The organism is Streptomyces sp. NPDC001714, from assembly GCF_042892755.1.
GTDB lineage: Bacteria > Actinomycetota > Actinomycetes > Streptomycetales > Streptomycetaceae > Streptomyces.
Genome location: NZ_JBIAUL010000006.1, coordinates 230,509 through 344,506, shown reverse-complemented (window position 1 = coordinate 344,506; position 113,998 = coordinate 230,509). Strand labels below are relative to the sequence as shown.

Annotated in this window: 101 protein-coding genes, 1 tRNA gene and 1 pseudogene (2 of these 103 running past the window's edge); 45 read left to right on the top strand and 58 right to left on the bottom strand. The window is 71.5% G+C overall.

The genetic code is table 11. From position 1 onward, the window contains the following. The 5 genes from ACFY0P_RS18395 to ACFY0P_RS18375 all read left to right on the top strand — a co-directional run. Positions 1-296, top strand: partial view of a maleylpyruvate isomerase family mycothiol-dependent enzyme gene (locus ACFY0P_RS18395; protein ID WP_388913588.1) — the end only. 394 nt of this gene lie to the left of the window's left edge; the window shows 296 of its 690 coding nt (coding positions 395-690); its start codon lies off the left edge, out of view; the stop codon is at positions 294-296. A gap of 55 nt (positions 297-351) precedes the next feature. Next, positions 352-1,008, top strand: a complete 657-nt coding sequence (locus tag ACFY0P_RS18390) for an MBL fold metallo-hydrolase (protein WP_388913585.1) — start codon at positions 352-354, stop codon at positions 1,006-1,008. Between the two features lie 337 nt (positions 1,009-1,345). Then, entirely contained in the window at positions 1,346-2,230 is an 885-nt protein-coding gene (locus tag ACFY0P_RS18385) for an ABC transporter substrate-binding protein (protein WP_388913583.1), read from the top strand. Continuing rightward, positions 2,227-3,156, top strand: coding sequence for an amino acid ABC transporter permease (locus ACFY0P_RS18380; RefSeq protein WP_388913580.1), 930 nt, complete (start codon positions 2,227-2,229; stop codon positions 3,154-3,156). Before ACFY0P_RS18385 ends, ACFY0P_RS18380 begins: the two co-directional genes overlap by 4 nt. Beyond that, entirely contained in the window at positions 3,153-3,905 is a 753-nt protein-coding gene (locus tag ACFY0P_RS18375; RefSeq protein ID WP_388913578.1) for an amino acid ABC transporter ATP-binding protein, read from the top strand. Before ACFY0P_RS18380 ends, ACFY0P_RS18375 begins: the two co-directional genes overlap by 4 nt. A 4-nt stretch (positions 3,906-3,909) precedes the next feature. Here ACFY0P_RS18375 and aroQ read toward each other — a convergent pair whose 3' ends face one another. Further along, positions 3,910-4,383, bottom strand: a complete 474-nt coding sequence (gene aroQ, locus ACFY0P_RS18370; protein WP_388913575.1) for a type II 3-dehydroquinate dehydratase — start codon at positions 4,381-4,383, stop codon at positions 3,910-3,912. 157 nt (positions 4,384-4,540) lie between these two features. On the opposite strand from aroQ, the gene ACFY0P_RS18365 reads away from it, so the two are divergent. Beyond that, on the top strand, positions 4,541-5,845 hold the full coding sequence (locus tag ACFY0P_RS18365; protein ID WP_388913572.1) for an MFS transporter: 1,305 nt from the start codon (positions 4,541-4,543) through the stop codon (positions 5,843-5,845). Positions 5,846-5,861: 16 nt separating this feature from the next. Here the strand turns inward: ACFY0P_RS18365 and ACFY0P_RS18360 are convergent, their stop codons facing one another. From ACFY0P_RS18360 to ACFY0P_RS18330, 7 genes are all read right to left on the bottom strand, one after another. Continuing rightward, positions 5,862-6,962: a calcium:proton antiporter gene (locus ACFY0P_RS18360; RefSeq protein ID WP_388913569.1), complete on the bottom strand. Its 1,101-nt coding sequence runs from the start codon at positions 6,960-6,962 to the stop codon at positions 5,862-5,864. Between the two features lie 114 nt (positions 6,963-7,076). Further along, positions 7,077-7,379, bottom strand: coding sequence for a hypothetical protein (locus tag ACFY0P_RS18355; protein ID WP_388913566.1), 303 nt, complete (start codon positions 7,377-7,379; stop codon positions 7,077-7,079). Between the two features lie 130 nt (positions 7,380-7,509). Then, on the bottom strand, positions 7,510-8,511 hold the full coding sequence (locus ACFY0P_RS18350) for a TerC family protein (RefSeq protein ID WP_388913564.1): 1,002 nt from the start codon (positions 8,509-8,511) through the stop codon (positions 7,510-7,512). A gap of 221 nt (positions 8,512-8,732) precedes the next feature. Then, complete coding sequence (locus tag ACFY0P_RS18345; RefSeq protein ID WP_388913561.1) at positions 8,733-10,742, bottom strand: TerD family protein; 2,010 nt, start codon at positions 10,740-10,742, stop codon at positions 8,733-8,735. Positions 10,743-10,912: 170 nt separating this feature from the next. Then, positions 10,913-11,491, bottom strand: coding sequence for a TerD family protein (locus ACFY0P_RS18340; protein WP_351485686.1), 579 nt, complete (start codon positions 11,489-11,491; stop codon positions 10,913-10,915). Positions 11,492-11,648: 157 nt separating this feature from the next. Further along, on the bottom strand, positions 11,649-13,796 hold the full coding sequence (gene uvrB, locus ACFY0P_RS18335; protein ID WP_388913558.1) for an excinuclease ABC subunit UvrB: 2,148 nt from the start codon (positions 13,794-13,796) through the stop codon (positions 11,649-11,651). 40 nt (positions 13,797-13,836) lie between these two features. Then, complete coding sequence (locus tag ACFY0P_RS18330) at positions 13,837-14,703, bottom strand: MHYT domain-containing protein (protein ID WP_388913555.1); 867 nt, start codon at positions 14,701-14,703, stop codon at positions 13,837-13,839. A 277-nt stretch (positions 14,704-14,980) separates the two neighbouring features. Here ACFY0P_RS18330 and ACFY0P_RS18325 point away from each other — a divergent pair, with 277 nt between their 5' ends. Together ACFY0P_RS18325 and ACFY0P_RS18320 are read left to right on the top strand one after the other, a co-directional pair. Beyond that, entirely contained in the window at positions 14,981-15,850 is an 870-nt protein-coding gene (locus ACFY0P_RS18325; RefSeq protein WP_388913552.1) for a glycerophosphodiester phosphodiesterase, read from the top strand. A 51-nt stretch (positions 15,851-15,901) separates the two neighbouring features. Continuing rightward, positions 15,902-16,456, top strand: a complete 555-nt coding sequence (locus ACFY0P_RS18320; RefSeq protein WP_388913549.1) for a methylated-DNA--[protein]-cysteine S-methyltransferase — start codon at positions 15,902-15,904, stop codon at positions 16,454-16,456. 45 nt (positions 16,457-16,501) lie between these two features. On the opposite strand, the gene ACFY0P_RS18315 is transcribed toward ACFY0P_RS18320, so the two are convergent. Next, positions 16,502-16,930 (bottom strand): VOC family protein, encoded by a 429-nt coding sequence (locus tag ACFY0P_RS18315; RefSeq protein WP_388913546.1) that lies wholly within the window; start codon positions 16,928-16,930, stop codon positions 16,502-16,504. Between the two features lie 97 nt (positions 16,931-17,027). Here ACFY0P_RS18315 and ACFY0P_RS18310 point away from each other — a divergent pair, with 97 nt between their 5' ends. After that, positions 17,028-17,936: a pseudouridine-5'-phosphate glycosidase gene (locus ACFY0P_RS18310; protein WP_388913543.1), complete on the top strand. Its 909-nt coding sequence runs from the start codon at positions 17,028-17,030 to the stop codon at positions 17,934-17,936. A 71-nt stretch (positions 17,937-18,007) separates the two neighbouring features. Further along, positions 18,008-18,937, top strand: coding sequence for a carbohydrate kinase family protein (locus tag ACFY0P_RS18305; protein ID WP_388913540.1), 930 nt, complete (start codon positions 18,008-18,010; stop codon positions 18,935-18,937). A 28-nt stretch (positions 18,938-18,965) separates the two neighbouring features. Here ACFY0P_RS18305 and ACFY0P_RS18300 read toward each other — a convergent pair whose 3' ends face one another. Further along, a complete protein-coding gene (locus ACFY0P_RS18300) occupies positions 18,966-19,760 on the bottom strand; it encodes a methyltransferase domain-containing protein (RefSeq protein ID WP_388913537.1) in 795 nt (264 codons plus the stop codon). Positions 19,761-19,946: 186 nt separating this feature from the next. Between ACFY0P_RS18300 and ACFY0P_RS18295 the strand changes: the two genes are divergently transcribed. After that, a complete protein-coding gene (locus ACFY0P_RS18295) occupies positions 19,947-21,074 on the top strand; it encodes a magnesium and cobalt transport protein CorA (RefSeq protein ID WP_388913535.1) in 1,128 nt (375 codons plus the stop codon). A gap of 23 nt (positions 21,075-21,097) precedes the next feature. On the opposite strand, the gene ACFY0P_RS18290 is transcribed toward ACFY0P_RS18295, so the two are convergent. After that, positions 21,098-21,511, bottom strand: coding sequence for a PPOX class F420-dependent oxidoreductase (locus tag ACFY0P_RS18290; RefSeq protein ID WP_388913532.1), 414 nt, complete (start codon positions 21,509-21,511; stop codon positions 21,098-21,100). Positions 21,512-21,649: 138 nt separating this feature from the next. Further along, positions 21,650-22,282 carry a uridine kinase gene (locus ACFY0P_RS18285; RefSeq protein WP_388913529.1) on the bottom strand — a complete coding sequence of 211 codons (633 nt, stop codon included), beginning with the start codon at positions 22,280-22,282 and terminating at the stop codon, positions 21,650-21,652. 170 nt (positions 22,283-22,452) lie between these two features. On the opposite strand from ACFY0P_RS18285, the gene ACFY0P_RS18280 reads away from it, so the two are divergent. From ACFY0P_RS18280 to ACFY0P_RS18270, 3 genes are all read left to right on the top strand, one after another. After that, positions 22,453-23,154 carry a DUF2293 domain-containing protein gene (locus tag ACFY0P_RS18280; RefSeq protein WP_388913526.1) on the top strand — a complete coding sequence of 234 codons (702 nt, stop codon included), beginning with the start codon at positions 22,453-22,455 and terminating at the stop codon, positions 23,152-23,154. 237 nt (positions 23,155-23,391) lie between these two features. Then, positions 23,392-23,871 carry a DUF1772 domain-containing protein gene (locus tag ACFY0P_RS18275; RefSeq protein ID WP_388914152.1) on the top strand — a complete coding sequence of 160 codons (480 nt, stop codon included), beginning with the start codon at positions 23,392-23,394 and terminating at the stop codon, positions 23,869-23,871. A 211-nt stretch (positions 23,872-24,082) separates the two neighbouring features. Then, positions 24,083-25,570 (top strand): glutamate synthase subunit beta, encoded by a 1,488-nt coding sequence (locus tag ACFY0P_RS18270; protein WP_388913523.1) that lies wholly within the window; start codon positions 24,083-24,085, stop codon positions 25,568-25,570. A 23-nt stretch (positions 25,571-25,593) separates the two neighbouring features. Here ACFY0P_RS18270 and ACFY0P_RS18265 read toward each other — a convergent pair. The 3 genes and pseudogenes from ACFY0P_RS18265 to ACFY0P_RS18255 form a co-directional block, all read right to left on the bottom strand. Then, positions 25,594-25,722, bottom strand: a pseudogene (locus ACFY0P_RS18265) (SAM-dependent methyltransferase); the annotation flags it as partial. Positions 25,723-25,907: 185 nt separating this feature from the next. Beyond that, a complete protein-coding gene (locus ACFY0P_RS18260; protein WP_388913519.1) occupies positions 25,908-26,183 on the bottom strand; it encodes a DUF397 domain-containing protein in 276 nt (91 codons plus the stop codon). Further along, the gene (locus ACFY0P_RS18255; RefSeq protein ID WP_388913516.1) at positions 26,184-27,044 is read right to left on the bottom strand and encodes a helix-turn-helix domain-containing protein; all 861 of its coding nucleotides are present in this window, start codon (positions 27,042-27,044) and stop codon (positions 26,184-26,186) included. It abuts the gene before it with no gap. 405 nt (positions 27,045-27,449) lie between these two features. Between ACFY0P_RS18255 and ACFY0P_RS18250 the strand changes: the two genes are divergently transcribed. The 3 genes from ACFY0P_RS18250 (at position 27,450) to ACFY0P_RS18240 (ending at position 30,745) form a co-directional block, all read left to right on the top strand. After that, positions 27,450-28,157 (top strand): ATP-binding protein, encoded by a 708-nt coding sequence (locus tag ACFY0P_RS18250; protein WP_388913513.1) that lies wholly within the window; start codon positions 27,450-27,452, stop codon positions 28,155-28,157. After that, on the top strand, positions 28,154-28,591 hold the full coding sequence (locus ACFY0P_RS18245) for a hypothetical protein (protein ID WP_388913510.1): 438 nt from the start codon (positions 28,154-28,156) through the stop codon (positions 28,589-28,591). Before ACFY0P_RS18250 ends, ACFY0P_RS18245 begins: the two co-directional genes overlap by 4 nt. A gap of 267 nt (positions 28,592-28,858) precedes the next feature. Beyond that, a complete protein-coding gene (locus tag ACFY0P_RS18240; protein ID WP_388914149.1) occupies positions 28,859-30,745 on the top strand; it encodes an ABC transporter ATP-binding protein in 1,887 nt (628 codons plus the stop codon). A 32-nt stretch (positions 30,746-30,777) separates the two neighbouring features. Here the strand turns inward: ACFY0P_RS18240 and ACFY0P_RS18235 are convergent, their stop codons facing one another. From ACFY0P_RS18235 to ACFY0P_RS18225, 3 genes are all read right to left on the bottom strand, one after another. Next, positions 30,778-30,957, bottom strand: coding sequence for a hypothetical protein (locus ACFY0P_RS18235; protein ID WP_181808251.1), 180 nt, complete (start codon positions 30,955-30,957; stop codon positions 30,778-30,780). A 165-nt stretch (positions 30,958-31,122) separates the two neighbouring features. Further along, complete coding sequence (locus ACFY0P_RS18230; protein WP_388913507.1) at positions 31,123-31,767, bottom strand: DUF899 domain-containing protein; 645 nt, start codon at positions 31,765-31,767, stop codon at positions 31,123-31,125. A gap of 121 nt (positions 31,768-31,888) precedes the next feature. Continuing rightward, positions 31,889-33,292 (bottom strand): amidohydrolase, encoded by a 1,404-nt coding sequence (locus ACFY0P_RS18225; RefSeq protein WP_388913504.1) that lies wholly within the window; start codon positions 33,290-33,292, stop codon positions 31,889-31,891. A 122-nt stretch (positions 33,293-33,414) separates the two neighbouring features. Here ACFY0P_RS18225 and ACFY0P_RS18220 point away from each other — a divergent pair, with 122 nt between their 5' ends. Further along, complete coding sequence (locus ACFY0P_RS18220; RefSeq protein WP_388913501.1) at positions 33,415-34,371, top strand: endonuclease/exonuclease/phosphatase family protein; 957 nt, start codon at positions 33,415-33,417, stop codon at positions 34,369-34,371. A 54-nt stretch (positions 34,372-34,425) separates the two neighbouring features. On the opposite strand, the gene ACFY0P_RS18215 is transcribed toward ACFY0P_RS18220, so the two are convergent. Further along, positions 34,426-36,282: an FUSC family protein gene (locus ACFY0P_RS18215; protein ID WP_388913498.1), complete on the bottom strand. Its 1,857-nt coding sequence runs from the start codon at positions 36,280-36,282 to the stop codon at positions 34,426-34,428. A 560-nt stretch (positions 36,283-36,842) separates the two neighbouring features. Then, the gene (locus tag ACFY0P_RS18210) at positions 36,843-37,574 is read right to left on the bottom strand and encodes a hypothetical protein (RefSeq protein ID WP_388913495.1); all 732 of its coding nucleotides are present in this window, start codon (positions 37,572-37,574) and stop codon (positions 36,843-36,845) included. A gap of 518 nt (positions 37,575-38,092) precedes the next feature. Here ACFY0P_RS18210 and ACFY0P_RS18205 point away from each other — a divergent pair. Next, a complete protein-coding gene (locus ACFY0P_RS18205) occupies positions 38,093-38,506 on the top strand; it encodes a RidA family protein (protein WP_388913492.1) in 414 nt (137 codons plus the stop codon). Next, a complete protein-coding gene (locus ACFY0P_RS18200) occupies positions 38,503-38,955 on the top strand; it encodes a GNAT family N-acetyltransferase (RefSeq protein ID WP_388913489.1) in 453 nt (150 codons plus the stop codon). The genes ACFY0P_RS18205 and ACFY0P_RS18200 overlap by 4 nt, the downstream gene beginning before the upstream one ends. A 33-nt stretch (positions 38,956-38,988) precedes the next feature. Here the strand turns inward: ACFY0P_RS18200 and ACFY0P_RS18195 are convergent, their stop codons facing one another. Then, entirely contained in the window at positions 38,989-39,717 is a 729-nt protein-coding gene (locus tag ACFY0P_RS18195; protein WP_388913486.1) for an aspartate/glutamate racemase family protein, read from the bottom strand. Positions 39,718-39,722: 5 nt separating this feature from the next. Continuing rightward, positions 39,723-41,204 (bottom strand): NCS1 family nucleobase:cation symporter-1, encoded by a 1,482-nt coding sequence (locus tag ACFY0P_RS18190; protein WP_388913483.1) that lies wholly within the window; start codon positions 41,202-41,204, stop codon positions 39,723-39,725. Between the two features lie 138 nt (positions 41,205-41,342). Here ACFY0P_RS18190 and ACFY0P_RS18185 point away from each other — a divergent pair, with 138 nt between their 5' ends. Further along, positions 41,343-42,035, top strand: a complete 693-nt coding sequence (locus tag ACFY0P_RS18185) for a GntR family transcriptional regulator (protein ID WP_388913480.1) — start codon at positions 41,343-41,345, stop codon at positions 42,033-42,035. A 122-nt stretch (positions 42,036-42,157) separates the two neighbouring features. After that, the gene (locus ACFY0P_RS18180) at positions 42,158-43,630 is read left to right on the top strand and encodes a LamG domain-containing protein (protein WP_388913477.1); all 1,473 of its coding nucleotides are present in this window, start codon (positions 42,158-42,160) and stop codon (positions 43,628-43,630) included. 32 nt (positions 43,631-43,662) lie between these two features. Here ACFY0P_RS18180 and ACFY0P_RS18175 read toward each other — a convergent pair whose 3' ends face one another. Further along, a complete protein-coding gene (locus tag ACFY0P_RS18175; protein WP_388913474.1) occupies positions 43,663-44,364 on the bottom strand; it encodes a uracil-DNA glycosylase in 702 nt (233 codons plus the stop codon). Positions 44,365-44,574: 210 nt separating this feature from the next. Here ACFY0P_RS18175 and ACFY0P_RS18170 point away from each other — a divergent pair, with 210 nt between their 5' ends. Then, positions 44,575-45,207, top strand: coding sequence for an RNA-binding S4 domain-containing protein (locus ACFY0P_RS18170; protein WP_388913471.1), 633 nt, complete (start codon positions 44,575-44,577; stop codon positions 45,205-45,207). An 82-nt stretch (positions 45,208-45,289) separates the two neighbouring features. On the opposite strand, the gene ACFY0P_RS18165 is transcribed toward ACFY0P_RS18170, so the two are convergent. Next, complete coding sequence (locus ACFY0P_RS18165; RefSeq protein WP_388914146.1) at positions 45,290-45,970, bottom strand: class I SAM-dependent methyltransferase; 681 nt, start codon at positions 45,968-45,970, stop codon at positions 45,290-45,292. Between the two features lie 127 nt (positions 45,971-46,097). Beyond that, positions 46,098-47,012 carry an acyltransferase domain-containing protein gene (locus ACFY0P_RS18160; protein ID WP_388913468.1) on the bottom strand — a complete coding sequence of 305 codons (915 nt, stop codon included), beginning with the start codon at positions 47,010-47,012 and terminating at the stop codon, positions 46,098-46,100. 65 nt (positions 47,013-47,077) lie between these two features. On the opposite strand from ACFY0P_RS18160, the gene ACFY0P_RS18155 reads away from it, so the two are divergent. Continuing rightward, a complete protein-coding gene (locus ACFY0P_RS18155; protein ID WP_388913465.1) occupies positions 47,078-47,377 on the top strand; it encodes a DUF6343 family protein in 300 nt (99 codons plus the stop codon). An 87-nt stretch (positions 47,378-47,464) separates the two neighbouring features. Here the strand turns inward: ACFY0P_RS18155 and ACFY0P_RS18150 are convergent, their stop codons facing one another. The 5 genes from ACFY0P_RS18150 to rpsA form a co-directional block, all read right to left on the bottom strand. Further along, positions 47,465-47,851 (bottom strand): tetratricopeptide repeat protein, encoded by a 387-nt coding sequence (locus ACFY0P_RS18150; RefSeq protein WP_294010760.1) that lies wholly within the window; start codon positions 47,849-47,851, stop codon positions 47,465-47,467. A 50-nt stretch (positions 47,852-47,901) separates the two neighbouring features. Further along, positions 47,902-48,534 (bottom strand): dephospho-CoA kinase, encoded by a 633-nt coding sequence (coaE, locus tag ACFY0P_RS18145; protein WP_388913462.1) that lies wholly within the window; start codon positions 48,532-48,534, stop codon positions 47,902-47,904. 111 nt (positions 48,535-48,645) lie between these two features. After that, a complete protein-coding gene (locus ACFY0P_RS18140; RefSeq protein WP_388913459.1) occupies positions 48,646-49,584 on the bottom strand; it encodes a PAC2 family protein in 939 nt (312 codons plus the stop codon). A 169-nt stretch (positions 49,585-49,753) separates the two neighbouring features. Beyond that, a complete protein-coding gene (locus tag ACFY0P_RS18135) occupies positions 49,754-51,280 on the bottom strand; it encodes a flavin monoamine oxidase family protein (RefSeq protein WP_388914143.1) in 1,527 nt (508 codons plus the stop codon). A 364-nt stretch (positions 51,281-51,644) separates the two neighbouring features. Then, entirely contained in the window at positions 51,645-53,141 is a 1,497-nt protein-coding gene (gene rpsA, locus ACFY0P_RS18130; protein WP_093504378.1) for a 30S ribosomal protein S1, read from the bottom strand. Between the two features lie 366 nt (positions 53,142-53,507). On the opposite strand from rpsA, the gene ACFY0P_RS18125 reads away from it, so the two are divergent. Beyond that, entirely contained in the window at positions 53,508-54,383 is an 876-nt protein-coding gene (locus tag ACFY0P_RS18125; RefSeq protein ID WP_388914140.1) for a class I SAM-dependent methyltransferase, read from the top strand. 81 nt (positions 54,384-54,464) lie between these two features. Then, a complete protein-coding gene (gene hrpB / locus ACFY0P_RS18120; protein ID WP_388913456.1) occupies positions 54,465-56,942 on the top strand; it encodes an ATP-dependent helicase HrpB in 2,478 nt (825 codons plus the stop codon). Here hrpB and ACFY0P_RS18115 read toward each other — a convergent pair. The 3 genes from ACFY0P_RS18115 to ACFY0P_RS18105 all read right to left on the bottom strand — a co-directional run bounded on the left by ACFY0P_RS18115 (position 56,932) and on the right by ACFY0P_RS18105 (position 59,977). Then, positions 56,932-57,924 (bottom strand): DUF3068 domain-containing protein, encoded by a 993-nt coding sequence (locus ACFY0P_RS18115; protein ID WP_388913453.1) that lies wholly within the window; start codon positions 57,922-57,924, stop codon positions 56,932-56,934. The genes hrpB and ACFY0P_RS18115 overlap by 11 nt on opposite strands. 21 nt (positions 57,925-57,945) lie before the next feature. After that, entirely contained in the window at positions 57,946-58,080 is a 135-nt protein-coding gene (locus ACFY0P_RS18110; RefSeq protein WP_388913451.1) for an SPW_0924 family protein, read from the bottom strand. A 151-nt stretch (positions 58,081-58,231) separates the two neighbouring features. Next, complete coding sequence (locus tag ACFY0P_RS18105; protein WP_388913448.1) at positions 58,232-59,977, bottom strand: lytic transglycosylase domain-containing protein; 1,746 nt, start codon at positions 59,975-59,977, stop codon at positions 58,232-58,234. A 314-nt stretch (positions 59,978-60,291) separates the two neighbouring features. On the opposite strand from ACFY0P_RS18105, the gene ACFY0P_RS18100 reads away from it, so the two are divergent. Beyond that, the gene (locus tag ACFY0P_RS18100; protein WP_388913445.1) at positions 60,292-61,131 is read left to right on the top strand and encodes a DUF4184 family protein; all 840 of its coding nucleotides are present in this window, start codon (positions 60,292-60,294) and stop codon (positions 61,129-61,131) included. Here ACFY0P_RS18100 and ACFY0P_RS18095 read toward each other — a convergent pair. Next, positions 61,067-61,444, bottom strand: coding sequence for a hypothetical protein (locus ACFY0P_RS18095; protein ID WP_388913442.1), 378 nt, complete (start codon positions 61,442-61,444; stop codon positions 61,067-61,069). The genes ACFY0P_RS18100 and ACFY0P_RS18095 overlap by 65 nt on opposite strands. Before the next feature lie 765 nt (positions 61,445-62,209). After that, entirely contained in the window at positions 62,210-64,936 is a 2,727-nt protein-coding gene (polA, locus tag ACFY0P_RS18090) for a DNA polymerase I (RefSeq protein ID WP_388913439.1), read from the bottom strand. A gap of 280 nt (positions 64,937-65,216) precedes the next feature. On the opposite strand from polA, the gene ACFY0P_RS18085 reads away from it, so the two are divergent. The 7 genes from ACFY0P_RS18085 to ACFY0P_RS18055 all read left to right on the top strand — a co-directional run bounded on the left by ACFY0P_RS18085 (position 65,217) and on the right by ACFY0P_RS18055 (position 74,321). Further along, positions 65,217-67,511 carry an FdhF/YdeP family oxidoreductase gene (locus ACFY0P_RS18085; protein WP_388913436.1) on the top strand — a complete coding sequence of 765 codons (2,295 nt, stop codon included), beginning with the start codon at positions 65,217-65,219 and terminating at the stop codon, positions 67,509-67,511. Between the two features lie 88 nt (positions 67,512-67,599). Further along, positions 67,600-68,091 carry a PaaI family thioesterase gene (locus ACFY0P_RS18080; RefSeq protein WP_388913433.1) on the top strand — a complete coding sequence of 164 codons (492 nt, stop codon included), beginning with the start codon at positions 67,600-67,602 and terminating at the stop codon, positions 68,089-68,091. Positions 68,092-68,659: 568 nt separating this feature from the next. Beyond that, positions 68,660-69,868, top strand: a complete 1,209-nt coding sequence (locus ACFY0P_RS18075) for a branched-chain amino acid ABC transporter substrate-binding protein (RefSeq protein WP_388914137.1) — start codon at positions 68,660-68,662, stop codon at positions 69,866-69,868. Positions 69,869-69,976: 108 nt separating this feature from the next. After that, the gene (locus tag ACFY0P_RS18070) at positions 69,977-70,915 is read left to right on the top strand and encodes a branched-chain amino acid ABC transporter permease (RefSeq protein WP_388913430.1); all 939 of its coding nucleotides are present in this window, start codon (positions 69,977-69,979) and stop codon (positions 70,913-70,915) included. A 5-nt stretch (positions 70,916-70,920) separates the two neighbouring features. Further along, positions 70,921-72,702 (top strand): branched-chain amino acid ABC transporter permease, encoded by a 1,782-nt coding sequence (locus ACFY0P_RS18065; RefSeq protein ID WP_388914134.1) that lies wholly within the window; start codon positions 70,921-70,923, stop codon positions 72,700-72,702. Positions 72,703-72,708: 6 nt separating this feature from the next. Next, entirely contained in the window at positions 72,709-73,608 is a 900-nt protein-coding gene (locus tag ACFY0P_RS18060; protein ID WP_388913427.1) for an ABC transporter ATP-binding protein, read from the top strand. Beyond that, the gene (locus tag ACFY0P_RS18055; protein ID WP_388913424.1) at positions 73,605-74,321 is read left to right on the top strand and encodes an ABC transporter ATP-binding protein; all 717 of its coding nucleotides are present in this window, start codon (positions 73,605-73,607) and stop codon (positions 74,319-74,321) included. Before ACFY0P_RS18060 ends, ACFY0P_RS18055 begins: the two co-directional genes overlap by 4 nt. Before the next feature lie 126 nt (positions 74,322-74,447). On the opposite strand, the gene ACFY0P_RS18050 is transcribed toward ACFY0P_RS18055, so the two are convergent. Continuing rightward, a complete protein-coding gene (locus ACFY0P_RS18050) occupies positions 74,448-75,101 on the bottom strand; it encodes an ANTAR domain-containing response regulator (protein ID WP_382732698.1) in 654 nt (217 codons plus the stop codon). A 100-nt stretch (positions 75,102-75,201) separates the two neighbouring features. Here ACFY0P_RS18050 and ACFY0P_RS18045 point away from each other — a divergent pair. Next, positions 75,202-75,276: transfer RNA gene (locus ACFY0P_RS18045), tRNA-Leu, on the top strand. A gap of 76 nt (positions 75,277-75,352) precedes the next feature. On the opposite strand, the gene pyk is transcribed toward ACFY0P_RS18045, so the two are convergent. Further along, entirely contained in the window at positions 75,353-76,789 is a 1,437-nt protein-coding gene (gene pyk / locus ACFY0P_RS18040) for a pyruvate kinase (protein ID WP_388913421.1), read from the bottom strand. Positions 76,790-76,977: 188 nt separating this feature from the next. Then, positions 76,978-77,688 carry an SIMPL domain-containing protein gene (locus ACFY0P_RS18035; protein ID WP_388913418.1) on the bottom strand — a complete coding sequence of 237 codons (711 nt, stop codon included), beginning with the start codon at positions 77,686-77,688 and terminating at the stop codon, positions 76,978-76,980. 150 nt (positions 77,689-77,838) lie between these two features. Here ACFY0P_RS18035 and ACFY0P_RS18030 point away from each other — a divergent pair, with 150 nt between their 5' ends. Continuing rightward, positions 77,839-79,635 (top strand): bifunctional metallophosphatase/5'-nucleotidase, encoded by a 1,797-nt coding sequence (locus ACFY0P_RS18030; RefSeq protein ID WP_388913415.1) that lies wholly within the window; start codon positions 77,839-77,841, stop codon positions 79,633-79,635. Between the two features lie 50 nt (positions 79,636-79,685). On the opposite strand, the gene ACFY0P_RS18025 is transcribed toward ACFY0P_RS18030, so the two are convergent. From ACFY0P_RS18025 to ACFY0P_RS17995, 7 genes are all read right to left on the bottom strand, one after another. Next, positions 79,686-80,066, bottom strand: a complete 381-nt coding sequence (locus tag ACFY0P_RS18025; RefSeq protein ID WP_388913413.1) for a hypothetical protein — start codon at positions 80,064-80,066, stop codon at positions 79,686-79,688. Positions 80,067-80,070: 4 nt separating this feature from the next. Then, positions 80,071-81,798 carry a hypothetical protein gene (locus ACFY0P_RS18020; protein ID WP_388913410.1) on the bottom strand — a complete coding sequence of 576 codons (1,728 nt, stop codon included), beginning with the start codon at positions 81,796-81,798 and terminating at the stop codon, positions 80,071-80,073. Positions 81,799-82,132: 334 nt separating this feature from the next. Next, the gene (locus ACFY0P_RS18015) at positions 82,133-82,861 is read right to left on the bottom strand and encodes a VWA domain-containing protein (RefSeq protein WP_388913407.1); all 729 of its coding nucleotides are present in this window, start codon (positions 82,859-82,861) and stop codon (positions 82,133-82,135) included. A gap of 63 nt (positions 82,862-82,924) precedes the next feature. Beyond that, positions 82,925-84,100: a hypothetical protein gene (locus tag ACFY0P_RS18010; RefSeq protein WP_388913404.1), complete on the bottom strand. Its 1,176-nt coding sequence runs from the start codon at positions 84,098-84,100 to the stop codon at positions 82,925-82,927. After that, on the bottom strand, positions 84,097-85,095 hold the full coding sequence (locus ACFY0P_RS18005) for a protein phosphatase 2C domain-containing protein (protein ID WP_388913401.1): 999 nt from the start codon (positions 85,093-85,095) through the stop codon (positions 84,097-84,099). The genes ACFY0P_RS18010 and ACFY0P_RS18005 overlap by 4 nt, the downstream gene beginning before the upstream one ends. Before the next feature lie 367 nt (positions 85,096-85,462). Continuing rightward, positions 85,463-86,875 carry a lysine N(6)-hydroxylase/L-ornithine N(5)-oxygenase family protein gene (locus tag ACFY0P_RS18000; RefSeq protein WP_388913398.1) on the bottom strand — a complete coding sequence of 471 codons (1,413 nt, stop codon included), beginning with the start codon at positions 86,873-86,875 and terminating at the stop codon, positions 85,463-85,465. Continuing rightward, complete coding sequence (locus ACFY0P_RS17995; RefSeq protein WP_388913395.1) at positions 86,872-88,230, bottom strand: pyridoxal phosphate-dependent decarboxylase family protein; 1,359 nt, start codon at positions 88,228-88,230, stop codon at positions 86,872-86,874. Before ACFY0P_RS17995 ends, ACFY0P_RS18000 begins: the two co-directional genes overlap by 4 nt. Positions 88,231-88,448: 218 nt before the next feature. On the opposite strand from ACFY0P_RS17995, the gene ACFY0P_RS17990 reads away from it, so the two are divergent. After that, positions 88,449-88,997, top strand: a complete 549-nt coding sequence (locus ACFY0P_RS17990; RefSeq protein ID WP_388913391.1) for a GNAT family N-acetyltransferase — start codon at positions 88,449-88,451, stop codon at positions 88,995-88,997. Positions 88,998-89,030: 33 nt separating this feature from the next. Here the strand turns inward: ACFY0P_RS17990 and ACFY0P_RS17985 are convergent, their stop codons facing one another. From ACFY0P_RS17985 to ACFY0P_RS17970, 4 genes are all read right to left on the bottom strand, one after another. Further along, the gene (locus ACFY0P_RS17985) at positions 89,031-89,861 is read right to left on the bottom strand and encodes an NAD(P)H-binding protein (RefSeq protein ID WP_388913388.1); all 831 of its coding nucleotides are present in this window, start codon (positions 89,859-89,861) and stop codon (positions 89,031-89,033) included. A 113-nt stretch (positions 89,862-89,974) separates the two neighbouring features. Beyond that, complete coding sequence (gene pepN / locus ACFY0P_RS17980; RefSeq protein ID WP_388913385.1) at positions 89,975-92,458, bottom strand: aminopeptidase N; 2,484 nt, start codon at positions 92,456-92,458, stop codon at positions 89,975-89,977. A 207-nt stretch (positions 92,459-92,665) separates the two neighbouring features. After that, complete coding sequence (locus ACFY0P_RS17975) at positions 92,666-93,016, bottom strand: chorismate mutase (protein WP_351705022.1); 351 nt, start codon at positions 93,014-93,016, stop codon at positions 92,666-92,668. 35 nt (positions 93,017-93,051) lie between these two features. Beyond that, the gene (locus ACFY0P_RS17970; protein ID WP_388914131.1) at positions 93,052-93,933 is read right to left on the bottom strand and encodes a helix-turn-helix domain-containing protein; all 882 of its coding nucleotides are present in this window, start codon (positions 93,931-93,933) and stop codon (positions 93,052-93,054) included. A 122-nt stretch (positions 93,934-94,055) separates the two neighbouring features. Between ACFY0P_RS17970 and ACFY0P_RS17965 the strand changes: the two genes are divergently transcribed. Both ACFY0P_RS17965 and ACFY0P_RS17960 read left to right on the top strand, forming a co-directional pair. After that, positions 94,056-95,807 (top strand): beta-galactosidase family protein, encoded by a 1,752-nt coding sequence (locus ACFY0P_RS17965; RefSeq protein WP_388913382.1) that lies wholly within the window; start codon positions 94,056-94,058, stop codon positions 95,805-95,807. Between the two features lie 156 nt (positions 95,808-95,963). After that, positions 95,964-96,854 carry a hypothetical protein gene (locus ACFY0P_RS17960; RefSeq protein WP_388913379.1) on the top strand — a complete coding sequence of 297 codons (891 nt, stop codon included), beginning with the start codon at positions 95,964-95,966 and terminating at the stop codon, positions 96,852-96,854. 31 nt (positions 96,855-96,885) lie between these two features. Here the strand turns inward: ACFY0P_RS17960 and ACFY0P_RS17955 are convergent, their stop codons facing one another. After that, positions 96,886-97,791 carry an SDR family oxidoreductase gene (locus ACFY0P_RS17955; RefSeq protein WP_388913376.1) on the bottom strand — a complete coding sequence of 302 codons (906 nt, stop codon included), beginning with the start codon at positions 97,789-97,791 and terminating at the stop codon, positions 96,886-96,888. Position 97,792: 1 nt separating this feature from the next. Then, positions 97,793-98,551, bottom strand: coding sequence for an SDR family oxidoreductase (locus ACFY0P_RS17950; protein ID WP_388913373.1), 759 nt, complete (start codon positions 98,549-98,551; stop codon positions 97,793-97,795). Positions 98,552-98,652: 101 nt separating this feature from the next. Between ACFY0P_RS17950 and ACFY0P_RS17945 the strand changes: the two genes are divergently transcribed. From ACFY0P_RS17945 to ACFY0P_RS17930, 4 genes are read left to right on the top strand one after another with little or no spacing between them, the layout of a single operon-like run. Beyond that, on the top strand, positions 98,653-99,405 hold the full coding sequence (locus tag ACFY0P_RS17945; protein ID WP_388913370.1) for an enoyl-CoA hydratase family protein: 753 nt from the start codon (positions 98,653-98,655) through the stop codon (positions 99,403-99,405). Further along, positions 99,398-100,264 carry a CoA transferase subunit A gene (locus tag ACFY0P_RS17940; protein WP_388913367.1) on the top strand — a complete coding sequence of 289 codons (867 nt, stop codon included), beginning with the start codon at positions 99,398-99,400 and terminating at the stop codon, positions 100,262-100,264. The genes ACFY0P_RS17945 and ACFY0P_RS17940 overlap by 8 nt, the downstream gene beginning before the upstream one ends. Further along, positions 100,261-101,007 carry a CoA-transferase subunit beta gene (locus ACFY0P_RS17935; RefSeq protein ID WP_388913364.1) on the top strand — a complete coding sequence of 249 codons (747 nt, stop codon included), beginning with the start codon at positions 100,261-100,263 and terminating at the stop codon, positions 101,005-101,007. The genes ACFY0P_RS17940 and ACFY0P_RS17935 overlap by 4 nt, the downstream gene beginning before the upstream one ends. Next, the gene (locus ACFY0P_RS17930) at positions 101,007-102,056 is read left to right on the top strand and encodes an NAD(P)H-dependent flavin oxidoreductase (RefSeq protein WP_388913361.1); all 1,050 of its coding nucleotides are present in this window, start codon (positions 101,007-101,009) and stop codon (positions 102,054-102,056) included. Before ACFY0P_RS17935 ends, ACFY0P_RS17930 begins: the two co-directional genes overlap by 1 nt. A gap of 25 nt (positions 102,057-102,081) precedes the next feature. Here ACFY0P_RS17930 and ACFY0P_RS17925 read toward each other — a convergent pair whose 3' ends face one another. The 3 genes from ACFY0P_RS17925 to ACFY0P_RS17915 are packed head-to-tail and all read right to left on the bottom strand — an operon-like array spanning position 102,082 to position 104,701. Next, positions 102,082-103,239: an acetyl-CoA C-acetyltransferase gene (locus ACFY0P_RS17925; protein WP_388913358.1), complete on the bottom strand. Its 1,158-nt coding sequence runs from the start codon at positions 103,237-103,239 to the stop codon at positions 102,082-102,084. A 46-nt stretch (positions 103,240-103,285) separates the two neighbouring features. Then, positions 103,286-103,897 (bottom strand): TetR/AcrR family transcriptional regulator, encoded by a 612-nt coding sequence (locus ACFY0P_RS17920; RefSeq protein ID WP_351704993.1) that lies wholly within the window; start codon positions 103,895-103,897, stop codon positions 103,286-103,288. 15 nt (positions 103,898-103,912) lie between these two features. Next, positions 103,913-104,701, bottom strand: a complete 789-nt coding sequence (locus ACFY0P_RS17915; protein WP_388913355.1) for an SDR family oxidoreductase — start codon at positions 104,699-104,701, stop codon at positions 103,913-103,915. Between the two features lie 53 nt (positions 104,702-104,754). On the opposite strand from ACFY0P_RS17915, the gene ACFY0P_RS17910 reads away from it, so the two are divergent. Continuing rightward, positions 104,755-105,894: an acyl-CoA dehydrogenase family protein gene (locus tag ACFY0P_RS17910; protein ID WP_388914128.1), complete on the top strand. Its 1,140-nt coding sequence runs from the start codon at positions 104,755-104,757 to the stop codon at positions 105,892-105,894. 1 nt (position 105,895) lies between these two features. Beyond that, positions 105,896-106,855: an acyl-CoA dehydrogenase family protein gene (locus ACFY0P_RS17905; RefSeq protein ID WP_388913352.1), complete on the top strand. Its 960-nt coding sequence runs from the start codon at positions 105,896-105,898 to the stop codon at positions 106,853-106,855. Between the two features lie 78 nt (positions 106,856-106,933). Here the strand turns inward: ACFY0P_RS17905 and ACFY0P_RS17900 are convergent, their stop codons facing one another. From ACFY0P_RS17900 to gltB, 4 genes are all read right to left on the bottom strand, one after another. After that, a complete protein-coding gene (locus ACFY0P_RS17900) occupies positions 106,934-108,595 on the bottom strand; it encodes a cytochrome bc complex cytochrome b subunit (protein ID WP_388913349.1) in 1,662 nt (553 codons plus the stop codon). Between the two features lie 98 nt (positions 108,596-108,693). Beyond that, positions 108,694-109,419: a vWA domain-containing protein gene (locus tag ACFY0P_RS17895; RefSeq protein WP_388913346.1), complete on the bottom strand. Its 726-nt coding sequence runs from the start codon at positions 109,417-109,419 to the stop codon at positions 108,694-108,696. A gap of 147 nt (positions 109,420-109,566) precedes the next feature. Next, entirely contained in the window at positions 109,567-111,027 is a 1,461-nt protein-coding gene (locus tag ACFY0P_RS17890; RefSeq protein WP_388913343.1) for a glutamate synthase subunit beta, read from the bottom strand. Continuing rightward, a protein-coding gene (gltB, locus tag ACFY0P_RS17885) for a glutamate synthase large subunit (protein WP_388913340.1) crosses the window boundary here: on the bottom strand, positions 111,020-113,998 show its 3' portion. It continues 1,560 nt past the right edge of the window; 2,979 of the gene's 4,539 nt are visible here — the last part of the coding sequence; its start codon lies off the right edge, out of view; the stop codon is at positions 111,020-111,022. Before gltB ends, ACFY0P_RS17890 begins: the two co-directional genes overlap by 8 nt.

Below are 113,998 nucleotides of genomic sequence, written 5' to 3'. Positions count from 1 at the left end.
TCGAGCTGCACCATGTCGACCTCGGGATCGGGTACGAGCTGGAGGACCTCCCGAAGGAGTTCACCGAGCGGGAGATCGACTTTCTCGCGGACCGCTTCGGCGGGCACCGGGAGGTCCCGTCGACCGGTCTGCGCAGTGACAGCGGCCAGGTCTGGACGACGGGCGGTGGCGCGCCGGGAGGCCCGGTCGCCGTCGAGGGATCCGCCGCCGACCTGCTGGGCTGGCTCGCCGGCCGCCGCGACGGCTCGGCCCTGGTGGTGAAGGGCGGCGTCCTGCCCGCGCTTCCGCCGCTGTAGCGCGCGTGCAGCGCGCAGCACATCGACGCGCGCTCCCCGCTATAGGCTGATCGCCATGACGTACAGCGGAGAGGTCACGGTCGGCGGGCCGGCGGACGTGCACGAGCTCAAGGACCTGATGATCACCAAGATCGCGGTCGGGCCGATGGACAACAACGCCTATCTGCTGCGCTGCCGCGCCACCGACGAGCAACTGCTGATCGACGCGGCCAACGACGCGGAGACGCTCCTGGGCATGATCGGTGACGACGGCATCGCGTCCGTCGTCACCACGCATCAGCACGGCGACCACTGGCAGGCGCTGGCCGAGGTCGTCGCCGCCACCGGCGCGCGGACGTACGCGGGCCGCGAGGACGCCTCCGGGATCCCGGTCACCACCGACGTCCTCGTCGGCGACGGCGACGTGATCCGGGTCGGCCGCGTCGAACTGACCGCCCGCCATCTGGTCGGGCACACCCCGGGCTCCATCGCCCTGGTCTACGACGACCCGCACGGCCATCCGCACGTCTTCACCGGGGACTGCCTCTTCCCCGGCGGCGTCGGCAACACCCGCAAGGACCCGAAGGCCTTCGCCAGCCTGATCCACGACGTCGAGACGAAGATCTTCGACGTGCTGCCGGACGAGACCTGGGTGTACCCGGGGCACGGCAACGACACCACGCTGGGCACGGAACGCCCGCACCTGCCGGAGTGGCACGCGCGCGGGTGGTGAGCGAGGGGCCGCGGGCGGTGAGCGAGGGGCGCGGGCGGTGAGCACGGGGCGTGCGCTCCTTCGCGCGCGCCCCGTGTGAACGGTTCGCCCGCGCCTGCGTCCAGCGCACGCTCCCCACGCGCGTCGTCACGCAGTCAACTGGGAGGCAGCCCCGCACAGGATGACGGCTCCTGCGCGGTACGGGCCGCCGGTCATCATTCCCCGCCCTCGGCCGGCGGCCCCGGCGTGTCCACTCCCCCGCGCGCAACGTTCACAAGACCGCAACACCCGTTCCCAGTATGCGGACAAACACCCGCTTGACGTGGACAAACGCGTCGTTCGCTGTCACTCTCCCGCCATGCACCCTGCCCCGAGCGCACTGCGCCGCGCTGCCACCGCTGCCACCATAGCCCTGCTCGCCACCGCCGTCGGCTGCGCTCCGCAGCCGGACGACAAGGCGTCCGGCGGATCCTCCTCGTCGGCCGCAACCACCTGCGCCAAGGGCAAGTTGGCCACCCAGACGTCCGGCAAGCTGACGATCGCGACGGACGAGCCGGCCTACGAGCCGTGGTTCAAGGACGACAAGCCGGCCAACGGCGAGGGCTTCGAGTCGGCGGTCGCGTACGCCGTGGCGAAGCAGCTGGGGTACGACAAGAGCGCGGTCGTCTGGCAGAGCGTGCCGTTCAACAAGGCGTTCGCGCCCGGTGTGAAGACCTTCGACTTCGACATCAACCAGGTGTCCATCAGCGCCGAGCGCAAGAAGGCCGTGGACTTCTCGTCCGGCTACTACGACGTGCGCCAGGCGGTCGTCGCGCTCAAGGGCAGCAAGGCCGCCAAGGCGACGAGCATCGCGGATCTGAAGGGCCTCAAGCTGGGCGCCCAGGTCGGCACGACCAGCCTCAACTACATCAGCGACGTGGTGAAGCCGTCGCAGGAGGCGGCCGCGTTCTCCAAGAACGACCAAGCCATCTCGGCGCTCAAGAACGGCCAGGTGGACGCCATCGTCGTCGACCTGCCCACCGCCTTCTACGTCACCGCGGCCCAGGTGACGAACGCCAAGATCGTCGGCCAGTTCGAGAACCAGGGCGGTACGCCCGAGCAGTTCGGGCTCGTCCTGGACAAGGGCAGCGACCTCACGTCCTGCGTGACGTCGGCGGTGGACGCCCTGCGCAAGGACGGCACTCTGGCGAAGCTGGAGAAGCAGTGGCTGTCCGACGCCGTCGACGCTCCGGTGCTCAAGTGACGGTCACGAAGGACGAGTCCGGCCAGGAGGGCGCGGACGGCAAGGGCGACATGTCCGTCGGTGCCCCTGAGGGCGCCGACGGCTACACCCCCTCCGAACGGCGGCTGGAGCGGGAGCGCTACAACCGGGCCCGCGCCCGTCGTGCGACCGCGATCGCCGCGCTGTCGACCCTGGTCACGGTCATCGTCCTGTACCTGGTCGTGGTCAGCGCACCGGGCTGGGAGCGCACCAAGGAGACCTTCTTCGACGGGCAGTACGCGCGTGAGGCGTTCCCCAAGGTCCTCGAAGGCCTGTGGCTCAACGTCCGGCTGCTGCTGATCTGCGGCGTGCTGGTGCTCGTCCTGGGCATGCTGATCGCCATCGCCCGCACGCTGCCGGGGCCGGTGTTCTTCCCCCTGCGCGCGCTGGCGGCGGCGTACACGGACTTCTTCCGTGGCCTGCCGCTGATCATCAACCTGATGATCGTGGTCTTCGGGGTACCCGCCCTGCGCCTCCAGGGCGTGACCGTCGACCCCGTGCTGCTGGGCGGTACGGCGCTGACCCTGACGTACTCCGCCTACGTCGCCGAGGTGTTCCGCGCGGGCATCGAGTCCGTGCACCCCTCGCAGCGTGCCGCGGCCCGCTCGCTGGGGCTGACCAACCGGCAGGCGCTGCGGTACGTGGTGCTCCCCCAGGCCGTGCGCCGTCAGGTGCCGCCGCTGCTGAACGACCTGGTGTCGCTCCAGAAGGACACCGGCCTCGTGTCGATCGGCGGCGCGATCGACGCCGTACGGGCGTCCGACATCATCGCGCAGCGCAGCCTCAACTACACGCCGTACATCGTCGCCGGGCTGGTCTTCGTGGCGCTGACCATCCCGATGACCCGTTTCACGGACTGGGTGACGGCCCGGATGGACCGGCAGCGGGCCCAGGGAGGATCCATATGAGCGACGCGCCTGTTCTGCGCATGGAGTCCGTCCGCAAGACGTTCGGGGATTCGGTCGTGCTGCGGGACGTGGACCTGGAGGTCGCCCCGCACACGGTGACGGCGCTGATCGGCGCCTCCGGGTCCGGCAAGTCGACGTTGCTGCGCTGCGCCAACCTCCTGGAGGAGATCGACGACGGCGCGATCTGGCTGGACGGCGAGGAGATCACCGACCCGCGCGCCGACCAGGACGCGGTGCGCCGCCGTATCGGTGTGGTCTTCCAGGCGTACAACCTCTTCCCGCACATGACCGTGCTGGACAACATCACCCTGGCGCCGCGGCGGGTGCACGGCGCCTCCCGCACGGAGGCCGAGGAGCGGGCCAGGGAGCTGTTGGAGCGCCTCGGGCTGGGTGACAAGGCGGGCGCCTACCCGGACCGGCTGAGCGGCGGTCAGCAGCAGCGGGTGGCGATCGTGCGAGCCCTGGCCGTGCGCCCCCGGCTGCTGCTGCTCGACGAGATCACCGCCGCCCTCGACCCTGAGCTGGTGGGCGAGGTGCTCACCGTGGTCCGTGACCTCAAGGGCGAGGGGATGACCATGGTGCTGGCGACGCACGAGATGGGCTTCGCCCGGGACGTCGCCGACCAGGTCTGCTTCCTCGACGGCGGCGTCGTACTCGAACGCGGCACCGCCGAGCAGGTGTTCGGCGATCCGCAGCGGGAGCGCACCCGGCGCTTCCTGCGGCGGATCGTGGAGGCCGGACGGCTCTGAGGCGCTACGCGTCCGCGGTCGCGGCGCCGACCAGCGCCACCACCCGCTCCACACCGAAGACGTAGCCCTGCACGCCGCATCCGGCGATCACTCCGTCGGCGCGCAGGGATACGTAGGAGTGGTGCCGGAACGACTCGCGCTTGTGGATGTTGGAGATGTGGACCTCCAACACGGGCAGCCCGTCACAGGTGTTGAGGGCATCCAGGATCGCGACCGAGGTGTGCGAGTAGGCGCCCGGGTTGATGACGATGCCGCAGTGGTTGAGACGTGCCTCGTGGATCCAGTCGACCAGTTCGCCCTCGTGGTTGGACTGCCGGAAGTCCACGGTGCCGCCGTGCGCGGCCGCCGCCTTGGCGCACAGGGCCTCGATGTCGGCGAGGGTGTCGGAGCCGTAGATCTCGGGCTGGCGCTGGCCCAGCAGGTTCAGGTTGGGCCCGTTGAGGATCATGATCGGGGCGTTGGCCAGGGTGCGGGGCACGATTCCTCCGGTCCGTGGGACATCCATGGGGAGACGAACGGCCCGGGAAGGACCGCTGTTCGGTCCGGTCTATCACGGTGCGCGGCGGCTCCTGTGAGGGGCGTCTCACCACCGCGCGCCCCCGTAACCGACGATCACCCTGGGTAGTTGACGGAGCATGCATGATGCACGCACCGTAAGGGCCCCCTCGATGCTGCGGCTGGCGGCCGCCTCGCTCGCCGGGACCGCGATCGAGTTCTACGACTTCTTCGTCTACGGGACGGCCGCGGCGCTCGTCCTGGGGCCGCTGTTCTTCCCGACGTTCTCGCCGCTCGCGGGGACGCTGGCGGCGTTCGGCACGTTCGGTGTGGGGTTCGTGGCCCGGCCGCTGGGCTCGGTGCTCTTCGGGCATCTCGGGGACCGGCGCGGCCGGCGCCCGGTGCTGGTCGCGTCGCTGCTGCTGACGGGCGCGTCGACGGTCTCGGTCGGGTTCGTGCCGTCATACGACAGGATCGGCGTCGCCGCTCCCCTGCTGCTTCTCCTGCTGCGTTTTCTGCAGGGGCTGGGGCTCGGCGGGGAGTGGGGCGGGGCGGTGCTGCTGACCGCGGAACACGCGCCCGCCGGACGGCGCGCCCTGTGGTCGAGCTTCCCGCAGATCGGTCCGGCCATCGGCTTTCTCCTCGCCAACGGCGTGATGCTGGCGCTGTCGGCGTCCCTGACGGACGCCCAGTTCGCGCAGTGGGGGTGGCGGGTGCCGTTCTGGGCCGCCGGGGCGCTGGCGCTGGGCGGGCTGTGGCTGCGTTCGGCGCTCCCCGAGAGTCCGCAGTTCCTGGAGATCGAGGAGCCCGCACGCATGCCGTTCGCCGAGGTCGTACGGGACCACTGGCGGCTGGTGCTGCTGACCGCGGGGGCGCTGGCGGTCGGGTACGCGGTGTTCTACGCGGTGACGACCTGGTCGCTGGCGTACGGGACGGAGCGGCTCGGGGTGAGCCGCACCGTCATGCTGACCTGCGTCATGGCGGCCGTCGTGGTGAAGGGGTCGCTCACGCCGGTGATGGCCCTGCTGGGCGACCGCTACGGGCGGCGGCCGCTGTGCCTGGTGGGGTGCACGGCCTCGGCGCTGTGGATGTTCCCGATGGTCGCACTGCTCGCGACCGGAGAGCCGCTGTTGATGTTCCTCGGGTTCACCGGTGCCCTGGTCGCCTTCGTCACCATGTTCGCGGTGGTCGCCGCCTATCTGCCGGAGCTGTACGAGCCCCGGGTCCGCTGCACCGGGGCCGCCGTCGGCTACAACCTCGGCGGGGTCCTCGGGGGCGCGCTGACGCCGATCGTGGCGACGGCGCTGGCGGAGCACGGCGGGCGCGTGCCGTGGGCCGTGGGGGCGTACCTGACGGCGATCGCGCTGCTGAGCCTCGGGTGCTTCGCGCTGCTGCCGGAGACACGTCCGGTGCCCGTGGCGGCGGTCGAGCCGGTCGCCGGGTGAGGACTCCCGGGCCTTGCTACGGGTTGATCGCCAGCTCCAGGTAGGCGGCGAACAGCACCAGGTGGACACCGCCCTGCAGCGGTGTGGCCCGGCCCGGCACCACCGTCAGGGAGCTGACCACCACGGTCAGCGCGAGCAGCAGCATGTGGGTGGCGCCGAGGCCGAGGACCAGGGGACCGGAGAGCCAGACGGAGGCGAGCGCCACGGCGGGGATGGTCAGACCGATGCTGGCCATGGCCGAACCGAGCGCCAGGTTGAGGCTGGTCTGCACGCGGTCACGGCGGGCCGAGCGCAGGGCGGCGATGGTCTCGGGCAGCAGCACGAGCAGGGCGATGACCACGCCGACGACGGCCTGGTGCAGGCCGGCCGCCGCGACACCCGACTCGATCGTCGGCGACACGCCCTTGGCCAGTCCGACGACCCCGACGAGAGCGAGGCCGAGCAGGCCGAGGCTCACCCAGGCGGCGCGCGCGGACGGGGCCGCGGCATGGTCGTCAGCGGTGATCACCTCGCCCTGCCGGGTGATCGGCAGGAAGTAGTCGCGGTGCCGCACGGTCTGGGTGGCCACGAACAGGCCGTACAGGATCAGTGACGACAGGGCCGCGAAGGTCAGCTGGACGCCGGAGAACTCCGGGCCCGGTCTGCTGGTGGTGAAGGTCGGCAGTACCAGGCTGAGCGTGGCCAGGGTGGCCACGGTCGCCAGGGCGGCGCCGGTGCCCTCGGGGTTGAAGACCGCGGTGCCGTGGCGGAGCGAGGCGACGAGGAGGCAGAGGCCGACGATGCCGTTGCAGGTGATCATCACGGCGGCGAAGACGGTGTCCCGGGCCAGGGTGGAGCTCTTGTCGCCGCCGTCGACCATGAGGGTGACGATCAGGGCGACCTCGATGATCGTGACGGCGATGGCGAGGACCAGGGAGCCGAAGGGTTCGCCGACCCGATGGGCCACGACCTCGGCGTGATGGACCGCGGCGAGGACCGATCCGGCGAGGACCACGGTCACCAGGGCGACGACCGCGCCGGGCAGGTGGCGGCCCCAGGTGAACACGAGCAGGACGACCGCGAGCACCGGCACGAGGAGCGTCCACTGGGTGGTGAGCGACCTGAGCCGAGTGATCATGCAGCGATGGTGGCAGAGGCGTACGGGCTTCGCATTCCGGTCCTTTCGGGCCCCGGAGGCCCGCCATCGGCGCGGCGCGGCCCCGGGTGGTACGGGTGCGGTCGGTCGGGCGGGTTACGTGAAGTCGGTCAGGTCCACGACGTCGCAGTCGGTGAAGGACGGCGGCCGGGTGCACAGGGCGGCCATCTGCTCGGCGAACTTGCTCGTCTCGGGGTCGTCGCTGTTCTGCATGGCCTCCTCGTAGGAGTTGAACTCGATCACGCCGAGGTAGCGGCCTGGCCGGCTCCGGTCCCTCAGGATCAGGCGGCGGGTGGGGCTGTTCTCGCGGCCCGCGAGCCGGCTGCCCATCTCGTCGGCGAGGGCCTTCATCTCGTCGATGCGGTCGGTCTCGAAGTCGATGATCTGCACGAATGTCACGGTTGCCTCCACCGGGCGGCGGCGTCCCCGGACCGGGGACGTTCCGCCACCCAACGAAGCATCCGGAGCGGTGGGGCGGCAATGCGCTTCGCACCACTGCGCGGGGTGGTTGTTCCTACGTCCGACGTGGTCAGACGTCGATGCTGTCCTTCGGAGCGCCTTCGCTCGTAGCCTGCGCCGCCTCGGCCGCCGCCTGCTTCCTGGAGGCCCTCAGGCTGGTGATCGTGGTGACGATCAGGACCGCGCAGATCACGCCGAGCGAGACCGGGATGCTGATCTCCGGGACATGGACGCCGGACTCGTGCAGCGCGTGCAGCACCAGCTTGACGCCGATGAAACCGAGGATGATCGACAGGCCGTAGGAGAGGTGGACCAGCTTCTTCAGCAGTCCGCCGATGAGGAAGTACAGCTGCCGCAGACCCATCAGCGCGAAGGCGTTGGCCGTGAAGACGATGTACGGGTCCTGCGTCAGGCCGAAGATCGCGGGGATGGAGTCGAGCGCGAACAGGACGTCGGTCGTACCGATCGCGAGCATCACGACCAGCATCGGGGTCATGACCCGCTTGCCGTTCTGCTGGATCCACAGCCTGGTGCCGTGGTAGCGGTCGGCCACGCCGAACCTGCGCTCCGCGGCCTTGAGCAGCTTGTTCTCCTCGAACTCCTCTTCCTCCTGGTCGGCCCGGGCCTCCTGGATCAGCTTCCAGGCGGTCCAGATCAGGAAGGCTCCGAAGAGGTAGAAGACCCACGAGAAGCTGGCGAGGATCGCGGCGCCCGCGGCGATGAAGACGGCCCGCAGTACCAGGGCTATGAGGACACCGACGAGCAGCACCCGCTGCTGGTACTGCGAGGGCACGGCGAACTTCGCCATGATCAGGACGAAGACGAAGAGGTTGTCGACGCTCAGCGACTTCTCGGTGATGAAACCCGCGAAGAACTCGCCGGCGGGCTGGCCGCCGCCGAAGACGAGCAGGCCGAGGCCGAAGAGTCCGGCCAGGGTGATCCAGACGACGGTCCAGATTCCGGCTTCCTTGACGGACACGTCATGCGGCTTGCGGCCGATGAAGAAATCGACCGCGATCAGGGCGGCCAGACCCAGGATGGTGAGGACCCACAGGGTCACGGATACATCCACTGTTGCCTCCGGTTAGTGAACGGCAAAGATTCGGCGTTGCGCTACCGGAGGTCTCTTCCACCCGGGACGGGCCGGCGCCCCGGGATCCGACCGGATCCGTATTGACGGGTACGCCGCAGCAGACAGGGAGTACTCCCCTCCGTAGGGAAAACAGTACCCCAATCACCAAGGAAAGGTAAAGTGATCGGCAAATAAAGATCAAGTTGCCTGGTCAGAGGACTTTACATGCGCTTGGTACGGGCTGCCGCGACCCGGGTGAGCACCTGCTGGAGCACCTGGCTGCCGGCCGGTACGAGGCCGGGCTCGTACGTCCAGGCATGCCCCACCCACGGGTCGGCCAGGTGATCGTCCGATACCGGCGTGAGTCGCATCAGTGAACGCCAGAGCGGGTCGAGCAACGGGCCGTAGGCGGCGGCGTCCTCACGGTCGGCGACCAGCAGGAGATGGACGCCGACGTCCGGGCCCTCGTCCGCGAGATAACGCAGCTGGGTGACGCCCCGGTCGTCGAAGCCGTGCGGGAAGTCGTTCACGATCAGCAGCTGCCGCGAGATGTCCAGCCCGGGCGGCAGCGCGTCTGGCGCACCGCCCCGCACCGCCATCTGCACCAGGTCGACGCGCTGCGTGAGCCGCCCCAGCACGTCCGCCACACCGGCGGCACCCGTCGCGGGCGGCGCGTCCAGCGCACCGGCCCCCGTCAGCGGTGCGAGCACGGACGCACCGGCACCCGCAGGATCGATGACCTGCACGCCGAACTCCCCCGCCGGATGGACGGCGAGCAGCCGGACCGCGAGTGCCGCCGCCGTCTGCAGGGCGAGGTGCCGCAGCTCACCCGCCTCCTCGAACGGGGAAGCGTCGGGTACGCCGCTGTCGATCCACAGGCCCCGCTCCAGGGGCAGCCGGACCAGCATCGGGATGCGCAGCGGGGCGCTCTCCGGGAGGTGGAGGTCGCCCAGCCGGACGGCCATCGGCGGCTCCGTCGGCACCCGGTAGCCGTGCCAGACCGGGCTGTCCCAGCGGGCGTACGCCGGTGGCAGCGCGGGCTCGACGACCTCGGACTCGGCGGTGAGCTGGGCGAGGTCCCGGTCGAGCGCCGCCCGCGCCTGGTCGACCAGCCGGTCCCGCCGGGCCTGGGCCGCCTCGCGCGCGGCGTCACCCACCGAGCCCAGTCGGCTGCGCGGGTCGGAGAGGACCTGGTCGAGCGCCTTCTCCATGCGCGACTCGGCGAAGTCGACAGCACTGCGATAGGCGGCGGTGGAGCGGGCCAGGTCCTCGAACATGCCCCAGACCTGGTTGTAGAGCCGCTCGTCCATGGACCAGCCGGCGGCGTCACCCGCGACGGGCGGCGCGGGGCCGTCCGCCTGGGCGGGAGCCTCGGGGGCCGGGGGCCGGGACGCGTGGCGGCGCTTCGGATGCGTGTAGTCGACGGGGCCGCCGGTGGGCGTGACGGACGCCGGGCTGCCCGGTCCGCCGGAGGCCGGCGGCCGGCCGTCGGCGGGCGTCGGCTCCGTATCGCCGAGTCCGAGGGACGGGGCGGGCCCGCCTCCGCTGCCACCGGATACCCGGACGTCGTACGGGGACCCGTTGGCCGAGGCGGTGTCCGGCAGGTCGGGGCCGGTGACGGAGGAGGTCGTGCGACGGGATCGGTCGGTGTCCGCGGTGCGGGCCGGGACCGAGCGGGCCAGACCGCGCGCCACCGCTTCCTCGATCCCGCGGGCGAGTTCGGCGGCCTGGGGCAGGCCCTGGTCGGTGAGGAGCCCTGTCAGGCCCTCCGCGTAGCCCTGGCCCACCGCGCGGATCTTCCAGACGGCCTGGCGGCGGTAGAGCTCCAGGGCGACGACCGCGGACTCGGCGTCCAGGCCGGTGAGGGTGTAGCCGGCGACCTCGGTGCCGTCGAGGCCGGTGACCGCGGCGCGCGGTGCGGCGAGGGTGCCGAAGCGGAGCGGACCGCCGGGCGTGGCGGGCAGGGCGATCAGGACGCTGACCCGGTGCACGGTCTCGGGCATGGCGTCGAGGTCGACGGCGAGCCGGTGTTCGGCGGCCGCCTGCCGGGAGACCTCGATCCCGGGCAGTGTGGGCGCGCCCGGATGGGCCACCCCGTCGGTGTCCCGGACCCGGCCGCTCTCGTCGGCGAGGGTGGCCCCGGCGACGACCGGCACGTCGGCCGAGATCCGGATCTCGATCCGGTTCCGCGAGAGCGGATGGTTCTGCCCGCGCACCAGCTCGGCCGCCATTGCCCACGTCCCCCTGTGTGTCGTGTCCTCGTGTGCCGTCGGGCCGCGAGCGCGATGCGGGAAGTGCCGCGAGATGCCGTCAGCCGACTGCGGCGCCGTCGTGGCTGGTCGCGCAGTTCCCCGCGCCCCTTCGGGCGCTGCCGAACCGCGGCGGACTTCGCCGGACCCGTTTAGAGGATCGGCAGGATCGCCGGGACCAGGTCCTGGAAGGTGCGGCCCTTGGCCGGGACGCCCAGGGCCGTCATCGTCCAGCCGGACCCCGAGCGGTGCACCTTCGCCATGATCTGGGCGGTGTACTCACCGCCGCCGTCGAGCGTGTACCGGGCGAGTTCCTGGCCGGTGGTCTCGTCGACCAGCCGGCAGAAGGCGTTCTGCACTTCCTGGAAGGTCTGGCCGGTGAAGGAGTTGACGGTGAAGATGATCTGGTCGACGTGGACCGGCACGCGCGCGAGGTCGACGAGGATGGCCTCGTCGTCGCCGCCCTGACCCGCGCCGCCGACGAGGTTGTCGCCCGTGTGGCGGACCGAGCCGTCGTCGCTCACCAGGTGCCGGAAGAACACGACGTCGACGGGCTGCTTGTCGGCGAACAGCACCGCCGAGGCGTCCAGGTCGATCTCACGGGTGCGCGAGCCGAACAGCCCGCGCCGGGGAGCCGCCTTCCAACCAAGACCCATGCGGACCGCGCTCAGGGAGCCGCCGTCCTTCTTCTCCAGGCTGATGGCCTGACCCTTGGTCATGTTGACGGTCACGGCTGCTTCCCCTCGTCGGATGTCCCCGGTGGCCGCGAAGTGCGCGGCTGCCCAAAACCCTATGCAGCGCCACTGACAGCGCCGAACCCCGGCCCGCGCTTTGTGTCGGTCTTGCAACACTTCGCGCCCTCGCCGGGGTCCGGCCGCGGCCCAGGGGTCAGGCCAGGCCCGCCTCCCTCATCTGGCGCAGTTCCTTCTTCATCTCGGAGACCTCGTCGCGCAGCCGGGCCGCGATCTCGAACTGCAGATCGGCGGCGGCGGCACGCATACGCTCCGTCATCTCCTCGATCTGCTCAGCGAGTTCGGCGGCCGGGCGATCGGTGGGCACCGCTTCCTTGGCCTTGCCCTTGGCAGCCTTGCCGGCCTTCGCACCCTTGGCCGCCTTGTCGCCCAGGGAGGGCACGGGAGCCTTGCCCCCCTTGCCCTCCTTCAGCTTGCGGTAGCCCGAGCCGAGCAGCTGTTCGGTGTCGACCTCTTCGCGGGCGATCTGGGCGACGATGTCGTTGATCTTCTTCCGCAGCGGCTGCGGGTCGATGCCGTTGGCCTTGTTGTAGGCGACCTGCTTCTCCCGGCGGCGGTTGGTCTCGTCGATGGCCTTCTCCATCGCCGGAGTGATCTTGTCGGCGTACATGTGGACCTGGCCGGATACATTGCGCGCCGCGCGGCCGATGGTCTGGATCAGCGAGGTGCCGGAGCGCAGGAAGCCCTCCTTGTCGGCGTCGAGGATCGCCACCAGGGACACCTCGGGCAGGTCGAGGCCCTCGCGGAGGAGGTTGATGCCGACCAGGACGTCGTACTCGCCGGAGCGCAGCTCGCGCAGCAGCTCGACGCGGCGCAGGGTGTCGACGTCGCTGTGCAGGTAGCGCACCTGGATGCCGAGCTCCAGGAAGTAGTCGGTGAGGTCCTCGGCCATCTTCTTGGTGAGCGTGGTGACCAGGACGCGCTCGTCCTTCTCGGTGCGCTTGCGGATCTCGTGCACCAGGTCGTCGATCTGGCCCTCGGTGGGCTTGACGACGACCTCCGGGTCGACGAGGCCGGTGGGGCGGATGATCTGCTCGACGACCCCGTCCCCGCGGGACAGCTCGTAGGCGCCGGGGGTCGCCGACAGGTACACGGCCTGCCCGATGCGCTCCTGGAACTCCTCCCACTTCAGGGGCCGGTTGTCCAGGGCGGAGGGCAGCCGGAAGCCGTGGTCCACCAGGGTGCGCTTACGGGACGCGTCGCCCTCGTACATCGCGCCGATCTGCGGCACGGTGACATGGGACTCGTCGATGACGAGGAGGAAGTCTTCCGGGAAGTAGTCGAGCAGGGTGTTGGGCGGGGAGCCGGGCGAGCGGCCGTCGAAGTGCATCGAGTAGTTCTCCACGCCGGAGCAGGTGCCGATCTGGCGGAGCATCTCGATGTCGTACGTGGTGCGCATGCGCAGCCGCTGGGCCTCCAGGAGCTTGCCCTGCTTCTCCAGCTCCGCGAGGCGCTCCGCCAGCTCCTTCTCGATGTCGTTGACGGCCCGCTCCAGGCGCTCGGGACCCGCGATGTAGTGGGAGGCGGGGAAGACGTACAGCTGCTGGTCGTCGCTGATGATCTCGCCGGTGAGCGGGTGCAGCGTGGACAGCGCCTCGATCTCGTCGCCGAACATCTCGATGCGGACGGCGAGCTCCTCGTAGACCGGGAAGATCTCGATGGTGTCGCCGCGGACGCGGAAGGTGCCGCGGGTGAACGCCATGTCGTTGCGCGTGTACTGGATGTCCACGAAGCGGCGCAGCAGGAGGTCGCGGTCGATCTCGTCGCCGACCCGCAGCGGGACCATCCGGTCGACGTACTCCTGGGGCGTGCCGAGGCCGTAGATACAGGAGACCGAGGCGACCACGATGACGTCGCGGCGGGTGAGGAGCGAGTTGGTGGCGGAGTGGCGCAGCCGCTCGACCTCCTCGTTGATCGAGGAGTCCTTCTCGATGTAGGTGTCCGACTGCGGGACGTACGCCTCGGGCTGGTAGTAGTCGTAGTACGAGACGAAGTACTCGACCGCGTTGTTCGGGAGGAGCTCGCGGAACTCGTTGGCCAGCTGGGCGGCCAGCGTCTTGTTCGGCGCCATCACCAGGGTGGGACGCTGGAGCTTCTCGATCATCCACGCGGTGGTGGCGGACTTGCCGGTGCCGGTCGCGCCGAGGAGGACGACGTCCTTCTCGCCGGCCTCGATGCGCTTGGCCAGGTCGGCGATGGCCGCCGGCTGGTCGCCGCTGGGCTGGTACGGGCTGACGACCTCGAAGGGCGCCACCGTGCGTTCGATGTGGGAAACGGGCCGCATGGGTTCCACCGTACGGCCCCGCACTGACAACCGGTTCTGATCAGCGGTTCTGCGGAGTGCGCGAGCTGTGGTGGCTCTGCTGACGGCCGACGCGGAGCTGCGGACGGCGGCTCGGGTGGTGGGTGACCTCGTCGGCCGGGACGCCGGGCTTGTGCTCCGCGCGGAGCCGGCCGGGCCTGCCCGTGACCATCAGCGGGTCGAAGATCACGACGACGGCCGCCAGGCAGAGGAAGGCCAGCGGGCCGATCAGCATGGGGGCGAGCAGGGAGGCGGGAGAGTCGCCCGGGGACGCCACGCCGGCGCTGTGCAGGTGGACGGTGAGCGCGGCCATGCCGGTGTAGTGCATGCCGGTCACGGCGAGTCCCATGACGAGGCTCGCGCCGACGCTCCACAGGAAGCCGCGGACCTGTCCGGCCGCCCACAGGGCCGAGGTGGCGGCGACGACCCCTATCACGACCGACGCGGCCACCGTGAGCGTGTTGTACTCCAGGGTTCCGTTGAGGCGCAGGCCGGCCATGCCCAGGTAGTGCATCGAGGCGATGCCCAGGCCGGTGATCGTGCCGCCCGTGAAGAGCGCGGTTCCGGTGGCCCCCCGGTAGCCGACTATGAAGATCCCGACGCCCACCATGACGATGGCGAGGCCGAGGCTCGCGTAGGTGAGGGGTTTGTCGTAGTGGATCGGCGTCTCCCTGACGCTGAACCCCATCATGGCGACGAAGTGCATGGTCCATATGCCGGAGCCGATCGCCGCCGAGCCCAGGGCGAGCCAGGCGGGCCGCCAGGAGTGGGCCACCAGCATCGCCCGGGTCGTGCAGCGCAGCCCGAGGGCGCCACCGAGGCAGGCCATCAGATAGGCCACCAGCGGGGTGACGATCCCGTAGCTGAATCCGTCGACCGTGCCCTGCATGCGCGGCTGCCCTTCACCCTTTGCGACCCGGAATATGTGCAATGCGCCCCCGTCCCAGGACCGCCCGAGCGATCAGGGTTGACGCAGAGAGTATGACCCGCACCGGAATGGTCGAACGATTTTCCGGCAAAGAAACACGCCCTTGCCCCAGTTGTGCGGCAACGGTGAGCGGGCTTGGGCGGCTCCATTCAATCTGTGGCCATCCCGTACCCGACCGCTGTTGACTCCCTGCTGTCACTCTGGTGCTGTCCGTATTCTCTCGACGTGAGGAGTGCGCATGCACGCGCGCGCAGTCGCCGCCACGGCCACCGCGCTGTTGGGAGCGGCAGCCCTGCTGAGCCCGGTACCCGCCGCCCGGGCCGGCGACGCCGCCGCGCCCACGGTGCTCGCGCACCGGGGTGCCTCCGCCTACGCCCCCGAGAACACGCTGGCCGCCATCGACAAGGCGGCCTCGCTGGGCTTCACCTGGGTCGAGAACGACGTCCAGCGCACCAAGGACGGCCGGCTCGTCGTCATCCACGACGACAGCCTCCAGCGCACCACCGACGTCGAAAAGGTCTTTCCCGGCCGGGCGCCCTGGAAAGTCAAGGACTTCACCGCGGCCGAGATCGCCCGGCTGGACGCGGGCAGCTGGTTCTCCTCCTCGTACCGCGGCACGCGCGTGCCGACGCTTGCGCAGTACATGCGCCGGGTCGAGCACAACCACGAGAAGCTGCTCCTGGAGATCAAGAACCCTGAGCTGTACCCCGGCATCGAGCAGCAGATCCTCGATCAGCTGGGCAACGAGGGCTGGCTGGACCGCCGTCACCTGGACCGGCTCGTCGTGCAGAGCTTCAGCGCGGACAGCCTGCGGATCGTGCACGGTCTCCGGCCCGCGGTGACGACCGGCTACCTCGGCACACCGTCCGTGGGGTCCCTGCACGGGTACGCGGGCTTCACCGACCTGATCAACCCCTCGGTGGACACGATCTCCGCCGGCTATGTGCAGGACGTGCACTCGTTCGAGGGGCCGCACGGCAAGCGGCTGCGCGTCTTCACCTGGACGGTGAACGACGCGGTCACCACCTGGAAGGCCGTCGGCTACGGCGTGGACGGGATCATCACCAACAGCCCGGACGTGGTGCGGGCCGCCCTGCGCGCGAGCTGACCCGGGCCGGGGCGAGGGGCGTTGTCAGTGGCGGGCCGTACGGTGGGGCACATGGACAGCGAAGGGCAGTACGGGCAGCGGGTGGTGTGGGCCGTCGCGGGCACCGACATCGGTCCGCTGCTGCTCGCGGCGACCGGCACCGGCCTGGTCAACGTGGTGTTCCACGCCACCGACGCGGTGCGGGAGCGGACGGTGGAGCGGCTGGCGGCCCGGTTGGGCACCGAGCCCGTCGAGGATCCCACGGACCCGGTGCTGGCCGAGGCGATATCCCAGCTGGAGGCGTACTTCGCGGGCCGGCGGCAGGACTTCGACCTGCCGCTGGACTGGTCGCTGATCTCCGGCTTCAACCGCCAGGTGCTGCGCGCACTGGCCGCCGGTGTCCCGTACGGCACGGTGGTCGGGTACGGCGATCTGGCGGGGCGCGTCGGGCAGCCCGGCGGGGCGCAGGCGGTGGGCGCGGCGATGGGCGCCAATCCGCTGCCGGTCGTCGTGCCCTGTCACCGGGTGGTGGAGAGCGACGGCGGGATCGGCGGGTTCGGGGGCGGTCTGGAGACCAAGCGGAGGCTGCTCGCCCTGGAGGGTGTGCTGCCCGAGCCGCTGTTCTGAGGCGCACTCCCCGAGTCCTGGTCGTACGGCGCTCCGCGGGCGCGGTCAGCCGTAGTGCCGCGCCTCGACGACGTTGCCGTCGGGGTCCCGGAAGTAGAAGTTGCGCGGGGCCTTGCCGCAGGCGCCGAAGGAGTCGTGCCCGATGTCGGTCATGGGGACGGCGTGTCCGGCGAGGCGGGCGCGCAGGGCGTCGAAGGCGTCGGACGGCAGGGCCAGACAGACGTGGTTCACGGGGTGGCCCGCGCTGTCGGCGGCACCGGGGAGTGCCGGCATGCGCTCGGCGAGGGTGAGCGGCGCGAGGTCGATGATGGTCTCCTCGTTGACGCGTACGGAGGGGAAGGGCACCTCTCCCGCGGTGAACTCGGCGACCCGTAGCGACTCCAGGCCGAGCATCCGCTCGTAGAAGCCGGCCGCGGCGGCCGGGTCGGCGACCCAGAGGACGACGTGGTCCAGACGTGCCGGGTGATTCGTCATGCCGTCCAGGCTGGTGGCGTCCCCCACAGGCGGCAAGCGTTTAGCCGGGTGCGGCCCCCGCCAGAGATGAGGGAAGACCGACGGACAGGAGGCAGGCGTGGTGCTGGTGGTGTCGGAAGAGGTCAGGGAGGCGCTCGACGCGGGTCGTGCGGTGGTCGCCCTGGAGTCCACGATCATCGCGCACGGGCTGCCGCGCCCGCGCAACCTCCAGGTGGCGCTGGAGCTGGAGGACACGGTACGGCGTGCGGGTGCCGTGCCGGCGACCATCGCCGTGCTGGACGGACGGCCCCATGTCGGCCTGGGCAAGGACCAGTTGGAGCGGGTCGCCAACGAGGACGGGATCCGCAAGCTGGGCCACCGCGACCTGCCGCTCGCGGTGGCCGCGGGGGCGAGCGGGGCGACCACCGTGTCGGCGACGGCTCAGCTGGCGGCGCTGGCCGGGCTGCGGGTGTTCGCGACGGGCGGTCTCGGCGGCGTGCACCGGGAGTGGACGGTCACCCAGGACGAGTCCGCCGACCTGGGCCTGCTGGCGCGCACCCGGATCACGGTGGTGTGCGCGGGCGTGAAGTCCATCCTGGACGTGCCGGCGACCCTCCAGCGCCTGGAGACCCTGGGCGTGGCCGTCGCCGGATACGGGACGGATCGCTTCCCCGGCTTCTACCTGTCCGACTCCGGGCATCCGGTCGACTGGACGCTTCGGACCCCGGAGCAGGTCGCGGACGTCATGCGGGCGCAGGACGCCCTCGACGCGGCGGACACGGCGCTGATCGTCGCCAACCCCGTCCCGGAGGCGGAGCAGCTCGATCCCGCGCTGCACGCGCGCGTGCTCGCCGACGCGCTGCACGCCTGCGACGCGGAAGGGATCGCAGGTCAGGCGGTCACGCCCTTCCTGCTCGACTATCTGGTCCGGCACACGGACGGCGCCTCGCTGGAGGCCAACCTGGCGGCCGTGCGCGGCAATGTGGGGCTGGCGGCGCGGATCGCCGCGGCGTGGGCCAGGGGGTGACGAGCGAGCGGGAGGCGGCACCGGACAGGGCTGCGGCACCTGGCGGTGAGGTGACGTCTCACGGGGAGGTGATGTCTCGTGGGGACCGGGCGCCGGGCCGGGGCGGGGCGCTGCTGGTCGTCGGGGACGTCGTCACCGATGTCGTCGCGCGGTACCGGGGGCCGCTCGCGGCGGGTACCGACACGGCCGCCGTGATCCGGACCCTGCCCGGCGGGGCGGGCGCCAATGTGGCCTGCTGGGCAGCCCGTACGGGCTGTGCGGACGTAAGGCTGCTGGGGCGGGTGGGCGCGGACGCGGCCCAGTGGCACGAGCGGGAGCTGGTCGCCGCCGGGGTGCGGCCCCGGCTCGTGGTGGACCCCGAGGCCGCGACGGGGACGGTGATCTGCCTGGTCGACAACGGTGCCTCGGCCGAGCGGACCTTCCTCACGGACAGCGGGGCGTCCCTGCGGCTGGAGCCCGCGGACTGGTCGGACGCGCTGCTCGACGGGGTGGCCCGGCTGCATCTCTCCGGCTATCTGCTGTTCTCCGAACCGAGCCGGGCACTGGTGGCGACGGCGCTGACGGCGGCGCGCGCGCGTGGTGTGCCGGTGAGCCTGGACCCGGCATCGGCCGGGTTCCTCGTGGCGCTGGGCGTGGACCGCTTCCTGGCGCTCGTCGAGGGGGTCGACGTCCTGCTGCCGAGCCGGGACGAGGCCTGTCTGCTGACGGGGCTGCCCGATCCGGCGGACGCCGCGGCCAAGCTGAGCCGCCAGGTGCCGCTCGTGGTGGCCAAGGCGGGGGCGGACGGCGCGCTGGTGGCCAGGTCGGGCAACGTCCTCGCACGCGTCCCGGCCGCGTCGGCGACGCCCCGGGACACCACGGGCGCCGGTGACGCCTTCACCGGGGCGTTCCTCGCCGCGCTGGTCGCCGGCGCGGATGCTCAGGAGGCAGCGGTACGGGGCTGCCGGGCGGGCGCGCGGGCGGTGGAACACGTGGGCGCGAGACCACCCGCCCGCGACTGACCAGGGCGCCCGCCGGGAAGCGGCGGGCCTACGCCTTGCGGCCCCACGCCGAGATCATCGGGGCCGTGGCGAGGTCCATGCTGCCCGTCGCCACGTTGGCCAGGTGCTGGTCGATGTCCTCGTCGGTGGCCAGGCCGGCCGTGACGAGCCGGTCGCGGATCTGCCGGACGGTGGCGGCCTCCAGGGCGGTGCAGGCGGGCGACGCGACGGGGAAGTAGGCGTCGGCCGCCACGTCGTGCAGCCCGGCCTCGCGGAGCAGCCGCGGGAGCTTGCGGCCGTACGACAGGTCGGCGCCGCGTTCGGCGAGGAGCTTGCGGAAGCCCTGGCGCAGGCGGTTGGCGAGCTGCTGCTCGGGGCCGTACTCGTAGGGGCAGGTGAGGGGTTGGAGGGCGGGGTCGGCGTCCTCGATCAGCAGTCGGCCGCCGGGGCGCAGGGCCTTGATCATGGAGCGCAACGCCCGCTCCCGGTCCGGCACATGGACCAGGACCAGCCTGGCGTGCACCAGGTCGAAGCCCTCCCCCGGCGGCTCCTCTGCGCCGACGTCGTGGGTACGGACCTCGACGGGCCCGTGGGCGGCCGCGGCGAGCAGCGAGGTGTCGATGTCGGTGGCGACGACCCGGCCGGTCGGCCCGACCTTCCCGGCCAGCCAGGACACCACGGAGGTGCCGCCGGCCCCGACCTCCCAGCAGCGCCGGCCCGGCCCGAGACCGAACGCCTCGAGGTGGCGGAAGGTGGTCGGGTCGAAGAGTTTCGCGAAGGCGTCGAAGCGCTGTCCGGCCTCGCTCTGGCGGTTGTCGAGGAGATATCCGTCGGCCTCTGTCATGAAGGGATGATTTCAGTTGCCCGGCACACGGCTCGGGAACACGGGTCGGGAATCCCGTTGTCCACAGGCTGGAACCAACCGGAACTCGCCGTTCCCACAGGCTTACCCGTGTCTCACACCGGGCTGGCAGACTTGCCGGACAAGGCGGGAAGCGTTGCGCGAGTGGATCCACGCAAGGAGATCCGGATGACGATGGCAGGGAATCTGCGGAAGGTCACAGGGCTGGGCAGGGCCGGCGGCCTGCGCAGGGTGGCGCGGCTGGCCCGGCGGCGGCCCCGCGTCGACCTGAACCATCACGCACGGTCCCCGCTGGGCTCCTCGGTGGTCAACTGCGTGACGTACGAGGACGGGGTGCGGGTTCCGGAGTGCAGCGATCTGTTCTCCGCCGTGGAACGGGTGCGCAAGAGGGGCGACGGGTTCGTCTGGCTGGGACTGCACGAGCCGACGGACAGCGAGTTCGCGGGCATCGCCGAGCTGTTCGACCTGCACCCGCTGGCCGTGGAGGACGCGGTCGAGGCCCATCAGCGCCCGAAGGTGGAGCGGTACGGCGAGACGCTGTTCGCGGTGTTCAAGACGGTCTGCTATGTCGAGCACGAGAAGCTGACGGCGACCAGCGAGGTGGTCGACACCGGCGAGATCATGGTGTTCGTCGGCGAGGACTTCGTGATCACGGTACGGCACGGCAGGCACGGCTCGCTGGGGCCGCTGCGCGAGGAGTTGGAGGCCACGCCGAGCCAGCTCGCCAAGGGGCCGGCGGCGGTGCTGCATGCCATCGCGGACCATGTGGTCGACGACTATCTGAACGTCACGGACGCGGTTCAGGGCGACATCGACCAGGTCGAGGCGGCGGTGTTCGCGGAGAACGGCGCGCGGACCGACCCGGGCCGGATCTACCAGATGAAGCGTGAACTCCTGGAGCTGAAGCGGGCGGTGGTACCGCTCGCCAGGCCGATGGAGGAGCTGACCACCCGGCCGATACGGGTGATCGAACCGGAGATACAGGCCTACTTCCGGGATGTGCTCGACCACCTGATGCGGGCGAAGGAACAGATCGCGGCCTTCGACGAGTTGCTCAACTCCATCCTCCAGGCGCATCTGGCGCAGGTGACGGTCGCGCAGAACGAGGACATGCGGAAGATCACGGCCTGGGCCGCGGTGATCGCCGTGCCGACGATGGTGTGCGGTGTGTACGGCATGAACTTCGATCACATGCCGGAGCTGCACTGGCGGTTCGGCTATCCGCTCGTCATCGGCGTCATATCCGTGGCGTGTCTGGTGCTGTACCGCGGCTTCAGGCGCAACGGCTGGCTCTGAGCCGTCCGGCCGCGAGCGGCGCCTCAGGCCGAGAAGGCGACGACCCGGCACGGCACGACCCTGATGATCAGGCGGGTCTCGTCGTCCTTCTCCGCGGGCGGGTCGATGCCGAGGTACTTGTGGGAGAGCTCGTGCGGGAGCCGCTTGTCCTCGTCCGGGAGGATCTCGGCGGTGCCGCGGATCTCGGCCGAGTGGTAGGGGTTGGCCAGATCGAAGACCGTGAGGCTGACGCGGGGGTCACGGCGGAGGTTGCGCACCTTCTGGCGGCCGCCGGTGGAGGAGAACAGCACGGTGTCGCCCTCGCGTTTGATCCAGACCACCGAGTTGTGCGGGGCGCCGTCGGGGCCGAGGGTGGCGACGCTGGCGAAGTTCCTGGCGTCGAGGAGGGCGCGGAGGGAGTCGTCGAAGGTGACGGGAGTGATCGAGGAGGTCGGCATACAGCAAGGGTACTTAGATGCATGTGCATCTAAAAGCGGTTTACCGGATCCTCCGTCCAAGTCGGCGCACGGAACCGCCGGCACCGCTCCCGGACCGCTCCCGCACCGGCCCCACGCCCGCTCCCGCCGCGGGACCGCTCAGCCGCTCCACGCCGGATGCCGCGGATCGTCGGCGCGGACCAGGACGTCGGCCGTGCCGGCGGGATCGGTCTCGGCCGCGTAGCGCTCGAAGGCGGGGAGGGTCCAGTGGTCGGTCTCGGGGGTACGGCGGCGCAGGGCGCCCGGCGAGAGCAGGAGGTGAACGGTCAGGTCGAACGGGAACCAGTGCCGGAGCAGGAGCGGCCCGTGCATCAACAGGAGGCCGCCGGATGGGAGTTGGACGTAGGGGCTGCGGGTGGCGCGGTCGGTGGCCGGGTCCCACAGATCGGGCAGGACGCGGCCGGTCCCGCCGGGGTCGAGGGGGCCGAAGACCTCCCGCCACAGGGCGTTGGTGTCGAACCAGCCGCCGTAGTACGACTCCGCGTCGCGCCGGCCGTGCTCCAGGCGCAGCGAGGCGGGGCGCAGGAATCCCCCGGTGTCCACGACGAGCGACGGCCGGCCCCGTACGCGCAGCGCCTCACCGACACGCTCCGCGAGGTCGCCGGGTCGGGCGGCCGGGGCGCCGTCGAAGGCGATGCGCGGCCAGGCACTCCCATCGGCGGGCTTGAGTTCGACCAGCCGCTCGGCGAGACGCTCGGCGAGCCGGTCCCAGGTGATCGCTTCGAGTCGCACAGGATCATGATGCCGGGTCGGCCGTTCGGGCACGCCGGGGTGGTTCCGGGACCGGGCACAGGTGACCGGTTGGCGTGCCGGGTCGCGAGCCGGGCGCAAGGATGTCGTCGCCGGTCGGCAGGGGGCGCGAACGACGTGAGATCAGTCCCCGGGAAGGGGAAGTACCGCGTATGACACGCCTCGCAACTCCCCCTCACCACGGCGGACTTCTGGTCGTGCAGCCGGTGCGGCACAAGCGGTGTGCGGCGTGCCGACGGGGACCGTTGTCGCTGCTGGTGGTGGAGGACGGGGTGCCGCGGTGCCTCGAGTGCGCCGATCTCGGGCATCTGGTGTTCCTGCCCCGCGGCGACACGGCACTGACCCGGCGGTCGCGGGAGGAGAGCACGCTGTCGGCGGTGGTGGTCCGGTTCAACCGGCGCAAGGGCCGGTACGAGCGGCAGGGCGTCCTGGTCGAGGAGGCCGCGCTGGCCCGGGCCGAGGCGCGGTGCCTGGCCGACGCCGAGGCACGGCGGCGGCGCCGGGCACGGGACGCGAAGCGGCGGGCGGCCGGGGACGTACGGTTCACCGAGGCGTTCGCGGCGGAGATCCTGCGCCTGTTCCCGGGCTGCCCGGTGGAGCGGGCCCAGGCGATCGCGGCGCACGCGTCGGTGCGGGGCAGCGGGCGAGTCGGGCGGACCGCGGCCGGGCGGGCGCTGTCGGAGGGGGCCGTGGTCTCTGCGGTGGTCGCGGGGGTACGGCACGTCGACACGCCGTACGACCAGCTGCTGATGAGCGGGGTGCCACGGTACGAGGCGCGGCGGCGGATCGCGCGGACGGTGGAGGCGGTGCTGCGGGAGTGGGAGGCCGGGGTGGAGATCCGCCTGACCGGGTGACGGCGGACAGGGGGCCGGCAAGGCGGTCCCATCCGCCGCGCAGTCCCATCCGCCGCGCGGTGCGGCTTCGCCGCGGGCACAGGCACCGTCGCCCCCGGGTGCCGTTGGGGCTGGTGCTGGGGGGTGATTCCGGCCGGATGTGTATGTGGACGGGCTTCACAGTCATGGGGAGGGGTGGCCGGTGGGCATTGATCTGAAAGGCCGAGGCGTCCAGGGGCGAGAGTGGGTGTGGTGGTCGTGATCGACGGGCCGTATTACGTGCTGGTCCTGTTGGGGGTGCTGGGGGCCGGGCTGGTGGCGGGGGTGTTCTGCGGGTTCTCGACCTTCGTGATGCGCGGGCTGGCCTCGTTGCCGCCGGCGCAGGGCGTCGCCGCGATGAACGCGATCAACCGGGCGGCCCTGACCCCGGTGTTCATGCTGCTGTTCGCGGGGTCGGCGGTGGTGTGCGCGATGATCGCGGTGGTGACGTTCGTGGTGTGGCCGGACGACGGGAAGGTGGAGCTGCTGCTGGGCAGCGGGCTTTATCTGCTGGGTTCGTTCGGGCTGACCGCGATGGCGAACGTGCCCCGGAACGAGGCGCTGGCCAAGCTGGAGCCGGGCACCCCGGAGGCCGTCTCCTACTGGCCGGTGTACGTGCGTGAGTGGACGGTCTGGAACCACGTGCGCACCGTCGCGTCGGCCGCGGCGGCAGTGCTCTATGTACTGGCCCTGTCCTGAGGGAGACGTGGGAGCAAACCGCCCCCCGTCTGGATACAAGCTGGACAGAGGCTGGATCCCGCCTGGCACCCTGCTGGCTCCCCCCTGAGGAAGCCCCGCCAGAAAGCGCTGTCAGCCACTCTGCGGGCGTCACCGAGGAGACGTATCGTGGCCGAAAGAGTGCCGCCCGATGACGCACGGCCTGGGGCAACCGCACGCGAGGAAGACGACCATGGCCGATCCCAAGGGGTTCATGACCACGCCGCGCGAGGAGTGGCCGCGGCGGCCCGTCGAGGAGCGGGTCAGGGACTGGGACGAGGTGTACGTCCCCGGGGCGCTGCTGCCGATCATCAGCAAGCAGGCGGACCGCTGCATGGACTGCGGGGTGCCGTTCTGCCACGACGCGTGTCCGCTGGGCAACCTGATTCCCGAGTGGAACGACCTGGTCTCGCGTGAGGACTGGCGGGCGGCGAGCGACCGGCTGCACGCCACGAACAACTTCCCCGAGTTCACGGGACGGTTGTGCCCGGCGCCCTGCGAGGCGGGATGCGTGCTGGCGATCAACCAGCCCGCCGTCACGATCAAGAACGTCGAGTGCGCGATCGCGGACCACGCCTGGGCGGAGGGGTTCGCCTCGCCGCGGCCGCCGGAGCGGCTGTCCGGGCGGACCGTTGCGGTGATCGGGTCCGGGCCGACCGGGCTCGCGGCGGCGCAGCAGCTGACCCGGGCCGGGCACACGGTCGCCGTGTACGAGAAGGACGACCGGCTCGGCGGGCTGATGCGCTACGGCATCCCGGAGTTCAAGATGGAGAAGCGCCATCTGGAGCGGCGGCTGGGCCAGATGCGGGCCGAGGGGACGAAGTTCCGTACGTCGGTGGCGGTCGGGCGGGACCTGCGTGCGGTGGAGCTGCGGGCCCGGTACGACGCGGTGGTGATCGCGACCGGTGCGACGGCGTGGCGGGAACTTTCGGTGCCGGGCCGGGAGTTGGACGGGATACACCAGGCGATGGAGTATCTGCCGCTGGCCAACCGGGTGTGCGAGGGGGATCTGGCCGAGTCGCCGATGTCGGCGGCCGGGAAGCATGTGGTGATCGTGGGCGGGGGTGACACGGGGGCGGACTGTCTGGGGACGGCGTTGCGGGAGCGGGCCGCGTCGGTGACCCAGCTGGACATCTACGCGCAGCCGGGCGCGGAGCGGGACGAGGACGTCGAGCCGTGGCCGACGTATCCGAAGATCTACCGGCTGTCGGCGGCGCACGAGGAGGCCCGGGACCTGGAGGCCGCGCCGTCGGCGGACGCGGACGCGCGGTTGTTCGCGGCGTCGACGCTTCGCTTCACGGGCGACGCGAGCGGGCATGTGCGGTCGCTGCATCTGGTGGAGGTGGACAAGGCGCGGCTGCCGGTGCCGGGGACCGGGCGGACGCTCCCGGCCGACCTGGTGCTGCTCGCGCTCGGTTTCTCCGGGCCCGACCGGGGGGACGGGCTCATCGACCAGCTGGGGGTGGCGACGGAGCCGCGCGGCACCATCTCCCGGGACGCGGGGTTCGCCACGAACGTGCCCGGCGTGTTCGCCGCCGGGGACGCGGCGCGCGGGCAGTCCCTGATCGTGTGGGCGATCGCCGAGGGGCGGGCGGTGGCCGCGGCCGTGGACCAGTACCTGACAGGGAGTTCGCAACTCCCGTCGCCGATATCGCCGCACGACCGGCCGATGACGGTGTAGGTGCCGAGGCTTATGGCAGGCGCTTATGGCTTGCGCGCCACCGCCCCGTAGCCCGGGATCACCCCGTCGTCCTGTCCCGGTACCGACTCGCCCGGCTCCGGGTGCCAGTGGTGGACCACCGACACACCCGGCTCGACGAGTTCGAGTCCGTCACAGGCCACCGCCGACTTCACCCCGGAGGAGTCGGCGGCGGCCGTCATGCGCGCAGGGTGCGGCTTGCTGGTGTCGATCACGAGGCAGTCCGTAAACGTCTGACGTGGTCGATGATCAATTCAGCACCATTACAAAGAAGTTGAATAAGAAGAAAGAAAAGGTGACAGAAGGAGACAGAGGAGGTTCAGGAGAGCAGGAAGTCCGCCTCCCCCGCCTTGGCACCCTCGATGAAGGCCGTCATCTCGTCCGTGGTGTAGATCAGCGCCGGCCCGTCCGGGTCGGTCGACTGACGGACGGCGATCCGGCCGTCGGCCAGCTTCATCGCCTCCAGGCAGTTGCCCCCGTTGCCGCCGCTCCACGGCTTGTGCCAGCCCTCGCTGCCCAGTTCCCGGGCAGGCATGCCGTTGTAGATCCGCTCGGTGCGGTTCCGCGGCCCGGACTGGGGCTTCATGCGATCCATTCACAGCTCCTTGCGGAGATCCCGGAGGATCTCCTTCGTGCGTTGTGCCGTAGCGGCCTGCGCCGCCATGCGGTCCATGACCTCGAGGTGGGTCGCCACCTCGGTGCGTGCGTCCAGGTAGACGGCGCCGGTCAGGTACTCGCTGTAGACCATGTCCGGCAGTTCGGGCATGGCGAATCGGAACAGCACGAAGGGCCCGTACGTCCCCGGGTGCGGCCCGCCGGAGAACGGGGCGACCTGGAGCGTCACATTGGGCAGCTTCGTGACGTCGAGCAGTCGGTCGATCTGTGCGCGCATCACCTCCGGACCGCCGACCGGGCGGCGCAGGGCGGTCTCGTCCATCACCGCCCAGAAGCGGGGGGCCTCGGTACGGGTGAGCAGTTGCTGGCGTTGCATGCGCAGGGCGACGTGGCGTTCGATCTCCTCCGGCTCGGTCTGGCCGACGGCGCCCGACTTCAGCACCCCCCGCGCGTAGTCCTCGGTCTGCAGCAGCCCGGGCACGAAGTGCGGCTCGTAGGAGCGGATCAGGCTCGCCGCGCCCTCCAGGCTGACGTACATCGAGAACCAGCTCGGCAGGATGTCGTGGAACCGCTGCCACCAGCCGGGCCTGTTGGCCTCCTCGGCGAGCCGGACGAAGAGGTCGGCCTCGTCGTCGGTCACCCCGTAGGCCTTCAGGAGCAGTTGGAGGTACGGGATCTTGAGGCCGACCTCGGCCATCTCCATACGGCGGACGGTGGCGGGCGCCACGCGGAGCACACGGGCGGCCTCCTCACGCTTGAGCCCTGCGCGTTCCCGCAGGTCGAGGAGGCGCCGGCCGAGGACCACCTGGCCCACCGTCGGCGCGGACCGCGGCTCGCTCACGCTCCACCTCCACGAAGTTCCCTGTTTCCTGGCCGGACTCGCCGGCATCCCGGCCGCCACGCACATACGTGGTCACACACAAGCACGGTCACGCACACACGCGGTCACGCACATACAGGTGTCACCCGGCACGCCGACAGCCCAGCGGCGCCATTCGAAGACTCATTCGAAGAACTGACGGAACGACCGGACCGACCAGGGAGACCGAATTGGCCGCAACAGCCGGAACATCCTGTTCGGTCACATCGATCGCATTGGCCGGATCGGTCCGTCGGGTCCTCACTGATCCCAACTGGCGCCGCTCGACATGCTGTTGCGAGCAGTGTGCCACGGCCCTTCACCGCGTCACACAGCACTCTGCATTTTTCAGAGTGACACTTGCCAAGTGTTCACGGCGGGGAGATAGTGGCAAGCGTGATTCCGTCCGCGCCCTTAGGAACAGACGCCGCCGCAGACCGTCTCGGTCTCGGTGCTGATGGGGGTCCTCCCGTGCGAACTCCTTCGAGCGTGGGGGAGGCAGTCGTCCCAGGTGAGGTCACTGCCATGCGCCGGTTCCGGTTCGAGCTGGCCGCTCATCCGGGTTCCCCCGCCCAGGCGAGACGCCTGGTGCGTGCTCGGCTGACCGGCTGGTCGGTCTGCGCGGACACCTGTGACACCGCCGCCCTGGTCATATCCGAGCTGGTCACCAACGCGATCGTGCACACCGCGAGCAGTCGCGTCGTGTGCGAGCTGCACGACCACGACGACACGGTGCGCATAGCCGTGCAGGACGAGGGCTGTTCACCCGACGAGCCCCACCCGTCCCCGCAGCGCCCGGAGGAGGAGCACGGGAGGGGGTTGCTCCTCGTCGAAGCGCTGTGCCAGGCCTGGGGGGCTCAGGAACACGGGCCCGGGCTGCTGGTCTGGGCGGAGCTGTCGCGCCAGACCGACGCCGCCCGGGACACCGTCGAGCCACGCAACGACCTGGGCTGGGGCCCGCGCCCCGCTCCTGGCCCGTCGCACGGTTCGCCCCACGGGCCGGCGCACGCTCCGGTGCCCCGGCCGTCGTCGGGCTCCGGTGCGCAGGGGCGGTCCGAGGCGCTGGGGCCGGTGCCCCGGCGGAGGCAGACGTGAACGGCGCACCCGGCTCCGGCCATTCCCTGGGCCTCGACACGCTGATCCGTCTGAGGCGTGACCGGCGGTCGTCGGCCGCGGGCGGCGCCGACGGGTCGTACCCCGTGCCCGAGGGCATGACGGCACCGCTGGGCTGCGACGCGGTGGCGGTACCGGCGCGGCTCGGGCCGCTGGTGGTACCGCGGTTGCCGCGGGTGGGATGCGTGTACGCCGATGGCACGCACTGGTGGTGGATCGTCCCGTCGGACTCCGACGACGCCCTCACCTGGCCCGTCCCCGCCCGCTACAGCCAGGGCGCCCCGCTCCCCGGCACCGCCCGCCTGATCCACCGCCCCGAGGGCACGGTGCCGTACACCCCGCCGATACCGCTGTACCTCGCCCTGTGCCGGGTGACGGGGACGACACCGGAGTGGTCCCGCCCCCTGAGCGCGTGACGCCGCGCGGCCAGGGCCGACGGCTCCGGCGCACTCCCCCCGTGACTCCGTGCCGCCTCGGCCCGCACCCCTCGCGCACTCCCCCGCGCCCCGCGAGCCTCGTCGCGCGCCCTGCCCGGTGGCGGCTCCGCCCGCGATAGTGGCCGTTCGTCCACGGACACGGTCACGGCCCGGGGGAGGATCGCGGTGAGGAAGAGGCGGGACACGGCGGCGCCCGAGACGTCGGAGTCGGAGCAGCTGCTGTTCGGAGGACCGCTCCGCTACGACATGGGCTGGAGCCAGCACGGGAACGCCTTTCTGGAGCTGGACTTCCGCGCCATGATGACCCGGCTGCCCGGGATGCTCGCGTCCAGCCTGCGGCTGGCCCGGCAGGCGGACGCCGGGGCCGCGCGGATCGTGCTGGCCGCGCAGGTGGGCGTCGGGGTGGCCCAGGCCGTGAGCCTGCTCGCCGTGAACAGCGTGCTGGGCCGGCTGATCGGCACCGGCACCATCGAGGAACGGCTGCGCAGCGCCGCCCCGGCCCTGGCGGTCATGGCCGCCGTCATGTTCCTGGCCGCCCTGCTGCGCGCCGCGTCCACGTACGCCACCGGCCGCCTGGAGCCCAAGGTCGAGCGGGTGGCGACCGAGATGTACCTGGAACGGGCCGCGGCCGTCGAACTCGCCGCCATCGAGGACCACGCCTTCCACAAGCTGCTGGACACCGCGCAGTACGGCGCCTCCTCGGCCCGCCGCATGATCATGTACGGCACGCGCGTGGTGAACGCGATGATCTCGCTGATCACCGCGGCCGGTGTGCTGACCGTGCTGCACCCGGCCCTGCTCCCGCTGCTGATCACGATGACGATCCCGAGCGCCTGGGGCGCCCTGACCAACGCCCGGCGCCGCTACGAGTCGTTCCACACCTGGGTGCAGCACGCCCGCGCCGGCCACCTGATCAGCGCTCTGCTCACCGAGCCGGAGGCGGCGCCGGAGATCCGGGTGCACGGGGTCGGCCCGTTCCTGCTGCGGCACTACCGGGCGATGTCGGAGACGGCGGAGGCGGAGCAGGCCCGGCTGGCCCGGCTCGCGGCCCGTACCGGCCTGATCGCGGCGGCCTGGACCGGCCTCGCGACCGTCGCCACGTACGCGACGCTGGGCGGCCTGCTGCTGAGCGGGGCGATGGCCCTGTCGGTGGCCGGTACGGCGGTGATCGCGATCCGCAGCGGCTCGGCGAGCCTCAACACCCTGGTGCTGGAGATCAACACGCTGCACGAGGAGGCACTGTTCGTGGGCGACCTGGAGCGGCTGTACGTCGAGGCGGCCGAACGGGCGATCCCGGTCGGCGGCGACCCGCTCCCCGACGATCCCCGGGAGATCCGCTTCGAGAACGTCACCTTCACCTATCCGAGCGATCACCCGGGTGATCATCCGGGCGGTGCCCGCCGCCCCGCGCTGGACGACGTGACGCTCACGCTCCCCCTCGGCCGGATCGTCGCCCTGGTCGGCGAGAACGGATCCGGCAAGACCACCCTGGTCAAGCTGCTGGCAGGGCTCTACCAGCCGGACCGCGGCCGCATCCTGTGGGACGGCGTCGACGCGGCCCGCGCCGACCGGCACCGGCTCGCCGAGCGCATCGCCATGGTCGCCCAGGACTTCAAGCGCTGGCCGTTCACCGCCAAGGTCAACGTGGCCGTCGGCCGCTCGTCGGCGCCGCTCACCGACGAACGGCTGGCCGCGTCGGTCGCGGAGGCGGGCGCGGAGGAGGTGGTCGAGGACCTGCCGCGCGGCCTGGACACCCTGCTGGCCCGCAACTTCAGCGGCGGGCACGAGCTGTCCGGCGGCCAGTGGCAGCGGCTGGGCATCGCGCGGGCCGCCTACCGGCGCGGTCACATCCTGATCGTGGACGAGCCGACGGCCGCCCTGGACGCCCGGGCCGAGCTGGAGGTCTTCGAGAAGATCCGCGCGCTGGCGGGCAACGGGCAGACCGTCGTACTGATCACCCACCGGCTGGCGTCGGTCCGCCACGCGGATCTGGTGCACGTCCTGGACCAGGGCCGGGTGGTGGAGTCGGGCACCCCCGACGAACTCCTGGCGAGCGGCGGGGTCTACGCGGAGCTGTACGCGCTCCAGGCGGACCAGTTCACGTCGAAACCGCCGGCCCGCAAAGCCGGTTAGCGGTCCAAGGCCGGTCAGCCCTCAGAAGCCGGTCAGCTCTCGACACCGCCGGTGCCGCGCACGATGACCAGGAACGTGTCCGTGGCCAGATCCATCACGACCTCGGCGGGCAGCCCTTCCAGCCGCCGGGCCTGCGCGAACTCCTCCGCAGGCCATGATCCTCGCGGTCCGCCTGCGGGAAAGCGTTCGAGCACGGTTCGCCCGTTCACCATCCTGCACCTCCAGAAATGCGTCGTACCTGTAGGAGTTAACGCTCTGGAGAACGCGAATGGCTCGCCCGGTGACGCTACTGAGACATACCCGACACACCGTCGGCGCGGACGGTGAGGGTCCGTTGACTTTCGGTTTGCTTTCGGCCACTTCCGTGACCGGCTGTGTCAGTCTTCGTACTCGTCGTGATAGCGGACGCGGTCACTGCCCTCCGGCACCCGGCCGAGGGCCGTCAGGTCGAGCAGGGAGGTGGCCGGACCGAGTCCGTCGAGGCCGCGGCCGTACACCGAGTAGGTGTGGAAGACCCGGTCGTGTTCCCGCAGGAAGCAGCTGATGCCGGGCCTTTCGACCGGTTCGTCGTCCACGACGATGGTCGCCTCGAAGTCACGGTTGAAGTCGCTGTGGCAGGACGAGTACCAGGGCAGCGTCCAGCCCATCCGCGCCTTGAACGGCAGGATCCTGGTGAACGGCGCCCGGGAGACCGCCGCGAACGCGGTGCCGCGCGCCCGCAGATGGGCGAGGTGGCCGACCTGGTCCAGGAAGGCGGCGCAGCAGGGGCAGCCGGCTTCCCACTCGGGGGCGAACATGAAGTGGTGGACGACGAGTTGGGGCCTCCCGTCGAAGAGGTCCAGCAGGCTCGCCTTGCCGTCGCCGCCCTCGAAGACGTACTCGGGGTCCACCTCGACCATGGGCAGCCGGCGCCGCTCGGCGCTCAGCGCGTTCCGCGCCCGCGTGAGCGCCTCCTCCTTGAGCAGTAACTCCGCACGCGCGGCACGCCACCGCTCACGCGAGACGATCTCCGGAAGCGACATGGACCCTCCTGTACAGCGGTCGGTTCCAGGTGGTGACCGCGGGAGGGGAGCGAACTCATCGGTGCGGCCGAGGATTTCTTTCCGTGCCTTCGGCACTCTTGTGGGCCGAGACGCGGGTCCGTCAGGTGTCGTACTCCTGGATGCGCCGTCCGTGTCCGCGGTCGACGAGCCCGGGCAGCCGGTCCGCCAACTCCGCCACGACCGCGGGCACATCGAGGGTGAGCAGCTCGCGGTCGCGCATCAGGACGCGGCCGTCGACGATCGTGGTGCGGACGTCGGCGGAGCGGGCGCTGTGCACCAGGGTGGCGGCGAGGTCGTGGACGGGCTGGGTGTGCGGCCCGGAGATGTCGACGAGGGCGATGTCGGCGCGGCGCCCGGGGGCCAGGCTGCCGATGCCCGCGCCGAGCCCGACGGCCCGCGCGCTCTGCAGCGTGGCGTGGTGCAGGGCCTGCCGGGAGGTCAGCCAGCGCGGATCGCCTTCGCTGGACTTCTGCATCAGCGAGGTCAGCGCCATCGACTCCCACACGTCCAGGGAGTTGTTGGAGGCGGCTCCGTCGGTGGCGAGGCCGACCGGGACGCCCGCGGCGCGCAGGGCGCGGACCGGAGTGGTGGTGGGCCACCCGAACTTGAGGTAGGTGCGGGGCGCGGTCGCCACGGCCGTACGGCCGCCGGTGCGTGCCAGCAGGGGCAGGTCGCGGTCGAGGATGCCGGTGCCGTGGGCGATGAGCAGATCGGTGTCGAGGAGACCGGCGCGGTCCAGGATCTCGACGGGGGTGGCGCCGTGGCGGGCGAGGCTGGTCTCGGTCTGGTCGAGGTTCTCGGCGGCGTGCAGGTGCACGGGCAGGCCGTGCGCGCGGGCGAGTTCGGCGGTGGCGGCGAGGTCGGCGTCGCTGACGGTGTACGGCGCGTGCGGGGCGAGGGCGGTGGTGATGCGGCCGCCGGCCCGCCCCCGGTGCCGCAGCGCGAACTCCGCCGACCGCTCCCGGCCCTCATCGCCCTGCGAAGAGAAGTAGGCCTCCCCCAGATGGGCCCGCAAACCGCACTCGGCGACGACGGCGGCCACCGCGTCCATGTGGAAGTAGTGGTCGGCGAAGCAGGTGACCCCGCCCCGGATCAGCTCGGCACAGGCGAGCCGCGCCCCCAGCTCCACGTCCCGCTGGGTGAGGTTGGACTCGACGGGCCAGACGACGTCGTTGAACCACGCCTCGGTCGGCAGGTCCTCGGCGAGTCCGCGCAGCGCGACCATGGGCGCGTGCGTATGGCAGTTGATCAGCCCCGGCACGGCGACCTGCCCCCGCGCGTCGATCCGCTCGACGGCGTCGACGTCTCCCGGCACGTCGGCGCCTCCCCGTACGCCGACGGACTCGATGATCCCGTCCCGCACGACGATCGAGGCGTCCTCCAGGAAGCCGATCCGCTCCTGGTCGTCGTGGACGAGCGCGGTGCACCCGGTGATGACGAGGTCGGCGGGAGCGGAGCCACGGCCGGCGGAACCGGCGCCGCGATCTGCGGGAGCGGAGCTCATCGCCCCAACGTACGGCAGGGTCCTCGGGCCGCGTGAGCCGAACCGCGCATCCGGTCCGGGCTCTGTCGCGAGGCGCCCCGGACGAGCACGCTGGCGGCATCGTCTCCTGGAAGGAGCCCGGCATGCTCCTGGGCACCTGGAACCTCGAAAACCTGTACCGGCCCGGCAGCCCCTACGGCCCCAGGGACAAGTCCGCCTACGAGGCGAAGCTCGCCGCCCTCGCCGCCGTGATCGGCGCGCTCGACCCGACCCTGCTCGGCGTCCAGGAGGTCGGTGACCCAGACGCCCTGGCGGACCTGGCCGAATTGCTGGGCCCGAGCTGGCGGTTCACCCTCTCCTCGCACCCCGACGGCCGGGGCATCCGGGTCGGCTTCCTGGCCCGTACCGAGCTGACGGTGGCCGCCGACACGGCCGCGTTCCCGGCCGGGCTGCGCCCGGTGCAGACCGACGACTCGGGCGGGACCGCAGCCCAGGCCGGGCGCGGCTTCCTGGCGGTCACGGTCCGGGCGCCGGCCGGACCGCTCACGGTGGCCGTGGCCCACCTCAAGTCCAAGCTCCTGACCTACCCCGGCGACCGCTTCTACCCGCACGACGAGGGCGAACGGGCGCGCTACGGGGCGTACGCCCTCTACCGGCGCGCCGCCGAGGCGACGGCACTGCGGGCGCTGGCGGACGAACTGCTCGCCGGGCAGGGCACGTCCCGCGACGTCGCGGTCCTCGGCGACCTCAACGACGAGGTGCAGGCGGCCACCACCCAGATCCTCCTCGGCCCGCCCGGCTCCGAACTCGGCGCCTCCGGCTACGACCACGCGGACAAGGGCGACGCCGTACGGCTGTGGGACGTCGCCCCGCGGATACCGGCGGAGCAGCGCTACTCCCGCGTCGACTCCGGGCGGCACGAACTGATCGACCACATCCTCCTCAGCCACCGCCTGGTGCACCGCCTGACGGAGGCGGGCACGGGCCTGCCGGGCACCACCGCACCGCCGGACCTGCCGTCGGTGGACGAGGATCCGGCGGACCGGCGCGGGGTCGCGGGCTCGGACCACGCGCCGGTGTGGGCACGGTTCGCGGACTGAGGCCGGGCGCGCCCGCCCATCCCGTGACGGTGCTGGAGGGCACCTTCGCGCTGACTACGCGGCGACCGGCAGCCGGGGCACCGCGACCCCGAGCCGCTGCCCACGGCGCTCCAACTCGGCCACCAGGTCTTCGAGTTGCCGGGTGTGCCGGGCGGTCAGCCGCCCCGTCTCGTCGAGGTGCACGGCACACGCGGTGGTCGTGTCCACGAGCCGTTCGAGTACGGCGGCCACCGCGTCCGTGCCCTCGGTGTGCCGGGCGAGGGCGGGCAGTTCGGCGGCGGCGAGCGCGATGGCGGCTCGGGCCTCGGCGAGGGTGCGGTAGGCCTCGCGGCGCAGGGCCCAGCGTTCGCCGCGGTCGCCGGACCCGCTGAGGACGTGGTCGAGATAGGCGTGCGCGGCCCGCCCGGCCGCCGCGAGCCGGGCCCGTACCCCGCCGCCCCGCTTCCCCGCCAACGGCAGATGGCCGACGATCAGCACGAGCGCGCAGGCCAGCAGCGTCTCGCCGATGCGGCTGAAGGAGGCCTGCGGTTCGCCGCCGACCATGACCAGGGCGAGCACGAGGACGGTGACGACGGCGGTCTGGGCGCCGAAGTGCCGGGTGGACACCGGGACGGCCGCCCCGCAGACCGCCACCAGCGCGATGAGTCCCTCGGGCCGGGGCAGCACGGCGGCGAGGCCCGCGAAGACGAGGGCGCCGAGGACGGTTCCCGCGGCTCGGCACAGCACCCGGGAGGCGAGCGGCCCGAGGTCGGGCTTGACGAGGAAGACGGCGGTGGCGGGCAGCCAGTACCAGTGCTGGTGCTCGCCGTACCAGCGGGCGTGGTGGAGGGCCTGGGCGATGGCGGCGCTGACCCCGAAGCAGAGGGCGACCCGAAGCCCGTACTCGCGCCCGCCGCTGCCGAACGCGGCCCGCACGAGTTCGCGGGCGGGGCGGCGCCGGGCCGGTGGCCGCTGCTCGGTGCCCTCGGCCCGGTCGAAGGTCTCCGCGGCGCGCAGCAGGGCGTCGTCGAGGGCGCGCAGCGCGGGCAGGGACCGCGAGGGTGCGGGCAGCGGACCGGTACCGCCGTTGGCACGGACCGCGGCGGCGAGCCGCCGGGGCCCCTCGGCCGCCCGCGCGGATATCGGCTCCCCGGCCCAGGCGAGGGCGGTGGCCGCCTCGGCGAGGGGCAGGGCGGCGGCGTACTGCGCGTGCAGCCGGCGTTCGGCGGCGGAACTGGCGTACCGCCGCAGCCGGGGCCCGGTGAGCGCGTCCTGGGCGTGGTCGAGCGCGGCGGTGAGGGCGACCCGCTTTCGGCCCGCGGCCTCGCCGCCCACCGCGTCGAGCAGGCCGGCGACGGCGTCGTACACGGCGGCGACGGCGTCCCGTTCCCCGTCGAAGCGGAAGTCACCGGCGATCGCGCCGGGGGTGGGCAGGGCCAGGCGGAGCACGACCAGCCAGCCGGCGCCCGCGAGGAAGGCGAGGGCGCGCTGCCAGCCCGCCTCGGCGACCGGCATTCCGGCGCCGATGGCGGCGGCGACCAGCAGCTGCGTCCCGGCTCCGGAGGCGACGGGCCCGACGGCACTCGTCCCGCCGGCGACCAGCCCGAGCCCGGTGAGCAGAAGGGTCAGGGGCACGGCGGTGAGGTGCTCCCCGCCGTACGTCCCGACGAGCAGCCCGAGCGCACCGGCGGCCGCGGGCACCCCGAGCCGCCGTACGGCGGATCGCCGGCTGCCCGGCCGGTCGTTGATCCCGGCGAGCATGGCGGCGATGGCGGCGACGACGCCGAGGGAGGTGCGGTGCAGCAGGACGGCGGTGAGCAGCAGCGGCCCGGCGGCCAGCGCCCCTCTCGTCACCGCGCTCCAGGACACGGGCCCGCGCTGGGTGCGCAGGGCGTGGGCGAGCCAGGGCGGCAGGGCGATACGACGGGACACGGGGCTCCTGTCCGGACGAGGGCGGGGTGTGCCTTCGGGCGACGGTGGCCGGGCTGTTGGCTTGTGTGTCCCACGGTAGATCGTGTTCCGGTACGGAAAGGTGCGTTCGCATTTCGTGGGTGTGACAAGTGCCCCGGAGAGCCGCGTTCTTTATGAACGCAATTCCGTGCGGGCCCGTTTCGGGGCGGAACGCGAGCGGGCCCGAGGGCGTAGCCTGCCCCCGGGCCCAGGAATGCCACCCATCGTCACACGCCGGCACTCTTGAGAACCCGGGTCAGTCATTAGGTCGTCGCGTCCTTCCTTTGGACCACCACGCATCGAGCTGCGCGGGCAGGACTTGAACCTGCATTTCGACGTACTGGGGCCCGGGCCCGGTCGATCCGGCGATCGGCGGCGAATGCTGAGTCTGGAGCGAGAGTCTGAGATTCAACGCGGTCCGCCCGGTGTGCACGGCGTGCGTGGTGTGCACTGCGGGTACGGCCGCTCTTCACGACAAGGCTCAGCTTCAGCTTTGCGCTCCTCGCGCACCCCGGCCGCGGGGGCCGGGGAGTCTGGAACGGCTACCCGAAGAGGTAGCCGAACACCGCGTCCCCGACCCGCTGGTCGACGACGTCGGCGCCGTTCGCCTCCTCGCGGGCGAACTTGACGGCCTGCTGCAACTTCTCGACCCGGTCGAGGAGTTCGTTGACGCGCCGCGCGGGCAGGGCACCCGAGAACTTCACGGTGGTCCAGTACCCCACCGGCACGTCCTCGTAGTACACCTCGACCTGGGCCGGATGCTTCTCGGTCGCCTCGGCCTTCACATGGTTCCGGGGCACCTTCCTGGTCCGCAACGTCCGCACCGGCTCGGTCTTCCAGGAGTCGGTGGAGGGATCCTGCACCCACGACTCGGAGGCGTCGAGCACGGGCAGCTTCCGCACGAAAGTATTGAGATCGACGAGCTGCTTCTCCAGGAACAGCAGATAGGCCACGGGCACACCGGCGACCAGCACCCGCCCGTCCACCTTCACATCGGCCCTGGCCTCACAGTTCGCCCAGTCCTTGGTGGCGGTCACGTCGAAGAGCCGCGTCAGCGTGGCCGAGGTCTCCCGCAGCACGTCCTCGGCCTTGACCTGAACCCGCGTGGCCTCGGGCGGCAACTGCTCGCCCTCCTCGTCCTTCGGCTGATACGTCCGCGAGATACCGGCCAGCAGCGCGGGCTTCTGCAACCCGTGATGAGCTGCCGTCAGGTCCTGATGAGCCTTGGACTTGATGCCCTTCTCGACCGCGATGATCTGATTGAGTTTCGCCACGTGAGGGACGGTAGCAGCGGCAACTGGCTTATTCCCAAGCATTTTTCGAGCGCCGGTGGCGCCCAACACCCAGGATTCCCGTCACAATCCCGCAAGAGATTCATCGACGTGCCGTGGCGAAGGCACCGGACCTCGATGCGACATCCGTCCGGCGGTGATGCATGAGCCGGGTCAGAAGCACACCGAAGCGTGGAGGATTCGCCACGTCGTCGCCTTGTGCTTCGCGCCGAATGGCGACCGACGATCGGTGCGGCCCGAGTCGTGTTTCAGGCACTCGGGGCCGACGAGTCGACCGACTCCTCCAGAGGGAAGGCTGCTCGGCCAGATCCAGGCTCCGTCGGTATTGATCGCATACCGAGCACCCCACCGCCGTCACCGTGGCGGACAACGAGCCCTGGCCGTACCGTCGTGCGGCGGCCTCCCGCCCTGTGACACCCGCTGCGGGAAATTCGGGTGCGATCACCCGGCGTGAGCCCGGATGATCGACAGGTTGTCCGCCGTTCACTCAAGGAGCCCCCGTGATCCAGCGCGTCACCGCCCCGGCTCTCTTCCCGCCGCCCGGCTACTCGCACGTCTCCGTGGTCGAGGCAGGTACGAAGCTCGCGTTCCTCGCCGGTTCCGTTCCGCTGGACGACGAGGGCAAGCTCGTCGGCGAGGGGGACGCGCCGCGGCAGGCCGAGCGGGTGATCGCCAACCTGCGGGAGCAACTCCGGTCGGTCGGCAGCGACTTGGAGCATGTGCTGGCGACCGATGTGTACGTCGTGAGCAGTGAGCCCGCGGTGCTGTCCAGCGTGTGGGAGGTCGTCGAGGCCTCCGGGCTCAGCGCCGGGCCGCACTCGTCGACGCTGGTCGGCGTCGCCTGTCTGGGCTACACCGGGCAACTGGTGGAGATCACGGCCACGGCCGTCGTACCCGAGGGGGCGCGGGTGTGAACGCCGAGGTCGTGCTGCGCCGCGCCGGTGGGCCGGATGCCGCCGGGGTCGCCGATGTCTGGCTGCGGTCGTTCGGCGCCGCCCTGCCCACCGTCGTGCGGCCGCGCTCGGACGACGAGGTGCGCGCGTACATCCGGGACGTCGTGGTGCCGGCGCGCGAGACGTGGGTCGCGGAGGCGGGCGGTCGCGTCGTGGGGATGATGGTGCTCGCGGGAGATCTGTTGTCCCAGTTGTATCTGGCTCCCGAGTGGCGGGGGCGCGGCATCGGCGACCGGCTCGTCGCGCTGGCCAAGGAGCGCTCACCTTCGGGGCTGACGCTCTGGACCTTCCAGGTCAACAAGCCCGCGCACCGGTTCTACGAGCGGCACGGCTTCGTCGCCGTCGAGCACACGGACGGGAGCGGGAACGAGGAGCGGGAGCCGGATGTGCGGTACGTGTGGCGGCCCTGAGCCGGCCTCGGCTACCCCGAGAGGACACTCGCGCTACGGCCGCCCCGGTACGGCCCCCCACACCCGCCTCTTCGCCAACGGCTTCCGGTAGCTCCCCGCCCGGCTCGTCGTGAGCCCCAGCGTCACCAGCGACTCGGCCAGCTTCACCGCCGCGCCGACCCCGTCGACCACCGGAACGCCGAGCTTCTCCCCCACCACCCGCTGCAACCCCGTCATCCCGGCACAGCCGAGGACCAGGACCTCGGCGCCGGCGTCCCGGACCCGCTCGGCCGCCTCGAGGAACGCGGCCTCCGTGCGCCCGGGGTCACCGGCGAGGTCCAGGACGCCGAGTCCGGTGCCGGTGACGGCGACGCAGTTGCGGGCCACCCCGGCGGTCTCCAGGCTGTCCTCGATCTGCCCGCGCGACCGGTCCAGGGTGGTGACGACGCCGTAGCGGCGGCCCAGCAGACAGGCGAGATGGGCGGCGGCCTCGGTGATGTCGACGACCGGCACGTCCACCAACTCCCGGACGCCCTCGCGCCCGTGCTCGCCGAAACCGGCCATGACCACCGCGTCGTACGACGGACCGGTGTACGTCCGCAGCGCGTCCAGGACCGCGGCCGCCGACAGGTAGCTGTCCAGCCAGCCCTCCGCCGACTCGGGCCCCCAGTCCGGGGTCAGCCCGGTCACGGCGGTGCCCGGGCCTGCGGCGGCCCGGGCACCTCGCACGATCTCCTCGGTCATCTCCTGCGTGGTGTTGCAGTTGGTGACGACGATCCGCACGTCCTTCAGACCTCCTCGGCCACGGCGACGGGGGCGAGGGCGGCGATGGGGGCGCGGTCACGGCGGCACAGTGTCAGGTAGAGACCCGCGGCCAGCGCGGTGCCGATGAACCAGGAGTACGGCGCCACGTCGCTGAACGTCTTCACCAGCGCGAGCACGGCCGCGACCGCCGCCGAGGGCAGGAACGCCCACAGGGCCTTGGGGTTGACGCCCTTGCGGTAGTGGTACGGGGAGCCGGGGGTCGCGTCGAAGAGTTCCCGGACGTCCACCCGGCCGCGCTTGACCCAGTAGTAGTCGACCATGATCACGCCGAACAGCGGGCCCAGGAAGGCGCCGAGGCCGCCGAGGAAGTAGTTGACGACGGTGGGGTTGGAGAAGAGGTTCCAGGGCGTGACGACCAGGGCCGCCACCGTGCTGATCATGCCGCCGACCTTGAAGCTGATCTTCTGCGGCCAGACGTTGGCCAGGTCGTACGCCGGTGAGACGAAGTTGGCGACGATGTTGACGCCCATGGTGGCGACCGCGAAGGTCAGTGCCGCCACGACCAGGACCCAGGTGTTGCCGACCTTGGCCACCAGTTCGGCCGGGTCGGTGATGGCCTCGCCGAAGACTTCGAGGGAGCCCGCCGTGACGATCACGGAGACGACCACGAAGGCCGTGGAGTTGATCGGCAGGCCCCAGAAGTTGCCGCGGCGGACGGTGCGGTAGTCGGGCGCGAAGCGGGAGAAGTCGCAGAAGTTGAGCATCAGGGTGCCGTAGGTGGCGAGGATCAGGCCGATCGCGCCGAACCACTGCCGCCACTGCTCGCCGACGGAGACCGGGTGCGGGGTGGAGGTGAGCGAGATCGTCCAGTGGGCCTTGGCCAGGATCCAGACGGCGAGGGCGATCATGACGAGCCAGATCGCGGGACCGCAGAAGTCCTGGAACCTGCGGATCGTCTCCATGCCCCGGCTGATGATCGCCGCCTGGATCAGCCAGAGCGAGACGAAGGAGATCCAGCCCAGCGTGTCCAGGCCCAGGAAGGAGCTCTCGGTCAGGGACTTCAGGCCCGGCCAGGCCGCCAGCAGCATCACGTTGACGGCGACGGACGCCAGGTAGGTCTGGATGCCGTACCACATGATGGCGATCACGGCCCGGATGAGCGCCGGGATGTTGGCACCCCAGACACCGAAGCTGATGCGGCTGACCACCGGGAACGGCACGCCGTGCCGCTGGCCGATCCTGCCCATCCAGTTCATGCCGACGTAGATGAGCACGAAGCCGGCGAGGAGGGAGGTGAAGACCTGCCAGACGTTCATGCCGAGGACCAGCAGACCGGCGGCGAAGGTGTAGTTGCCGAGGTTGTGGACGTCGGACATCCACATGGCGAAGAGATCGAAGACCTTCCAGTTCCGCCGCTCGGCGGGGGCGAGGTCTTCGTTGGTGAGGCGGGGGTCGGGGACGAACTCGAGTGCGCCGGTGGCTTCGGCGCGGTCGGCGAGGGACACGGGGCCTCCAGGGAACCAACCGGTGTACCAGCTTTTGGTATACCAAACTGCGGTCATGGTGCTCCCGTCAAGCGTTCCGACCGATGTCCGTCCCGTTACGGCTCCGTAAAAGCCCTCCGGGTCGGCGAAAATGACCTCATGGGCTCCCCCACGACGAAGATCGAACCCCTGGGCGCGGTGCGCGAGCGCGTCCTCGCGTCCCTGCGGCAGGACATCATCGCCGGGCGCCTGGGCCCGGGCGACCGGCTGGTGGAACGGGAGCTCGCCGAGCGGTTCGGGGTGTCCCGGGTACCGGTCCGGGAGGCGATCCGGGCCCTGGTGGCCGAGGGCTTCGTCCTCTTCGAGTCGGCCCGCCGTACGGTCGTGCGCCGGCTGACCCCGACCGACGTCAAGGAACTCTTCGAACTGCGCGAGGCGTTGGAGGTGTACGCGGCAGGGCTGGCGGCGGTGCGGGCGACCCCGGAGGCGCTGGCCGAGCTGCGGGAGCTGCTCGACCGGGCGGCCACGGCGACCCGGGCGGGCGACGCCGAGACCATCACCGACATCAACACCCGTTTCCACGACCGGATCCTGGCCCTGGCCGGCAACAGTCTGCTCATCTCGGTCATGGAACCGGTCGACGGCCGGCTGCGCTGGCTCACCCGGCGGAACGAGGAGTGGCCGCAACTCCTGACCGAGCACCGCGAGTTGTACGACGCGATCGCCTCCGGCGACCCGGACCGCGCCCGCGCCCGCGCGCTCGGCCACGTCCAGGCCAACTACCGGTCGACGGTGCGCCACCTCTTCGGCGAGGACACCGGCGACCAGCCGACGAGTCCGGCTGCCCGGTAGCCGTCCACAGGAACACCAGTTCGCACAGGGATCTCCTAGAGTTCTCCTCACCAGTGAAGATCGAAAGGGATCCGCGCGGGCCGGAGAGGGATCCGAGCGGACCGGACGGGGAGGGCATGACCATGGTGAGCAGACGGGGGCTGTTGAGCGGAGCCGCGCTGGTGGGGATGGGTGCGGTGGCCGGCATGACGGTGGGCGCGGGGAGCGCCGCCGCCGACGAGCCGCTGGACACGCCGTTCACCCCGGTCGCCGCGCCGCATCTGGCCGAGGCCGAGCAGTTGGTGCGGTACCAGCGACTGCTGGCGGCCGGCTATCTCCCGACGGGACTGGCCGGACACTGGCCGCTGGACGGCTCCGGCGCCGACCGCTCCGGTCTCGAGCACCCGGTCACCCTGGGCCCGGGAGCGAGCTGGACCGCTCTCCGTGCGGGCGGCGAACTGAGCTTCGACGGCACCGCCGGTGCCTACGCCGCCACCGCCTCCGTCCTGGACACCACGGCCCCCTTCACGGTCACCGCCTGGGTCCGGCTGGCCGACGACGCCGTGCTCACGAACATGTACACGGCCGTCAGCCAGGACGGCGGCAGCGTCAGCCGCTTCCTGCTCCAGTACGACGACACGGCCCGGACCTGGGCCTTCAAGGTACGCAGCGAGGACCAGAGCACCAAGGTCTCGGCGCTCGCCGCCGCCCCGGTGACGAAGACCGGCGTCTGGACGCATCTGGCGGGCGTCTGGGACGGCACCCGCGTCCTGCTCTATGTGAACGGCGTCCTGGAAGGCAGTGCCGGCACCACCCTGTCCTGGGCCGCGCCCCAGGGCTTCAGCATCGGCCGGGCCCGCTGGGACGGCGGTTACGTGAACCGCTTCAAGGGCGCTGTCGGCGATGTCCGCGCCTACGGCCGTGCCCTCGGCGCCGATGAGATCGCCCTGGTCAGCGGGCGTACGGCACGCGCGAACAACGTCTATCTGATGGACACGTCGGCGACCGTGACCTGGGGCCGCCCGGACGACCTCGCCGACTGGGTGGCCCGGGCCCGCTGCTCGTCCTTCGTCACGGCGCTGCTCAAGCACACCTACGGCTGGGCCACCGACGCCTACTTCCTCCAGTACTTCCAGGAGAAGGGCCCGGAGGCCGCCGACTACTGCTCGGCGTTCCGGAACAGCACCGCCGGTCCGCGCTTCCGCCGCATCCGCAAGGTCACCGACCTGCGGCCGGGCGATCTGATAGCCGTCGACTACAACGGGCAGGACGCGGAGAACACCGGGCACATCGTCATGGTCCGAGAGGTCAAGGGCGTCTTCAGCGGGGTCGCCGACTTCACCGGCGAGACCCAGTACGCCGTCGAGATCGTCGACTGCACCTCCGACCCGCACGGCGTCTACGGCCTCAGCAACTACCCGCGGTACCCGGACACCCGCATGGTCAGCAATGTGGACGGCGAGAGCTTCCAGGGCGTCGGCATCGGCCACATGATGTTCTACGCCTCTGACGCCACCGGCGAGTTCTCCCGGTACCGCTGGAGCGTCAACTCCTCCGCGTCCACCGGCACCCACCCGGTGGACGACCGCCCGGTGGCGGCGGCCCGGATCGTCTGAGCCCCGCCGCGCACGCCGGCCCGCACCGGCCCTCACCCCAGTCCGGCCGCCTCCGCCGCCGTGCTCAGCACGTCGCGGAGCATCTCGGGGGTGAGGCGCCCGGTGAAGGTGTTGCGCTGGCTGACGTGGAAGCAGCCGAAGAGGTCCACGCCGTCGAGGCCGACCCGGGTGCCGTGGGCGAAGGCCGGGCGGGGCCGCGGCACGGTCCAGCCCGCCTCCGCGAACGCCGGCAGCGCGGCCTGCCAGCCGAAGGCACCGAGCACGACGGCCGCGCGCAGCGTCGGCCGCAGCAGCGTCAGCTCCTCGACCAGCCAGTGGCGGCAGGTGTCGCGCTCCTCCGGGGTCGGCTTGTTGGCGGGCGGGGCGCAGTGCACCGGTGCGGTGATACGCACGCCGTACAGCTCCAGGCCGTCGTCGGCGCTGACCGAGGTCGGCTGCGAGGCGAGCCCGACGTCGTACAGCGCCCGGTAGAGCACGTCGCCGGAACGGTCGCCGGTGAACATGCGGCCGGTGCGGTTGCCGCCGTGCGCGGCCGGGGCGAGGCCGATGATCAGCAGCCGGGCGTCGGCGGGCCCGAAGCCGGGCACGGGCCGGCCCCAGTACGTCCAGTCGGCGAACGCGGCCCGCTTGGTGCGCGCCACGTCCTCGCGCCAGGCGACCAGGCGGGGGCAGGCGCGGCAGACGCTGACGCGCTGGTCTAGGCGGGCGAGCTGGGTGCGGGGGGTGTGGTCCACGGTTCAACGGTAGGGCCGGGGCGAGGTCTGCCGGAGCGGCTCGGGTGGGGGTGGCGGGGGTGCGCGTCAGCACCTTGTGGGTCGGTGCGGGATGGCGGCCGCAGGTTGTGTGTGGCTGATCGCGCAGTTCCCCACGCCCCTTTGGGGCGCGGTGGTGGGCGTCGGCAAAACGGTTCCGTCGGTGTCGGCTCGGGGAGCTAAGGTCGGGGCATGGCTTCTGAGGATACGGGCGAGGGCAGGGAGCAGGAGATCGGTGGGACCGGCACCCCCACCGAGGCCGAGCCTGCCGAAGGCACCGACACCGCTGCCGCCCAGGCCTCCGACCCGGCCGCCGTGGCCGCGGCCGTCGCCGCCGCCGAGGCCGCGGGCCCCGCTCCCGGTGAGAACGTGCGCATCGACAGCTGGATCTGGGCCGTCCGCCTGATCAAGACCCGCTCCATGGGAGCCACCGCCTGCCGGGGCGGACATGTCCAGGTGAACGGCGAGCGGGTCAAGCCCGCCCACTCCGTGCGCGTCGGCGACGAGGTGCGGCTGCGCCATGAGGGGCGGGAGCGGATCGTCATCGTGAAGCGGCTGATCCGCAAGCGGGTCGGGGCCCCGGTCGCCGCCGTGTGCTACATCGACAACTCCCCGCCGCCCCCGCCCCGGGAGGCCTTCTCCCCCATCGGCATCCGCGACCGCGGCACCGGCCGCCCCACCAAGCGCGACCGCCGCGAGCTGGAGCGACTGCGCGGCCTCGGCGGCATGGGTGGGGCGGGCGGCATGGGTGGCATGGGTGGGGCCGGCACGGGTGGGACGGGCTCGGCAGGCCGGCCGAGCGGTGGACGCCCCGGCGGACGGTGATCCGTCCGTCTGGCCGGTGCCGCAGGCTCGGCCCGGCCGAGTGGCCCGGCAGCTCCGGACCCGCTCGGCGGGAGCGCCCGCGCTAAGCCGCCGGTACCGCCTTCACCCACGTGCCGTCCTCGGTCAGATACTCGGCCACCTCCAGTCCCGCCTCCGCGAGCGCATCCTCGAACTGTTCCCGGGTGAGCGGGCGGGCCAGGAAGGTCTGGGTCCAGGTCGCGTCCGGGAACTCGTACTCCGCACGCACCGAGTTCACCCCGTCCCCGACCGGCTCGGCCGACAGGATCCGGACGGTGTAGCCGCCGGGGTCGACCCGCTCCCTCGGCACCTTCGTGTGGTAGTCCGCGCCCTCCCGCTGGATGAGCACGCAACCGCCGTCCGCCACGTGCGCCACGCAGGTGCGCAGCATGCCCCGGCGCACCTCCGCGTCCCCGGTGTGCACCAGGAACGACGCGAACATCACCACGTCGAACTTCTCGCCCAGGTCGAGCCCTTCGATGGTGCTGCGTATCGTGCGCGCCCCGCGCACGCGCGCCAGCATCTCCGCCGACTCGTCCACCGCCGTGACCGTGAACCCGCGCTCCAGGAGCGGGTGCGTCATGCGTCCCACACCACTGCCCAGCTCCAGGATGCGGGCGCCGGCCGGGACCGCCGCCTCGATGATGTCCGGCTCGGCCCCGGCGGTCAGGCGCGAGTAGAGCTCGACCGCGCAGCCGTCCGGGGTGATCGCTCCGGGACCCGTCCCCTCGTACCCCTCACGCATTTCAACCGTCATGCCCGAACAACGGCCGGTCGCCGAGCCGCCGTTCCCGCATCCCGACGGTTCACTCGTTCGAGCAGTTCGAAAGCTCGACGGGAACTTTCCTGCGGAAGGGCGCGGTTGACGGCCGTCACTGGTCCCACGGGAACCATCCGTGCCCGACGTACCAGTGGCCGCCCGCCCGCAGGTGGTCGCCGACCGCCCGCTCCACCGACGTCCGGCGGGGCAGGTCCCGTACCGGCAGGTCCGGGTCGCCGAAGACGAAGCCGACCGGTGTGGTGTCGGCCGGCTCCGGGTCCTGCCACCCGGGCCGGAACCGCTCCTGGAAACGGACGATGTTGGAGTCCGCCGCGAGGTGCCGGCGCAGCTGTGGATCGAGCAGCCAGGAGTGGCAGGTCGCGACCGCGTGGGGCTCCTCGGGGAAGTGCCGGGCGAAGAACTCCCGGGCGTGGTCCAGGGAGCGGTCGCAGGCGACCGGGGTGAGCGGCCCGAGGAAGTCGGGGATGTGCAGGTCCAGGGAGGGCTCGCCGCCGGTCACCTCGGTGCCGGCCGACCTGATCGCCTGTGCCGTGCGTTCGCCGAGCCCCGTCCGCTCGTACTGCAGTCGTCCCAGCTGGTAGAGCCGCCCGCAGAAGTGCCGGGTGAGCCAGTGCCCCTGGCGCGTTCCCAGCCCTCCCGTGCCGTACCGCCGACGGTGCAGTGCCATGCCGCGGCCCAGGTCGGCGAGCGTGTGGCGGGAGACGTCGTCGGGAATGCCGCGCGCCCGGTGCACCGCGCGGACGTGCGGCACCGCCGCGAGGAAGACGTACACGAGGAAGTACTCGCCCAGGGCGGCCGGAGCCTGGGCGGCCCGGTCACCGAGCCCGGACGGGTCGTCCACCTCCCGGACGACACCGGTCACGTCCTCGGCGCCCTCTTCCAGCAGCCGTCGTACCCCGGGGTCGGCGCTCACGGTCCGCCGCAGCGCCACCACCTCGCCGATGTCCTCGTGCGGCACGGCGAGGTCGAGGAGCAGGTCGGGCAGGTCGGCGGCGTCCGGCAGCACGGTGGGGTCCCCCTTGGTGAACGTCCGGTCGAGGAGTACGTTTCAGACAGGAGTGGTGATCCGGGATGCGTACGGGCAGTGAACCGGCGACCGCCCGCAGTGCCCTGCGGGCGCGGTTGTGGCTGAGCGTGTGGGGGCTGACCTGGGCCATCTTCGGCACGGCGGCGTTCGCGCTGGTCGGGCGCCCCGGCTGGGCGGCTGCCTGCGGGGTGCTGTGGCTGGTCGCCACCGTCGACATGGCCGTGATCCTCAGGCACATCCGGCAGGGCCCTCACTATCAGCCGGGGCGTGATGTGCCGCCGTACCCGCCCGCGGACACCCGCCCGCCGCCCTTCCGGCGCCCGCCGCGGCACGGCCACCCGTGAGGGAGCATCCGGAGACGGCCCGCCGACGCGCACTCCGCTTGCTCACACTCCGCTTGGTCACACTCCGCCCGCTCACACCCCGCCGGCTCACGCGTCCGTGTCGAAGCGGGCCGCTTTGAGGTACTCCGGGTTCGGGTCCAGGGCGGCCGCCAGCCGGAAGTGGCGTATCGCGAGGTCGGCGCGGCCCTGGCGCTGGTAGGTGCGGGCGAGCGCGAAGTGGGCGAACGCGTTGTCCGGTTCACGCTCCAGGACGATGGTGAACTCCAGCTCGGCGGGTCGCAGTTGCGCGGCCGCGAAGAAGGCACGCGCGCGCAGCAGCCGGGCGGCTGTGTTCTCGGGGTGCGCGCCGATCACTCCGTCGAGCAGCTTCACCGCGCCCCGCGGGTCCCGTGCGTTGAGCAGTTGCTCGGCGGCACGGAAGTCGATCACATGCGTCTCCGGAGTACGTCCGGTCGAACCGCTGGTCTCGGGCACGGCAAAGTCCTTCCCTCACTGAAGCGGTTCAACGCCCGGACGGGTGCCCGCTATTTCGAAGACGCATTCCGCTCGTTCGAACCGGCTGTCCGCGCGCGGCGCAGGAGGTCGGCCCACACCTCCCCGACGCGCTGCCGGAGCGCGTCCAGGGGGACGTCGTTGTCGATCACGATGTCCGCGACCTCCAGGCGCTTCTCGCGCGTCGCCTGCGCGGCCATGCGTGCGCGGGCGTCCTCCTCGGTCATCCCCCGCAGCCGTGTCAGCCGGTCCAGCTGGGTCTCTGGGGCGGCGTCCACGACGACCACGACGTCGTAGAGCTGCGCGAGGTCGTTCTCCGCGAGGAGCGGGACGTCGTGGACCACCACGGCGTCGTCGGCGGCCGCGCTCTCCAGCTCGCGGGAGCGGGCCCCGACGAGGGGGTGCACGATCGAGTTCAGTACGGCGAGTCTCGCGGGGTCGGCGAAGACGATCGAGCCGAGCCTGGGCCGGTCCAGGCTGCCGTCGGCGGCCAGCACCTCCGGGCCGAAGGCCTCGGTCACGGCGGCCAGGCCGGGGGTTCCGGGCGCGACGACCTCCCGCGCGATGCGGTCCGCGTCGATCAGCACCGCGCCGTGCCCGACGAGCAGCCGCGACACCTCGCTCTTGCCGGCGCCGATGCCGCCGGTGAGACCAACTTTGAGCATGCCCCGAAGCTTAGGCCCTGGCACCGACACCGGCCGTGACGGGGCTCGGTCGCCCTCGCACCGGCCTGGGCTCGCCGCCCCGGCCGGTGCGTGGTCACGTGCGGGCGGGCCTCAGTTGTCGCCCTCGCGCTCCGCGAGGAAGCGCTCGAACTCGAGGCCGATCTCGTCCGCCGAGGGGATCTCCACCGGCTCGGCGAGCATGTTGCCCCGCGTCTCGGCGCCCGCGGCCGCGTCGTACTGGTGCTCAAGGCCCTGCACGAGGGCGGTCAGCTCCTCGTCGCCCTCCTGGATCTGGCTGTCGATCTCCGTCTGGGTGCGGTGCGCGTCCGTGCGCAGGGCGTGCGCGATGCCCGGGAGGACCAGGCCGGTGGCGGCCGTGACGGCCTCCAGGACGGTCAGGGCGGCGTCCGGGTAGGGCGAGCGGGCGATGTAGTGCGGCACGTGCGCTGCGACGCCCAGGACGTCGTGGCCGGCCTCCATCAAGCGGAATTCGAGCAGCGACTCGGCGCTGCCGGGCACCTGGGCCTCGTCGAAGGGGCTGCGGTGTCCCGGGACCAGGTCGGTGCGGTTGCCGTGCGGGGTGAGGCCGACGGGGCGGGTGTGCGGGACGCCCATGGGGATGCCGTGGAAGTTCACGGACAGGCGGACGCCGAGCCGCTCCACGATCTGCTGTACGGCAGCGGCGAAGCGCTCCCACTCGACGTCCGGCTCGGGGCCGGAGAGCAGCAGGAAGGGGGCGCCGGTGGCGTCCTGGACCAGGCGGACCTCGATGCTGGGCTCCTCGTACTCGGTCCAGCGGTCCCGCGTGAAGGTCAGCAGCGGGCGGCGCGCCCGGTAGTCCACGAGCCGGTCGTGGTCGAAGCGGGCGACGACCTGGTGGGGCAGCGAGTCGAGCAGCCGGTCGACGATCTGGTCGCCGGTCTCACCCGCGTCGATGTATCCGTCGAAGTGGTAGAGCATGACAAGACCGGCCGATTCCTGGGCAAGCGCCATGTCGACGACGGCCAGCCCCTTCGGCTCCCATGCGTACAAACCCTGCGGATCAAGCACTGTGACCGCTCCTCCTCGTGTTCATACGGGTCAACGCGGCACTGACCACAGGCATTCCCGCCGGAACCCCGGACAGGCGCCTCTCACCGCCTTCTCATGGCACAAGCAAGAGGGTGCACGCGCGCGTGCGTGCGTCCGCACCGGACGCGGTCACGCACGCGTGCCGGGGTCAGGCCGCCATCACGCGCGCGTGGAGCGCCGTAACCGCCTTGCGCGCCGAGCTGAACGCGCCGTGCTGCCAGGCGTCCGTGTAGCTGAGCCAGTCGCCGGCGAACCAGACCCGGCCGGTGGGCTCGTTCAGGGGCTTGTAGCGCGCGTGGTCGGGGCCGCCGGGGGTGTCGTGCCAGGCGGCCTCCAGGTGGGGCGTCTGGCGCCAGTGGTGGGAGAAGGAGGAGGCGAGTTCGGTGCGGTACTTGTCGCCGTAGATCTTCACTCCGGCGGCGACCGCGCGCCGTTCGCGCTGGGCCGGGGTGAGCCTGGCGTAGGAGTCGGCGTCGTCGTCGTAGTTGTAGTAGCCGATGAGAACACCTCGTTCGCCGTGGAAGCCGTACGAAGGGTGCCAGATGTGGGTGACGTCCTGGTCGGTCTCGGTGATGCCGCCGTAGATGTTGTGGTCGAGCTCCCACCAGCGGGAGCGGTATTCGAGGCCGATCTTGGCGGCCGACGACGGGGTGACGGCCTCCAGGGCGCTCTGCACTCCGGAGCCCAGGTTGTGCGGCACCTTGGCGAGGATGTTGGGCGGCATGGCGGCCACGCAGTAGTCCGCCTCGACGACCTTGGTACGGCCGCCCTGGGTGTACGTCACGGTGACGCCGTGACCGGTGTCGGTGATCTTGGAGACGGCGGCTCCGGTACGGATCCGCCGGGCGCCGATCGCCCGGGTGAGCGCCTTCGGTATCTGGTCCATGCCGCCGACCGGCTGGAACATCAGCATCGCCTGGTCGAAGCCGAACTCGAACGAGAAGTAGCGACCGACCCCGCTCGCCAGCACCGCGGAGGCGGTCGGGACATCGCCGAGGAGCACACCGGGGGTGCCGGCGGCGGCCGGTACGGTCGTGTATCCACGCCGCTCACCGCCTTCGTACGTCAGTTTGTCGCCGAGTTCGCCCCAGTCCTTGAGGAACTCGACGAGCCGCTCCTGGTCGGTGGCCGTCAACGCCCCGTCCAGCGCACCCTTGTCGGTCGCTTTGGCGAGCAACTCCGAGACGTAGCCGTACACATCGGCCTTGGCCGTGCGGTACCGCTCGGGCTTCGTCATGCCGGCGGACTCGTTGTAGATGTAGGCGTCGGCGTTGACGTTCGTGAACACCTGGATGGGGACACCGAGTTCGCGACAGTAGTCGAGGGTGATCATCCACTGCGGGATCCGGGCCGGCCCGGCGTTCATGTAGTGGCCGTCGGCGAACCGCGCGGTCTGCGTGTTGCCGTAGAGGTCGGTGGTGGAGTCGCCGCCGCGCACGGTGAAGTTGCGTCCGCCGGTGCGGTCCCTGGCCTCCAGGATCGTACAGTCGTAGCCGGCCTTGCCGAGTTCGTAGGCGGTCGCGAGACCGGCGATGCCGCCGCCGAGGATGACGACCCTGGCCGCGGCGCGCCCGGTGAGCGTGAAGTCGCTCGCGCTGGGCGCCCGAAAGGGCTGTTCGCGCTGGGCGGCCTGGGCGGTGGGGGCGAGTCCGAGGGCTCCCATGGTGGCGAACATGGCGCCGGCACCACCGGTGAGACCGACGTTCCTGAGGAACGCCCGCCGGCTCGTCCCCGACCCGTACTGAGGCTGTGTCATGACGCGACTCCCCTTCCGATCTTGAACGAAGACCGGGGAAGCCTCCCAGCGCCGCGTTACGGCCCAGCGGCTATTCGTGTATCCCACACGTTTCGACGGGCGGCCACGCCAACTCCCCCAGGGACGCTGGGGGTAGCCCCGACCGAAGGCTGGGGGAGGAGCTGCGCGACCAGCCCCCACCGGGCCGCCGGCCGGCGAACAACCGGCCGACCTGCCAACACCAAGGGGCCGTACCTCGAAAGGTACGGCCCCTCAGTTATCGGCTAAGCCGAGCGGCGAGCGATCAGCTCTGGCCACCCGCGAGCTTCTCGCGGAGCGCGGCCAGCGCCTCGTCCGAGGCCAGCGCACCGGAGGTGTCGGCTCCCTCGGAGGAGTACGAACCGCCACCCGCGGCCGGAGCCGCACCCGCGGCGTCGCCGCCCTCGGCAGCGGCAGCGGCGTCGGCCTCGCGGCTCTTGATGACCTGCTGCTGGTGCTGCTCGAAGCGCTGCTGCGCCTCGGCGTACTGGCGCTCCCACTCCTCGCGCTGCTTCTCGTAGCCCTCGAGCCAGTCGTTGGTCTCGGGGTCGAAGCCCTCGGGGTAGATGTAGTTGCCCTGGTCGTCGTAGGACGCGGCCATGCCGTACAGGGTCGGGTCGAACTCGACCGAGGCCGGGTCGGCACCGAAGGACTCGTTGGCCTGCTTCAGCGAGAGGCTGATGCGGCGGCGCTCGAGGTCGATGTCGATGACCTTGACGAAGATCTCGTCGTTGACCTGGACGACCTGCTCCGGGATCTCCACGTGGCGCTCGGCCAGCTCGGAGATGTGGACCAGACCCTCGATGCCCTCGTCGACGCGGACGAACGCACCGAACGGAACCAGCTTCGTGACCTTGCCGGGGACGACCTGGCCGATCTGGTGGGTGCGGGCGAACTGCTGCCACGGGTCTTCCTGGGTCGCCTTCAGCGACAGGGAGACACGCTCGCGGTCCATGTCGACGTCGAGGACCTCGACGGTGACCTCCTGGCCGACCTCGACAACCTCGGACGGGTGGTCGATGTGCTTCCAGGACAGCTCGGAGACGTGGACCAGACCGTCGACGCCACCCAGGTCCACGAAGGCACCGAAGTTGACGATCGAGGAGACCACACCGGAACGGACCTGACCCTTCTGGAGGGTCGTGAGGAACGTCTGGCGGACCTCGGACTGGGTCTGCTCCAGCCAGGCACGGCGGGACAGGACCACGTTGTTGCGGTTCTTGTCCAGCTCGATGATCTTCGCCTCGAGCTCCTTGCCCACGTAGGGCTGGAGGTCGCGGACGCGGCGCATCTCGACCAGGGAGGCCGGGAGGAAGCCACGGAGGCCGATGTCGAGGATGAGACCACCCTTGACGACCTCGATGACGGTACCGGTGACGATGCCGTCCTCTTCCTTGATCTTCTCGATGGTGCCCCACGCGCGCTCGTACTGGGCGCGCTTCTTCGAGAGGATCAGGCGGCCTTCCTTGTCCTCCTTCTGGAGGACGAGGGCCTCGATCTCGTCACCGACGGCGACGACCTCGTTGGGGTCGACGTCGTGCTTGATCGAGAGCTCGCGGCTCGGGATGACACCTTCGGTCTTGTAACCGATGTCGAGCAGGACCTCGTCCCGGTCGACCTTCACGATGACGCCGTCGACGATGTCGCCGTCGTTGAAGTACTTGATCGTCTCGTCGATCGCGGCGAGGAAGGCTTCCTCGTTACCGATGTCGTTGACCGCTACCTGCGGGGTGGTGGCGGTGGTCTCGGTGCTGCTCGTCATGTGAGAAAGGGCTCCGGTACGGACATTGAAGTCGTAGGTACTGCTTACGCCGGGAGCCTGTTTCGCTCTGCAGAAGCCGGACAGCCTAGGAAGCGCCACCCAACTACTGGTGGCGCCTCGACAACCGAGGGGACATACAACAGATGCGAGCGCAGCCTGCTACGTCTGAGGTGCGCAGGCCCGCAGCGCAACTTGTAGCATACGGGGGCAGCCGGGCAGGGTCAATGCGCGAAGGCGCACACCCGGGGCGGAACGCCGCATACCCGGCACAAGAAACGTCCCACGAGGCCACGCAGGCCTGACACACCCCGTCCGTGACACGCCCGTGACGGGGTTGGACGGAAGAGTACGACGAGGGAGCCGATCATCCAAGAGCCCGATTCGTTCGACCTCCAAGCGGCCGGTGCGACGACCGGCGCAGAGGCCGAACCGGAAGCCACCCGGCGTGCCGCCGGGGTCGCGGAGAGCAGCCGGGCCAACCGGGGCTGGTGGGACCGCAACGCCGACGAGTACCAGGTCGAGCACGGCACGTTCCTCGGCGACGACCGTTTCGTGTGGGGTCCCGAGGGCCTCGACGAGGTGGAGGCGGAGCTGCTCGGCCCGCCGGAGGAGCTGAAGGGGAAGGACGTCCTGGAGATCGGCGCCGGCGCGGCCCAGTGCGCGCGCTGGCTGGCCGCCCAGGGGGCCCGGCCGGTCGCCCTGGACCTCTCGCACCGCCAGCTCCAGCACGCGCTGCGCATCGGCGGATCGTTTCCCCTGGTCTGCGCGGACGCGAGTGCGCTGCCCTTCGCGGACGCCTCCTTCGACCTGGTGTGCTCGGCGTACGGCGCGCTTCCCTTCGTCGCCGATCCGCGTCTGGTGCTGCGCGAGGTGCGGCGGGTGCTGCGGCCGGGCGGGCGGTTCGTCTTCTCGGTGACGCACCCGATCCGCTGGGCGTTCCCGGACGAGCCCGGCCCCGAAGGGCTCTCGGTCTCGTCCTCCTACTTCGACCGGACGCCCTACGTCGAGCAGGACGAGGACGGCCGCGCGGTGTACGTCGAGCACCACCGGACGCTCGGCGACCGGGTCCGGGACATCGCCTCCTCGGGTTTCCGGCTCGTGGACCTGGTGGAGCCGGAGTGGCCGGCCTGGAACACCTCCGAATGGGGCGGCTGGTCCCCGCTGCGGGGCAATCTCATCCCCGGGACGGCGATCTTCGTGTGCGAGCGAAGCGAGATGGGGGTCTCCCCGGCCGAAGGCTGAGGGAGGGACTGAGCGCACGGGACTGAGCGCACCGGGACTGAGTGCACCGGGACGCCCGCGCGCGCGTACGACACTAGGGGCGTGATCCGTTACGACGCCCTGGACGCGCTGCCCGTGCGGCAGGCCCTGCCCGGTCTGCACGACGCCCTGGAGGGGCACGGCACCGCCGTCCTCGTGGCACCGCCCGGCACCGGCAAGACGACGCTGGTGCCGTTGGCGCTGGCCGGGCTGCTGGGCGAGGGGCCGGCACGGCGGGTGGTCGTGGCCGAGCCGCGCCGGATCGCCGCCCGCGCGGCGGCCCGCCGGATGGCCTGGCTGCTCGGTGAGCAGGTCGGGCGGAGCGTCGGCTACACCGTGCGCGGCGAGCGGGTCGTGGGACGGCACGCCCGCGTGGAGGTCGTCACGACCGGTGTGCTGTTGCAGCGTCTGCAACGCGACCAGGAACTGTCCGGCGTCGACGTCGTGGTCCTCGACGAGTGCCACGAGCGCCACCTGGACGCCGACACGGTGGCGGCCTTCCTCTGGGACGTACGGGAGACCCTGCGGCCGGAGCTGCGCCTGGTGGCCGCGTCGGCGACGACGGACGCGCAGGGGTGGGCGCGGCTGCTGGGCGGGGCGCCGGTGGTCGAGGCGGCCGGTGTCGCGTACCCGGTGGAGGTGGTGTGGGCGCCGCCGGTGCCGCCGGTACGGCCCCCGCACGGGATGCGGGTCGACCCGGCGCTGCTCGCTCATGTGGTGTCGGTGGTGCGGCGGGCCCTGGCCGAGCGGGACGGCGACGTGCTGTGCTTCCTGCCGGGGGTGGGCGAGATCGCGCGCGTGGCGGGCCGGCTGGGTGACCTCGGGGACGTGGAGGTGCTCCAGGTGCACGGCCGGGCACCGGCCGCCGTCCAGGACGCGGTGCTGGCGCCCGGGACCCGGCGCCGGGTGGTGCTGGCGACGGCGGTCGCCGAGTCCTCGCTCACCGTGCCCGGCGTACGCGTGGTCGTCGATGCGGGGCTCGCGCGGGAGCCGCGGGTGGACCACGCGCGCGGGCTGAGCGCGCTGGCGACGGTACGGGCGTCCCGGGCGGCCGGGCGGCAGCGGGCGGGGCGGGCCGGGCGGGAGGCGCCGGGGGCGGTGTACCGCTGCTGGTCCGAGGCCGAGGACGCCCGTCTGACGGCTTTTCCGGCCCCGGAGATCCGATTGGCCGACCTGACCGCGTTCGCCCTCCAGGCGGCCTGCTGGGGCGATCCGGAAGCCGCCGGACTGGCGCTGCTGGACCCTCCGCCGGCCGGGGCGATGGCGGCGGCGCGGGAGGTGCTGACGGCGATCGGCGCGGTCGACTCGGCCGGCCGGGCGACGGACCGCGGGGTGCGGCTGGCCCGACTGGGGGTGCACCCACGGCTGGGGCGTGCGCTGCTGGACAGCCCGGGCGGGGGCGCGGAGGTGGTCGCGCTGCTGAGCGAGGAGCCGCCGCGCGAGTACGGGGACGACCTGGCGGCCGCGCTGCGCACCGCCCGGCGGGGCGGTGACGCCTATGCCGGGCGGTGGCTCGCGGAGGTACGGCGGCTGAAGGCGGACGGCGAGGGCGCCGCGGCGCCCCGCGTGGACGACCGCGCCGTGGGACGCGTTGCCGCCCTCGCCTTCCCCGAGCGGGTCGCCAGGGCCGACGGAGGGTCGTACCTGATGGCCTCCGGCACCCGGGCCGAGCTCCGGGAGGGCAGCCCGCTGCGCGGTGCCCCGTGGATCGCCGTGGCCGTCGCGGACCGTCCCGTCGGCAAGGGCCACGCGCGCGTGCAGCTCGCCGCGGTGGTGGACGAGGACACGGCCAGGTCGGCGGCGGCATCCCTGTACGCGGCGGACCAGGAGGTCCACTGGGCCGACGGGGACGTCGTCGCGCGGCGGGTGGAGCGGCTCGGCGCGATCGAGCTGGCGGTGCGGCCGTTGCGGGACGCCGACCCGGCCCTCGTACGCGACGCTCTGCTCGACGGGTTGCGGCGCGAGGGGCTCGGCCTGTTGCGGTGGACGCCCGACGCCGCCCTGCTGCGGCAGCGGCTCGCCTTTCTCCGGCTGCATCTCGGTGAGCCCTGGCCGGACGTGTCCGACGACGCGCTGCACGCGCGCGTGGACGAATGGCTGGAGCCGGAGCTCGGCCGGGCCCGGCGGCGGGCTGATCTCGGGCGGATCGACGCCGGGGAGGCGCTGCGGCGGCTGCTGCCGTGGGCGAGCGGAGAGGCCGGGCGGCTGGACGAGCTGGCGCCCGAGCGGATCGCCGTACCCAGTGGGTCGCGGATCCGGGTCGATTACGGGAACCCTGAGCAACCCGTGCTCGCCGTGAAGTTGCAGGAGATGTTCGGGCTGCAGGAGTCGCCCACGGTGGCCGGGGTGCCGGTGCTGGTGCATCTGCTGTCGCCGGCCGGGCGGCCCGCCGCCGTCACCGCCGACCTCGCCTCGTTCTGGAAGGACGGCTACAAGGGCGTACGGGCCGAGCTGCGCGGGCGGTATCCGAAGCATCCCTGGCCTGAGGATCCCGCCGCGGCCGAGCCCACCCGGCACACCAACGCGCGGCTCAGGCGCTGACCGGTTCCGGGACCGGGGTGTCGGCCGGTGCGGGGTCGGCGGGGCGGCGGCCGCGGGCCTCCAGGTAGAGGGAGAGGGCGAGCAGCGCGATGCCGAGGGACAGGAACCCCCAGGGGAGGTAGGAGGTCAGCATCAGGACGAGGGTGCGGTTGTGCTTGACCAGGGCGACCGTGCTCTTGATGTAGTCCTCGCGCATCTTCACGTCGCCGGCGAAGGCCGTCACCTTGGCGCGGCCGCCCAGCAGGGTGCCGCCGCGCAGTTCCTCCTTGTGGATCTCCTCGCCGTAGACGGGTGCCCCGGTGGCCGGCTCGACCCAGAACTTGCGGACCGTGGTGTACCAGCGGGTGGTGCCGGTCTTGGCGACGGACTCGGCGGTGATGCCCTGCACCGGCAGCTTCTTGGGCATGGGGACCTTGGTCCAGGGGATGGTCTGCTCGAAGTAGTAGACCTTGACGCCCCGGAAGGTCTGCGTCCCCTTGTAGTGGATGGGGTTGGTGGTGCGGGTCTGCGCGTCGAAGTACTCGTAGTCCCGTTTCTCGGTCAGGAACGGGAACTTGAACTCGATGCCGTCCCGCGTCACCGCGTCCCCGTCGACCATCTCGCCGGTGGCGTGCACGGGTTCCTGGCTGTGGGCGTCGAAGATGTAGCGCTCGGGGATCTCGGAGACCATCTTGCCGTCGGGTCCCTGGACGTAGGACAGGCTGTCCCAGACGACGACGTCCCGGCCCGCCGTCTTCTCGATCTTCTTCGCGGCCGCCACGTCGCCCTTGAGGGTCTGCACGATGGTGACCCGGGGGACCTTCTTCGCCTTCATGGTGCCGTAGTCGAGGAGCGTGGCGTCCTTCGCCACCAGGACCATGTCCTGGTACTGGTTCGCCGGGATCTTGGCGAGCCGCGGGAAGGCGTACCAGCGCAGCAGCGGGGACAGCGCGGCGAAGAACACGGCGACGGCGAGCAGGACCAGACTGGCCTTGCGGCGCATCTCGGCCTCCCGGGGCGGCGGTTACGGGTGGGACGGCACCGTGGTGAGCAGCGGCTTGGGAGACGTCTTTCCGTCCGGCGACCCCAGGGCGCTGACCGTCACGACCAGGACGACCGCGAGGACGAGACCGGTCGCGGCGGCGATCAGGGCACGCATGCGGGGCCTCCCCACGGTCGACGGCTTCCTGATGGATCGTCAGGTCCGGGCACCGTAGCAACGGGAGGGTGAGATGAGAACAGGTCGTACGACGCCGAGGGCGCCGTCCCGCGTCGGCGGGAGGGCGCCCTGGTGGTCGTACGGCGGTGGATCAGGAGGAGGCGGAAGCGCTCGGGGAGGCGGACGCGGAGGCCGACGCGGAGGCGGAGGGGCTCGGCGACGGGCTCGGCGAGGGGTCGGCCGCGGCGACCGTCAGCTCCACGGTGAGCGTGGCGCCGCCGGTGGTGGTGATGCGGAGCAGGAACGTGCCGGTGGTGTCGTCCGCGTACAGCTTGGGCAGCGTGAGCTGGCCGTTCGCGTCCGTCTGGAGGTCCGTGAGGGTGCGGACGGCGTTGCCGTTCGCGTCCTTGAAGTACGGGCCCTTGTCGTTCTCGCTCGTGTCGTCCGCCGACTTGATCAGCGTGGCGGTGGCGGCGACCTTGTCGGCGACGGCGCCCTGGTAGGTGGCCTTCGCCTGCACCTGGTCGGCGAACTCGCCGCCCGGGGTACAGGTCAGCGCGGTGGTGTTGACGAGGGCGAGAGCGTCGGCGGCGCGCGCGGTGACGACCGCGTCGTAGTCGACGCCCTTGACCGTGCGGCCGACCACGCTCGCGTGGACCGTGAAGTCGCCGGTCTTCTCGCCCGCCTGGAGCGCCGGCGCGACGGCGACGCCCTTGCTGTCGGTGACGACCGTGGCGGTGTCCTCGCCGCCGCTGAAGGTCGCGTCCGTGTCCCCGACGATGGTGAAGCGGACCCGGACCTTGGCGACGACCCGGCCGGCCTTGGTCTCCGCGCGCGTGCTGATCTGCTGGCCGAACGCGTCGCCGGCCATCGCCGTGAGCGTGGCGGTGCCCGCGTCCTCCAGGTGGTCCACGGTGTCGGTGGCCGTGGGCGGCAGGGTGGGCGTGCTCGGGGGGGTCGGCGAGGGCTCGTCGGGCTTGGGCGTGGTCTTGGTCGGCTTCGTCGTGGGACCGTCGGAGCCGGAGCCGGAACCGGTCGAGCCGTCGCTGCTGTGCGAGGGCAGGGTTCCCGTGCCGTTCGGTATCGAGTGGGTGCCCTTGCGGTAGAACTCGTACCAGGACAGGACCAGGTTGAGGTAGTCCTGCGAGTTGTTGTAGCTGAGGATCGCGCTGTTCATGTCGGCCTGGACGGACAGGTCCCAGCCGTTGCGGCACAGGTAGTGGCCGGCGGCGAGCGCCGCGTCGTAGACGTTGTTGGGGTCCTTGACGCCGTCGCCGTTGCCGTCGCGGCCCGCCCACGCCCAGGTCGACGGGATGAACTGCATGGGGCCGACGGCCTGGTCGTACTCGCTGTTGCCGTCGTACTTGCCGCCGTCGGTGTCCGGGATGAGCGCGAAGCCGTTGCCGTCGAGCTGCGGGCCGAGGATCCGGTGCAGGGTGTTGCCCTCGGCGTCGACGTCACCGCCGCGGGCCTGGCCGGACTCGACCTTGCCGATGGCGGCCAGCAGCTGCCAGGGCAGGTTGCAGCCGGGCTTGGAACTGCGCAGCTCCGCCTCGGCCTTCTTGTAGGCGTCGAGGACGGTGGCGGGGATGCCGGCCTCGGCCGCGCCCCGGGAGACGGCGGTGCCGATGCTCGACGAGGAGGCCGTGGGGCTGGCACTGGGGTTCGGGCTGTTGAGCGGCGGCAGGTCCGTGTAGTACGGCGAGTTGCCGGTGGCGCCGTCGGCCGACCCGGCTCCGTCGGGCGCCGAGGTGCTGGCGCCGGCGTTGGCCTGTCTGCCCGTGTCTCCGGACGTGGCGCCCGGCGCCTGGGACGCGGAGAGAGCCGCTACCGCCAACGCGGCCGCGGCGGTCGTCGCCGCTCCCTTGCGCAGCCGCCTGCCGAATTGCGCCGCCATAAGGTGAACCCCTCCCATGGGCGCCTTCTGAGCGCCCGTCTCCGTCTGTCCGCTCGCCTCTGGTGTGACGGTCGACCCGGTGCTGTGGTTGCCCCTGTTACCTCTTTCGCGTGGTGAGGTAGCGCATCCGGCCGTGCACGCCGGGGCGACAACCCAGGCGACCCTACGACAACTTCCCTTCCACGGACACCCGACGGTGCCCGATTTTCACCAGTTGGCCATCCCCCGTTGAACGATGGTGGTGTCGCGGATACTTGCCGTACGCGATCTCTTGTTCGGCGCTCCGGCCGACGACTGCTTCCAGGGGGACCCGAGTGCCGTTCACTCTCAGCCACGCCGCCGCCGTGCTGCCCGCCGTACGCGGCGACGGGACCGGGCGCGGGCGGCTGGTGCCGGCGGTGCTCGTCGCGGGGTCCTTCGCGCCCGACCTCACCTACTACGCGGCGAGCGCGGTGCCGGACGCGATGGAGTTCGGCGATTTCACGCACTCCTTCACCGGTGTCCTCACCGTCGACGTGCTGTTCTCCTGGGCGCTCGTGGCGCTGTGGCTGCTGGTCCGGGAACCCCTCGTTGCCCTCGCGCCCCGTACCCGGCAGGGGCGAGTGGCCGCGCTGCTGCGCTGCGGGGCGCCACGCGCGCGTGCGGGCCTTTCCACGGCGGCCTGGTGGTACGTCTCCGCCGTGCTCGGCGCGCTCACGCATGTCATCTGGGACGCGTTCACGCACCACGACCGCTGGGGGACTCGGCTGATCCCGGCGATCGGCCGGAACGCAGCGGGCGTGCCGGTGTACACCCTGCTCCAGTACGGCAGTTCGGCGGTGGCCGCGGCCGTGCTCACCGTGTTCGTGGCTCGCGCGGTACGGCGAGCGCCGGCCGGGGAGCCGGTGGGGGTGCCGTTGCTGTCGGTACGGGACCGGTGGTGGGCCGGCGCCGGGATCGCCGGCTGCGCCCTGCTGGCGGCGGTGCAGCGGGCGACGCGGTGGTGGGCCTACTGGGGGGCTACGGCGAAACCCTGGGAGCTGCTTCCCACGGTGCTCTTCGGAGCGGGCGCGGGGCTGTTGCTCGGGGCGCTGGGATACGCCGTGGCGGTCAGGGTGTGGCGTCCGACCCCGGCCGCCGACGGCGTGCGGCGGAGTCCTTCGGCCGTTCGGTGAGGCTCGCCACGAACACGGTCATGGTGCGGGGGCGGCGGGGGCCGGGAAGTGCCGCGAGGAGCAGCGCGAGGTAGCTGCGGGTGAGGTCGAGCCACTGGCGCAGGTCGGGTCGGGACCGGAGCCTGCGCCGGAAGCGGGTGACCGCTCGGCGCACGGTGACGGCGAGGTCGGTGGGGATGCGGGCTGAACTGGCGCCGGCCGCTTGGGCCGGGGCCGACACAGGCGCCGTGACCTGGGAGGATACGGCGGCGGAACGGCCTTTGGCCGGGGGCCTGCTCTGGGGCGTCCGGTGGTGAACCATGCGTATACCCATGGCCGCATCCTTGCCGGTGGCGGAGACCGGGGCGTTCTGACGGGGTCCACGCGAGTGACAGGGCAACGCCCCTCCGTTCGCTCCGCCGCCCCCTTCGCTCCGCCGCCCTCCTTGGCTCCGCCGCCCCTCCGTTCGCTCCGCCGCCCCTCTTCGCTCCGCCCCCCTTCGCTCCGCCACCCCTCTCCGCTCCGCCACCGCTCCGCCACCGCTCCGCCACCGCTCCGCCACCGCTCCGCCACCGCTGCGCCGCCCCCCTCCGCTCCGCCGTCCTCTCTTTCCCCGCCGCAACGGCGAGCCACGACAGCGGCGCTTTCCGGCGGTGCCGAACCGGCCACATCCCGTGTGTTCGGCACCGCCGAAAGCCACCGTCGTGGTTGAGCACCGTTGCGGCGGAGAAAAAGAGGGCGGTGGAGCGAAGGCGGCGGGAGGAAGGAAGAGGGCGAAAGAGGGAAGTCGCCGCTCCGCCGGGGTCGGGGAGCGGCCCCCTCTGTGGGCCTTTTCGGGGTCGGGGAGCGGCGGCCCTCTTGTCGGCCCTCTTCCGAGTCAGAGAGCAACCGCCCTCTTGTCGGCCCTCTTCGGAGTCGGAGAGCAGCCGCCCTCTTGTCGGCCCTCTTCGGAGTCGGAGAGCAGCCGCCCTCTTGTCGGCCCTCTTCCGAGTCAGAGAGCAACCGCCCTCTGTCGGCCCTCTTCGGAGTCAGAGAGCGGCCGCCCTCTGTCGGTCGGCCTTCTTGGCTGCGCGCCCCCTGTCGGCTCTCGCCGGAGGCGCTAGTGCGCTGCGGATTCCCAGTCCGGGCCCACGCCCACCGAGACGTCCAGGGGGGCCCTGAGGTGGACCGCGTTGGACATCTGGTCGCGGAGGACGGATTCGACGCGGTCCCGCTCGCCGGGGGCGATCTCCAGGACGATTTCGTCGTGGACCTGGAGGAGCATCCGGGACTTCAGGTCCGTCTCGCGCAGCGCGCCGTCCACCCGGAGCATGGCGATCTTGACGATGTCCGCCGCCGTGCCCTGGATGGGCGCGTTGAGCGCCATCCGCTCGGCCGCCTCCCGGCGCTGCCGGTTGTCGCTGTTGAGGTCGGGGAGGTACCGGCGGCGGCCGAAGAGTGTCGCCGTGTAGCCGGTGGCGCGGGCCTCCTCGACGACGCGGCGCAGGTAGTCGCGGACCCCGCCGAAGCGCTCGAAGTACGTGTCCATCAGGACCCGGGCCTCGCCCGCGTCGATGTTCAGCTGCTGGGAGAGGCCGAAGGCGGACAGACCGTACGCGAGGCCGTACGACATCGCCTTGATCTTGCGGCGCATCTCCGCGTCGACGGCCGGGCGGTCGACGGAGAACACCTGCGAGGCGACGGTGGTGTGCAGGTCCTCGCCGGAGGTGAACGCCTCGATCAGGCCCTCGTCCTCGGAGAGGTGGGCCATGACCCGCAGCTCGATCTGGCTGTAGTCGGCGGTCATGAGCGACTCGAAGCCCTCGCCGACGACGAAGCCCCGGCGGATCGCGCGACCCTCGTCGGTGCGGACCGGGATGTTCTGGAGGTTCGGGTCGGTGGAGGAGAGGCGGCCGGTGGCGGCGACGGTCTGGTTGAACGTGGTGTGGATGCGGCCGTCGGCGGCGACGGTCTTGATCAGGCCCTCGACGGTGACCCGCAGCTTGGCCTGCTCGCGGTGCCGGAGCATGATCACCGGCAGCTCGTTCTCCGTCTGGCCGGCGAGCCAGGCGAGCGCGTCGGCGTCGGTGGTGTAGCCGGTCTTGGTCTTCTTCGTCTTCGGGAGCGCCAGTTCGCCGAAGAGGACCTCCTGGAGCTGCTTGGGCGAGCCCAGGTTGAACTCGTGGCCGGCCGCCGCGTGCGCCTCCTTCACGGCCTGCTGCACCGCACCCGCGAACATCTGCTCCATCGCCTCCAGGTGCGCGCGGTCGGCGGCGATGCCGTGCCGCTCCATCCGGGCGAGCAGGGCGGAGGTGGGCAGCTCCATGTCACGCAGGAGGTCCGCGGCGCCGACCTCCTGGAGCCGGGCCTCGAAGGCCTCGCCGAGGTCCAGGATCGCGCGGGCCTGGATCATCAGGGCCTCGGCCTCGGCGCCGTCGTCCGCGCCGAACGCCAGCTGCCCGTCGGCCGCGGCGGCCGGGGCCAGCTCGCGGTGCAGGTACTCCAGGGACAGCGCGTCCAGGTCGAAGGAGCGGCGGCCGGGCTTGACCAGGTACGCGGCGAGCGCGGTGTCCATGGTGACGCCCTCGATGGTCCAGCCGTGCTCGGCGAGGACCCGCATGGCGCCCTTGGCGTTGTGGAAGACCTTGGGCCGGGCGGCGTCGGCCAGCCAGGCCGCCCACGCGTTCTCGTCGGCCTCGTCCAGCTCCGCGGGGTCGAACCAGGCCGCCGCTCCCTGGGCCGCGGCCAGCGCGACCTCGGCGACCGAGCCGGTGCCGAGCGCCCAGGTGTCGACCGTGGCGACGCCCAGCGGCCCGGTGCCGTGCTCGGCGAGCCAGCCGGCCAGCTCCCCGGTGCCGAGGACGGAGCCGTCGACCTCCACACCCGCCTCGGCGACCGGCGGGGACTCGGCCTCCTCGGCGCCGGGGTCGACGGCGTAGAGCCGCTCGCGCAGCGACGGATTGCGGATCTCCAGGGTGTCCAGGATCATCGCGACGTTCTTGCGGTCGTACGGCGCGCGCTCCAGCTCGGCGACCGTCTTCGGCAGCTCCACACCGCGCTCCAGCTCGGTGAGCCGGCGGTTGAGCTTGACGGACTCCAGATGGTCGCGGAGGTTCTGGCCGGCCTTGCCCTTGACCTCGTCGACGCGCTCCACCAGCTCGGCGAAGGAACCGAACTGGTTGATCCACTTCGCGGCCGTCTTCTCGCCGACGCCGGGGATGCCGGGGAGGTTGTCGGACGGGTCGCCGCGCAGGGCGGCGAAGTCGGGGTACTGGGCGGGCGTCAAGCCGTACTTCTCGAAAACCTTCTCCGGGGTGAACCGGGTCAGCTCGGAGACGCCCTTGGTCGGGTAGAGGACCGTGGTGTGCTCGGTGACCAGCTGGAAGGAGTCGCGGTCGCCGGTGACGATCAGGACCTCGAAGCCCTCGGCCTCGGCCTGGGTGGCGAGGGTGGCGATGATGTCGTCGGCCTCGAAGCCGTCGACGGCGAAGCGCTGCGCGTGCATGGCGTCGAGCAGCTCACCGATCAGCTCGACCTGGCCCTTGAACTCGTCCGGGGTCTTGGAGCGGTTCGCCTTGTACTCGGTGAACTCCTCGGAGCGCCAGGTCTTGCGGGAGACGTCGAACGCCACCGCGAAGTGCGTGGGCGCCTCGTCACGCAGGGTGTTGGCCAGCATCGACGCGAAGCCGTAGATCGCGTTCGTCGGCTGGCCCGTCGCGGTCGTGAAGTTCTCCGCGGGCAGCGCGAAGAACGCGCGGTACGCCAGCGAGTGCCCGTCCATGAGCATCAGCCGGGGACGGGGGCCGCCGGGGGTCTTGTCGGTCTGCTTCGCTGCTGTCTCTGCCACGCCCCCGATCCTGCCACGCCGCACTGACAGTGAGGGCCGACGGTTCGGGTTGCGGTGGGCTCGGCGGCGCCGGACGGCGCCGGACGGCGCCGCCGAGGCCGATCGCCGTTTGCGGCGGAAAGATCTCGGGAGCGAAGGCCGCAGCTGTGTCGAGCATTGGTTCCGCTCTGTCAACCATTGGTTCCGCTCCGCTGCACCGCCCGTGCTCGATGGTCGTCGGCGGCGCATGCGAGGATCGGGTGCACATGCCAGTGGTGTCGGCGTAGAGGGAGAGCGTGCGATGGCGACGAAGCCGCCCAAGGAGGATCCGGTCCAGGACGCGCCGCAGGTCGCGGAGCCGAAGCACGCGGCCGCGGGGCTGCCCGCCATCGGCCACACGCTGCGCATCGCCCAGCAGCAGATGGGCGTGAAGCGCACCGCGCTGACGCTGCTGCGCGTGAACCAGAAGGACGGCTTCGACTGCCCCGGCTGCGCCTGGCCTGAGCCCGAGCACCGGCACACGGCCGAGTTCTGCGAGAACGGCGCCAAGGCGGTGGCCGAGGAGGCCACCCTGCGGCGCGTGACCCCCGACTTCTTCGCCGCGCACTCGGTCGCCGACCTGCACCACCGCAGCGGTTACTGGCTCGGCCAGCAGGGGCGGCTCACCCAGCCCATGTATCTCGCCGAGGGCGCCGAGCACTACGAGCCGGTCGGCTGGGAGCGCGCCTTCGACATCATCGGCGAGGAGATCGCGGCCCTCTCCTCCCCCGACGAGGCGGTCTTCTACACCTCGGGGCGGACCAGCAACGAGGCCGCGTTCCTGTACCAGCTGTTCGCCCGTGAGCTGGGCACCAACAACCTGCCGGACTGCTCCAACATGTGCCACGAGTCCTCGGGCTCGGCGCTGAGCGAGACGATCGGCATCGGCAAGGGCAGCGTCTCGCTCGAGGACCTGTACAAGGCCGACCTGATCATCGTCGCCGGGCAGAACCCGGGCACCAACCACCCCCGGATGCTCTCCGCGCTGGAGAAGGCCAAGGCCAACGGCGCGAAGATCATCAGCGTCAACCCGCTCCCGGAAGCCGGCCTGGAGCGGTTCAAGAACCCGCAGACCCCGCAGGGCATGGTCAGGGGCGCCGCCCTCACCGACCTGTTCCTGCAGATCCGCATCGGCGGCGACCAGGCCCTGTTCCGGCTCCTCAACAAGCTGGTGCTGGAGACCGAGGGCGCGGTCGACGAGGAGTTCGTGCGCGAGCACACCCACGGGTACGAGGAGTTCGCGGCGGCCGCCCGCGCCGCCGACTGGCACGAGACGCTCACCGCCACCGGCCTCACCCGCGCGGAGATCGAGGAAACACTGCGCATGGTGCTCGCCTCGCAGCGCACCATCGTCTGCTGGGCGATGGGGCTCACCCAGCACAAGCACTCGGTGCCGACGATCCGGGAGGTCGTCAACTTCCTTCTGCTGCGCGGCAACATCGGCCGTACCGGCGCGGGCGTGTGCCCGGTCCGCGGCCATTCGAACGTGCAGGGCGACCGCACGATGGGCATCTTCGAACGCCCCGCCCCGGCCTTCCTGGACGCCCTGGAGAAGGAGTTCGGCTTCGCACCCCCGCGCGAGCACGGCTTCGACGTCGTCCGGGCCATCCGCGCGCTGCGCGACGGCGAGGCCAAGGTCTTCTTCGCGATGGGCGGCAACTTCGTCTCCGCGACGCCCGACACGGAGGTCACCGAGGCGGCGGTGCGACGGGCACGGCTGACCGTGCACGTGTCGACGAAGCTCAACCGCTCGCACGTCGTCACGGGCGCGCGGGCGCTGATCCTGCCGACGCTCGGCCGCACCGAGCGCGATCTCCAGGGCGGCGGGGAGCAGTTCGTCACCGTCGAGGACTCCATGGGCATGGTGCACGCCTCGCGCGGCCGCCTGGAGCCCGCGAGCCCGCACCTGCTGTCGGAGCCGGCGATCGTGTGCCGGCTGGCCCGCCGGGTGCTCGGTGAGAACAGCCGTACGCCATGGGAGGAGTTCGAGAAGGACTACGCGACGGTCCGGGACCGTATCGCGCGGGTGATCCCCGGCTTCGACGACTTCAACGCGCGCGTGGCGCACCCCGGCGGCTTCGCGCTCCCGCACGCCCCGCGCGACGAGCGGCGCTTCCCGACGGCCACCGGCAAGGCGAACTTCACCGCGGCCCCGGTCGAGTACCCGGAACTGCCCGAGGGACGGCTGCTGTTGCAGACGCTGCGCTCGCACGACCAGTACAACACCACGATCTACGGCCTGGACGACCGCTACCGGGGTATCAAGAACGGCCGTCGGGTGGTCCTGGTGAACCCGGAGGACGCGCGGCTGCTGGGCGTCGCCGACGGGGCGTACGTGGACCTGGTCGGTGAGTGGAAGGACGGCGTGGAGCGCCGGGCGCCGGGCTTCCGGGTGGTGCACTACCCGACCTCCCGGGGCTGCGCGGCCGCGTACTACCCGGAGACCAATGTGCTGGTGCCGCTCGACTCGACGGCGGACATCAGCAACACCCCGGCCAGCAAGTCCGTGGTGATCCGCCTGGAGGCCGGTGTGCCGCATCCGAGAGCCGCCGTCTGAGCGCCCGCTCAGCGCGTCTGGAAGAATCGGCGGCCTACTGAGCGTTTGCTCAGGTCAGAGACAGCCGCACGACGAACGGAGCCGGCCCATGGGCGAGCAGCAGCACGTGAAGTTCCCGCAGGAGGTCATCGACGAGTACGCCTCGCTCGGCATCGACCTGCGGGCCCTGTTCTCGGCGGGCCACCTCGGCAACCGTATGGGCGTGCAGATCGTGGAGGCCTCGGCGGAGCGAGTCGTCGGCACCATGCCGGTGGAGGGCAACACCCAGCCGTACGGGCTGCTGCACGGCGGTGCCAGCGCGGTGCTGGCGGAGACCCTGGGCTCGGTCGGCTCGATGCTGCACGGCGGCAGCTCGAAGATCGCGGTCGGTGTCGACCTGAACTGCACGCATCACCGCGGGGCCCGCTCCGGCCTGGTCACCGGCGTGGCCACCCCGGTCCACCGGGGGCGTTCGACGGCGACGTACGAGATCGTGATCAGCGACGAGGAGGGCCGGCGGGTGTGCAGCGCGCGCCTGACCTGCCTGCTGCGTGACGTTCGCCCGGGCGACGAGGCCCATGTCCGGGGCGCCGGCGCCTGACCCGCACCCCGGCGAGACGACGGACCTCGGCGCCGCTTGCCGAGGTCAGCGCCCGGTAAGAGGCCGGCAGGAAGGGCAGTGAGCGGCCGAGGTCACCGCCACCCGCCCCGCCCGGAAATGCGAAAAAGTTCCGAAGGCTTGACTTTCTTCCCTCGGCGTAACTCTACGTAATACGCGTGTAATCCACATTCGCTGTTCCACCCCAGTTCCCGGGGCCCGTCGCGGATCCCGCCCGCCCCGAAAGTCGCCCACAGCAACGGCCGGGCGTCATGGCCAAAACCGTCGAGACGCCTGAACGGATCAAGCCGGGTCCTGCAGGTTCTCAGAATGCGGACGGGGCGAATCGGGCTCAATTCCTGCTTTCCCCCCACGATGTACCGCTCTGCATTACCTCGTGTCATAACAAGAGCGTCACAGCCTTCGACAAGCACTCCTCCACGTTCCTCACCCGCGCTTAGAGTCACGGCCAGTCACCGCTCCATAGGGAGTTCGGTACCGGCGCGGCACCCGTCGTTCCCTGCAAGGGGGCGCATGCCCGCGGAAAGGATCGATTGTGCGACAGCGTTCTCTGGTGATTCTTACCTCCGTGCTGACCACCGGAGCCCTGACCCTCACCGCCTGCGGCTCCCGCGACGACAACAGCAAGAGCGGCGACAGCGGCAACGTGACGGTCACGATCGGCGTCGACGCCCCGCTGACCGGTCAGAACTCCGCGACGGGTCTCGGCATCCAGTACGGCGCCCAGATCGCCGTCGACGACGCCAACAAGAACAAGACCGTCCCGGGCGTCACCTTCAAGATCAAGGCCCTGGACGACAAGGCGATTCCGGCCACCGGCCAGCAGAACGCCACCCAGCTCGTCTCGGACAAGACGGTGCTCGGCGTCGTCGGCCCGCTCAACTCCGGTGTGGCCACGCAGATGCAGCAGGTCTTCGCCACCGCCAACCTGGTGGAGATCTCGCCGTCCAACACCAACCCCGAGCTGACCATGGGCAAGAACTGGCAGACCAGCCCGTCCCGCCCGTTCAAGACGTACTTCCGCACCGCGACCACCGACGCCCTGCAGGGCGCCTACGCGGCGGACTACGCCTACAACGGCGCCAAGAAGAAGAAGGCCTTCGTCGTCGACGACAAGCAGACCTACGGCGCGGGCCTGTCGAAGATCTTCTCGGAGCAGTTCGCCAAGCAGGGCGGCAAGGTCATCGGGACCGACCACGTCAACACCGGCGACCGTGACTTCTCCACCCTGGTCACCAAGATCAAGAACTCCGGCGCCGACATCCTCTACTACGGCGGCCAGTACGACGAGGCCCAGGTGCTGACCAAGCAGCTCAAGGCCGCGGGCGCCAACATCCCGCTGTTCGGCGGCGACGGCATCTTCAGCGACACGTACATCAAGACCGCCGGCAAGTCCGCCGAGGGCGACCTCGCCACGTCGATCGGCGTCCCGGTCGACACCCTGCCCGCCGCCAAGGACTTCGTGGCCACCTACAAGGCCAAGAAGTACCCCGGTGACTACGGCACCTACGGCTCGTACTCCTACGACGCCACCAACGCGATCATCAAGGCCATCGGCACCGTCGTGAAGGACGGCAAGATCCCGGACAACGCCCGCTCCCAGATCGTCGACGCCGTCCAGAAGAACACCTTCGAGGGCATCTCCGGCAAGATCGCGTTCGACCAGTACGGCGACACCACGAACAAGCAGCTGACCGTCTACAAGGTCGTCAGCGGTGCGTGGAAGTCCGTCCAGAGCGGTGTGGCCACCCCGAAGTAACCAGCCGAAGCACAGAGCAGTACCAGGGCCGCGCGGCGCAGACCACCGTCACCGCGCGGCCCGCCTCTACCGCCCCCCTGACTCTCCCCACCACATGGAGGCCATGCGGTGAACACCCTGCCGCAGCAGCTGGCCAACGGGCTGTTCCTCGGCTCGATGTACGGTCTGATCGCCATCGGCTACACGATGGTGTACGGCATCGTCCAGCTCATCAACTTCGCCCATGGCGAGATCTTCATGACCGGAGGCTTCGGCGCCCTCACGGTCTACCTTCTCCTGCCGGACGGCATATCCATGTGGGTAGCCCTGCCGGCGATGCTCATCGGCGGCGCCCTGGTCGCCGTCCTCATCGCCGTCGGCGCCGAACGCTTCGCCTACCGTCCGCTGCGCGGCGCACCACGCCTCGCCCCGCTGATCACCGCGATCGGCCTGTCGCTCGCGCTCCAGCAGGCGGTTTTCAACTGGTACCACATCGACGGCGACGCCAAGACCGCCCGGGTCTTCCCGCAACTGCCGTTCGGACCGCTGCACATCGGCTCCGTGACCGTGCAGAGCGGTGACATCTTCCTGATCATCGCCGCTCCGCTGTGCATGGCGGTGCTCGCCCTGTTCGTCCGGCTCTCCCGCACCGGCCGCGCCATGCAGGCCACCGCCCAGGACCCGGACACCGCCCAGCTGATGGGCATCGACACCAACCGCATCATCGTCGTCGCCTTCGCGATCGGCGGCTTCTTCGCGGCCGTCGCCGGTGTCTCCTACGGCCTCAAGTACGGTTCCGTCTCCTACGACATGGGCTTCATCGCCGGTCTGAAGGCGTTCACCGCGGCCGTCCTCGGCGGCATCGGCAACATCTACGGCGCCATGCTCGGCGGCCTCGTCCTCGGTATCGCGGAGGCCATGGCCACCGCGTACATCGCCAACATCCCCGGCATGCAGCAGCTCGGCGGCGGCGGCTGGGCCTCTGTGTGGGCCTTCGTCCTGCTGATCCTGGTGCTTCTCTTCAGACCACAGGGTCTGCTCGGCGAACGCGTCGCGGACAGGGCGTGAGCAGCATGACCGACACCACCACCATCTCCCCGGCGGCGCCGGAGCGCGGGCCCGTCCCGCTGCCCCTGTCCGTCGCCCGGCTACTCGTCGTCGTGGGTGCCGTGGGCACCATCGCCAGCACCTTCATGAGCTGGACCTGGACGTCCGACTTCCCCGGCGACCTTACGGTCTACGGCTACCCGGCCGGCCTGCAGATCCTCGCCCTCGTGGGCGGCGTCCTCACCCTGGTGTTCGGGCTGACCCTGTGGGACGTCAGGTGGCTGCGCTGGCTGAACCCGGCGGGCGCCACCTCCCCGGTCTTCCTGACGGCCCTGTCGGCGTTCGCCGTCTGCTGGTTCACCGGCATCGCCATCGCCGTCGACCTCGGCGGCCTGGTCAACCTCGACCCGGGCGCCTACGTCGCGATGGCGGCGTCCGCGCTGCCCGTCGTCGGCGCCCTCGCCCTGCCCCACCCGGCGCCGGGCACCGGCTTCCGCGGCTACCTGACCAAGCCTCAGCTGCCCGCCCCCGGCAAGGCGTCACCGCTCACCGAGCGCCTCGTCCTCACGGTCGGCGTCGCCCTCGGTCTGCTGGCCTTCTCCTACGGCATCGGCATCGACAACGACGCCAGCGAGACCTTCATCGGCTACCTGCTGCTGCTCGTCTTCGCCGCCTGGGGTCTGATGCACACCGGCCTCGTCGACCGCTTCGCGACCACCGCGGCGCACCACAAGGGGTTCGCCTCGGCGCTCGCCTTCGTCGCCGCCGTGATCTTCCCCTTCACCCAGAACGACGACCACAACGCCAACGTCGGCGTGAACATCCTGATCTTCGCCACCGTCGCCCTGGGCCTGAACATCGTCGTCGGCCTCACCGGTCTGCTCGACCTCGGTTACGTCGCGTTCCTCGGCGTCGGCGCCTACGCGGCCGCCCTGGTCTCCGGCTCGGAGTACTCCCGGTTCTCCGGAGTGCACTTCCCGTTCTGGGCCGCGGCCCTCACCGGCATGGCCGCCTCGCTGGTCTTCGGTGTGCTGATCGGCGCGCCCACCCTGCGGCTGCGCGGCGACTACCTGGCCATCGTCACGCTCGGCTTCGGCGAGATCTTCCGGATCACCGTCAACAACCTCGACGGCGACTCCGGACCGAACATCACCCGCGGTCCCAACGGCATCACCCAGATCCCGGACCTGAACATCTTCGGGTTCAACCTGGGCGAGTCGCACGACGTCCTCGGGCACAACCTGGGCAGGTTCGCCAACTACCTGTTCCTGATGCTCATCGTCACGGCGATCGTCGTGCTCGTCTTCACCCGCGCCGCCGACTCCCGTATCGGCCGCTCGTGGATCGCCATCCGCGAGGACGAGACCGCCGCCACCGCCATGGGCATCAACGGCTTCCGCGTCAAGCTGATCGCCTTCGCCCTCGGCGCCTCCCTCGCGGGCCTCGCCGGCACCGTGATGGCGCACGTCAACTACAGCGTGAACCCGCAGCCCTACCAGTTCGCCGGTGCCGCACCGCCCAACTCGGCCTTCCTGCTGGCCGCCGTCGTCCTCGGAGGCATGGGCACCGTCAGCGGCCCGCTGCTCGGCGCGAGCGTGCTCTACCTGGTCCCGGAGAAGCTCCAGTTCCTGCAGAACTACGAGCTGTTCGCCTTCGGCGTCGCGCTGATCCTGCTCATGCGGTTCCGGCCGGAGGGCATCATCGCCAACCGCCGCCGCCAGCTGGAGTTCCACGAGACCGGCCAGCTCGACGTCCCGGCACAGGCGACGCTGAGCGACGACGCGGCCGTCACCAAGGCAGGGGCGTAAGGAACCATGACGACACCTGTACTCGAAGCCCGTGACGTCACCATGCGCTTCGGCGGTCTGACCGCCGTCCGGTCCGTGGACTTCACGGTCAACAGCGGCGAGATCGTCGGCCTGATCGGTCCGAACGGCGCCGGCAAGACCACCTTCTTCAACTGCCTCACCGGCCTGTACGTGCCCACCGAGGGCACCGTCTCCTACCAGGGCAAGGTGCTGCCGCCCAAGCCGCACCTGGTGACGCAGGCGGGCATCGCCCGGACGTTCCAGAACATCCGGCTCTTCGCCAACATGACCGTCCTGGAGAACGTGCTCGTGGGCCGCCACACGCGGACCAAGGAGGGCCTGTGGTCCGCGCTGCTGCGCGGTCCCGGCTTCCGCAAGGCCGAGAAGGAGTCCGAGGCGAAGGCCATGGAGCTCCTGGAGTTCATCGGCCTCGCCGCCAAGCGCGACCACCTGGCGCGCAACCTGCCCTACGGCGAGCAGCGCAAGCTGGAGATCGCCCGCGCGCTGGCCAGCGAGCCGGGCCTGCTGCTGCTCGACGAGCCGACGGCCGGCATGAACCCGCAGGAGACCCGGGCCACCGAGGAACTGGTCTTCGCCATCCGGGACAAGGGCATCGCCGTCCTCGTCATCGAGCACGACATGCGCTTCATCTTCAACCTGTGCGACCGGGTCGCCGTCCTCGTCCAGGGCGAGAAGCTCGTCGAGGGCACCTCGGACGTCGTACAGGCGGACGACCGGGTCGTCGCCGCCTATCTGGGCGAGCCCTTCGAGGGCGACCCCGGGACGGCGGAGGCGGCCGAGGTCGAGGCCGCGGAGGCCGCCGCCGAGGACCGGACCGCCGAGGCGGAGGCCGCCGACGCGGAGAACGCCGAGGCGGACAGCACCACCAAGGGAGAGGCCCAGTGACCGCACTGCTGGAGGTTGAGGACCTCAGGGTCGCCTACGGCAAGATCGAGGCCGTCAAGGGCATCTCGTTCAGTGTCGAGGCCGGTGAGGTCGTGACCCTCATCGGCACCAACGGCGCCGGCAAGACGACGACCCTGCGGACACTGTCAGGGCTGCTCAAGCCCTCCTCGGGGAAGGTCGTCTTCGACGGGAAGCCGCTCAGCGGGGTCCCAGCGCACAAGATCGTCGCGCTCGGGCTCGCCCACTCCCCCGAGGGCCGGCACATCTTCCCCCGCCTGACCATCGCGGAGAACCTGCAGCTCGGTGCGTTCCTCCGGAAGGACAAGCCGGGCATCGAGAAGGACATCCAGCGGGCCTACGACCTCTTCCCGATCCTGGGCGAGCGGCGCAAGCAGGCCGCGGGCACCCTCTCGGGCGGTGAGCAGCAGATGCTGGCGATGGGGCGGGCGCTGATGTCCCAGCCGAAGCTGCTGATGCTGGACGAGCCGTCGATGGGGCTGTCGCCGATCATGATGCAGAAGATCATGGCGACGATCGCCGAGCTGAAGTCGCAGGGTACGACGATCCTGCTGGTCGAGCAGAACGCGCAGGCGGCTCTTTCGCTGGCCGACCAGGGGCATGTGATGGAGGTCGGCAACATCGTGCTGTCGGGGTCCGGACAGGATCTGCTGCACGACGAGTCGGTTCGTAAGGCCTATTTGGGCGAGGACTAGGTCGTCGGTCGGCTGACGGCCGGTGGGGGCTGGTCGCACAGTTCTCCGCACCGCGCGCCCCCAAAAAAACGCAGGCCCGCGCCCCCTTCTCCGGGGCGCGGGCCTTGGCGTTGGTACGGGTGCGGGTCAGCCCTTGCTGGACTTCTTCTCCTCGCTGTCCGCGATGACCGCCTCGGCGACCTGCTGCATCGACATGCGGCGGTCCATCGAGGTCTTCTGGATCCAGCGGAACGCGGCCGGCTCGGTCAGGCCGTACTCGGTCTGCAGGACGGACTTCGCGCGGTCGACGAGCTTGCGGGTCTCCAGGCGCTGGGTGAGGTCGGCGACCTCCTGCTCCAGCTGCCGCAGCTCGTTGAACCGGGAGACGGCCATCTCGATCGCCGGGACGACGTCGCTCTTGCTGAACGGCTTGACCAGGTAGGCCATCGCGCCGGCGTCCCGGGCCCGCTCGACGAGGTCGCGCTGCGAGAAGGCGGTGAGCATCAGGACCGGGGCGATGGACTCCTCGGCGATCTTCTCGGCCGCCGAGATACCGTCGAGCTTGGGCATCTTGACGTCGAGGATGACCAGGTCGGGGCGGTGTTCGCGGGCCAGCTCGACGGCCTGTTCGCCGTCACCGGCCTCGCCGACGACCGTGTACCCCTCCTCCTCCAGCATCTCCTTCAGGTCGAGCCGGATCAGGGCCTCGTCCTCGGCGATGACGACACGGGTCGTCAGCGGAGGCACGTGCGACTTGTCGTCGGGTGCGTCGACTGGCTGGGGCGACTCGGCGGCGGTCACGGGGGCTCCTCGTTCAGGGCAGGGGTACTGCTGACAAGAGCCTACCTAGCTACGGTATGGTGGACGCGCGGAGGGTCGGGGTTCACCTTTGATTCTTCGAGCCCCGGTAGCCCAATTGGCAGCAGGCAACGGATTCAAAACCCGTACAGTGTCGGTTCGAGTCCGACCCGGGGCACTTTTCCTTGGATTCCAAGGTCGCGTAATTACGTGGCCGAAGGGCCCCTCCGTCCGGCGGAGGGGCCCTTCGCACGTCACTTCGGGCTGTCGTCCTCGCCGATGTGGTGCACCCGGACCATGTTGGTGGAGCCGGAGACGCCGGGCGGGGAGCCCGCGGTGATGACCACGACGTCGCCCTTCTGGCAGCGCCCGTACTTCAGCAGCAACTCGTCGACCTGGTCGACCATCTTGTCCGTCGAGTCGACGTGCGGGCCGAGGAAGGTCTCGACGCCCCAGGTGAGGTTGAGCTGGGAGCGGGTGGCCGGATCCGGGGTGAAGGCGAGCAGCGGGATCGGCGAGCGGTAGCGGGAGAGCCGGCGGACGGTGTCTCCCGACTGGGTGAACGCGACCAGGAACTTCGCGCCCAGGAAGTCACCCATCTCGGCGGCGGCCCGGGCCACCGCGCCGCCCTGGGTGCGGGGCTTGTTGCTCTCGGTCAGCGGCGGCAGGCCCTTGGCGAGGATGTCCTCCTCGGCCGCCTCGACGATCTTCGCCATGGTGCGGACGGTCTCGATCGGGTACTTGCCGACGCTGGTCTCGCCGGAGAGCATGACCGCGTCCGTGCCGTCGATGACCGCGTTGGCGACGTCGGAGGCCTCGGCGCGGGTGGGGCGCGAGTTCTCGATCATCGAGTCGAGCATCTGGGTGGCGACGATGACCGGCTTGGCGTTGCGCTTGGCCAGCTTGACGGCGCGCTTCTGGACGATCGGCACCTGCTCCAGCGGCATCTCCACGCCCAGGTCGCCGCGGGCGACCATGATGCCGTCGAAGGCGGCCACGATGGAGTCGATGTTCTCGACGGCCTGCGGCTTCTCGACCTTGGCGATCACGGGGAGGCGGCGGCCCTCCTCGTCCATGATGCGGTGGACGTCCTCGATGTCCCGGCCACTGCGCACGAAGGACAGGGCGATCACGTCGAAGCCGGTGCGCAGCGCCCACCGCAGGTCGGCCTCGTCCTTCTCGGACAGGGCCGGGACGGAGACGGCGACGCCGGGGAGGTTGAGGCCCTTGTGGTCGGAGACCATGCCGCCCTCGACCACCGTGGTGTGCACCCGGGGGCCGTCGACGTGGGTGACCTCCAGGCAGACCTTGCCGTCGTCCACGAGGACACGCTCACCGGGGGTGACGTCACCCGCCAGACCCGTGTACGTCGTCCCGCACTGGTGCCGGTCGCCCTCGGCGCCCTCCTCCACCGTGATGACGAAGGTGTCACCGCGTTCGAGGAGTACCGGGCCTTCGGTGAAGCGGCCGAGCCGGATCTTCGGGCCTTGAAGGTCGGCGAGCATCCCGACGCTGCGACCGGTCTCCTCGGAGGCCTTGCGGACACGCTGGTAGCGCTCCTCGTGCTCGGCGTAGCCGCCGTGGCTGAGGTTGAATCGGGCGACGTCCATTCCGGCCTCGACCAGGTCCTTGATCTGGTCGTACGAGTCGGTAGCGGGCCCCAGAGTACAAACGATCTTTGCTCGGCGCATGCTTCGAGCCTAGGCCTTACCGGCGGGTAGAGAATTGGCCGTACATGACGACCCAACAACCTTTGCGTGAAGGCCTATTGACAAGTGTTGAATTGTGCGGGACTCCGCTCCTATGAGCATCTCGCATTTGTTGAACGCGGCAGTGGCGATGCTCATTTTTTTCGAGATACCGAACAGCCGCTTCGGGGTCACAGTTCCGGCGGCACCATCGTGAAATGCGCGCCGACCTGAGCCGTCACGCGCAGTTGCGGCGGTTCCAGATCCAGGGGCTCGGCGGGCGCCGACAGGTCGGCGGCGGCCCTGCTGCGGACCGCGCCGCCGAAGGCCGCCCGATGCGGTCGCGGGCCCTCGACACCGGTGTCGGCGAGCTCGACCAGGGCGGCGAGGGAGGTGCCGAGGGCGCTCGCGTACTCGCGGGCCCGCCGTACCGCGTCGGCGACCGCCTGCCGCCGGGCCTCGCCGTGCACGGCTGACTCGGGGCGCAGCGACCACCAGGGGCCGTCGACCCGGGTCAGCTCCAAGTCGGCGATCCTGGTGACGAGTTCGCCGAGCACGGTGAAGTCGGTGAAATCGGCGGTGAGCTGGACCCGTCCGTGATAGCTGCGCACCCGCTCGCCCCGGCCGCGCTCGGTGAATTCGGGGGCGATGGAGAAGGCCCCCGTCGACAGCCGCTCCACCGCGTCGCCGTACGACTTGATCAGGTCGAGGGCGGTGGTGTTGCGGCGGGTGAGGTCGTCCAGGGTCGAGCGGCGGTCGCGGCCCCGGGCACTGACCAGGACGCCGATCCGGGCCAGCTCCGGCTCGACCTCCAGCTCGGCCTCGCCGCGCACGACGAGGAGGGGCGCGTCGGGCGTGCCGACCGGAGGGCGTTCCCCGGGCAAGGACGAGGGCGAGGTCATACGCCCCACTCTGTCACGCCATCCCCGCTTGTGCGCACCGGAGTTCACCGTCCAGGTCACCAGATCGCAACCTTCCGGACCTGTTGCCGTCAGTCATGCCCAGGACAGAATCTACGCGCGTCGTTGACCGGATCCAGAGGAGATCAAAACATGCCCTTGAACCGCCGGAAGTTCCTGAAGAAGTCCGCCGCGACCGGAGCGGGAGTGGCGATCGCCGGCGCGGCGGCGGCGCCGGCACAGGCGTCGGTCAAGCCCGCCCGGCGCCCCAGGCGGTACTCCCTCACCGTCATGGGCACCACCGACCTGCACGGGCACGTCTTCAACTGGGACTACTTCAAGGACGCGGAGTACTCCGACAAGGCGGGCAACGCGATGGGCCTGGCGCGCGTCTCGACCCTGGTCGACCAGGTGCGCAAGGCGAAGGGCCGCCGCAACACCCTGCTCCTCGACGCCGGTGACACCATCCAGGGCACCCCGTTGACGTACTACTACGCCAAGGTCGACCCGATCACCGCCGAGGGCGGCCCGGTGCATCCGATGGCGCAGGCCATGAACGCGATCGGGTACGACGCGGCGGCGCTCGGCAACCACGAGTTCAACTACGGCATCGAGACCCTGCGCACGTTCGAGGACCAGCTGGACTTCCCGCTGCTCGGCGCCAACGCGGTCGACGCGAAGACCCTGAAGCCGGCCTTCCCGCCGTACTTCATCAAGAAGTTCCACGTGCCGGGCGCTCCCCCGGTCAAGGTCGCCGTCCTCGGCCTGACCAACCCGGGCATCGCGATCTGGGACAAGGCCTACGTCCAGGGCAAGCTCGCCTTCCCTGGCCTCGAGGAGCAGGCCGCGAAGTGGGTGCCGAAGCTGAAGGCGATGGGCGCGGACGTGGTCGTCGTCTCGGCCCACTCCGGCTCGTCCGGCACCTCCTCCTACGGCGACCAGGTGCCGTACGTCGAGAACGCCGCCGCCAACGTGGCCAGGCAGGTGCCGGGCATCGACGCGATCCTCGTCGGCCACGCGCACGTGGAGATCCCCGAGCTGAAGGTCGTCAACGAGGCCACCGGCAGGACGGTCGTCCTCTCCGAGCCGCTGTGCTACGCCGAGCGCCTCTCCCTCTTCGACATCGAGCTGGTGTTCGGCAAGGGCGGGTGGGAGGTGGAGTCGGTCGCGGCCTCGCTGCTGAACTCCCACACGGTCGCCGACGACCCGAAGATCACCAAGCTGCTGTCCGACGAGCACGCCAAGGTCGTCGCGTACGTCAACCAGGTCGTCGGCACCGCGACCGAGACCCTCACCACGGTCGACGCCCGTTACCGGGACGCCCCGATCATCGACCTGATCACGAAGGTCCAGGAGGACGTGGTCAAGGCGGCCCTGGCGGGCACGGAGTACGCGTCGCTGCCGGTGATCGCGCAGGCCTCGCCGTTCTCACGGACCTCCGAGATCCCGGCCGGCAAGGTGACCATCCGGGACCTGTCGAGCCTCTACGTGTACGACAACACACCGGTCGCCAAGCTGATGACGGGCGCGCAGATCCGGGCGTACCTGGAGTACTCGGCGGAGTACTACGTCCAGACGGCGGCGGACGCGACCGTCGACGTGGAGAAGCTGACCAACGCGAACGGCCGCCCGGACTACAACTACGACTACGTCTCGGGCCTGAAGTACGACATCGACGTCGCGCAGGCGGCCGGTTCGCGGATCAGGAACCTGACGTACAACGGCGCCGCCCTCGACGACTCGCAGCAGTTCGTGCTCGCGGTGAACAACTACCGCGCCAACGGCGGCGGCGCGTTCCCGTACGTCGCCTCGGCCAAGGAGCTGTGGTCGGAGTCGACGGAGATCCGCACCCGGATCGCGGAGTGGGTGACCGCAAAGGGCGTCCTGGACCCGAAGGACTTCGCGTCGGTGGACTGGAAGCTGACCCGCGAGGGCACGCCGGTGTTCTAGGGCCGTGCCGGGCGCCGCGGGACATCTCGTCCCGCGCCGCCCGACGCCTGTCACAGCAGGTTGGTCACGGTGTTCTGGATCGCCTCGACGTCTCCCGCCAGCGCGGCCGTGGCCTGGACGGCGGGGGCGATGAAGCCCAGCCAGCGCAGCAGGGTGGCCCGCCGCGGCTGCTCGCGGGTGAGCTCCGCATCCACCTGTTCGGCGGCCGCGACCAGTTGGTCTCCGTCCTCGTAGCGGTCCTGGTCACTGCGGAGCCGGTCGAGCAGCAGACGTACGGTGCCCCGCAGTTCGGCGATGGCCGCGTCCCGGTCGGCGCCGGCGGGGACGCCGACGCTCGCCGTGGAGTGGTTGACGGCGACTGCGCTGCCGTCCATTCTCAGGTCTCCGCCCACGTGGATACCGCTGTTGTCCCCGGTGCCGTGGTCCGGCATGGCGTCACTTCCCTCGGTTGGCGGCCGGGGCGGCAGCGGCCGGCGGCGCGGCCGAGCCGGCCGTCTCACCGCGTCGGAAGAGCGCGGCGAGGCCGCCGCCGACGCCCACGGCGGAGCCGTTGAGTGTCGCGTTCCCGCCGACGTACAGCCCCGTGTTGTTGATGGTGGTCTGGCGCTGGACCAGTTCGCCCGTGTCTATGTTGTGGTCCTCCATGAACTCCACCAGCGCGTCCAGCACGCGGTGTTCGACCGTCTTGGCGTACAGCTCGCGGTCCAGTTCCTGGAAGTAGCGGTGGTATCGCTGGTCGCCGGCGGCGTCCCTGATGCTGAAGGAGGCGCCGTAGTTGAAGGAGCGGTGCCGTATCTCCCGGGCCTGCCTGCGCTGTTTGCGGGCCTCGATCACGGGTGAGAACAGGCCGGCGACCACCGAGAAGGGCGCCCCGACCAGCAGCCTCGGCGCACGGACGCCCGCGGCGGTCACCAGCGCCCACCACTGACGGAAGGTGGGGGCCCCGAGGAGTCGGTCCGCGATGCGGTACCGCTCCTGGACAGGAGTGAGCAGGGAACTGCTGCCCTCGACGAAGAGCATCGTGCGGTCGGTCAGCAGGGCGCAGCGCACGAAGAGCGTGGCGGCCAGTTCGCCGCTCCAGCCCGTGACCCGGATGGCCAGATAGGGACGGGCGCGCCCCTGGCCGTTCTCGCGCAGCGCGCGCAGCAGCTCGGGAGAGACCTTCTCCCTGGGCGGCCCCGCGGTGTCGGGCAGCAGTTCGGCCCGGGTACGGTCGTCCACCCCGTAGAGCAGGTCCGCACCGTTGACGAACAGCAGGTCCTCGACATGGACGCCGGGCAGCTTCAGGTCCCCGACCCGGGTGGCGAGGTGTTCGTCGAGTTCGTGGACGGTGAAGGGCACGACCTGCCTGCCCTCCTGGGGCCGTGCCGTGTCGAGCACGAACGACCAGGTGCTCATGGGCTGTCCGTACCCGACGAAGGGCGTGTACGGCGAGTGGACGACGACGTTGCCCCGGTCCCGCTTCTCGATGGCCTCGATGCGCCGTCGGTTCTCGGAGCTGAACGGCTGGGGCGCCTGGTCCGGGGAGAAGTTCTCCCGTTTGAGATGTGCGGCGACCACGCCGTAGTGCACGGTGAGCGATTCGACGGCGACGATGATCCAGGCCGCCAGCAGGCCCAGGATCAGGGTCGTACCGAAGGTGATCGGGAGCGTGACGAGGACGGCGAGGAACAGCAGGGCGAGCAGGACGTCCCTGCGGACCTGGCGGCGCCGGGCGGCGAGGGCGTGCCGCAGTACGCAGCCGAGGTCGACACCGGGCGAGGAGGCGACGGCGCGGCGCGGTTCCCCCAGGATCTGCTCGACGGCATGGCGGGCGAACGCCGTGTCGGTGTGCACGGCGGCGCACAGGTAGCGGGTGATGTCGCGCGCGAAGCGAGGAGCGGAGGCCGGAGGAGCGGAGGCCGCGGGAAACCGTTGCGGGGGCGGGGGCGGGACCGGCGCGGGAACGGTGGAGAGGGCCGGGTAGGAGACGGGCGGGGGCGGCGGCGGGCTGTAGTGGCGCGGCTGGGCGTGTCGGGGTGGCGCGGCGGACTGGGCGCCGGTGGACGGCTTGCCCGCCTCCAGCGGGTTGAAGACGCGGACGCTGCCGCACTGGGCGCAGGCGGTGTAGTTGCGGTCGTTGGCGGCTCCGCAGCGCGGGCACCGGAGGCTCTGAGGGGTCATGGCCGTCTTTCTCCGCCCGGCGGGCGGGAACTCTCGGTGGGAGGGCTCTGGGCCGAGGCGCAGCCTTCGGACCGGAAGGACACCGGCGGCGTGGGGCGGTGGGGCCGCGGGGAGGCGGTCCGCGAGCCTGCCGCGCCGGGGGTGGACGGCTGCGCGCACGTGGTGTGCGGGGTGAGTCGCGAGGGTGTCGGTGCCGGACCGGATCCCGCGTCGGTCCCGCTGTCCGGCGACATCACACGCAGCAGGGCGGCGGCCGCCACCAGCACGGTGGCGGTGAGCAGGAGCCGGGGGCGCGAGCGGTCCGGCTCCCGGTGCGTGGGCGGGGACACGGCCATCAGTCCATGTACTCCGCCGAAACGGTCAGGTACTCCGCGCTCACCGGTTGCTCGGTGAAGCCGGGGGCGGAGCGGGGAATCTGCATCTCGCCGGCGCGTGAGGAGGCGACCAGGGAGTTGAGAAGACTGCCCAGCGCCGCCAGCAGCGCCCGGTCCTGGTCGACGCCGGCGTCGGCGAGGAAGGCCGCCTTCGTGGCCACCCTGCCCAGCACGTCCGGGTTGGCGGCACCGAAGCCGTAGGTGATGACGTGCGGATAGCGGGGCCAGGAGCGGTCCACCAGCCGCCGGAACGCGTCGTGCCAGCCCTCGTCGGTCGGGGCGCCGTCGGTCAGGAGGAACATCACCGGGCGCAGCACGGCCATGCCCATCCCGCGGAGGTCGTCGACGTCCGTTTCGATGCGGCTGCGGACGAGATCGAATGCCGCGGAGTAATTCGTCAGGCCGTTGCACACGACTTCCGGCATCGCCTCGATGCGGTCCAGGTCGGTCATCTCGATGATCAGATGCGCGTCCGTGGAAAACGCGATGAGGGACATGTGTGCGAATTCCGATACGCGCGGGCTCTCGGATATCTTCGCGTGGAGTTGGGCGAGCGTCTGGTTGAGCGTGTGCTGGTGCGCCTGCATCGAGCTCGACGCGTCGATCACCAGATACGCCGGAAGGCATTTCTGGCGTAGGTGGTAGACAGTGGCGTCGCGGCCCGGCGCCGCGTCGTCGGGGACGTTCATTGGCGTTCCTTTTCTTTGTTCGAATTCATGTGGCGTGCCCGCCCACGCGGCCCCAGCGCCGTTTCAGCGGAGCGCGAGGACGATGAGCGCGGCCACCACGACCGTGAAGAGCACGGCCAGGCCGATCCACGCACCGGTCCGGTCGCCCCGCGGCTGCCGGGGCCGCCGCCCCGGGGGCCGGGACGACGCGGGCCGGCCGGCCTGCGCGGTCCGGCGGGTCGACGTGGTCCGGTGGGTCGACGTGGTCCGGTGGGTCGACGTGGTCCGGTCGGGAGGCCTGGTGATGACCGACCGCAGGGGTTGTGCCGTCACGCTGCGGGTGACGGACGGCCGGGGCGGCAGCGGGGCGCGGGCGACGGGGAAGCGGACCAGGGGCCCGCCCGACAGGGCCGCAAGCAGTGCGGAACTCCGGGGCCTGGCCGCACGGTCCGCGGCCCACACCATGTCGAGCAGCAACTCCGCCGCGTCGCGGGGGAAACCGGCGGACGGGTCGGCGAGCGTGTGCAGGAGTTCGGGGAGGCTGCGGACGCCCGTCAGACAGCGGGCGGTCAGCAGTGCGACCCGGTAGCGGTCGGTGCACGGATCCGCGGCGGCCCCCGGCCGGGCCAGGTGGTCCTCCCAGCCGGGCTGGTGGATGTCGGGGGCGGTCTCCTCCCCGCACCCGTCGATGTCGATGAGATGAACGGAGTGGTCGGCCGGGCTCCAGAAGGCGTTGGCGTAGTTCCAGTCGGAGTAGACGAGTCGACGCTGCTCCAGCGCGGCGGCGATACCGACGAGCGAGCGGCAGGCGGTGAGCCGCTGCTCGGGGGTGGGCGGGGTGCCGTTACGGGCCAGCCGCAGGTCGGGAAGGGCGAGGGTGTCGATCTCCCGGAATCCTCCGCTCGGCGAGCGATAGGCGTCCGGCGCCAGCGGGATCAGGCAGCCGATGGTCTCGTCGGCGCGGCCGGTGACCCTTGCGACGGGCCATGAGGTGCGGGCGAGCAGCACCTCCCGGACGGGACGTCCGGCCGCGGTGTCCGAGCGGCCGAAGGCGACGAGCCGGTCCAGACGGTGTGCGTCCGTGTCGGCCAGCGGTGTCTTGTACCGCTTGAACAGCAGGTCCTGGCCGGTCACGGCGCCGCTCAGGCGAGTCACCTCGGAACTCTGGCCGTTGTCCGTGGCGATCTGTTCGCCGAGCGTGCCGAGCGCGGCCAGCGGCGCTACCGGGGGAACGTCCCACGCCCGCGGACGCGCCGTCACGACGACCACCCCTCCCCGGCCCCGGACGGCCGGGGCCGGGCCGCGGGATCGACCCAGACGGTGATGGCCGTACGGTCGTCCAGGAAGCGTTCGGCGTCGAAGCCGATGTCGTTCAGATACGAGGCGACGGGCAGCGGCTGCCGCCAGCGGTCCGCCAGGTAGGAGTTGAGTTCCCCGATGGTGGCGAGGCCGTCGCCGACGCCGTCGGACACCAGCGAGACCACGTCGCCGGGACGTACGGCGAGCCGCGTCTCACGCACCGCGAGCGGGTCGCCGGGCAGGGTGTGGGCGACCGCGTTGGAGTCGTAGCCGCCCGCATCGCCCTTGCGGTCGCCCGCGGTGTAGCGCCAGTGGTCCCCGGCGAGCAGCCACAGGGAGGCGTCCCCGAGCCAGGCCGCCCACAGCGTGCGCTCGCCGGACGCGGTCGGCGGCCGGGTGGGGATCACCGCGGTGAGCAGGACCGCGCAGACGTCCGAGGGAGCCAGGCCACGCCGTCCCGCCTCGTGCCGCATCGCCGTCGCGGTCTCCTCGAAGAGCTCGGTGGCCCGCAGGCGTGCCGCGCCGCCGGGTTCGTCGAGTCTGCGCCTGAGGAGGTTGACGGCCGTGCCTGCCGCCACCGCCGCGCCGAGTTCCGCGTGAGCGCTGCTGGAGACCCCGTCGGCGAGGGCCAGGAGCAGATGGTCGCCCCTGGCGTCGCGTGCGATGCGGTAGGCGTCCTGACGAGCCGTGGCCGGCTCCTCGCAGCGGTGCCCGGGACCGACCAGCGAGGCGGCCCGTACGGCGAGGTCACCGAGGCGTGCCTCGTCGGCCGCGACGCCGGGCGTACCCGGCCGGGTCGGCAGCAGCCAGGGCAGCCGCTGTGCCTTCGAGCCCGCTCCGAAGCGTGGTACGGGCGCGACGGCCGGGTTCCGCTGAACGCTCGTGGTGGACGACGGTCCCTCGTCCACCACGAGCGGCGCGGGCGCGGGCGCCGGCGTCGGTTCCGGCCACGGCACGGACACCGGACGGGAAATCGGTGCCGGAACCACTGTCGGAACCGGTGCCGGAACCGCTGTCGGTCCGCTCGTGCCCGTGCGTATCCCCAGAAAGGTGAAACCGGCGGCCGCCAGAGCCAATAAATCGATCACAAATCGAAAGAACAGATCGCCGGCCTGGAAATAGATCACGAGGAATAGGACCCCGAAAAGAGATATCGCCCAGACCAGACGCCCCCGTTGCAGCGACATACCGCGAAGGTATCAGCGCGCTGAGGCACAAGGGAGGGGAAAGGCATATTCTGGTCGCCTTTTTTGCTCCCCCTCCCATGATTCGCTATTCGCACGCGCCTCTTGCGGTAATAGTCGTTGCCAGAGTTTCAGGAGGTTATGGTCTGTCGACGAGAGGGGTGATGACCTTGGTCTGCCGGGCCTGCGGGACGGACGTCGCACGCTGCTCCAGGCCGAAACTGGTGAAGGCCGTGCGCGCGGGCAGCGGGTAGGGATCCTTTCCGGTCAGGGTGTTGAGGATGGTGGCGCTGCGCCAGGCGGCCAGGCCCAGGTCCGGGGTGCCGACCCCGTGCGTGTGGAGTTCGGCGTTCTGGACGTACGCCGTTCCGGTCACCGACGGGTCGAGGACGAGCCGGAACCGCTCGTCCACGCGCGGGCGTTCGCTGTTGTCCCGGCGCAGGTAGGGGTCGAGTCCGGCGAGCAGACGCCCCAGGGGGCGTTCGCGGTAGCCGGTGGCCAGGACGACGGCGTCGGTGGTGAGCCGGGAGCGGCTGCCCTGCTGGACGTGTTCGAGGTGGAGCTCGACCTTGGTGGTGGCGACCCGCCCGGCGGTGCGGACCCGGACACCGGGGGTCAGGACCGCTTCGGGCCAGCCGCCGTGCAGCGTACGGCGGTACAGCTCGTCGTGGATGGCGGCGATGGTGTCGGCGTCGATGCCCTTGTGCAACTGCCACTGGGCGGAGGCGACCCGGTCCCGGACGGATTCCGTGAGGGCGTGGAAGTAGCGGGTGTAGTCGGGGGTGAAGTGCTCCAGGCCGAGCTTGGAGTACTCCATGGGCGCGAAGGCCTCGCTGCGCCCGATCCAGTGCAGCTTCTCGCGGCCGGCGGGCCGGTTGCGCAGCAGGTCGAGGAAGACCTCGGCGCCGGACTGCCCGGAGCCCACGACGGTGACGTGCTCGGCGGCGAGGAAGGCCTCGCGGTGGTCGAGGTAGTCGGCCGCGTGGACGACCGGGACGCCCGGGGACTCCACGAGGGGCTTGAGCGGATCCGGCACATGCGGGACGGTCCCGACCCCGAGTACGACGTTCTTCGTGTACGTACGGCCGAGCGACTCGGCCTCGCCCTCGGCGTCGAGCCGGGTGAAGTCGACCTCGAACAGATCGCGTTCGGAGTTCCAGCGGACGGCATCGACCTGGTGGGAGAAGCGCAGTCCGGGCAGGTTCTCGGCGACCCAGCGGCAGTAGGCGTCGTACTCGGCGCGCCGGATGTGGAAGCGCTCGGCGATGTAGAAGGGGAAGAGCCGGTCGCGAGCCTTGAGGTAGTTGAGGAACGACCAGGGGTTCGCGGGGTCGGCGAGGGTCACCAGGTCGGCGAGGAACGGGACCTGGATGGTGGCGTCGTCGATCAGGAGCCCGGCGTGCCAGTCGAAGCCCGGACGCTGCTCGTAGAAGACGGCGTCGAGTTCGGCGAGCGGGTGGGCGAGCGCGGCGAGGGAGAGGTTGAACGGTCCGATGCCGACGCCGACCAGGTCGCGGGGTGCTTCGGGCTCGTGGCGTGGGGGGATGGTCATCTGGGGGTGGTTCCTTCCACGAGTTTCAGGAGGAGGGCCAGTTCGTCCGGCCGGGTGTGGGGGTTGAGGAGGGTGGCCTTGAGCCAGAGCCGGCCGTCGAGCCGGGCCCGGCCGAGTACCGCGCGTCCGTCGTGCAGCAGCCTGCGCCGTACGCCGGCCACGTCGTCGTCGGTGGCTCCGGCGGGGCGGAACAGCACCGTGCTGATGTTCGGCCGGTCGTAGAGCTCGAAGGCGGGGTGCTCGCGGACCAGGGCGGCGAACTCCCGCGCGCGTGCGCACACCTGATCGACCAGCGCGCCGAGTCCGGTGCGGCCCAGGGTCTTGAGGGTGACCGCGATCTTGAGGACGTCGGGGCGCCGGGTGGTGCGCAGGGAGCGGCCGAGCAGGTCGGGGTAGCCGGCCTCGGTGTCGTCGTCGGCGTTGAGGTAGTCGGCGTGGTGGTGCAGGACACCGAGCTCGCCCGGCCGGGCGACGGCGAGGAGGCCGGCGGCGATCGGCTGCCAGCCGAGTTTGTGCAGGTCGAGGGTGACGCTGTGGGCGCGCTCCAGACCGGCGAGCTTGTCCCGGTGCCGGTCGCTGAAGGCGAGGCCGCCCCCGTAGGCGGCGTCGACGTGCAGCCGGGCGCCGTGGGCGGCGCAGAGCCCGGCGATCTCGGGGAGCGGGTCGATGAGCCCGGCGTCGGTGGTGCCCGCGGTGGCGGCGACCAGCAGCGGCCGGGGCAGGTGGGTGAGGGCGGCGTGCAGGGCGGCCGGGTCGAGGGTGCCGTTCGGGGCGGGGACCACGACGGGGTCGGGCAGGCCGAGCAGCCAGGCGGCCCGGGGCAGCGAGTGGTGGGCGTTGGCCCCGCAGACCAGCCGGAGGCCGCCCCCGAGGGCCTCGCGGGCCAGGAGCAGGGCGAGTTGGTTGGACTCGGTGCCGCCGGTGGTGACGACGGCGTCGGACAGGCCGATGCTGTGGGCGAGGGTGCGGGTCACCAGGGCTTCCAGGGCGGCGGCGGCCGGGGCCTGGTCCCAGGAGTCCAGGGACGGGTTGAGGGCGCTCGCGGCGAGGTCCGCGGCGGCGGCGACGGCCAGCGGCGGGCAGTGCAGATGCGCCGCGCACAGCGGGTCGGCGGGGTCGGCGGCGCCCTCGGCCAGGGCGGTCACCAGGGTGCGCAGGGCGTCGGGGTCGCCGTCGTCCGGGAGTACGTCCCCCACGGCGTCCGCCACCCGCTCGGCCACCGCCTCCGGACCGCCCGCGGGCAGCGGTCCGCCGCGCGCCCGGCCGCCCTCGCGCAGCGCGTCGAGCACGGTGTCCAGCAGAGGCCGCAGGGCGTCGGGGCCCTGGGGTCCGGATGCGAGGGGCGGCGTGCTCATGGGCTCTCCTCGGGGCGCTGGCCGAAAGGGGGTGTCCGCAGCGGGAGTTCCAGCTTGTACGGGATTGGGTCTGCGTGCCCGCAAAGCCCAACGATCGAAACCCGGAAGTGGGTACTGCCGTGCGGGGAAAACCTGTCGGGGCGGTGCGCCCCGGGCGCGTCGGAGCAAGCGGTGAAAGGGCGTTGAGGGCGGGGCTGACCGGGGTTAACGTCGGTCGCGTGGTTGACGCGTGGATGATCGACGTGCCCGGTGAGCGGGTACTGGTGCGGGAACCGCGGCCCGCGGACGAGGCACCGCTGCTGGACCTCTTCGAGGCCTGCGAGGACTGGTTCGTGGCGGCGACCGGGCTGCCGTCCGGGCCGGGCGACGTGCAGAGCCTGTTCTACGGGCTGCCCGAGGGCGCCGACCCCGCCGACAAGGTGCTGCTGGTGCTGGAGCGGGACGGGGTCGTCTCGGGCCTGGTGGACGCCGTACGGAACCATCCGGCACCCGGCGCGGTCGCGGTGGGGCTGTTCCTGCTGGCGCCCTGGGCGCGGGGCCGGGGTCTCGGGCGGGCGCTGGCCGAGTCGCTGCTCGCGCATGCCGAGGGGGTCTCCCTGGTGACGGCGTCGGTGCCGCCGGGCTGGCGCTCCGGGGAGTGCTTCCTGGAGCGCCTGGGCTTCACGCTGGGTGGCGAGACGCCCGGGACGGCCGAGGTGGGGAACCGGCGGGCGGGGCCGCGGGAGGGCGGGGTGCGCCGGGCGGAACTGCGGCTGACCGCGGGCTGACCGGCCCGGCGCCCGGCCGGCGGGAGCGCACCGTCAGGGGCGGAAGTCGGCCGCGTGGTCGGCGGCCCACTGCCCGAAGGTCCGCGCCGGGCTGCCGGTGATCTCCTCGACCGTGCCGGTGATCTCCGGTGGCACGCCGACGGTGGCCGCGAACGTCTGCAGCAGGCCCTGGAGGAACGCCGGCGGGGTCCCCGGGAACAGCGGGGCCGCCTCCTCCGGTGGCACCTCGACGAAGGTCAGCTCACGGCCGACGGCCCGCCCGATTGCCGCGATCTGGTCGGTGTTGGTGGTGGCGGCCGGGCCGGTCAGGCGGTGCGCGGCGCCCTCGTGGCCGTCGTCGAGGAGGGCGCGTTCGGCGACCGCGGCGATGTCGTCCTCGTGGATGGGTGCGGTGAGCATGCCGGCGAAGACGCCGTGCACGGTGTTCCCGGCGCGGATCTGGGGCGCCCACTGCAGGGCGTTGGTGGCGAACGCGTTGGGGCGCAGGAACGTCCAGGCGAGCCCGCTGTCGCGGATCTGCCGCTCGGCGGTGGCGTGCATGACGTGGATGGGGTGGGTCTCGTCGGCGCCCTCCCGGATGATCCCGGAGGAGAGCAGGACGACGTGGCGGACCCCGGCCGTGCGGGCCGCGTCCAGGAGTTCGGGCAGCCGCCCGCCGGCCGCCTGGACGTACAGGAAGAGCTTGCTCGCCCCCGCGAGCAGCGGGGCCGGGTCGTCCGCCCGGAACCTCACCACCTCGGCCTTGTCGGGCAGGCCGGCCGTCTCCGGGGCGCGGGTGAGCGCCCGCACGGGCCGTCCGTCGGCGACGAGGCGTGTGACGAGGGCGCGGCCGACGTTGCCGGTGGCACCGGTGACTACGATCACGGGTCTCTCCCTGGGTCTCTGGTGCTGCTCCGGCACCGAGCCTAGGAGCGGCGGCCGGTCCCCGCATCGTGTTTGCGGACCGGCCACGCCCGTGTCGTCGTACCTCCGTGGCCCTATGCCTCGCGGACCCGCAACGCCCTTTCCAGGTCGTCCAGTTCGTCGACGAGGCGGCGGCGCAGGGCCGTCACCGGCTCGGCGTCGGCCAGGCAGGCCCGGCCGAGGGCGAGGTTGTCGGCGTCCACGGCGTGCGCGGGGAAGGCCTGCCGGCCGGTGACCGTGGCGATGCGGGGGCCGCGCCGGGCGGCGACGGCGACCGCGTCCTGGTAGTAGCGCGGCACGTAGTCGCGGACCAGGTCGGCCTGTTCGGGGTGCCAGAAGCCCTCGGCGGTGGCCGTGAACAGGTAGTTGGACAGCTCGTCGCCGGTGAACATCGCCTCCCAGGCCGCGCGCTTGGCCTCGGGGTCGGGCAGCGCGGCCCGGCAGCGCGCGGCGCCCTCCTGGCCGCTGGCGCTGGGGTCGCGGGCCAGTTCGGCGGCGATCCGGTCCCCGTCGACGGCGCCGAGGACGGCGAGCCGGGTCATGATGCGCCAGCGCAGCTCGGGGTCGAGCTCGGGCCCGCCGGGCACGGTGCCCTCGGCGAGCCAGGCGGCGATGGTGTCGGGGTGGGCGGCGGCGGCGATGAAGTGCCGTACGGCGATCAGGCGCAGCCCGGGGTTGTCGCCGTCCTCGGTGCGCCGGATGAAGTCGCGGCACAGGGCGGAGACGGTGGCGAGGGCGGCGGGGCGGTCCTCGGGCCTGAGGTACCGGTCGACGACGTGGACGGCGGTGAAGGCCAGCACGCCCTGGACGAGGGCGAGGTCGGTCTCGTGCGGGAGATGGGCGCGGGCGGTCTCCAGGTAGGCGGCCGGCGGGAGGTCCCCGTCGCGTACCGCGTCCCGCAGGGCGTTCCACACCACCGCGCGGGTCAGCGGGTCGGGCAGGCCCGACAGGTGGGCCCGGACGGTCTCGGCGGACTCGGCGTCGAAGCGGACCTTGGCGTAGGTCAGGTCGCCGTCGTTGAGCACGAGCAGGGCGGGGCGCTTGCCGAGGACCTGGGGGGCGGTCTGCGGGATGTCGAGGTCGATGCGCTCGCGCAGGGTGAGCCGGCCCTCGTCGCCGAGGTCCTGGTCGTAGACGCCGACGCGGATGCGGTGCGGGCGGCTGCCGGTGCGCTCGACGGTGAGGGTGCGGGTGCCGTCGGCGGCGGTGGCCAGGACCGGGGTGAGGGTGTCGACACCGGTGGTGCGCAGCCAGGTGTCGGCCCAGGCGTGCACGTCGCGTTCGGTGGCGGCGGCGAGGGAGTCGATGAAGTCGGCGAGGGTGGCGTTGCCGAACCGGTGCCGCTGGAAGTGGATGTTGATGCCGGCCAGGAAGTCCTTCTCGCCCATCCAGGCGACCAGCTGGCGCAGTGCGGAGGCGCCCTTGGCGTAGGAGATGCCGTCGAAGTTGAGCAGGGCGGCGGCGGTGTCGTCGACGGCCTCGGGGGCGACCGGGTGGGTGGAGGGGCGCTGGTCGGCGTCGTAGCCCCAGGCCTTGCGGGCCACCCCGAAGTCGACCCAGGTGTCGGTGTACCGGGTGGCCTCGGTGAGGGTCTGGTAGCCCATGTACTCGGCGAAGGACTCGTTCAGCCAGATGTCGTCCCACCACTTGAGGGTGACGAGGTCGCCGAACCACATGTGGGCCATCTCGTGGGCGATGACCATCGCGCGGGTCTGCCGCTCGGTGTCGGTGACGGCGGAGCGGTAGACGAACTCGTCGCGGAAGGTGACCAGGCCCGGGTTCTCCATGGCGCCGGCGTTGAACTCGGGGACGAACGCCTGGTCGTAGGAGTCGAAGGGGTAGGGCTCCTCGAACTTCTCGTGGTAGCGGTCGTAGCACGCGCGCGTGATGTCGAGGATCTCCTCGGCGTCGGCGTCGAGGTGCGGGGCGAGGGAGCGGCGGCAGTGGATGCCGAAGGGCAGGCCGCGGTGCTCGGTGCGCACCGAGTGCCAGGGGCCGGCGGCGACGGCGACCAGGTAGGTGGAGATCAGCGGGGTGGCGGCGGCTCGCCAGCGGCCCTCGCCCAGGTGCTCGGTGACGCCGTTGGCGAGCACCGTCCAGCCCTCCGGGGCGGTCACGGACAGCTCGAAGACGGCCTTCAGGTCGGGCTGGTCGAAGGCGGCGAAGACGCGCTGCACGTCGTCCATGAACAGCTGGGTGTAGACGTACGTCGCGTCGTCCGTGGGGTCCGTGAAGCGGTGCATGCCCTCGCCGGTGCGCGAGTAGCGCATGGTGGCCTCGACGCGCAGCTCGTGCTCCCCCGCCGCGAGGTCCTTCAGGGACAGCCGGTTCTCGTCCAGCGTCCCGGGGTCGAGGGGCTGTCCGTCGAGGGTGACGGCGCGCAGTTCGACGGGCTTCATCTCGACGAACGTGTCGCCGTCGGACCGGGCCGTGAACCTGATCACGGTACGGGAGTCGAAGGTCTCGTCCCCGGTGGTCAGGTCGAGGTCGATCGTGTAGCGGTGGACGTCGAGGAGCTCGGCGCGGCTCTGCGCTTCGTCGCGAGTCAGTACGGACATGCGGGCCATGCTGCCCGATGACACCGACAACGCACAGGGGTGGGAGCGGTACGCGGCTTATGTCCGGCCCGGGGTGTGCGGGTGGCACGAGACGGCGCTGGTGGGCGCCACCCTGCGCCTGGATCACCTGTTCGAGGGCCGCGTCACCGCACGGGGGTCGCCCTGCGGTGCCGGACGCTCTTCAGGACGTACGGCGGGTTCCCCGGATCAGTGCCCGTCCGTCTCCCGGTTGTTGACCGTGTCCTCGGCGATGGACTCGTGGTGCCTGATCACCTCGGCGATGATGAAGTTCAGGAACTTCTCGGCGAAGGCGGGGTCGAGCTTGGCGTTCTCGGCGAGGGCGCGCAGCCGGGCGATCTGCCGGGCCTCGCGGGCCGGGTCGGCCGGGGGCAGCCGGTGGACCGCCTTGAGGCGGCCGACCTGCTGGGTTGCCTTGAAGCGTTCGGCGAGCATGTGGACGACGGCCGCGTCGATGTTGTCGATGCTGTCGCGCAGCCGGCCGAGTTCCTCGCGGACGGCGGGGTCGACGTCACCGGTACCGGTGTTGCTGGTGGTCATGGGCGTCAACCCTAAAGGGGGCGGCTGGGTGATCCCTAAGGGCCGTCGGCGGGTTCGGCCACCGGCGGACCCGGTTCGCCGTCCTCCTGGAGGCCCTCGTTCCAGTCGTCGGGCACGGCCCGGCTCTGCTGGGCACGGAAGCGCACCGGGGCCGTTCCGACCCGGCGGGTGAACAGGCGGGAGAAGTAGGCCGGATCGTCGTAGCCGACGCGGCGGGCGACGGCGGCGACGGACAGTTCGGTGGTGGCGAGGAGTTCCTGGGCGCGGCCGAGGCGGATGCCGATCAGGTAGTCCTTGGGGCTGCACCCGGCGACCCGGCGGACGGCGGTGCGCAGCTCGGCCGGGGTCATGCCGTGCCGGGCCGCGTGGTCGGCGACGGTCATCCCGGTGCAGGCGTCCCGGGCGAGCGCGTGCAGCACCGGGTCGCCGTCCGGGGCGAGGTCGGCACGCGCGCGTCGCAGGGCGACCAGCAGTTCGTGCACGGCGGCGCCGGTCTCGACCTCCAGCAGGGCGTTGCCGTGGCGGGCGGCCCGGGCGATACGGGCGATGACGTCACGTGGCCCGGTGGCGTCCGAGAGGGGCACCACGGGGCGCTCGGGCTCGATGTAGCCGAGTTCCGTGTAGGCCGCGGTGTCGGGCCCGGTGAAGGTCACGAAGGCCTCGTCCCAGCCGCTGTCCGGGTCGGGGCCGTAGTGGTGCGGGACGCCGGGCGTGAGCCACACCAGCGCGGGCGCGGTGACGGTGGTGCGGCGCCCGTCGGGCATCCGGTACCAGCCCCGGCCCGAGCTGATCACCACGGCGACGTGCCCGTCCAGCACGCGCGGGCCGACGGCCGGCACCGCGCCGTGCTGGAGGCCGACACCGAGGCAGATCAGGCCGAGGCGGTGGTGGACGGCGCCGGGTGTGAAGAACCGCATCCAGGTGCGGAAGACCGGCGCTCCGTGCGGCACTGCGCGCCCCTTCCTAGCGTCTCTTCCGTCCAAGTGCTGCTGATCTTTGTCCATGGTCTTGGCGCGCGCCAGCAGGCCAAGGTGAGCGTATGAGCGACTTCACGGTGGGCGAAACCGATTTCCTGCTGGACGGCCGGCCGGTACGGCTGCTGTCCGGCGCGCTGCACTACTTCCGGGTGCACGAGGAGCAGTGGGGCCACCGGCTGGCGCTGCTGCGCGCCATGGGGCTGAACTGCGTGGAGACGTACGTCCCGTGGAACCTGCACGAGCCGCGCCCCGGCGCCTTCCGGGACGTCGAGGCCCTCGGCCGCTTCCTGGACGCGGCCCGGGAGGCGGGCCTGTGGGCGATCGTGCGGCCGGGGCCGTACATCTGCGCGGAGTGGGAGAACGGCGGGCTGCCGCACTGGGTGACGGGCGAGCTGGGCGCGCGGGCACGCACGCGTGACGAGCGTTTCCTCCGGTACACGGACCGCTGGTTCCGCCGTCTGCTGCCCGAGGTCGTGTCCCGGCAACTGGACCGGGGCGGCCCGGTGATCATGGTGCAGGTCGAGAACGAGTACGGCAGCTACGGCTCCGACGCCGCCTACCTGGCCCACCTCACCGACCTGCTGCGGGCCGAGGGTGTCACGGTGCCGCTGGTCACCTCGGACGGCCCCGAGGACCACATGCTCACCGGCGGCTCGGTCCCCGGCCTGCTCGCGACGGTGAACTTCGGCTCGCACGCGCGCGAGGCCTTCGAGACCCTGCGCCGCCACCAGCCGCACGGCCCGCTGATGTGCATGGAGTTCTGGTGCGGCTGGTTCGACCACTGGGGCGGCGAGCACGTCGTACGGGACGCCGGGGACGCGGCGGCGGCGCTGCGGGAGATCCTGGAGGGCGGGGCGTCGGTCAACGTCTACATGGCGCACGGCGGCACCAACTTCGCCGGCTGGGCGGGCGCCAACCGCCCCGGCGGCGAACTGCACGAGGGCCCGCTGGAGGCGGACGTGACGTCGTACGACTACGACGCGCCGATCGACGAGTACGGCCGCCCCACGGAGAAGTTCTGGCGCTTCCGCGAGGTCCTCGCCGGCTACCACGACGGCCCGCTGCCCGAACTGCCCCCGGCGCCGGCCTCGTTGGCCTCGCCGACGGACGTGGAGCTGACCGCCTGGGCCCCCCTCCCCGGGGTCCTGGAGTCCCTCGGCGGCCCCGAACGCGTCCATCCGGTCCCGCCCACCTTCGAGGAGCTGGACATCGCCCGGGGCCTGGTCCGCTACGAGGTGGACGTGCCGGGCCCGCGCCAGCCGTACCAGCTCACCGCGCGGGGCCTGCGCGACCTCGCGGTCGTGTACGTCGACGGCGAGCGGGCCGGGGTCCTCACGGAGGAGGAACCCCAGCTCAAGAAGCCGGTCGCCGGCCCCGCGCGCGTGGAGCTCTGGGTGGAGTCCCTGGGCCGCGTCAACTACGGCCCGCGTTCGGGCGAGCCGAAGGGCATCACCGGGGGCATCCTGCACGAACGCCAGTTCCTGCACGGGGTACGCGCGCGCGGGCTCGACCTGGACGCGTTCGAGGGGGGCGTGGACGAGGTGTCCTTCGGTCCGCTCTCGCAGGAGGGCGCGCCAGGCCTGTACCGGGGCACGGTGACGGTGCGCGGGGCCGGTGACGCCCGCCTGGATCTGCCCGGCTGGACCCGGGGCTTCGTCTGGATCAACGGCTTCAACCTTGGCCGGTACTGGTCGGCGGGCCCACAGGAGTCGCTGTACGTCCCCGGCCCGATCCTGAAGGAGGGTGAGAACGAGGTCTGGGTCCTGGAGCTCCAGGGCACTGATCAAGGAACGGCGCGCCTGGCGCCCCTTTAGGGGCGCTGGGGGCAGCACCCCCGGCCGAAGGCTGGGGGAGGAACTGCGCGAACCACCCCGCCGGCCCGCCGCGTCCGAACCACCTTCCGCCCCCAAATTCTCCCCATCCCCGCATACTGGGAAAGAAGCTCTGGCGGCGTCTGTGGGGGTAAGGACGTGGCGAACGGCGGCCCGGTGGAACACGGCTACCCGCACCTGGACACCGTGCGGGCCGCCGTCACGGCGCTGTACCGACGGCTGTCGTACGACACCGTCCAGACCTTCGACACCAGCGTCCTCCCCGCCGACGTCGCGTTCTGCGACACCGACGACCTCCACCTCGGCTCGCAGCGCGTCGCCCGCGAGATCGTCCGGCACTTCCGCCTGCCGGACGCCCGCGTGATCGTCGGCTTCAAGGACATGACCCACGCGGCGAACGTCGAACTCACCGCGGGCCCCGAGTACTTCGTCGAGCTGAACGACCGTTTCCGCACCCACCGCAGGGACATCGGCGCGGCCCTCGCCCACGAGGTGATGCACGTCTACCTGCACCGCCTGGACCTCTCCTTCCCGAGCGTCCGGGAGAACGAGATCCTCACCGACACGGCGACCACCTACCTCGGGGCGGGCTGGCTGCTCCTGGACGCCTACCGGGAGCACGGCGAGGCCTCCCAGAAGCTCGGCTACCTCACCCCGGAGGAGTTCGGCTACGTGCTGGCCAAGCGCGCCCTCGTCTTCCACGAGGACCCGTCGGTGTGGTTCACCAGCCCGCAGGCCTACACGGCCTACCAGAAGGGCATGGCCAGGGCCCGCCAGGACGAGGAGCAGCCGCCGCTGAGCGCCGCCGGATGGGCGGGCCGCCGCCGCTACGCCCGGGATCGCCGCCACGCCCCCGCCGCGCCGCCTCCGCAGCCCGGGGCCTCCTACGCCTTCACCCCCGACAGCGGCGGCCGGCTGCGGGTCTCGTTCCCGTGCCCGACCTGCCACCAGCGGATCCGGGTACCGGTCCGGGGCCGGGTCCGGGCCCGGTGCTCGCTGTGCCGGACGGTCCTGGAGTGCGACACCTAGGCACCTGGGCGCCCGGGTCCCGCCCCCGGTCTCACGCCCCGTACACCGCCCCGGGCACCTCCGCCTCGGCCAGCAGTTTCAGCGCCGTGTCCCCCGCCTCCGCCGGGGTCCACCGGGCCCCCTTGTCGGCGGTCGGTCCAGGCCGCCACCCCTCCATGACGGTGATCCGGCCGCCCTCCGTCTCGAACACCCGTCCGGTGACTCCGGCGCTCGCGGCGGAGCCCAGCCAGACCACGAGCGGGGAGACGTTCTCGGGGGCCATGGCGTCGAAGCCGGCGTCGGGAGCGGCCATGGTCGCGGCGAAGGCCCGCTCGGTCATCCGGGTGCGGGCGGCCGGGGCGATGGCGTTGACCTGGACGCCGTAGCGGGCCAGTTCGGCCGCCGCGACCAGGGTGAGACCGACGATGCCGGCCTTGGCGGCGCTGTAGTTGCCCTGCCCGACCGAGCCCAGCAGGCCCGCGCCGCTGCTGGTGTTGACGATCCGGGCGACCGGGGTGCGGCCCGCCTTGGCCTCGGCCCGCCAGTGCGCGGCCGCGTGCCGCAACGGCAGGAAGTGGCCCTTCAGGTGCACCCGCATGACCGCGTCCCAGTCGTCCTCGGCGAGGTTGACGAGCATCCGGTCGCGCAGGAAGCCGGCGTTGTTGACGAGGGTGTCGAGGCGGCCGTACGCGTCCAGGGCCGCCGCCACCAGCGACTCGGCACCGGCGTCCGTCGCGATGTCGCCGCCGTGCGCCACCGCCTCGCCGCCGGCCGCCCGGATCTCGTCCACGACGGCCCCGGCCGGGCTGTCCTTCCCCGGCCCGCCGTCGAGGCCGACACCGAGGTCGTTGACGACGACCCGGGCGCCCGCGGCGGCGAAGGCGAGCGCGTGGGCCCGGCCGAGCCCGCGTCCGGCGCCGGTGACGGCCACGACCCGGCCCGCGCAGATTCCGCTCATCTCAATCCTCCTGGTCGGACGGCTTGTTGGCAGTTGCGGCGTCGAGGAAGGCGGGCCGCTCCCCGCCCCCGTGCACGAGCAGGCTCGCCCCGCTGATGTAGGCGGCCGCGTCGGAGGCCAGGAAGACGGCGGCGGCGCCGACGTCGGAGGGGGCGGCGAGGCGGCCGAGCGGGACGGTGCGGGAGACGGCGTCGATGCCGTCCGGGCCGCCGTAGTGGAGGTCGGCCAGCTCGGTGCGGACCATGCCGACCACGAGGGTGTTGACCCGGACCTCCGGCGCCCACTCCACCGCCATGGACCGGGCGAGGTTCTCCAGCCCCGCCTTGGCCGCGCCGTAGGCGGCGGACCCCGGTGAGGGGCGGCCGCCGCTGACGCTGCCGATCATCACCACCGCTCCCCCGGCCCGCCGCAGCTGCTCGTACGCGGCGAGGGAGGCGGTCAGCGGGGTGAGGAGGTTCAGCTCGATCACCCGGGCGTGCCGCTCGGCGTCCGCGTCGGCGAGCCGCCGGTAGGGGGTGCCGCCCGCGTTGTTGACGAGCACGTCCAGGCGGGGCAGGGCGTCGAAGAAGGCGCGCACGGCGGGCGGGTCGCGCAGGTCGAGAGGGGTGAACTCGACGCCTTCGAGGGGATGTTCGGGCGGCCGGCGGGCACAGGCCAGGACCTGGGCGCCGGTCTCGGCGAAGGCCCGGGCGATCCCGGCGCCGACCCCCCTGGTACCGCCGGTGACGACGACCGTCCTGCCGCTCGGCGAGTTATCCACAGGGCCTCCCGCTCGTCCGCACCGGCTGCTAGCTTCGAAGCCTCACACCTAACAAATGTTTGGTGGAAAGGCAGCTGAGTGCGAAGGTAGCTGATGCGTCCATGGGTGTCTCCACCTCGTCTCCGGAAAAGGGCATCGCGCTCGTCACGGTCGACCACCCCCCGGTCAACGCACTGCCGGTGCGGGGCTGGTTCGCGCTGGCGGACGCGGTGCGCGCGGCCGGCCGCGACCCCGGGACGCGGTGTGTCGTGCTGACCGCGCGGGGCCGGGGCTTCAACGCGGGCGTGGACATCAAGGAGATACAGGCGGACGGGGACGCGGCACTGCTCGGCGCCAACCGGGGCTGCGCGGAGGCCTTCGCGGCGGTGTACGAGTGCGAGACCCCGGTGGTGGCCGCGGTGCACGGCTTCTGTCTCGGCGGCGGGATAGGCCTGGTGGGCAACGCGGACGCGATCGTGGCGAGCGAGGATGCCGTCTTCGGGCTGCCGGAGCTGGACCGGGGCGCCCTGGGCGCGGCCACCCACCTGGCCCGCCTGGTCCCGCCGCATCTGATGCGGACGCTGTACTACACCTCGCGCACGGCGACCGCGACCGAACTGCACGCGCACGGCTCGGTGTGGCGGGTCGTGCCCCGCGAGGAACTCGGCTCCGCGGCGCTGGAACTGGCGCGGGAGATCGCCGCCAAGGACGGCCGGCTGCTGCGCCTGGCCAAGGCCGCCATCAACGGCATCGACCCCGTCGACGTGCGACGCAGTTACCGCTTCGAACAGGGCTTCACCTTCGAGGCCGCCCTCAGCGGGGTGGCCGACCGGGTACGCGACACCTTCGGGAAGGAGGGTGCGGGGAGTGACTGACAAGACGATGACCGCCGACGAGGCCGTCGCCGGGCTGGCCGGCGGCATGACCCTCGGCATCGGCGGCTGGGGTTCCCGGCGCAAGCCGATGTCGCTGGTCAGGGCAGTGCTCCGGAGCGGTATCGACGATCTGACGCTGGTCTCGTACGGCGGCCCGGACGTCGGGATGCTGGTCGCGGCCGGCCGGGTGCGCAAGCTGGTGACGCCCTTCGTCACCCTCGACTCCGTCCCGCTCGAACCGCACTACCGCGCGGCCCGCGAGCGCGGGGCGTTCGAGCTGACGGAGGTCGACGAGGGCATGTTCATGTGGGGCCTGCACGCGGCCGCGAACCGGCTGCCCTTCCTGCCGGTGCGCGCCGGGATCGGCTCGGACGTCATGCGGGTCAACCCCGGGTTACGGACCGTCACCTCGCCGTACGACGACGGGGAGACGTTCGTGGCGATGCCCGCCCTGCGCCTGGACGCGGCGCTGGTCCACGTCAACCGCGCCGACCGGCTGGGCAACGGTCAGTACCTGGGTCCGGACCCGTACTTCGACGACCTGTTCTGCGAGGCGGCGGACGCGGCCTACGTCTCCTGCGAGCGGATCGTGGACACGGCCGAGCTGACGAAGGCGGCGGCCCCGCAGTCGCTGCTGGTCAAGCGGCTGAACGTGACGGGGGTCGTGGAGGCGCCGGGCGGCGCGCACTTCACGTCCTGCGCCCCGGAGTACGAGCGGGACGAGGAGTTCCAGCGGCTGTACGCGACGACGTCCTGGACGGAGTTCTCCGAGCGGTTCCTGGCCGGGGACGAACAGGCGTACCGGTCGGCGGTGCGGAACTGGCAGGAGGAACGGGAAGGGCAGGAGGGGCAGGGGTGACGGACACACCGCGCACGGAGGTACTGCGCTCCGAGTACTGCGTCATCGCCTGCGCGGAGGCCTGGCGCGGCTCCGGTGAGATCCTGGCGAGCCCGATGGGCCTGATCCCCTCGCTCGGCGCCCGCCTGGCCCGGCTGACCTTCGCGCCGGACCTGCTGCTGACGGACGGCGAGGCCCTGCTGGTCCGCCCGGACGGGACGCCCGAGGGCTGGCTGCCCTACCGGCAGCACCTCGCCCTGGTGTCCGGCGGGCGCCGGCACGTGATGATGGGCGCGAGCCAGCTCGACCGGTACGGCAACCAGAACATCTCCTGCGTCGGCGACTGGTCCCGGCCCCGCCGCCAGCTGCTGGGGGTGCGCGGAGCGCCGCTCAACACCCTCAACAACCCGACGAGTTACTGGGTCCCGAAGCACTCCCGGCGGGTGTTCGTGGCGAAGGTCGACATGGTGTGCGGGGTGGGGTACGACCGGGTCGCCGCGCATCCGGGCACGGAACGCTTCCACCGGATCCCGAGGGTCGTCACCGACCTGGGCGTCCTCGACTTCGAGACCCCGGACCGCTCGATGCGGCTGGCCGCGCTGCATCCGGGGGTGAGCATCGACCAGGTCCGGGAGGCGACGGACTTCGAGCTGGCCGTCCCGGACGAGGTGCCGTACACCCGCGGACCGAGCACGGAGGAGCTGCGGCTGATCCGCGAGGTGCTCGATCCGGCCGGCGCGCGGACGAAGGAGGTCGCCGGCTGATGGAGACGGCACTGACCCGGCTGGCCGGGATCCGGCATCCGATCGTGCAGACGGGGATGGGCTGGGTGGCCGGCCCCCGCCTGGTCTCCGCCGCGGCCAATGCCGGGGCGCTCGGCATCCTGGCCTCCGCCACGATGACCCTCGACCGGCTGCGGGCCGCGATAGCCGAGGTGCGGTGCCGTACGGACGCCCCGTTCGGGGTGAACCTGCGGGCGGACGCGGCCGACGCCGGCGACCGGGTCCGGCTGATCATCGACGGGGGTGTACGGGTGGCGTCCTTCGCGCTCGCCCCCTCCCCCGAGCTGATCGCCGAGCTGAAGGAGGCCGGCGTGGTGGTGATCCCGTCCGTCGGGGCGCGGCGGCACGCCGAGAAGGTGGCGGCGTGGGGCGCGGACGCGGTGATCGTGCAGGGCGGCGAGGGCGGCGGGCACACCGGCGAGGTGGCGACGAGCGTGCTGCTGCCTCAGGTGGTGGACGCGGTGCGGATACCGGTGGTGGCCGCCGGGGGATTCTTCGACGGCCGGGGACTGGTGGCGGCGCTGGCGTACGGCGCGGCGGGGGTCGCGATGGGCACCCGGTTCCTGCTCACCTCGGACTCGACGGTGCCGGACGCGGTGAAGGCGAGGTATCTGGCGGCGACGGTCAGGGACGTCACGGTGACCAGGGCGGTGGACGGGCTGCCGCACCGGATGCTGCGGACCGATCTGGTGACCGCGCTGGAGCGCTCGGGCCGGACCCGGAGTCTGCTGCACGCGATACGGCGGGCGGCGGGGTTCCGGCAGCTGTCCGGGCTCACCTGGCGGCAGATGGTCCACGACGGCCTGGCCCTGCGGCACGGCAAAGAGCTGTCCTGGAGTCAGGTGCTGCTGGCCGCGAACACGCCGATGCTGCTCAGGTCGGCGATGGTGGACGGCCGTACGGATCTCGGGGTGATGGCGTCCGGGCAGGTCGCTGGGGTGATCGACGACCTGCCGTCGTGCACGGAGCTGGTGGAACGGATCATGAAGGAGGCGGAGGCGGCCCGGGAACGGCTGACAGCACTCGGGTAGCGGCTCACGGCACTCAAGTGAGTGCTTACAGCCTCTCGATGATCGTCACGTTGGCCTGTCCTCCCCCCTCACACATGGTCTGGAGGCCGTACCGGCCGCCGGTGCGTTCCAGTTCGTGCAGGAGGGTCGTCATCAGCTTGACGCCGGTGGCGCCGAGGGGGTGGCCGAGGGCTATCGCGCCGCCGTTGACGTTGACCTTGGCGGGGTCGGCGCCGGTCTCCTTGAGCCAGGCGAGGACGACCGGGGCGAAGGCCTCGTTGATCTCGACGAGGTCGACGGCGTCGATGGTGAGGCCGGTCTTCTTCAGGGCGTGGGCGGTGGCCGGGATCGGTGCGGAGAGCATCCGGATGGGGTCCTCACCGCGGACGGAGAGGTGGTGGACGCGGGCCCGGGGGCGCAGCCCGTGTTCGCGGACCGCCCGTTCGGAGGCGAGGAGCAGGGCGGCGGCTCCGTCGGAGACCTGGGAGGAGCAGGCGGCGGTGATGGTGCCGCCGTCGACGACCGGCTTCAGGGCGGCCATCTTCTCCAGGGAGGTGTCGCGGCGCGGCCCCTCGTCCACCGCGACCGGGCCGTAGGGCACGATCTCCCGCTCGAAGCGGCCCTCGTCGATGGCGCGCAGGGCCCGCCGGTGGGAGTTCAGGGCGAACTCCTCCTGGTCCTGGCGGCTGATGCCCCACTTGGCGGCGATCATCTCGGCGCCGGCGAACTGGTTGACGGGCTGCCGGCCGTACCGGGCCCGCCAGCCCTCGCTGCCCAGGAAGGGGCCCTCGGTCAGGCCCAGCGGCTCGGCGGCCTGGCGGGAGGCGAAGGCGATGGGTATCTGGGACATGTTCTGGACGCCGCCGGCGACCACCAGGTCCTGGGTGCCGGAGAGCACGGCCTGCGCGGCGAAGTGCACGGCCTGCTGCGAGGAGCCGCACTGGCGGTCGACGGTGACCCCCGGCACCTCCTCGGGCAGCCCGGCCGCCAGCCAGCTGGTGCGGGCGATGTCGCCGGCCTGCGGCCCCACCGCGTCGAGGCAGCCGAAGACGACGTCCTCGACGGCGGCCGGGTCCACACCCGACCGCTCCACCAGGGCGGTCAGCACGTGGGCGCCCAGATCGGCGGGGTGGACCCCGCTCAGTCCGCCCTTGCGCCGCCCGACCGGCGTGCGCACCGCTTCGACGATGTAGGCCTCGGCCATGTCAGCAACTCCCTCGAAAGAAAGGGGCTTTCAACGAATGGGTGAGCTACTCGCGGACGGCGATCCCGTCCAGCACCATCGACAGGTACTGCCGGGCGATCTCCTCCGGGCTGTGCTGTCCGCCGGGCCGGTACCAGGAGGCGGCGACCCACACGGTGTCGCGCACGAACCGGTAGGTGAGGCGGACGTCGAGGTCGGCGCGGAAGACGCGCGCGGCGACCCCGCGCTCCAGCGTCGACAGCCACGCCTTCTCGAACCTGCGCTGCGACTCGGCGAGGAAGCCGAACCGCTCCTGCGCGACCAGCTGCTTGCTCTCCTTCTGGTAGATGGCGACGGCGGCGCGGTGCCGGTCGATCTCCCGGAAGGACTCGGTGACCAGGGCTTCGAGGGTCTCGCGGGGACCGAGCTCGGCGTCCAGGACGGTGTCGTAGCCGTCCCAGAGCTCGTCGAGGAAGGTCCGCAGGATCTCCTCCAGCATCGATTCCTTGGAGTCGAAGTGGTAGTAGAGGCTGCCGGCGAGCATCCCCGCGTGGTCCGCGATCTTGCGCACGGTGGTGGCGTTGTAGCCCTGTTCGGCGAAGACCTCGGCGGCGGTCTCGAGGAGTTCGCGGCGCCGGGCGGGGGCCGCGGTCACCTGGGGCTTCTTCTTGGTCGGCACGGGAACATTCTCGTCCTACGGGTGCTGGCTGCTGACGGAGACGACCTCACCGGTGAGGTACGAGGAGTAGCCGGACGCCAGGAAGACGATCGCGTTGGCCACTTCCCAGGGTTCGGCGTACCGCCCGAAGGCCTCGCGGGCGGTGAGCTCCTCCAGCAGCTCGGCGGAGGTCACCTTCACCAGGTGCGGATGCATGGCGAGGCTCGGCGCCACGGCGTTGACCCGCACCCCGTACTCGGCGGCCTCGATCGCCGCGCACCGGGTCAGCGCCATCACCCCGGCCTTGGCGGCGGCGTAGTGGGCCTGTCCGGCCTGGGCCCGCCAGCCGACGACGGAGGAGTTGTTGACGATCACCCCGCCCTGCCCGCTCTCGCGGAAGAGCCGCAGGGCCGCGCGAGTGCACCGGAAGGTGCCGTTGAGGGTGACGTCCAGGACCCGGGTCCACTGGTCGTCCGTCATGTCGACGAGGGCCGAGGTCCCGCCGAGACCGGCGTTGTTGACGACGATGTCCAGCCGCCCGTGCTCCCGCACTGCGGTGTCTAGGAGGCCGCGTACCTGGGCCTCGTCGGTCACGTCGCACGGGAAGGCGGTCACGGCGCCCGGATGCCGGCCGGCCAGCTCGGCCGCGTACTCCTTCAGGCGCCGCGCGTGTGCGTCGCTGATCAGCACGCGGGCGCCCTCCTCCAGGAAGCGGCGCGCGGTCGCCCCGCCGATCCCCGCCCCGGCCGCGGCCGTGACGACGGCGGTGCGCCCCTCGAGCAGCCCGTGCCCGGGCACGTACTCCGGACTCTCGACGCCTGTCATGGACCCACGCTAACCTACCAAACACTTGTTAGGGAAGGATGGTGACGGCGACCGTGGACCTGACCCACAGTCCGGCGGACGAGGAGTTCCGTGCCGAGGCCCGCGCCTGGCTCCGGGCGCATGTGCCGCACAGCCCGCTCCCCTCCCTGGAGACGGCGGAGGGCTTCGCGGCGCACCGCGCCTGGGAGGCCGAACTGGCCGCGGACCGCTGGTCGGTGGTGTCCTGGCCCGCGGAGTACGGCGGCCGGAACGCGGGGCTGATGCGGTGGCTCGTCTTCGAGGAGGAGTACTGGGCGGCGGGCGCGCCGGGCCGGGTCGGCCAGAACGGCATCAGCCTGCTCGCACCGACCCTCTTCGACCACGGCACGCAGGAGCAGCGCGCGCGGGTGCTGCCGCCGATGGCGACCGGCGAGGTGGTCTGGGCGCAGGCGTGGTCCGAGCCCGGAGCCGGTTCCGACCTGGCCTCCCTCACCTCCAAGGCCGTGCGGACGGACGGCGGCTGGCTGCTCACCGGCCAGAAGACGTGGTCGTCACGGGCGGCCTTCGCCGACCGCGCGTTCGGCCTGTTCCGCAGTCATCCCGATACGCCCAAGCCGCATCAGGGGCTCACCTACCTGATGTTCGACCTGCGCGCGCCGGGCGTGGACGTGCGCCCGATCGGCCGCCTCGACGGGAAGCCGGCGTTCGCGGAACTGTTCCTGGACGAGGTGTTCGTGCCCGACGAGGACGTGATCGGCGAGCCGGGCCGGGGCTGGCGGATCGCGATGTCGACGGCGGGGAACGAGCGGGGGCTGACGCTGCGGTCGCCGGGGCGGTTCCTGGCCGCCGCCGACCGGTTGCGGGACCTCTGGCGGGCACGGGGCGAACCGGAGTCGGCTGCGGCCCGGGTGGCCGACGCCGTCGTCGGTGCTCGCGCGTATCAGCTGTTCACCTACACGGCCGCCGCCCGCTTCCTGGACGGCGAGCCGCTCGGCCCGGAGTCCAGCCTGAACAAGGTGTTCTGGTCGGAACTGGACGTGGCCCTGCACGAGACGGCGCTCGATCTGCTGGGCGCGGAGGGCGAACTGGCGGACACGCCGTGGTCCGAGGGATACGTCTTCTCCCTCGCCGGTCCGATCTACGCGGGCACCAACGAGATCCAGCGCGACATCATCGCCGAGCGGCTGCTCGGCCTGCCGAAGGGACGCCGCTGACATGCGTTTCCTCCTCGACACCGAGCAGCGGGATTTCGCCGGCGCCCTGCGGGCGCTGCTGACGGCAGCGGACACGCCGGCGGTGGTACGGGACTGGAGCCGGGGCGAGCAGGCGAGCGGGCGGGCGTTGTGGGGTCGGATCGGCGCGGCGGGGGTGTTCGGCCTTGCGGTACCGGAGGAGCACGGCGGAGCCGGCCGCCGCCCCGTCGAACTCGCCGTCGCCTTCGTGGAGTTGGGGCGGTACGCGGTGCCGGGGCCGTTGGCGGAGACGGTGGCGGCGGCGGTGCTGCTCGACGACGGCGAAGGCCTGGCGAAGCGGTTCCTGCCGGGGATCGCGTCGGGCGAGACGGTGGCCACCGTGGCGTTCGAGAAGCACGGGTACGGGTTCGCACTGGACGGGGACGCGGCCGACGTCCGGCTCGCGGCCGCACCGGAGGGCCTGCGGTTGTCCTCCGGTGCCGGGGCGGTACGCCGGTCCCTGGACCCCGCCCGCCGGCTCACCCCGCTGTTTCCGGTCGGCGAGCTGCTCAGCGCGGAGCCGCCGTGGGCGGAGGCTCTGACCTGGGCCCGGCTGGCCACGGCCGCGCAGGCGCTGGGGGTGGGGCTGGCCCTGCTCGACAGCACGGTGGCGTATGTCGGGCAGCGGACGCAGTTCGGCGTGCCCGTAGGGTCTTTCCAGGCGGTCAGGCATCGGCTGGCCGACGTGAGGATCGCGCTGGAGTTCGCCCGTCCGCTGGTGTTCGGGGCGGCGGTGACGATGACTCCGGCGGATGTGGCCGCGGCGAAGCTCAGCGCCTGCGCGGCGGCGTACGCCGGAGCGCGGGCCGCGCTCCAACTGCATGGGGCGATCGGCTATACGGCGGAGTACGACCTGTCTTTGTGGGTGACCAAGGCGCGGGCGCTGCACGGTGCTTGGGGGGCTCCGGACGAGTGCAGAAGGGTGGTTCTCGATCGTCGTTAGCTGCGGGTGGTGTGTGGCTGGTCGCGCAGTTCCCCGCGCCCCCAAGACCAAAAGACGGGGCGCTTCAGCTCACGGCGTTCAGTGGTGATCCCCGCTCGTGATCTCCCGGTACTCCTCCCGCGTCGGCTTCGGGATGTGGGTGTCCGGGCCGTACATCGCCTTCGCCATGCCCGCCCGTACCCGCTGGGCGAGTGTGACCTTGCGCCGTACGCCGTTCGCGTCCTCCAGCGGGCCTATCTCGTACGGCGGGCTCTGCTCGTGCTGGGTCAGGACGAACAGGCTGCCCTGGCTGAGAGGTTCGTGGACCTCGATGTACTCGCCGTGCGGAAGCATCTTGATGAGGCCGGTCTCCCTGCCGTGCAGGACCTTGTCGCGGTCCCGGCGCTGGAGGCCGAGGCAGATCCGCTTGGTGGCGATGAAGGCGAGGACGGGGACGACGAAGACGGAGATCCGGACGAACCAGGTGATCGAGTTGATGGAGAGATGGAGATGGGTGGCGACGACGTCGTTGCCGCCGCCGATCAGGAGGACGAAGTAGAGGCTGAGCCAGGCCACGCCGAGGGCGGTGCGGACGGGGACGTTGCGCGGCCGGTCGAGGATGTGATGCTCGCGTTTGTCGCCGGTGATCCACGCCTCGATGAACGGGTAGACGCCGATGGCCAGGAGGAAGAGCGGGAAGAGCGAGAAGGGGATGAAGACGCCCAGTTCCAGGGTGTGGCCCCAGGCGTTGATCTCCCAGCCGGGCATGACGCGGATCAGGCCCTCGGAGAAGCCGAGGTACCAGTCGGGCTGGGCGCCGGTGGTCACCAGGTCGGGGCGGTAGGGGCCGAAGGCCCACACCGGGTTGATGGTGGCGATGCCGCCGATGAGCGCGAGGATGCCGAAGACGAGGAAGAAGAAGCCGCCGGCCTTGGCCATGTAGACCGGCAGGAAGGGCATGCCGACCACGCTCTTCTGGTCGCGTCCGGGCGCCGGGTACTGGGTGTGCTTGTGGTAGAAGACCAGGATCAGGTGGGCGACGACCAGGCCCAGCATGATCCCGGGCAGCAGGAGCACGTGGATCGGGAAGAACCTCGAGATGATGTCGTGGCCCGGGAACTCCCCGCCGAACAGGAACATCGAGATGTACGAGCCGACGATCGGGATCGACAGGATCGCGCCGTCGGCGAACCGGACGCCGGTGCCGGAGAGCAGGTCGTCGGGGAGCGAGTAGCCGGTCAGGCCGGTCAGGATGGCGAGGAACAGCAGGGTCCAGCCGAACAGCCAGTTGATCTCGCGGGGCTTGCGGAAGGCGCCGGTGAAGAACACCCGCATCATGTGGACGACCATGCCGGCCACGAAGACCAGCGCCGCCCAGTGGTGGATCTGCCGGATCAGCAGGCCGCCGCGCACGTCGAAGCTGATGTGCAGCGTCGACTCGTACGCCTTGGTCATGATGATGCCGTTCAGCGGCCGGTAGGTGCCGTGGTAGACGACCTCGGCGCCGCTGGGCTCGAAGAACAGGGTGAGGTAGATGCCCGTGAGGATCAGGATGAGAAAGCTGTAGAGGCAGACCTCGCCCAGCATGAAGGACCAGTGGTCCGGGAACACCTTGCGCATGTTCGCCTTGGCCAGGGCGTAGATCCCGAGCCGCCCGTCCGCCCAGTCCGCGAGTTTCTCACCCTTGCCGGGCGGCTCCGCTCGATCCGCGGAACTTCCCACCCGTGCCTGTCCGTTCACCGTTCGTGCCGCGTCGTCCATACGTCGCGTCGCCTCCCCGCCGGATCACCCCTCAGGGTGGCATGACAGGCCCCCGACAGCCAACGGTGCGGCGTAAAGTCCGGCCGGGCCGACCCGGGTCAGCCGGCGCCCACGATGCCCGCCGCCCGCGCCGCCGCCAGCCACTGCGGGAACTCGCCGACGAGACGGTCGTACAGCTCGCCGTCCGGCACCTTCCGCGGGTCCGAACCGGCGTGGAAGAACCCCGCGTTGTCCACCGCCCGTTTCCCCGGCACCGCCAGTTCGTCGAGCTTGCGCAGGAAGTCGAACTGCTTGCTGTGCGGGTCGCCGAAGCCGACGAACTGCCAGAACAGCGGCAGTCTGGCCGCCTTGCACAGGTAGCGTTCCGCGGCGAGCTTGTTGATGGGGCCGCCGTCGGTCTGGAAGACGACCAGGGCGGGGGCCGTGGCGCCGCTGTCGAGGTAGTGGTCGATGACGGCGTCCATGGCGAGGTGGTAGCTGGTCTTGCCCATGTGCCCGAGCCCGGCCGCGATCTTCTCGATCCGGCCCGCGTGCCCGGCGAGTTCGATGTCGGTGACCGCGTCGATGTCGGTGGAGAAGAAGACGACGGGCACCCGGCCGTCGTCGTCCAGGTGCGCGGAGAGGCCGAGGACCCGGTCGGCGAGTGCCTGCACGCTGCCGTCCGCGTAGTACGGCTTCATCGAGCCGGAGTAGTCGACGACCAGGTAGACGGCGGCACGCAGGCCGTCCAGTCCGTGCTTGGTGAGGGAGATCCCGGCGGAGCGGTAGGCACCGACGAGGGCGGGCGCCGTCTGCTCCACCTTGCTGAGACTGATCGCGGCCATCCCTGTGCTCCCTCGACTCATGGTCAGGAGGCCGAGGTTACTTGACCAGTGAAAGGCGGCGGCGCCTGCCCGGTCGTCCGGTCGGGGACTGTGGGGCAGGCGCCGTCAGTGTTCCGTACGCCTTTGTACGGGACGTTCTTCGGGGGGTCAGACCATCAGCGAGCGGTCCGTCGGGCGGATCGGGGCCGGGAGGTCGCTCACGCCCGTGAGGAAGCGGTCGACGCCCTTGGCGGCCGAGCGGCCCTCGGCGATCGCCCAGACGATCAGGGACTGGCCGCGGCCCGCGTCACCGGCGACGAAGACGCCGGGGACGTTGGTCTGGAAGTCGGCGTCGCGGGCGACGTTGCCGCGCTCGTCGAGTTCGAGACCGAACTGGTCGACCAGGCCGTTGACCCGGTCGGTGCCGGTGAAGCCCATGGCGAGGGTGACCAGCTGGGCCGGGATCTTCCGCTCGGTGCCCGGCTTCGGGGTCAGCTTGCCGTCGATGAACTCCACCTCGGTGAGGTGCAGCCACTGGACGTTGCCGTCCTCGTCGCCCTCGAAGTGGGTGGTGGAGACGGAGTAGACCCGCTCGCCGCCCTCCTCGTGCGCCGAGGTGACCTTGTAGAGCATCGGGAAGGTCGGCCACGGCTGGTGCGGTGCCCGGTCCTCGCCCGGCCGGGGCATGATCTCCAGCTGGGTGACCGAGGCCGCGCCCTGGCGGTGGGCGGTGCCCACGCAGTCCGCGCCGGTGTCGCCGCCGCCGATCACGACCACGTGCTTGCCCTCGGCCGAGATGGGCGACACCACGTAGTCGCCCTCCTGGACCTTGTTGGCCAGCGGCAGGTACTCCATCGCCTGGTAGACACCCTTGAGCTCGCGGCCGGGGACCGGGAGGTCACGCGCGGTCGTGGCGCCGGCGGCGATGACGACCGCGTCGTACCGCTTCTTCAGGTCGGTCGCCTTGAGGTCGCGGCCGATCTCGATGCCGGTACGGAAGCGGGTGCCCTCCGCGCGCATCTGCTCGATACGGCGGTTGATGTGCCGCTTCTCCATCTTGAACTCGGGGATGCCGTAGCGGAGCAGGCCGCCGATGCGGTCGGCGCGCTCGTAGACGGCGACGGTGTGGCCGGCCCGGGTGAGCTGCTGGGCGGCGGCCAGGCCCGCGGGGCCCGAGCCGATGACGGCGACGGTCTTGCCGGACAGGCGCTCGGGGGCCTGCGGGGCGACGGTGCCCGCGTCCCACGCCTTGTCGATGATCGAGACCTCGACGTTCTTGATGGTGACGGCCGGCTGGTTGATGCCGAGCACGCACGCCGACTCGCACGGGGCCGGGCACAGGCGGCCCGTGAACTCCGGGAAGTTGTTCGTGGCGTGCAGGCGCTCGGACGCGGCCGTCCAGTCCTCGCGGTAGGCGTAGTCGTTCCACTCGGGGATCAGGTTCCCGAGCGGACAGCCGTTGTGGCAGAACGGAATGCCGCAGTCCATGCACCGGCTGGCCTGCTTGCTGATGATCGGCAGCAGCGAGCCCGGGACGTAGACCTCGTTCCAGTCCTTGACGCGCTCGGTGACGGGACGGGTCTTGGCGACCTCACGGCCGTGGTTCAGGAAGCCCTTCGGGTCAGCCATTGATCGCCGCCTCCATCATCTTCTCGTGGGTCTCGGTCTCGGAGAGACCGGCTCGCTCGGCGGCGTCCTTGGCGGCGAGCACTGCCTTGTAGGTACCGGGAATGATCTTGCTGAACCGCTGCGCGGCCGCGTCCCAGTCGGCGAGCAGCTTCTCGGCGACCGTGGAGCCGGTCTCCTCGGCGTGCCGGCGCACCACGTCGTGCAGCCACTGCTTGTCGGAGTCGTCGAGGGCCTCGACGGCGCCGACGTTGCCCACGTTGACGTTGTCGACGTTCAGGTCGATCACGTAGGCGACACCGCCGGACATGCCGGCCGCGAAGTTGCGGCCCGTCTCGCCGAGGACCACCGCGTGGCCGCCGGTCATGTACTCGCAGCCGTGGTCGCCCACGCCCTCCGAGACCACCAGGGCGCCGGAGTTGCGGACGCAGAACCGCTCGCCGGTCCGGCCGCGCAGGAACAGCTCGCCGCCGGTCGCGCCGTAGGCGATGGTGTTGCCCGCGATGGTGGAGAACTCGGCGAGGTGGTCGGCCGCCCGGTCCGGACGGACGATGACACGGCCGCCGGAGAGGCCCTTGCCGACGTAGTCGTTGGCGTCGCCCTCCAGGCGGAGCGTGACACCGCGCGGCAGGAAGGCGCCGAAGGACTGGCCGGCCGAACCGGTGAAGGTGATGTCGATGGTGTCGTCGGGCAGGCCCGCGCCGCCGAACTTCTTCGTCACCTCGTGGCCGAGCATGGTGCCGACCGTGCGGTTGATGTTGCGCACCTTGATCTGGGCGCGCACCGGCTGGGCGTCGGTGGCGCTGGAGGCGGCCAGGGCGTCGGAGGCGAGCTTGATCAGCTCGTTGTCCAGGGCCTTCTCCAGGCCGTGGTCCTGCGCGACGGTCCGGTGCAGGGCCGCGCCCTCGGGCAGCTCGGGCACGTGGAAGAGCGGGGCCAGGTCCAGGCCCTGCGCCTTCCAGTGGTTGACGGCACGGGTGACGTCGAGCGCCTCGGCGTGGCCGACGGCCTCCTCGATGGAGCGGAAGCCCAGCTCGGCGAGGATCTCGCGGACTTCCTCGGCGATGAACTTGAAGAAGTTCACCACGTACTCGGCCTTGCCGGAGAAGCGGTCGCGCAGCACCGGGTTCTGGGTGGCGACGCCGACCGGGCAGGTGTCGAGGTGGCAGACGCGCATCATGATGCAGCCGGAGACGACGAGCGGCGCGGTCGCGAAACCGAACTCCTCGGCGCCGAGCAGTGCGGCGATGACGACGTCGCGGCCGGTCTTCAGCTGGCCGTCGGTCTGGACGACGATGCGGTCGCGCAGGCCGTTGAGCAGCAGGGTCTGCTGGGTCTCGGCGAGGCCGAGCTCCCAGGGGCCGCCCGCGTGCTTCAGCGAGGTCAGCGGGGAGGCGCCCGTACCGCCGTCGTGGCCGGAGATGAGCACGACGTCCGCGTGGGCCTTGGACACACCGGCCGCGACCGTGCCGACGCCGACCTCGGAGACCAGCTTCACGTGAATCCGCGCCTGCGGGTTCGCGTTCTTCAGGTCGTGGATCAGCTGGGCCAGGTCCTCGATGGAGTAGATGTCGTGGTGCGGCGGCGGGGAGATCAGGCCGACGCCCGGGGTGGAGTGCCGGGTCTTGGCGACCCACGGGTAGACCTTGTGGCCGGGCAGCTGGCCGCCCTCGCCGGGCTTGGCGCCCTGGGCCATCTTGATCTGGATGTCGTCGGCGTTGACCAGGTACTCGCTCGTCACGCCGAAGCGGCCGGAGGCGACCTGCTTGATGGCGGACCGGCGGGCCGGGTCGTAGAGGCGGTCCGGGTCCTCGCCGCCCTCACCGGTGTTGGACTTGCCGCCCAGCTGGTTCATGGCGATGGCGAGGGTCTCGTGCGCCTCGCGCGAGATGGAGCCGTACGACATGGCGCCGGTGGAGAAACGCTTGACGATCTCGGAGACCGGCTCGACCTCGTCGACGGAGATCGACGGGCGGTCGGACTTGAAGCCGAACAGGCCGCGGAGCGTCATCAGCCGCTCGGACTGCTCGTTCACGCGGTCCGTGTACTTCTTGAAGATGTCGTAGCGGCCCGCACGCGTCGAGTGCTGGAGGCGGAAGACCGTCTCCGGGTCGAACAGGTGCGGCTCGCCCTCGCGGCGCCACTGGTACTCGCCGCCTATGTCGAGGGCGCGGTGGGCCGGGGCGATGCCGGAGGCCGGGTAGGCCTTGGCGTGGCGGGCGGCGACCTCCTTGGCGATGACGTCGATGCCGACGCCGCCGATCTTGGAGGCGGTGCCGTTGAAGTACTTGTCGACGAAGCCCGCTTCGAGACCGACGGCCTCGAAGACTTGGGCGCCGCGGTAGGACGCGACCGTGGAGATGCCCATCTTGGACATGACCTTCAGGACGCCCTTGCCGAGGGCGTAGATCAGGTTGCGGATGGCCTGCTCGGCCTCCATGCCCGGCAGGAAGGTGCCCGCGCGGACCAGGTCCTCGACGGACTCCATGGCCAGGTACGGGTTGACGGCGGCGGCGCCGAAGCCGATCAGCAGGGCGACGTGGTGGACCTCGCGGACGTCACCGGCCTCGACCAGCAGGCCCACTTGGGTGCGCTGCTTGGTGCGGATGAGGTGGTGGTGGACGGCCGCGGTGAGCAGCAGCGACGGGATCGGCGCGTGCTCGGCGTCCGAGTGCCGGTCCGACAGGACGATCAGCCGGGCGCCGTTCTCGATGGCCGCGTCGGCCTCGGCGCAGATCTCCTCGATGCGGGCGGCGAGCGAGTCGCCGCCGCCGGAGACCCGGTACAGGCCGGACAGGGTCGCGGCCTTGAAACCGGGCATGTCGCCGTCGGCGTTGATGTGGATGAGCTTGGCCAGCTCGTCGTTGTCGATCACCGGGAAGGGCAGCACGACCGAGCGGCAGGAGGCGGCCGTCGGGTCGAGCAGGTTGCCCGAGGGGCCGAGGGACGAGCGCAGCGAGGTGACGAGCTCCTC

Excerpts from the sequence above, each read along its gene's own strand:
- ACFY0P_RS18390 (WP_388913585.1), top strand. The coding sequence starts at position 352 with ATGACGTACAGCGGAGAGGTCACGGTCGGCGGGCCGGCGGACGTGCAC.
- ACFY0P_RS18385 (WP_388913583.1), top strand. The coding sequence starts at position 1,346 with ATGCACCCTGCCCCGAGCGCACTGCGCCGCGCTGCCACCGCTGCCACC.
- ACFY0P_RS18375 (WP_388913578.1), top strand. The coding sequence starts at position 3,153 with ATGAGCGACGCGCCTGTTCTGCGCATGGAGTCCGTCCGCAAGACGTTC.
- ACFY0P_RS18365 (WP_388913572.1), top strand. The coding sequence starts at position 4,541 with ATGCATGATGCACGCACCGTAAGGGCCCCCTCGATGCTGCGGCTGGCG.
- ACFY0P_RS18360 (WP_388913569.1), bottom strand. The coding sequence starts at position 6,962 with ATGATCACTCGGCTCAGGTCGCTCACCACCCAGTGGACGCTCCTCGTG.
- ACFY0P_RS18345 (WP_388913561.1), bottom strand. The coding sequence starts at position 10,742 with ATGGCGGCCGAGCTGGTGCGCGGGCAGAACCATCCGCTCTCGCGGAAC.
- uvrB (WP_388913558.1), bottom strand. The coding sequence starts at position 13,796 with ATGCGGCCCGTTTCCCACATCGAACGCACGGTGGCGCCCTTCGAGGTC.
- ACFY0P_RS18330 (WP_388913555.1), bottom strand. The coding sequence starts at position 14,703 with ATGCAGGGCACGGTCGACGGATTCAGCTACGGGATCGTCACCCCGCTG.
- ACFY0P_RS18325 (WP_388913552.1), top strand. The coding sequence starts at position 14,981 with ATGCACGCGCGCGCAGTCGCCGCCACGGCCACCGCGCTGTTGGGAGCG.
- ACFY0P_RS18320 (WP_388913549.1), top strand. The coding sequence starts at position 15,902 with ATGGACAGCGAAGGGCAGTACGGGCAGCGGGTGGTGTGGGCCGTCGCG.
- ACFY0P_RS18315 (WP_388913546.1), bottom strand. The coding sequence starts at position 16,930 with ATGACGAATCACCCGGCACGTCTGGACCACGTCGTCCTCTGGGTCGCC.
- ACFY0P_RS18305 (WP_388913540.1), top strand. The coding sequence starts at position 18,008 with ATGTCTCGTGGGGACCGGGCGCCGGGCCGGGGCGGGGCGCTGCTGGTC.
- ACFY0P_RS18300 (WP_388913537.1), bottom strand. The coding sequence starts at position 19,760 with ATGACAGAGGCCGACGGATATCTCCTCGACAACCGCCAGAGCGAGGCC.
- ACFY0P_RS18295 (WP_388913535.1), top strand. The coding sequence starts at position 19,947 with ATGACGATGGCAGGGAATCTGCGGAAGGTCACAGGGCTGGGCAGGGCC.
- ACFY0P_RS18290 (WP_388913532.1), bottom strand. The coding sequence starts at position 21,511 with ATGCCGACCTCCTCGATCACTCCCGTCACCTTCGACGACTCCCTCCGC.
- ACFY0P_RS18280 (WP_388913526.1), top strand. The coding sequence starts at position 22,453 with ATGACACGCCTCGCAACTCCCCCTCACCACGGCGGACTTCTGGTCGTG.
- ACFY0P_RS18270 (WP_388913523.1), top strand. The coding sequence starts at position 24,083 with ATGGCCGATCCCAAGGGGTTCATGACCACGCCGCGCGAGGAGTGGCCG.
- ACFY0P_RS18260 (WP_388913519.1), bottom strand. The coding sequence starts at position 26,183 with ATGGATCGCATGAAGCCCCAGTCCGGGCCGCGGAACCGCACCGAGCGG.
- ACFY0P_RS18240 (WP_388914149.1), top strand. The coding sequence starts at position 28,859 with ATGGGCTGGAGCCAGCACGGGAACGCCTTTCTGGAGCTGGACTTCCGC.
- ACFY0P_RS18235 (WP_181808251.1), bottom strand. The coding sequence starts at position 30,957 with ATGGTGAACGGGCGAACCGTGCTCGAACGCTTTCCCGCAGGCGGACCG.
- ACFY0P_RS18230 (WP_388913507.1), bottom strand. The coding sequence starts at position 31,767 with ATGTCGCTTCCGGAGATCGTCTCGCGTGAGCGGTGGCGTGCCGCGCGT.
- ACFY0P_RS18225 (WP_388913504.1), bottom strand. The coding sequence starts at position 33,292 with ATGAGCTCCGCTCCCGCAGATCGCGGCGCCGGTTCCGCCGGCCGTGGC.
- ACFY0P_RS18220 (WP_388913501.1), top strand. The coding sequence starts at position 33,415 with ATGCTCCTGGGCACCTGGAACCTCGAAAACCTGTACCGGCCCGGCAGC.
- ACFY0P_RS18185 (WP_388913480.1), top strand. The coding sequence starts at position 41,343 with ATGGGCTCCCCCACGACGAAGATCGAACCCCTGGGCGCGGTGCGCGAG.
- ACFY0P_RS18180 (WP_388913477.1), top strand. The coding sequence starts at position 42,158 with ATGGTGAGCAGACGGGGGCTGTTGAGCGGAGCCGCGCTGGTGGGGATG.
- ACFY0P_RS18170 (WP_388913471.1), top strand. The coding sequence starts at position 44,575 with ATGGCTTCTGAGGATACGGGCGAGGGCAGGGAGCAGGAGATCGGTGGG.
- ACFY0P_RS18165 (WP_388914146.1), bottom strand. The coding sequence starts at position 45,970 with ATGCGTGAGGGGTACGAGGGGACGGGTCCCGGAGCGATCACCCCGGAC.
- ACFY0P_RS18155 (WP_388913465.1), top strand. The coding sequence starts at position 47,078 with ATGCGTACGGGCAGTGAACCGGCGACCGCCCGCAGTGCCCTGCGGGCG.
- coaE (WP_388913462.1), bottom strand. The coding sequence starts at position 48,534 with ATGCTCAAAGTTGGTCTCACCGGCGGCATCGGCGCCGGCAAGAGCGAG.
- ACFY0P_RS18135 (WP_388914143.1), bottom strand. The coding sequence starts at position 51,280 with ATGTTCGCCACCATGGGAGCCCTCGGACTCGCCCCCACCGCCCAGGCC.
- rpsA (WP_093504378.1), bottom strand. The coding sequence starts at position 53,141 with ATGACGAGCAGCACCGAGACCACCGCCACCACCCCGCAGGTAGCGGTC.
- ACFY0P_RS18115 (WP_388913453.1), bottom strand. The coding sequence starts at position 57,924 with ATGCGCCGCAAGGCCAGTCTGGTCCTGCTCGCCGTCGCCGTGTTCTTC.
- ACFY0P_RS18110 (WP_388913451.1), bottom strand. The coding sequence starts at position 58,080 with ATGCGTGCCCTGATCGCCGCCGCGACCGGTCTCGTCCTCGCGGTCGTC.
- ACFY0P_RS18105 (WP_388913448.1), bottom strand. The coding sequence starts at position 59,977 with ATGGCGGCGCAATTCGGCAGGCGGCTGCGCAAGGGAGCGGCGACGACC.
- ACFY0P_RS18095 (WP_388913442.1), bottom strand. The coding sequence starts at position 61,444 with ATGGGTATACGCATGGTTCACCACCGGACGCCCCAGAGCAGGCCCCCG.
- ACFY0P_RS18085 (WP_388913436.1), top strand. The coding sequence starts at position 65,217 with ATGGCGACGAAGCCGCCCAAGGAGGATCCGGTCCAGGACGCGCCGCAG.
- ACFY0P_RS18080 (WP_388913433.1), top strand. The coding sequence starts at position 67,600 with ATGGGCGAGCAGCAGCACGTGAAGTTCCCGCAGGAGGTCATCGACGAG.
- ACFY0P_RS18065 (WP_388914134.1), top strand. The coding sequence starts at position 70,921 with ATGACCGACACCACCACCATCTCCCCGGCGGCGCCGGAGCGCGGGCCC.
- ACFY0P_RS18060 (WP_388913427.1), top strand. The coding sequence starts at position 72,709 with ATGACGACACCTGTACTCGAAGCCCGTGACGTCACCATGCGCTTCGGC.
- pyk (WP_388913421.1), bottom strand. The coding sequence starts at position 76,789 with ATGCGCCGAGCAAAGATCGTTTGTACTCTGGGGCCCGCTACCGACTCG.
- ACFY0P_RS18035 (WP_388913418.1), bottom strand. The coding sequence starts at position 77,688 with ATGACCTCGCCCTCGTCCTTGCCCGGGGAACGCCCTCCGGTCGGCACG.
- ACFY0P_RS18030 (WP_388913415.1), top strand. The coding sequence starts at position 77,839 with ATGCCCTTGAACCGCCGGAAGTTCCTGAAGAAGTCCGCCGCGACCGGA.
- ACFY0P_RS18025 (WP_388913413.1), bottom strand. The coding sequence starts at position 80,066 with ATGCCGGACCACGGCACCGGGGACAACAGCGGTATCCACGTGGGCGGA.
- ACFY0P_RS18020 (WP_388913410.1), bottom strand. The coding sequence starts at position 81,798 with ATGACCCCTCAGAGCCTCCGGTGCCCGCGCTGCGGAGCCGCCAACGAC.
- ACFY0P_RS18015 (WP_388913407.1), bottom strand. The coding sequence starts at position 82,861 with ATGAACGTCCCCGACGACGCGGCGCCGGGCCGCGACGCCACTGTCTAC.
- ACFY0P_RS18000 (WP_388913398.1), bottom strand. The coding sequence starts at position 86,875 with ATGACCATCCCCCCACGCCACGAGCCCGAAGCACCCCGCGACCTGGTC.
- ACFY0P_RS17995 (WP_388913395.1), bottom strand. The coding sequence starts at position 88,230 with ATGAGCACGCCGCCCCTCGCATCCGGACCCCAGGGCCCCGACGCCCTG.
- pepN (WP_388913385.1), bottom strand. The coding sequence starts at position 92,458 with ATGTCCGTACTGACTCGCGACGAAGCGCAGAGCCGCGCCGAGCTCCTC.
- ACFY0P_RS17975 (WP_351705022.1), bottom strand. The coding sequence starts at position 93,016 with ATGACCACCAGCAACACCGGTACCGGTGACGTCGACCCCGCCGTCCGC.
- ACFY0P_RS17970 (WP_388914131.1), bottom strand. The coding sequence starts at position 93,933 with ATGCGGTTCTTCACACCCGGCGCCGTCCACCACCGCCTCGGCCTGATC.
- ACFY0P_RS17965 (WP_388913382.1), top strand. The coding sequence starts at position 94,056 with ATGAGCGACTTCACGGTGGGCGAAACCGATTTCCTGCTGGACGGCCGG.
- ACFY0P_RS17955 (WP_388913376.1), bottom strand. The coding sequence starts at position 97,791 with ATGAGCGGAATCTGCGCGGGCCGGGTCGTGGCCGTCACCGGCGCCGGA.
- ACFY0P_RS17945 (WP_388913370.1), top strand. The coding sequence starts at position 98,653 with ATGGGTGTCTCCACCTCGTCTCCGGAAAAGGGCATCGCGCTCGTCACG.
- ACFY0P_RS17930 (WP_388913361.1), top strand. The coding sequence starts at position 101,007 with ATGGAGACGGCACTGACCCGGCTGGCCGGGATCCGGCATCCGATCGTG.
- ACFY0P_RS17925 (WP_388913358.1), bottom strand. The coding sequence starts at position 103,239 with ATGGCCGAGGCCTACATCGTCGAAGCGGTGCGCACGCCGGTCGGGCGG.
- ACFY0P_RS17915 (WP_388913355.1), bottom strand. The coding sequence starts at position 104,701 with ATGACAGGCGTCGAGAGTCCGGAGTACGTGCCCGGGCACGGGCTGCTC.
- ACFY0P_RS17905 (WP_388913352.1), top strand. The coding sequence starts at position 105,896 with ATGCGTTTCCTCCTCGACACCGAGCAGCGGGATTTCGCCGGCGCCCTG.
- ACFY0P_RS17900 (WP_388913349.1), bottom strand. The coding sequence starts at position 108,595 with ATGGACGACGCGGCACGAACGGTGAACGGACAGGCACGGGTGGGAAGT.
- ACFY0P_RS17895 (WP_388913346.1), bottom strand. The coding sequence starts at position 109,419 with ATGGCCGCGATCAGTCTCAGCAAGGTGGAGCAGACGGCGCCCGCCCTC.
- ACFY0P_RS17890 (WP_388913343.1), bottom strand. The coding sequence starts at position 111,027 with ATGGCTGACCCGAAGGGCTTCCTGAACCACGGCCGTGAGGTCGCCAAG.